The 97,918-nt window shown below is 72.6% G+C and carries 94 protein-coding genes; 21 read left to right on the plus strand and 73 right to left on the minus strand.

Translation table 11 applies throughout. From position 1 onward, the window contains the following. Positions 1-200 precede the first annotated feature (200 nt). Positions 201-1,643 carry a GuaB1 family IMP dehydrogenase-related protein gene (locus AC07A6_RS17715; RefSeq protein ID WP_478777665.1) on the minus strand — a complete coding sequence of 481 codons (1,443 nt, stop codon included), beginning with the start codon at positions 1,641-1,643 and terminating at the stop codon, positions 201-203. A 238-nt stretch (positions 1,644-1,881) separates the two neighbouring features. Between AC07A6_RS17715 and AC07A6_RS17720 the strand changes: the two genes are divergently transcribed. Next, positions 1,882-2,247, plus strand: a complete 366-nt coding sequence (locus AC07A6_RS17720) for a cupin domain-containing protein (RefSeq protein WP_285342401.1) — start codon at positions 1,882-1,884, stop codon at positions 2,245-2,247. Here the strand turns inward: AC07A6_RS17720 and AC07A6_RS17725 are convergent. The 27 genes from AC07A6_RS17725 to AC07A6_RS17855 form a co-directional block, all read right to left on the minus strand. Further along, positions 2,216-3,382, minus strand: coding sequence for an XdhC family protein (locus tag AC07A6_RS17725; RefSeq protein WP_478777666.1), 1,167 nt, complete (start codon positions 3,380-3,382; stop codon positions 2,216-2,218). The genes AC07A6_RS17720 and AC07A6_RS17725 overlap by 32 nt on opposite strands. After that, positions 3,382-4,671: an IS701 family transposase gene (locus tag AC07A6_RS17730; RefSeq protein ID WP_478777667.1), complete on the minus strand. Its 1,290-nt coding sequence runs from the start codon at positions 4,669-4,671 to the stop codon at positions 3,382-3,384. Before AC07A6_RS17730 ends, AC07A6_RS17725 begins: the two co-directional genes overlap by 1 nt. A gap of 73 nt (positions 4,672-4,744) precedes the next feature. Beyond that, positions 4,745-5,389 carry a TMEM175 family protein gene (locus tag AC07A6_RS17735; protein ID WP_125600748.1) on the minus strand — a complete coding sequence of 215 codons (645 nt, stop codon included), beginning with the start codon at positions 5,387-5,389 and terminating at the stop codon, positions 4,745-4,747. Between the two features lie 84 nt (positions 5,390-5,473). Next, positions 5,474-5,815, minus strand: coding sequence for a nuclear transport factor 2 family protein (locus tag AC07A6_RS17740; RefSeq protein WP_007262979.1), 342 nt, complete (start codon positions 5,813-5,815; stop codon positions 5,474-5,476). Between the two features lie 13 nt (positions 5,816-5,828). Next, positions 5,829-7,322 carry an ATP-binding protein gene (locus AC07A6_RS17745; protein ID WP_478777668.1) on the minus strand — a complete coding sequence of 498 codons (1,494 nt, stop codon included), beginning with the start codon at positions 7,320-7,322 and terminating at the stop codon, positions 5,829-5,831. After that, entirely contained in the window at positions 7,319-8,572 is a 1,254-nt protein-coding gene (locus AC07A6_RS17750) for an MFS transporter (RefSeq protein WP_478777712.1), read from the minus strand. The genes AC07A6_RS17745 and AC07A6_RS17750 overlap by 4 nt, the downstream gene beginning before the upstream one ends. 40 nt (positions 8,573-8,612) lie before the next feature. Next, the gene (locus AC07A6_RS17755) at positions 8,613-9,434 is read right to left on the minus strand and encodes an FAD binding domain-containing protein (RefSeq protein WP_478777669.1); all 822 of its coding nucleotides are present in this window, start codon (positions 9,432-9,434) and stop codon (positions 8,613-8,615) included. Then, positions 9,431-11,842 carry a xanthine dehydrogenase family protein molybdopterin-binding subunit gene (locus AC07A6_RS17760; protein ID WP_478777670.1) on the minus strand — a complete coding sequence of 804 codons (2,412 nt, stop codon included), beginning with the start codon at positions 11,840-11,842 and terminating at the stop codon, positions 9,431-9,433. The genes AC07A6_RS17755 and AC07A6_RS17760 overlap by 4 nt, the downstream gene beginning before the upstream one ends. Before the next feature lie 5 nt (positions 11,843-11,847). Then, positions 11,848-12,363 carry a (2Fe-2S)-binding protein gene (locus tag AC07A6_RS17765; protein WP_362468258.1) on the minus strand — a complete coding sequence of 172 codons (516 nt, stop codon included), beginning with the start codon at positions 12,361-12,363 and terminating at the stop codon, positions 11,848-11,850. Continuing rightward, entirely contained in the window at positions 12,354-12,974 is a 621-nt protein-coding gene (locus AC07A6_RS17770; RefSeq protein WP_362468256.1) for an NADPH-dependent F420 reductase, read from the minus strand. Before AC07A6_RS17770 ends, AC07A6_RS17765 begins: the two co-directional genes overlap by 10 nt. Positions 12,975-12,998: 24 nt before the next feature. Then, positions 12,999-14,483, minus strand: a complete 1,485-nt coding sequence (locus AC07A6_RS17775; protein ID WP_386272096.1) for an aldehyde dehydrogenase family protein — start codon at positions 14,481-14,483, stop codon at positions 12,999-13,001. Positions 14,484-14,509: 26 nt separating this feature from the next. Further along, a complete protein-coding gene (locus AC07A6_RS17780) occupies positions 14,510-15,250 on the minus strand; it encodes a type 1 glutamine amidotransferase domain-containing protein (RefSeq protein ID WP_386272094.1) in 741 nt (246 codons plus the stop codon). 69 nt (positions 15,251-15,319) lie between these two features. Then, complete coding sequence (locus AC07A6_RS17785; protein WP_478777671.1) at positions 15,320-16,066, minus strand: MinD/ParA family ATP-binding protein; 747 nt, start codon at positions 16,064-16,066, stop codon at positions 15,320-15,322. Then, complete coding sequence (locus AC07A6_RS17790; protein ID WP_478777672.1) at positions 16,066-17,325, minus strand: PP2C family protein-serine/threonine phosphatase; 1,260 nt, start codon at positions 17,323-17,325, stop codon at positions 16,066-16,068. Before AC07A6_RS17790 ends, AC07A6_RS17785 begins: the two co-directional genes overlap by 1 nt. After that, positions 17,307-17,765: an ATP-binding protein gene (locus AC07A6_RS17795; protein ID WP_362468276.1), complete on the minus strand. Its 459-nt coding sequence runs from the start codon at positions 17,763-17,765 to the stop codon at positions 17,307-17,309. The genes AC07A6_RS17790 and AC07A6_RS17795 overlap by 19 nt, the downstream gene beginning before the upstream one ends. Positions 17,766-17,806: 41 nt before the next feature. Next, entirely contained in the window at positions 17,807-18,118 is a 312-nt protein-coding gene (locus tag AC07A6_RS17800; RefSeq protein WP_362468245.1) for an STAS domain-containing protein, read from the minus strand. A 26-nt stretch (positions 18,119-18,144) separates the two neighbouring features. Beyond that, entirely contained in the window at positions 18,145-20,289 is a 2,145-nt protein-coding gene (gene glgX / locus AC07A6_RS17805; RefSeq protein WP_362468243.1) for a glycogen debranching protein GlgX, read from the minus strand. Further along, on the minus strand, positions 20,286-20,624 hold the full coding sequence (locus tag AC07A6_RS17810) for an STAS domain-containing protein (RefSeq protein ID WP_007262992.1): 339 nt from the start codon (positions 20,622-20,624) through the stop codon (positions 20,286-20,288). The genes glgX and AC07A6_RS17810 overlap by 4 nt, the downstream gene beginning before the upstream one ends. Before the next feature lie 40 nt (positions 20,625-20,664). After that, the gene (locus tag AC07A6_RS17815) at positions 20,665-22,488 is read right to left on the minus strand and encodes an AGE family epimerase/isomerase (RefSeq protein ID WP_362468241.1); all 1,824 of its coding nucleotides are present in this window, start codon (positions 22,486-22,488) and stop codon (positions 20,665-20,667) included. Position 22,489: 1 nt separating this feature from the next. Continuing rightward, positions 22,490-22,921: a VOC family protein gene (locus AC07A6_RS17820; protein WP_478777673.1), complete on the minus strand. Its 432-nt coding sequence runs from the start codon at positions 22,919-22,921 to the stop codon at positions 22,490-22,492. Continuing rightward, entirely contained in the window at positions 22,921-23,532 is a 612-nt protein-coding gene (locus tag AC07A6_RS17825) for a DJ-1/PfpI family protein (RefSeq protein WP_362468237.1), read from the minus strand. Before AC07A6_RS17825 ends, AC07A6_RS17820 begins: the two co-directional genes overlap by 1 nt. Then, on the minus strand, positions 23,525-25,129 hold the full coding sequence (locus tag AC07A6_RS17830) for a GMC family oxidoreductase (protein WP_478777674.1): 1,605 nt from the start codon (positions 25,127-25,129) through the stop codon (positions 23,525-23,527). Before AC07A6_RS17830 ends, AC07A6_RS17825 begins: the two co-directional genes overlap by 8 nt. A gap of 13 nt (positions 25,130-25,142) precedes the next feature. Further along, positions 25,143-25,514 carry a nuclear transport factor 2 family protein gene (locus AC07A6_RS17835; RefSeq protein ID WP_007262997.1) on the minus strand — a complete coding sequence of 124 codons (372 nt, stop codon included), beginning with the start codon at positions 25,512-25,514 and terminating at the stop codon, positions 25,143-25,145. Between the two features lie 24 nt (positions 25,515-25,538). Further along, positions 25,539-25,994: a nuclear transport factor 2 family protein gene (locus tag AC07A6_RS17840; protein ID WP_362468232.1), complete on the minus strand. Its 456-nt coding sequence runs from the start codon at positions 25,992-25,994 to the stop codon at positions 25,539-25,541. A 13-nt stretch (positions 25,995-26,007) separates the two neighbouring features. Then, entirely contained in the window at positions 26,008-26,439 is a 432-nt protein-coding gene (locus AC07A6_RS17845) for a nuclear transport factor 2 family protein (protein ID WP_401248702.1), read from the minus strand. Between the two features lie 66 nt (positions 26,440-26,505). Then, positions 26,506-28,149, minus strand: a complete 1,644-nt coding sequence (locus tag AC07A6_RS17850) for a thiamine pyrophosphate-binding protein (protein WP_362468228.1) — start codon at positions 28,147-28,149, stop codon at positions 26,506-26,508. A 19-nt stretch (positions 28,150-28,168) separates the two neighbouring features. Continuing rightward, positions 28,169-28,993 (minus strand): type 1 glutamine amidotransferase domain-containing protein, encoded by an 825-nt coding sequence (locus tag AC07A6_RS17855; protein ID WP_362468226.1) that lies wholly within the window; start codon positions 28,991-28,993, stop codon positions 28,169-28,171. A gap of 277 nt (positions 28,994-29,270) precedes the next feature. Here AC07A6_RS17855 and AC07A6_RS17860 point away from each other — a divergent pair, with 277 nt between their 5' ends. The 6 genes from AC07A6_RS17860 (at position 29,271) to AC07A6_RS17885 (ending at position 33,655) form a co-directional block, all read left to right on the plus strand. Further along, complete coding sequence (locus AC07A6_RS17860; protein WP_478777675.1) at positions 29,271-29,543, plus strand: UBP-type zinc finger domain-containing protein; 273 nt, start codon at positions 29,271-29,273, stop codon at positions 29,541-29,543. A 122-nt stretch (positions 29,544-29,665) separates the two neighbouring features. Further along, positions 29,666-31,309 carry an FAD-dependent oxidoreductase gene (locus AC07A6_RS17865; protein WP_362468274.1) on the plus strand — a complete coding sequence of 548 codons (1,644 nt, stop codon included), beginning with the start codon at positions 29,666-29,668 and terminating at the stop codon, positions 31,307-31,309. 70 nt (positions 31,310-31,379) lie between these two features. Beyond that, positions 31,380-31,871 carry a hypothetical protein gene (locus tag AC07A6_RS17870; protein ID WP_362468222.1) on the plus strand — a complete coding sequence of 164 codons (492 nt, stop codon included), beginning with the start codon at positions 31,380-31,382 and terminating at the stop codon, positions 31,869-31,871. Positions 31,872-31,948: 77 nt separating this feature from the next. Continuing rightward, a complete protein-coding gene (locus AC07A6_RS17875) occupies positions 31,949-32,278 on the plus strand; it encodes a putative quinol monooxygenase (protein WP_478777676.1) in 330 nt (109 codons plus the stop codon). Continuing rightward, positions 32,275-32,754: a group II truncated hemoglobin gene (locus AC07A6_RS17880; RefSeq protein WP_478777677.1), complete on the plus strand. Its 480-nt coding sequence runs from the start codon at positions 32,275-32,277 to the stop codon at positions 32,752-32,754. The genes AC07A6_RS17875 and AC07A6_RS17880 overlap by 4 nt, the downstream gene beginning before the upstream one ends. A 187-nt stretch (positions 32,755-32,941) precedes the next feature. Next, positions 32,942-33,655, plus strand: a complete 714-nt coding sequence (locus tag AC07A6_RS17885) for a DUF4232 domain-containing protein (RefSeq protein WP_362468216.1) — start codon at positions 32,942-32,944, stop codon at positions 33,653-33,655. Positions 33,656-33,685: 30 nt separating this feature from the next. On the opposite strand, the gene AC07A6_RS17890 is transcribed toward AC07A6_RS17885, so the two are convergent. From AC07A6_RS17890 to rpe, 5 genes are all read right to left on the minus strand, one after another. Beyond that, positions 33,686-34,057 (minus strand): barstar family protein, encoded by a 372-nt coding sequence (locus AC07A6_RS17890; RefSeq protein WP_478777678.1) that lies wholly within the window; start codon positions 34,055-34,057, stop codon positions 33,686-33,688. Further along, positions 34,054-34,494: a guanyl-specific ribonuclease gene (locus AC07A6_RS17895; RefSeq protein ID WP_125817755.1), complete on the minus strand. Its 441-nt coding sequence runs from the start codon at positions 34,492-34,494 to the stop codon at positions 34,054-34,056. The genes AC07A6_RS17890 and AC07A6_RS17895 overlap by 4 nt, the downstream gene beginning before the upstream one ends. Positions 34,495-34,543: 49 nt before the next feature. After that, the gene (locus AC07A6_RS17900) at positions 34,544-34,762 is read right to left on the minus strand and encodes a hypothetical protein (RefSeq protein ID WP_362468210.1); all 219 of its coding nucleotides are present in this window, start codon (positions 34,760-34,762) and stop codon (positions 34,544-34,546) included. Positions 34,763-34,884: 122 nt separating this feature from the next. Further along, positions 34,885-35,898 carry a sugar-binding transcriptional regulator gene (locus tag AC07A6_RS17905; protein WP_042800630.1) on the minus strand — a complete coding sequence of 338 codons (1,014 nt, stop codon included), beginning with the start codon at positions 35,896-35,898 and terminating at the stop codon, positions 34,885-34,887. A gap of 138 nt (positions 35,899-36,036) precedes the next feature. Continuing rightward, positions 36,037-36,723 (minus strand): ribulose-phosphate 3-epimerase, encoded by a 687-nt coding sequence (gene rpe, locus AC07A6_RS17910; RefSeq protein WP_362468208.1) that lies wholly within the window; start codon positions 36,721-36,723, stop codon positions 36,037-36,039. Between the two features lie 134 nt (positions 36,724-36,857). Between rpe and AC07A6_RS17915 the strand changes: the two genes are divergently transcribed. Continuing rightward, positions 36,858-38,111 (plus strand): MFS transporter, encoded by a 1,254-nt coding sequence (locus AC07A6_RS17915; protein WP_478777679.1) that lies wholly within the window; start codon positions 36,858-36,860, stop codon positions 38,109-38,111. A 21-nt stretch (positions 38,112-38,132) separates the two neighbouring features. Here AC07A6_RS17915 and AC07A6_RS17920 read toward each other — a convergent pair whose 3' ends face one another. Together AC07A6_RS17920 and fmt are read right to left on the minus strand one after the other, a co-directional pair. Further along, positions 38,133-39,599, minus strand: coding sequence for an RsmB/NOP family class I SAM-dependent RNA methyltransferase (locus AC07A6_RS17920; RefSeq protein WP_478777680.1), 1,467 nt, complete (start codon positions 39,597-39,599; stop codon positions 38,133-38,135). A gap of 52 nt (positions 39,600-39,651) precedes the next feature. After that, positions 39,652-40,596, minus strand: coding sequence for a methionyl-tRNA formyltransferase (fmt, locus tag AC07A6_RS17925; protein WP_478777681.1), 945 nt, complete (start codon positions 40,594-40,596; stop codon positions 39,652-39,654). A gap of 247 nt (positions 40,597-40,843) precedes the next feature. Here fmt and AC07A6_RS17930 point away from each other — a divergent pair, with 247 nt between their 5' ends. Beyond that, entirely contained in the window at positions 40,844-41,356 is a 513-nt protein-coding gene (locus AC07A6_RS17930) for a hypothetical protein (protein ID WP_362468200.1), read from the plus strand. Positions 41,357-41,953: 597 nt separating this feature from the next. Here AC07A6_RS17930 and AC07A6_RS17935 read toward each other — a convergent pair. The 14 genes from AC07A6_RS17935 to pyrR all read right to left on the minus strand — a co-directional run bounded on the left by AC07A6_RS17935 (position 41,954) and on the right by pyrR (position 58,422). Beyond that, the gene (locus AC07A6_RS17935) at positions 41,954-44,053 is read right to left on the minus strand and encodes a primosomal protein N' (protein ID WP_478777682.1); all 2,100 of its coding nucleotides are present in this window, start codon (positions 44,051-44,053) and stop codon (positions 41,954-41,956) included. Positions 44,054-44,136: 83 nt separating this feature from the next. Continuing rightward, entirely contained in the window at positions 44,137-45,345 is a 1,209-nt protein-coding gene (gene metK, locus AC07A6_RS17940; RefSeq protein ID WP_125817760.1) for a methionine adenosyltransferase, read from the minus strand. A 194-nt stretch (positions 45,346-45,539) separates the two neighbouring features. After that, entirely contained in the window at positions 45,540-46,766 is a 1,227-nt protein-coding gene (gene coaBC, locus AC07A6_RS17945; protein WP_478777683.1) for a bifunctional phosphopantothenoylcysteine decarboxylase/phosphopantothenate--cysteine ligase CoaBC, read from the minus strand. Positions 46,767-46,856: 90 nt separating this feature from the next. Further along, positions 46,857-47,129, minus strand: a complete 273-nt coding sequence (gene rpoZ, locus AC07A6_RS17950; protein WP_004948662.1) for a DNA-directed RNA polymerase subunit omega — start codon at positions 47,127-47,129, stop codon at positions 46,857-46,859. Positions 47,130-47,157: 28 nt separating this feature from the next. Then, positions 47,158-47,721, minus strand: coding sequence for a guanylate kinase (gene gmk, locus AC07A6_RS17955; protein WP_478777684.1), 564 nt, complete (start codon positions 47,719-47,721; stop codon positions 47,158-47,160). 61 nt (positions 47,722-47,782) lie between these two features. After that, positions 47,783-48,106 (minus strand): integration host factor, encoded by a 324-nt coding sequence (locus tag AC07A6_RS17960; protein ID WP_030234009.1) that lies wholly within the window; start codon positions 48,104-48,106, stop codon positions 47,783-47,785. 282 nt (positions 48,107-48,388) lie between these two features. Next, positions 48,389-49,231 (minus strand): orotidine-5'-phosphate decarboxylase, encoded by an 843-nt coding sequence (pyrF, locus tag AC07A6_RS17965; protein ID WP_478777713.1) that lies wholly within the window; start codon positions 49,229-49,231, stop codon positions 48,389-48,391. 5 nt (positions 49,232-49,236) lie between these two features. Further along, positions 49,237-50,346 (minus strand): quinone-dependent dihydroorotate dehydrogenase, encoded by a 1,110-nt coding sequence (locus AC07A6_RS17970; RefSeq protein ID WP_478777685.1) that lies wholly within the window; start codon positions 50,344-50,346, stop codon positions 49,237-49,239. 87 nt (positions 50,347-50,433) lie between these two features. Beyond that, positions 50,434-53,742, minus strand: a complete 3,309-nt coding sequence (carB, locus tag AC07A6_RS17975) for a carbamoyl-phosphate synthase large subunit (protein WP_478777686.1) — start codon at positions 53,740-53,742, stop codon at positions 50,434-50,436. Beyond that, positions 53,735-54,877: a glutamine-hydrolyzing carbamoyl-phosphate synthase small subunit gene (gene carA, locus AC07A6_RS17980; protein WP_362473065.1), complete on the minus strand. Its 1,143-nt coding sequence runs from the start codon at positions 54,875-54,877 to the stop codon at positions 53,735-53,737. The genes carB and carA overlap by 8 nt, the downstream gene beginning before the upstream one ends. After that, complete coding sequence (locus AC07A6_RS17985) at positions 54,874-55,455, minus strand: PH-like domain-containing protein (RefSeq protein ID WP_478777687.1); 582 nt, start codon at positions 55,453-55,455, stop codon at positions 54,874-54,876. Before AC07A6_RS17985 ends, carA begins: the two co-directional genes overlap by 4 nt. Further along, positions 55,452-56,738 carry a dihydroorotase gene (locus AC07A6_RS17990; protein ID WP_478777688.1) on the minus strand — a complete coding sequence of 429 codons (1,287 nt, stop codon included), beginning with the start codon at positions 56,736-56,738 and terminating at the stop codon, positions 55,452-55,454. The genes AC07A6_RS17985 and AC07A6_RS17990 overlap by 4 nt, the downstream gene beginning before the upstream one ends. Positions 56,739-56,740: 2 nt before the next feature. After that, on the minus strand, positions 56,741-57,730 hold the full coding sequence (locus AC07A6_RS17995) for an aspartate carbamoyltransferase catalytic subunit (protein ID WP_362473058.1): 990 nt from the start codon (positions 57,728-57,730) through the stop codon (positions 56,741-56,743). Between the two features lie 104 nt (positions 57,731-57,834). After that, the gene (pyrR, locus tag AC07A6_RS18000) at positions 57,835-58,422 is read right to left on the minus strand and encodes a bifunctional pyr operon transcriptional regulator/uracil phosphoribosyltransferase PyrR (RefSeq protein ID WP_125594207.1); all 588 of its coding nucleotides are present in this window, start codon (positions 58,420-58,422) and stop codon (positions 57,835-57,837) included. A gap of 249 nt (positions 58,423-58,671) precedes the next feature. Between pyrR and bldD the strand changes: the two genes are divergently transcribed. Then, complete coding sequence (gene bldD / locus AC07A6_RS18005) at positions 58,672-59,172, plus strand: transcriptional regulator BldD (RefSeq protein WP_007263032.1); 501 nt, start codon at positions 58,672-58,674, stop codon at positions 59,170-59,172. 213 nt (positions 59,173-59,385) lie between these two features. On the opposite strand, the gene nusB is transcribed toward bldD, so the two are convergent. From nusB to AC07A6_RS18075, 14 genes are all read right to left on the minus strand, one after another. Next, on the minus strand, positions 59,386-59,817 hold the full coding sequence (gene nusB, locus AC07A6_RS18010) for a transcription antitermination factor NusB (protein WP_362472942.1): 432 nt from the start codon (positions 59,815-59,817) through the stop codon (positions 59,386-59,388). Positions 59,818-59,819: 2 nt separating this feature from the next. Then, complete coding sequence (gene efp, locus AC07A6_RS18015) at positions 59,820-60,386, minus strand: elongation factor P (RefSeq protein WP_125817770.1); 567 nt, start codon at positions 60,384-60,386, stop codon at positions 59,820-59,822. Between the two features lie 59 nt (positions 60,387-60,445). After that, positions 60,446-61,552 (minus strand): aminopeptidase P family protein, encoded by a 1,107-nt coding sequence (locus AC07A6_RS18020; RefSeq protein ID WP_125817771.1) that lies wholly within the window; start codon positions 61,550-61,552, stop codon positions 60,446-60,448. Between the two features lie 78 nt (positions 61,553-61,630). Beyond that, on the minus strand, positions 61,631-62,365 hold the full coding sequence (locus AC07A6_RS18025) for an AAA family ATPase (protein WP_362472949.1): 735 nt from the start codon (positions 62,363-62,365) through the stop codon (positions 61,631-61,633). Between the two features lie 46 nt (positions 62,366-62,411). Beyond that, complete coding sequence (aroQ, locus tag AC07A6_RS18030) at positions 62,412-62,852, minus strand: type II 3-dehydroquinate dehydratase (protein ID WP_362472952.1); 441 nt, start codon at positions 62,850-62,852, stop codon at positions 62,412-62,414. Then, positions 62,849-63,940: a 3-dehydroquinate synthase gene (gene aroB / locus AC07A6_RS18035; protein WP_478777689.1), complete on the minus strand. Its 1,092-nt coding sequence runs from the start codon at positions 63,938-63,940 to the stop codon at positions 62,849-62,851. The genes aroQ and aroB overlap by 4 nt, the downstream gene beginning before the upstream one ends. Next, entirely contained in the window at positions 63,937-64,455 is a 519-nt protein-coding gene (locus AC07A6_RS18040; RefSeq protein ID WP_478777690.1) for a shikimate kinase, read from the minus strand. The genes aroB and AC07A6_RS18040 overlap by 4 nt, the downstream gene beginning before the upstream one ends. Beyond that, positions 64,452-65,636 (minus strand): chorismate synthase, encoded by a 1,185-nt coding sequence (gene aroC / locus AC07A6_RS18045; protein WP_478777691.1) that lies wholly within the window; start codon positions 65,634-65,636, stop codon positions 64,452-64,454. Before aroC ends, AC07A6_RS18040 begins: the two co-directional genes overlap by 4 nt. A 187-nt stretch (positions 65,637-65,823) precedes the next feature. Then, positions 65,824-66,651 (minus strand): shikimate dehydrogenase, encoded by an 828-nt coding sequence (locus tag AC07A6_RS18050; protein ID WP_362472960.1) that lies wholly within the window; start codon positions 66,649-66,651, stop codon positions 65,824-65,826. A 7-nt stretch (positions 66,652-66,658) separates the two neighbouring features. Continuing rightward, positions 66,659-68,395, minus strand: a complete 1,737-nt coding sequence (gene mltG / locus AC07A6_RS18055; protein WP_362472963.1) for an endolytic transglycosylase MltG — start codon at positions 68,393-68,395, stop codon at positions 66,659-66,661. Positions 68,396-68,523: 128 nt separating this feature from the next. Then, positions 68,524-68,994, minus strand: a complete 471-nt coding sequence (gene ruvX, locus AC07A6_RS18060; RefSeq protein WP_030028999.1) for a Holliday junction resolvase RuvX — start codon at positions 68,992-68,994, stop codon at positions 68,524-68,526. 2 nt (positions 68,995-68,996) lie between these two features. Beyond that, entirely contained in the window at positions 68,997-71,666 is a 2,670-nt protein-coding gene (gene alaS / locus AC07A6_RS18065) for an alanine--tRNA ligase (RefSeq protein WP_478777692.1), read from the minus strand. Further along, on the minus strand, positions 71,666-72,019 hold the full coding sequence (locus AC07A6_RS18070) for a DUF6167 family protein (RefSeq protein WP_478777693.1): 354 nt from the start codon (positions 72,017-72,019) through the stop codon (positions 71,666-71,668). Before AC07A6_RS18070 ends, alaS begins: the two co-directional genes overlap by 1 nt. An 8-nt stretch (positions 72,020-72,027) precedes the next feature. Next, positions 72,028-72,456 carry a DUF948 domain-containing protein gene (locus AC07A6_RS18075; protein ID WP_007263046.1) on the minus strand — a complete coding sequence of 143 codons (429 nt, stop codon included), beginning with the start codon at positions 72,454-72,456 and terminating at the stop codon, positions 72,028-72,030. Positions 72,457-72,636: 180 nt separating this feature from the next. Here AC07A6_RS18075 and AC07A6_RS18080 point away from each other — a divergent pair, with 180 nt between their 5' ends. Next, positions 72,637-74,796, plus strand: a complete 2,160-nt coding sequence (locus tag AC07A6_RS18080; protein WP_478777694.1) for an ATP-binding protein — start codon at positions 72,637-72,639, stop codon at positions 74,794-74,796. Positions 74,797-74,813: 17 nt separating this feature from the next. Here AC07A6_RS18080 and rpsD read toward each other — a convergent pair whose 3' ends face one another. Further along, positions 74,814-75,425, minus strand: a complete 612-nt coding sequence (rpsD, locus tag AC07A6_RS18085) for a 30S ribosomal protein S4 (protein ID WP_351885499.1) — start codon at positions 75,423-75,425, stop codon at positions 74,814-74,816. A gap of 55 nt (positions 75,426-75,480) precedes the next feature. Between rpsD and AC07A6_RS18090 the strand changes: the two genes are divergently transcribed. After that, complete coding sequence (locus tag AC07A6_RS18090; RefSeq protein ID WP_478777695.1) at positions 75,481-76,383, plus strand: DUF2470 domain-containing protein; 903 nt, start codon at positions 75,481-75,483, stop codon at positions 76,381-76,383. A gap of 4 nt (positions 76,384-76,387) precedes the next feature. On the opposite strand, the gene AC07A6_RS18095 is transcribed toward AC07A6_RS18090, so the two are convergent. Both AC07A6_RS18095 and AC07A6_RS18100 read right to left on the minus strand, forming a co-directional pair. Further along, complete coding sequence (locus tag AC07A6_RS18095; RefSeq protein WP_362472976.1) at positions 76,388-77,068, minus strand: HNH endonuclease family protein; 681 nt, start codon at positions 77,066-77,068, stop codon at positions 76,388-76,390. An 81-nt stretch (positions 77,069-77,149) separates the two neighbouring features. Continuing rightward, positions 77,150-77,638, minus strand: coding sequence for an SRPBCC family protein (locus AC07A6_RS18100; RefSeq protein ID WP_478777696.1), 489 nt, complete (start codon positions 77,636-77,638; stop codon positions 77,150-77,152). A gap of 134 nt (positions 77,639-77,772) precedes the next feature. Here AC07A6_RS18100 and AC07A6_RS18105 point away from each other — a divergent pair, with 134 nt between their 5' ends. After that, positions 77,773-77,958, plus strand: coding sequence for a DUF5999 family protein (locus AC07A6_RS18105; RefSeq protein WP_125815414.1), 186 nt, complete (start codon positions 77,773-77,775; stop codon positions 77,956-77,958). Between the two features lie 160 nt (positions 77,959-78,118). On the opposite strand, the gene AC07A6_RS18110 is transcribed toward AC07A6_RS18105, so the two are convergent. Together AC07A6_RS18110 and AC07A6_RS18115 are read right to left on the minus strand one after the other, a co-directional pair. Then, positions 78,119-80,260 carry an ATP-binding protein gene (locus AC07A6_RS18110; RefSeq protein WP_478777697.1) on the minus strand — a complete coding sequence of 714 codons (2,142 nt, stop codon included), beginning with the start codon at positions 80,258-80,260 and terminating at the stop codon, positions 78,119-78,121. Between the two features lie 78 nt (positions 80,261-80,338). After that, the gene (locus AC07A6_RS18115) at positions 80,339-81,307 is read right to left on the minus strand and encodes a fibronectin type III domain-containing protein (RefSeq protein ID WP_478777698.1); all 969 of its coding nucleotides are present in this window, start codon (positions 81,305-81,307) and stop codon (positions 80,339-80,341) included. 239 nt (positions 81,308-81,546) lie between these two features. On the opposite strand from AC07A6_RS18115, the gene AC07A6_RS18120 reads away from it, so the two are divergent. From AC07A6_RS18120 to AC07A6_RS18145, 6 genes are all read left to right on the plus strand, one after another. Then, on the plus strand, positions 81,547-83,136 hold the full coding sequence (locus AC07A6_RS18120) for an ABC transporter substrate-binding protein (RefSeq protein WP_478777699.1): 1,590 nt from the start codon (positions 81,547-81,549) through the stop codon (positions 83,134-83,136). A gap of 65 nt (positions 83,137-83,201) precedes the next feature. Then, a complete protein-coding gene (locus tag AC07A6_RS18125; protein ID WP_478777700.1) occupies positions 83,202-84,167 on the plus strand; it encodes an ABC transporter permease in 966 nt (321 codons plus the stop codon). Further along, a complete protein-coding gene (locus AC07A6_RS18130) occupies positions 84,160-85,026 on the plus strand; it encodes an ABC transporter permease (protein WP_478777701.1) in 867 nt (288 codons plus the stop codon). Before AC07A6_RS18125 ends, AC07A6_RS18130 begins: the two co-directional genes overlap by 8 nt. 59 nt (positions 85,027-85,085) lie before the next feature. Then, positions 85,086-85,988 (plus strand): ABC transporter ATP-binding protein, encoded by a 903-nt coding sequence (locus AC07A6_RS18135; protein WP_478777714.1) that lies wholly within the window; start codon positions 85,086-85,088, stop codon positions 85,986-85,988. Further along, complete coding sequence (locus tag AC07A6_RS18140; RefSeq protein ID WP_478777702.1) at positions 85,981-86,640, plus strand: ABC transporter ATP-binding protein; 660 nt, start codon at positions 85,981-85,983, stop codon at positions 86,638-86,640. The genes AC07A6_RS18135 and AC07A6_RS18140 overlap by 8 nt, the downstream gene beginning before the upstream one ends. A gap of 129 nt (positions 86,641-86,769) precedes the next feature. After that, entirely contained in the window at positions 86,770-88,341 is a 1,572-nt protein-coding gene (locus tag AC07A6_RS18145; protein ID WP_478777703.1) for a hypothetical protein, read from the plus strand. Positions 88,342-88,384: 43 nt separating this feature from the next. Here the strand turns inward: AC07A6_RS18145 and AC07A6_RS18150 are convergent, their stop codons facing one another. The 4 genes from AC07A6_RS18150 to AC07A6_RS18165 all read right to left on the minus strand — a co-directional run bounded on the left by AC07A6_RS18150 (position 88,385) and on the right by AC07A6_RS18165 (position 94,781). Continuing rightward, a complete protein-coding gene (locus AC07A6_RS18150; RefSeq protein ID WP_478777704.1) occupies positions 88,385-92,671 on the minus strand; it encodes an nSTAND1 domain-containing NTPase in 4,287 nt (1,428 codons plus the stop codon). Further along, a complete protein-coding gene (locus AC07A6_RS18155) occupies positions 92,668-93,057 on the minus strand; it encodes a CU044_2847 family protein (RefSeq protein WP_478777705.1) in 390 nt (129 codons plus the stop codon). Before AC07A6_RS18155 ends, AC07A6_RS18150 begins: the two co-directional genes overlap by 4 nt. 152 nt (positions 93,058-93,209) lie before the next feature. Further along, complete coding sequence (locus AC07A6_RS18160) at positions 93,210-94,133, minus strand: ion transporter (protein WP_478777706.1); 924 nt, start codon at positions 94,131-94,133, stop codon at positions 93,210-93,212. Positions 94,134-94,376: 243 nt separating this feature from the next. After that, the gene (locus AC07A6_RS18165; protein ID WP_362463704.1) at positions 94,377-94,781 is read right to left on the minus strand and encodes a DUF5997 family protein; all 405 of its coding nucleotides are present in this window, start codon (positions 94,779-94,781) and stop codon (positions 94,377-94,379) included. 58 nt (positions 94,782-94,839) lie between these two features. Between AC07A6_RS18165 and AC07A6_RS18170 the strand changes: the two genes are divergently transcribed. Both AC07A6_RS18170 and AC07A6_RS18175 read left to right on the plus strand, forming a co-directional pair. Continuing rightward, positions 94,840-95,652 (plus strand): LysR family substrate-binding domain-containing protein, encoded by an 813-nt coding sequence (locus AC07A6_RS18170; RefSeq protein WP_478777707.1) that lies wholly within the window; start codon positions 94,840-94,842, stop codon positions 95,650-95,652. Positions 95,653-95,724: 72 nt separating this feature from the next. Beyond that, positions 95,725-97,125, plus strand: a complete 1,401-nt coding sequence (locus AC07A6_RS18175; RefSeq protein ID WP_478777708.1) for an NADP-dependent succinic semialdehyde dehydrogenase — start codon at positions 95,725-95,727, stop codon at positions 97,123-97,125. A gap of 11 nt (positions 97,126-97,136) precedes the next feature. Here AC07A6_RS18175 and AC07A6_RS18180 read toward each other — a convergent pair whose 3' ends face one another. Next, positions 97,137-97,730 (minus strand): TetR/AcrR family transcriptional regulator, encoded by a 594-nt coding sequence (locus AC07A6_RS18180; RefSeq protein WP_478777709.1) that lies wholly within the window; start codon positions 97,728-97,730, stop codon positions 97,137-97,139. Between the last annotated feature and the right edge of the window lie 188 nt (positions 97,731-97,918).

Here is a 97,918-nt window from a genome sequence, read left to right on the forward strand (position 1 = left end):
AACGCCTGCCGGCCCCATCCCCCCTCCCCCTTGGTTTGAGGCGCGGGGGTCTGGGGCGGAGCCCCCAGGGAACGGGCGAAGGGTGGGGCGGGGAGCAGCCCGCGCAGCGGTACCCCCGGACGGCTGGCGGCCGCGGGTACGCCCGTGGCCCCGGGCCCGCCGGGAAGGGCGGGGCCGGGGCCACGGGGCGGCGGGGCGGACTAGCTCCAGCTGGCGTGCAGCGGCTTGCCCTCGGCGTAGCCCGCGGCGGACTGGATGCCGACGACGGCCTTCTCCTCGAACTCGGCCAGCGAGCCGGCACCGGCGTAGGTGCAGGAGGAGCGGACGCCCGCGATGATCGAGTCGATCAGGTCCTCGACGCCCGGGCGGGCCGGGTCGAGGAACATGCGCGAGGTGGAGATGCCCTCCTCGAACAGCGCCTTGCGGGCGCGGTCGTAGGCGGACTCCTCCGAGGTGCGGTTGCGCACGGCGCGCGCCGAGGCCATGCCGAAGGACTCCTTGTACAGGCGGCCGTCGGCCGCCTGCTGGAGGTCGCCCGGGGACTCGTACGTACCGGCGAACCAGGAGCCGATCATGACGTTGGAGGCGCCGGCGGCCAGGGCCATGGCCACGTCGCGCGGGTGGCGGACGCCGCCGTCGGCCCAGACGTGCTTGCCGTACTTCTTGGCCTCGGCGGCGCACTCCAGCACCGCGGAGAACTGCGGGCGGCCCACGCCGGTCATCATGCGGGTGGTGCACATGGCGCCGGGGCCCACGCCGACCTTGATGATGTCGGCGCCGGCGTCGATGAGGTCCTTGACGCCTTCGGCGGCGACGATGTTGCCGGCGACGATCGGGACCTTCGGGTCCAGGGCGCGGACGGCCTTGATCGCGTTGATCATCGACTCCTGGTGGCCGTGGGCCGTGTCGATGACGATCGTGTCCACGCCGGCGTCGAGGAGCTGCTTGGCCTTGCCGACGAAGTCCCCGTTGATGCCGACGGCGGCCGCGATGCGGAGCTTGCCGTTGGCGTCGGTGGCGGGGGTGTACAGGGTCGCGCGCAGGGCGCCCTTGCGGGTCAGGATGCCGACCAGCTTGCCGTCCTTGTCGACGGCCGGGGCCAGCTTGCGGTGGCCCGCGTCGAGCTGGTTGAAGGCGTCGCGGGGGTCGATGTCGGCGTCGATGAGCAGGAGCTCCTTCGACATGACCTCGGAGAGCTGGGTGAAGCGGTCCACGCCGGTGAGGTCGTGGTCGGTGACCACGCCGACCGGGCGGTTGTCCGCGTCGACGACCACGCCGGCGCCGTGGGCGCGCTTGGGCAGCAGCGACAGCGCGTCGGCGACGGTCTGGGTGGGCGCCAGCGTGATCGGGGTGTCGAGCACGAGGTGGCGGGTCTTGACCCAGGAGATGACGTCGGTGACGACCTCGATCGGGATGTCCTGGGGGATGACGACGATTCCACCGCGGCGGGCGACGGTCTCGGCCATCCGGCGGCCCGCGATGGCGGTCATGTTCGCCACCACGAGCGGAATGGTGGTGCCGGTGCCGTCGGGCGAAGAGAGGTCCACGCCCTGGCGGGAGCCGACCGCGGAGCGGCTCGGCACCATGAACACATCGTCGTACGTCAGGTCGTACGGCGGCTTCAGGTCATTGAGGAAACGCACGTGCTGAACATCCCAGTCGATCGAAGGATCTTTCTACGGCCTCGACGGGGCAGCCAGCCGAGGAAACGCACGTACTTCATTCTCCCACGACCTGGCGTTCACGCCGCCCCGGCTGATCGTCCAGGACATTCCGGGCCGCGTGGTCCTTTCCTACGGGACCTTGGTCCCGTAGGGCGGGATCGGCGCGTCGCGCGGACAGTGGGAGGAGGACGGATCCACCTGCTCGGACGGAGGAGCCATGGCGAGGACGACGCGGGAAGCGACGCCCGTCGAGATCGAGGGCGGTGGCCTGGAGGTCCGGGTCAAGGAGATCGGGGGCGACCTCAGCGTGGGGTTCTTCCGCCTCCCGGAGGGGACGGACATGACCGACGCGGTCAGGGGTCTGCCCGGTGACATGTGCCAGTGCCCGCACTGGGGGTACCTGCTCAAGGGCCGCCTCAGGATGCGCACGGCCGACGGGGACGAGGAGTACGAGGCCGGCGACGCCTTCTACTGGGGGCCGGGGCACGTCCCCGTGGCCCTCGCGGACACCGAGTACGTCGACTTCTCCCCGACCGCGGAGTTCCGCAAGGTCATCGACCACGTGAAGGGCCTGCCGGGGTAGCGCCGGCGGGCGCGGGGCGGTGGATCGGGGCGCGGCCGCCGGTGAGGGGGGTCGCTGGGGCCCCGTGGCGGGCGGCGGTGAACTCGGCGGCGATGGCCAGGGCCGTCTCCTCGGGGGTGCGGCCGCCCAGGTCCAGCCCGATCGGAGATCTGAGCCGGGCCAGCTCGGCCTCGGTCACCCCCTCGGCCCGCAGCCGGGCGGTCCGGTCCTCGTGGGTCCGGCGGGAGCCCATGGCGCCGACGTAGGCCAGCGGCAGCCGCAGCGCCCGGGTGAGGACGGGTACGTCGAACCGGGCGTCGTGGGTCAGTACGCATACGGCCGTACGGGTGTCCAGGCGCCCGGCGGCGGCCTCCGCGGCCAGGTGCCGGTGCGGCCAGTCCACGACCACCTCGTCGGCGCCGGGGAAGCGGTCCGGGGTCGCGAAGACGGCCCGGGCGTCGCAGACGGTCACCCGGTGGCCGAGGAAGGCCCCGATCCGGGCCAGGGCGGCGGCGAAGTCGACGGCCCCGTAGACGATCAGCCGGGGTCTGTCGGCGGCGGATTCCACCAGCAGGGTGAGCGGGTCGCCGCAGAGCCCGCCGGCGGTGCCCAGCTCGGCGGTGCCGGTCCGGCCGGCCGCCAGCAGGGCCCGGACCCGCTCCGCGGCGGCCCGGTCCAGGGCGGCGCCGCCGCCGAGGCCGCCCTGCCAGGAGCCGTCGGCGTGGACGGCCAGGGCCCGCCCGAGCCGGCCGGGCGGGCCGGAGACCACCCGGGCCAGGGCGGCGCGGGCCCCGCCGGCGGCGGCGTCCAGCACCGCCCCGATGACGGGCCGCACGGGGTCCCCGCCGCGTACCGGGGTGACCAGCACGTCCAGGGTCCCGCCGCAGGTCAGCCCCACCGCGAAGGCGTCGTCGTCGCTGTGGCCGAAGCGGTGCACGCCGCCGGACCCGGTGGCGATGGCCTCCAGGCACAGCTCGTGCACGGCGGACTCCACGCAGCCCCCGGAGAGGGAGCCGAGCGCGGTGCCCCCGGCGTCCACCGCCAGCGAGGCCCCGGGTCCCCGGGGCGCGCTGCCGCTGACGGCGACGACGGTGGCCAGGGCGAACTCCCGTTGCTCGGCGTACCAGGCCCGCAGCCCGGCGGTGATGTCGAGCATCAGCGGATGTAGGCGCGGCGCGCCGACTGTCCGGGGATCAGGGGCCGGGGCGGCGGTACGGCCGGCGGACGCCCGCCGCCGGGGCCCTGGTAGCGGGCGGGGGCGCTCCGGGGCACCGGGTCGGGGGTCCGCCCGCCGGTGCCGAGGAGCCTGGCCGCGTGGGCCACGCTCGCGAGGGTGGCGTGGTGGTGCCAGCCGCGGAAGGAGCGGCCCTCGAAGTCACGGATGCCGACGGGTTCGCAGGTCTCGGTGAAGTCCAGCGCGACCCGGTCGGTGAGTTTGGCCAGCAGGAAGAGCTGGGCGAGCGGCCGGTCGCCGATGTTGGTGATCCAGAACTCGGAGGGCAGCAGGGAGGTCTCGGTCCAGGCGCCCATCAGGAGCAGCGGGGTGGGCGGCGCGGGCGCGGGGCGTTCCTCGCCGGGGGTGGCGAGTATGGCGGCCGAGGTGAGCAGGGTCACCGCTCCCTCGGTGCGGCCGTGCCGGGTCCATTCGACGACCCGCCGCTGGGAGCGCAGCGAGTCGATCAGTTCGCGGGCGGGCGCGGTGTACGGCCCGGGCTTGTGGCGGCCGGTGCCGCCGAAGGAGACGGGCAGGGAGCCGTCGACCTTGAGGACGAAGGGGATGTCCTGGAGGGCGAAGGCCTCGATGGTCTGCGGGAGGTCGGTGTTGGAGACCTCCATGACGACCGGGCGGCGTTGCAGCTGCCAGGTCGCGGCCATGCGCTGTACGGCGTGCACGGCGTCCTGTGCGGGGGTGAGGGACCGTGCGGTGTCGGGGATCCCGGCCCGGCGGCGGCGCATCAGTTCGCCGGTCCACGGGGCGGGAAGGGTGAGGGTCCATTCGACGGGGAAGCCGGCCTCGCTGGAGGCGAGCCAGATCCCGGAGGCCTGCTGGCAGTTGGCGGTGCGGCCGAGCTGGGGTACGAACTGCCTGCCGACGCCGACGGAGCGGTCGCCGGCCTTCTCGATGACCATGGGCTGCACCACCCAGGCCAGCGGGCGCTGGGCGGTGCGTTCGAGGTGCTGGGCGAGGGACCGGCGTACGGGGGTCCAGTCCCAGGGCGATTTGCTGATGAACTGCTGGAGGCTCTGCTCGACGGAACTCGCCCCTGTTCCGGCGATGTTTCGGATTGTTTTCTTCCCGGTGGTGCGGACGAGCCCGTTCAGATAAACGCGGGCCCAGTTCCGCTGGTCCCGCCGGGGTAAGGACTCGAAGAAAAGCGAGATCAAATCGTCGATCAATTCGGAGATTTCCCTGGTGGAATCCTCCGGCAGCACTGCGCGAACCATCTGGGCCTCCCCCGCGACCAGACTAGATCCTTGACCCTACTGGACCGTGGAGAACGGCCGTAGGCCCGGGCGGCTACTTCCTGAGGTCGCTGGCAGATTCGAGCCGCTCTTCCTCTACCACGAGCGGGATCGGGATTTGGTTCGCCGCGTAGTAGAGGGCGATCAGGAAGTGTGCGACGAGAGTGAGAGGTGCCGAGAAGAAGGACAGAACCACGGTCAAGGGGTAGGCGACCGCGCCGAGCCCGAATCGGACGCGGGTGGCCCGGGCCCCGTCCTTGTCCACCGTTTCGTGGAACAGGTGCCCGACCTTGGTGACGTACCACCAGAAGGCCAGGAAGGCGAGAGCGTACACGACGGTCCACGCGCTGTAGAGGATTGCGGCCACATTGGCCGATTCCCCGTCGGTGAGGTGTTCTGCGAGCACGTTGGTGGTGTACGGAATCACCGATACCACCATCAGCACCAGGAGATTCAGGAACAACAGCGGCCGGTCGACCCGCTTGAGGTGACTGAAGATCGTGTGGTGGTTCACCCACATCACGCCGATGATGAGGAAACTCACGACATAGGCCGCGTAGTGCGGCCATTGCTCCCAGAGCCCGTGCCACAGCTCCGACCCCTGTCCTTCCGGAACCTTTAGCTCCAGCACCAGAATGGTGATCACGATGGCGAATACGCCGTCGCTGAACGCCTCCACCCGGTTGGTTTCCTGCTCCATGGCCTCCCCTTCGTGAAATTCATTCACGGATGCGGGGAGGGCGTGGTCCCGCCCTCCCCGCTCACGCTACCCAGGAAAGGGCCGTCAGCTGCCGAAGCCGGCCGTCTGGCGCCAGATCCGGCCATCGCGGACGACGAGCGTCCCGAACGCGTTCTCCGGCTCGCCGTTGAGGTTCATGATCGCCCTGTAGAAGATGGTGTCCTCGGTCTCGATGTACTCCTGCAGTTCGACGAGCGTGGGCTTCAGGGTGAGATAGCCGGTGAACGTCTCGCGAACGGCCTCGATGCCCACCGACGCCCCCTCGAAGCGCAGCAGCACGGCGTCGTCGGTGTAGTTCTTCATCACCGCCTCGATGTCCAGGGCGGCCAGCGCGTCCATCTGGCGGACGAAGACCGGGTGCAGCCTGGCGATGTCGTACTTGGCCATGTTCGACTCCCTTTCAGGGTGTGGAGGTTGGTTCGGCTCCGGCGGGCGGTTCGGCGCAGGCGGCGGCCGCGTTCAGCGGCAGCCGGACGACCATCCGGGTCTCCCCCGGCCTGGAGCGGGCCGTGATCGACCCGCGGTGGCGCTGGGTCACGATGCGGTAGCTCAGGTGCAGGCCGAGGCCCGTCCCCTTGCCGACGTCCTTGGTGGTGTAGAAGGGCTCGAAGATCCGCGGCAGGGAGTCCGCGGGGATCCCGCGGCCGCTGTCCGTGATCTCCACGACCAGGCAGGCGCCCTCGGCGCGCACCCGCAGGGTCAGGGTGCCGGCGCCCTCCATGGCCTCGGCCGCGTTGTCGACCAGGTTGGTCCACACCTGGTTCAGCTCGCTGGGGTAGCCGTCCAGTTCGGGCAGCCCGGCCTCGTACTCGCGCACGATGGTGATGCCCGGCAGCTTCGAACGCAGCACGATCAGGGTGTTCTCCAGGCCGTCGGGCACGGAGAACCGCTGCTCGGGGGCGCGGTCGAGGTTGGCGTAGTCCCTGGTGGCCGAGACCAGCTGGGAGATCCGGGGCCCGGCGGCGCGCAGCTCGGCGGCCAGCGAGCGGGCCTCCAGCAGGGCCGCCAGGTGGTCGAGGGCGGCGGGCAGGGAGGCCTCGCCGACACCCTCCAGCCGCTCCAGCAGCCAGCCCAGCTGCAGCCCGAGGTCGGCGGCGCCGGAACCGAGCAGCCCGGGGCGCTCCGCGCCGGCCTCCTCGGCCCAGTCGGCGATCTCCTCCTCGGCGTCCGCCTGGGCGAGCGGGTCGGTGGTGTCCGGCGGCGGGAGCTTGTCCAGCTCCTCGGCGAGCCGGTCCAGTACGGGGCGCTCCGCGCCGGCGGCGGCCGCGCCCCACGCGCAGGCGGTGGCGGTGAGCCGGTCCAGGGCGGGCGCCAGCTCCTGCGCGGCGCGGGCGACCGCCGCGGCCGGGTTGTTCAGCTCGTGCGCGAGGCCGGCGGCCAGGGTGCCCAGGGCCTCGACGGTGGCCCGTTTGCGGGCCTGGACCTCGGAGGACTTGATCCGCCAGGCCAGTACGGGGATCAGTACGGCGGCGACCCCGTGGCAGCGGGTCAGCATCTCGAAGAACACGGGCTTGGGATAGGCGACGACGGTGGTGGCGGGGCCGCTCGCGGACGCGGTGGCCACGTAGGAGCCGTCGGTCAGCAGGGGCAGTTCCCCGGTGAAGCGGTGCGCGGCGGAGGGTTTGCCGTCGTGGTCCTCGGCGGCCGCGCTCTCCTCCTCGGTGGAGTGCCGGGTGAGGACCTCCTCGCGGCCGTCGACGACCTTGGTGACGACGAGTCCGCCGGAGAGCAGGACGTGGAAGCCGGTGGCCTCCTCGCCGTCGCGGAAGAGGACCTCCCCGTCGGCGAGGACGCGCGGATCGGAGACGGAGGCCAGCCAGTCCAGCTGGTCCTCGGTGAGCTGCGCGAAGATCTCCAGTCCGCGCAGGGCCGTTCGCAGTTCTGCGGTGTTCATGCGGTGCTCCCCTCGGCCCTGGTGCGCGCGGCCAGCCGCAGGGTCGTCAGCAGGGCCAGCGCGCACACCCCGGCGACGGCCGCCATGAAGCCGACCGAGGTGCGCTGCAGCCCGTGGATGTTGGTCAGGATTCCGGCGAGGACCGCCGGGACGCTCATGGCGAGGTACGCGAAGACGTAGACGGCCGCGGTGAGTTCGCCGCGGTGCGCGGGGTCGGCGAGCGCGCTGAGGGCGCGGAAGGAGCCGAGGAAGGCGGCCCCCCAGCCGCTGCCGAGCACGGCGGTGGCGGCGAGGAACACGGCCGCCGAGCCGGTGCCCAGCGAGAGCAGCACCAGGGCGAGGCCGGCGAGCAGCCCGAGCAGGCCGAGCACGGCGGTGCGCAGCGCCTCGGTGCGGCCGAGCAGCAGCTGGGCGGCGGTGGCGGCGCCGGCGAGCAGCGCCACCGTGGCCCCGCCCAGCAGGTAGTTGGTGCTGCGGAACAGGGACAGGGCCAGGTGCGGCCCGAGCGAGAGGTAGAAGCCGCCGACGGTCCAGACGGCCACGATGGTCAGTACGAGCACCGCGAAGCGCCGCCGTACGGCCGCCGGCACCCGGATCCGGTGCGGGACCACGCGCAGGCGCCCGTCCGCCCCGGGTGCGCTCTCGGCCATCCTGCCCACCCCGACCAGCGCGAGGGCGAAGGCCCCGGCCAGCAGGAGGTAGCTCAGGACGGTGGGGGCGGGCGCGTACTGGACGAGCAGTCCCGCGCCGAGCCCGCCCAGGCCGATGCCCACGGTCGGGCCGGCGCTGTTGACCTGGGCGCCCAGCGCGGGCCGGGTGCCCGGGCTCAGTTCCAGCAGGGCGGCGCCCATCGCCCCGGTGGCCAGGCCCACCGCCAGCCCCTGTACGGCGCGGGCGGCGAGCAGCAGGCCGAGCCCCCCGGCCCCGGCGAACAGGCCCATGGAGACGATCGCCAGGACCAGTGAGGCGGCCAGGACGGGCCGCCGCCCCAGGGTGTCCGAGAGGGACCCGAACAGCAGCAGGCCGGCGAGCACGGTGACGGCGTACACGGCGAAGACCACCGTGACCACTCCGGAGGACAGCCCCCATTCCTGCTGGTAGAGCACGTACAGGGCGGAGGGCACGGAGGAGGAGAGCATCAGCAGGACGAGGACCGCGCCCACCACCCGGAAGCCGGAGGCCCTCGCCGTGCGGGCGGTGCCCCCGTTCGCGGTGTCTCCCGTGTCCCTCGTCTCGGTCGGTTCGGCCACTGCGGTCAACTCCCCTCCTCCCGACGGCCCCCGGGGGCGGTCAGGCGGTGTTCAGGGCCGCCCGGGCCAGCGCGCGGGCGGTGAGCACGCCCGCGAGGTGGCCCAGGTATTCGGCCGAGGTGCCGCGCCCGGGGACGAACAGTTCCCGGGGCTCGGCTCGGAAGGCCGCCAGCACCGCGTCGGTCGTATACGGGCCCCCGCGCAGCCGGTCCTCGACCCCGCGCAGGCGCAGGGCGCGGGGGGTGGCTCCGGTGACCGCGATCCGCGGCCCGTCGGGGGTGATGCGTACGGCGGCGGCGCACAGCGGGTAGCGGGTGGCCCGGTCGGCGGCCTTCTCGAAGGCGGCGGCGGGGCCTGCGGCGGGCACCAGCAGGGCGGTGACCACCGATCCGGCGGGCACTCCCGAGGCGGCGAGCCGCTCGGCGGCGACGGTGGTACGTCCGGCGGGGCCGGCGAGTTCCACCCGGGCGCCGGCGGCCAGGGCCGCCACGGGCAGGTCGGTGGCGCGTCCGGCGGCGGCCAGGTTGCCGCCGGCGGTGCCGAGGTTGCGGACCTGGGGGTCGCCGTTGGCGCGGGCGGCGGCGGCCAGCTCCGGCGCCTCGGCGAGCACCAGGGGGTGGGCGGCGAGTTCGGCGAGGGTGGTCAGGGCCCCGATGCGCAGGGATCCGCCGGCCCGGCCGATGCCGCGCAGCTCCGCCAGGTGCCGTACGTCGACCAGCAGCCGGGCCCGCTCCGCGCCGGTGCGCAGCCCGGGCAGCAGGCTCTGCCCGCCGGCCAGCACCCGGGCGCCGGGGGTGGCGAGCAGCGCGAGGGCCTCGTCCAGGGCGGCGGGGCGGGCGTAGTCGAAGTCGGTGAGGATCACGGGGCTTCCCCTCTCAGGCGGCGCCAGACCTTCTCGGGGGTGAGCGGCATGTCGATGTGCCGTACGCCCAGGTCGGACAGGGCGTCGACGACGGCGTTGACGACGGCGGCGGCGGGCGGCACGGTGGCGATCTCCCCGGCGCCCTTGGCTCCGAGCGGGTTGTGCGGGGAGGGCGTGACGGTCCTGCCGAGGGTGAAGAAGGGTGCGTCGGCGGCGCGGGGCAGGGCGTAGCTCTCCAGGTCGGAGCTGATCAGGATGCCGTTCTCGTCGTACTCGGCGGCTTCCATCAGGGCCTGGCCGAGGCCGTGCACGATGCTGCCCTCGATCTGGCCGTGGACGATCTTCGGGTTGCCGATGTGTCCGGCGTCGTCGACGGCGGTGTAGTCGACGACCTCGGTCTCGCCGGTGAGTTCGTCGACCTCGACGACGGCGATGTGCGTGCCGAAGGGGTAGTTGAAGTCCGGCGGGTCGAAGTGGGTGGTCTCGTCGAGGGCCGGCTCGATCTCCGGGGGCAGTCCCCAGCCGTACCACATGGCCATGGCGAGTTCGGCGAAGGTCTTGGCGTTCGCCGGGTTGCCGGCCTCGTGGACGCCGCCGTTCTCGTAGACGACCTCCTCCTCGGGGACGCCGAGGAAGACGGCTCCGGCCCGGACCAGTTTGGCCTTGATCTTGCGGGCGGTGAGCGCGATGGCGGGGGCGGCCATGCTGTAGGAGCGGGAGCCGTAGGTGCCCTGCCCGTAGGGGGCCTTGAGGGTGTCGCCCTCGTACACCTGGACCTGGCCGGGGTCGATGCCCAGCTCGTCGGCGGCGACCTGCGCGAAGACGGTGCCGTGGCTCTGGCCGGTGGAGGCGGAGCCGACGGTGACGGTGACCTCGCCGGTGGGGTGGACGCGGATGTTGGCGCTCTCCCAGGTGCCGCCGAGCATGCCCTCCTTGGACATCCGGGTGGAGGGGCCGACGCCGCAGACGGCGACGTAGGTGGCGATGCCGACGCCGAGGCGCTTGCCGCGGGCGCGGGCGGCGGCCTTGCGTGCGGGGATGTCGGCGTAGCCGGAGAGTTCGAGGGCCCGGTCGAAGTTGAGCCGGTAGTCCCCGGAGTCGTAGGTCCAGCCGAGGCCGTTGTCGTACGGGAACTTCTCCTTGGGGACCAGGTTCCGGCGGCGGACCTCCGCCGGGTCCATGCCGATCTCGGCGGCGTAGCGGTCGACGAGCCGCTCCATCAGGAAGGCGGCCTCGGCGCGCCCGCTGCCGCGCTGGGCGCCGAGCGGGACGGTGTTGGTGAAGGCGGCGTACACCTCGCAGAAGGCGGCGGGGATGTCGTACATGCCGCTGATGGAGCGTCCCATCAGGGCGGTGGCGACTCCGGGGCCGATGGTGGAGGGGTAGGCGCCCAGGTTGGCGTGGCTGGTGCAGCGCACGGCGGTGATGCGGCCGTCGCGGGTGCCGGCGAGGGTGACGTGCTGGCGGTGGTCGCGGCCCTGGACGGTGGAGTTCATCAGGCCGGTGCGGGTGTCGACCCATTTGACGGGGCGGCCGCCGAGGGCCTTGGACAGCAGCAGGACCAGCGCCATGTCCGGGTAGAGGTAGCCCTTGGTGCCGAAGCTGCCGCCGACGGTCGGGGCGATCACCCGGAGCTTGTTGAAGGGGATGCCGAGGACCAGTGCGGCGAGCAGGAAGCGGTGGTTGTGCGGGCCCTGGGTGGAGGCGTGGAGGGTGTACTCGCCGGTGGCCGGGTCGTACACGCCGACGGCTCCGCGGGGCTCGATGGGGCTGTTGATGGTGCGCTGGTTGACCAGGTCCAGCTCCACGGTGACCTCGGCGGCGGCGATGGCCGCGTCGGTGCGGTCCTTGTCCCCGCAGGTCCAGTACGCGTTGAGGTTGCCGGGGACGGCCTCGTGGAGCTGGGGCGCGCCTTCGGCGAGGGCGTGGTCGGCGCGGGTGACCACGGGCAGCGGCTCGTACTCGACGGAGATCGCGGCGAGCGCGGCGGCGGCCTGGCGCGCGGTCTCGGCGACGACGACGGCGATCGGGTCGCCGACGTGGCGGACGGTGTCGCCGGTGAGCACCGGGCGGGCGCCGGGCAGGCCGTAGGGGTGGGGCGGGAAGTGGCTCTCGACCCCGCCGGGTATCCAGATGCAGGGCAGCGGCATCACGTCGGGGAAGTCGGCGGCGGTGGCCGTCTTCAGGACACCGGGGAGCTGCTCGGCGGCCTTGGTGTCGATGGACAGGATCCTGGCGTGGGCGACCGGGCTGCCCAGGATGGCCATGTGGACGGTGCCGGGCAGGTCGATGTCCGCGACGTACACGGCTTCGCCGCGCAGCAGCCCCGGGTCCTCCCGGCTGTCCAGGGGCCGGCCGAGGACGCCGCCCGGCTCCTGGGACTCCTGTTCGGGCGCGGTGGTGGTCATCCCGGTCACCGCCCCTCGGTTTCGGCGGGGGCGCAGGCGCGCTGCACGCCCCGGACGACGCTGTGGTAGCCGGTGCAGCGGCACAGGTTGCCGGTGAGCCATTCGCGGATCTCGGGCTCGGTGGGGGGCGGGCCGCCGGCGGCGCCCTCGGCGCGCGCGGTCTCGACGAGTTCGCCGAGGGCCATCACCATGCCGGGCGTGCAGAAGCCGCACTGGGTGCCGTGCTCCTGGCGCAGTGCCTCCTGGAGGCCGGTGAGCTCTCCGCCGGGGGTGGTGACTCCCTCGATGGTGGTGACTTCGGAGCCCGCGGCGGAGGCGGTGAGGATCAGGCAGCTCTTGACGGACCTGCCGTCCAGGCGGACCACGCAGGTCCCGCACTGGCCGGTGTCGCAGCCCACCTTGGTGCCGGTGAGGCCGAGCCCGTCGCGGAGCCGTTCCACGAGGAGTTCGGTCGGCCGGGCCGCGAACTCCTCGGGTCTTCCGTTCACGTGCAGGGTGAGTTCGATGCGCGTCAGATCCATGCGAGCGCCTGCGCTTCCGTGAGCGACCGGTTGAAGAGGGGACCGCCGGGCTGCTGGAGGATTCCTCCGGAGTGCAGCGGGCCGGTGTCGACGGGGGCGTATCCGAGGTCGGTGATGATTCCGGCGACGATTTCCTTCGCCTTGGTGTCGTCGCCCGCCGTGTAGTGGGCGAGGCGTTCCGACGCCGTTCGGCCGGAGGCGGTGCCGGCGACGGCGAGGGTTTCGAAATGCATGGTGTTCAGGGATTTCACGACCCGGGCGCCGGGGTACCACTCGGCGACGAGTTCGCTGGATCCGCGGCCGCCGAGGTCGGCGGGGGTGCCGGGGCCGCTGAACGCGTTGGTGGCGTCCACCAGCACCTTGTCCTGCACGACGTGCGGGGGCAGCAGCCCGCGCACGCCGGCGAAGGGCACCATCAGCACCAGCAGGTCGGCCTCGCCCGCCGCCTCGACGGGGTGCGCCGCCGTGGCGGCGGGGCCGAGTTCGGCCAGGAGCGGGGCGAGCGAGCCCGGCCCGGTGGAGTTGGCGAGGACGACGGGGTGGCCGGCGGCCACCAGGATCCTCGCGAGGGTCGAGCCGATCCGGCCGGTGCCGATGACGCCTGTCCGCATGAGTGGCTCCTCGATGGTGTGGTGTCAGTCCATGCCGATCCAGACCGACTTGGTCTGGGTGTAGCTCTCAAGGGATTCCGGTCCGCACTCGCGCCCGTAGCCGGAGGCCTTGTAGCCGCCGTAGGGCACCGAGGGGTCGTACTGGTTGTAGCAGTTGACCCAGACCGTCCCGGCCTTGATCTGGGAGGCGACCCGGTGGGCCCGCCGCAGGTCCTTGGTGTGGACCCCGGCGGCGAGGCCGTACGCGCTGTCGTTGGCGATGCGTACGGCGTCCTCCTCGGTGTCGAAGGGGATGATCGACAGGACGGGGCCGAAGATCTCCTCCTGGGCGATCCGCATGCCGTTGTCGACGCCGGTGAAGACGGTGGGCAGGAAGTACAGGCCCTGGCTGGAGGCCCCGTCGGGGGTCCATCCGGTGCCTCCGGTGCGCAGCAGGGCGCCTTCCTTCTCGCCGACCTCGATGTAGGAGCTCACCTTGTCGAACTGGGCGCGGTGGGCGAGCGGCCCGAAGAGGGTCTCCGGGTCGCGCGGGTCGCCGGGCTTGAGGGCGGCGGCCCGGCGGACCAGGCGTTCGACCATCTCGTCGTGGACGGGGCGGTGCAGCAGGAGCCGGGAGCCGGCGGTGCAGATCTCGCCCTTGTTGTAGTAGATGCCGAAGAAGGCGAGTTCCTCGGCGGCGTCGAGGTCGGCGTCGGCGAAGACGATGTTGGCGGACTTGCCGCCGAGTTCCATCGTCACCTTCTTCAGGGTGCCCGCGGACTTGCGGATGATCGACTGGCCGACCGCGGTGGAGCCGGTGAAGGCGATCTTGTCGATGTCGGGGTGGCCGGTGAGGGTCTCCCCCAGCTCGACCCCGGGACCGGTGACGACGTTGAGGACGCCGTCGGGGATCTCCGCCTCCTGGAAGAGCTCGGCGATCTTCAGCGCGGTGAGCGGGGTGGCCGGGGAGGGTTTGTGGACGACCGTGTTCCCGGCCGCGAGGGCCGGGGCGATCTTGGTCATGGACAGCAGGAGCGGGAAGTTGAAGGGGGTGATGGCGCAGACCACCCCGAGGGGTTCGCGCAGGGTGTAGGCGAGCTGTCCGCCGGCGGGGGCCCGGGAGGAGCCGTCGACCCGGGTGACCGCGCCGGCGTAGTAGTGCATCAGCTGGGCGGCCATGGGTGCGTCGACGGTGCTGGAGAAGGCGAACGGCTTGCCCATGTCCACCGTTTCCAGCAGGGCTATCTCCTCCAGGTCCCGTTCGATCAGCTCACCGACGCGGTTCAGGCGCAGCGCGCGCTCCTGGGCGGACAGCCGGCTCCACGGGCCTTCCTCGAAGGCCGCGCGGGCGGCCGCGACGGCGGCGTCCGCGTCGGTCGCGGCGGCCTGGGCCACCGGAACGATCTCCTGGCCGTCGATCGGGCTGATGTCCGGCTCCGTACGGCCGTCCCGGGCGGGGACCCATTGGCCGCCGATGAACAGCTTCCCGGGGTTGGCCAGGGGGTGGTCGCTGAGCACGCGCTTGGTCATGGCTGCACCTTCCGGTGTGGCGGGGGCTAGCCCTCGGCGAGCTGCCGCAAGAAGGTCTCGGCGAGGGCCTTGGAGGAGTAGGGGTTCTGACCGGTCGTGAGCCTGCGGTCCACGACGACGTGCGAGTCCCAGATCGCGTCGGCCTTCTCGTACCGGGCGCCGAGTCTGGTCAGCTCGGCCTCCAGGATCAGCGGGAGCCGGCCGGCCATGTTGGTGACCAGTTCCTCGTCGTGCGAGAAGGCGGTCATGCGGTATCCCTCGAAGGGCCAGTGGCCCTCGCCGTCCCGCAGGGACAGCAGTGCGGTGTGCCCGTGGCAGACGGTGGCGATCGGCTTGTCCTGGCCGATGGCCCAGCGCAGCAGCTGCGCCAGTTCGTCGGACTTGGGCAGGTCGCCGATGGCTCCGTGGCCGCCGCTGATGTAGAGGGCGTCGTACTCGGCGATGTCCTTCTCGCCGAGGGATTCCACCGCGAGGGGCTGCTTGAGCTGGGGGGTCCGCTCGATGACGCGGACGTACTCGGCGGCGTTGGCCGCGTCCTGGTCGGGGGAGCCCTCGGGACGGACCCAGCGCAGGAAGTCGGGGTCGATGCTGGTCCGGTCGACCGTGGGGGCCTCGCCCCCGATGGTCGCCACGTCGACGGTGTGGCCGGCTTCCGTGAAGAGGGTGTAGGGGACGACGAATTCCTCGGCCCAGAATCCCGAGGGGTGCTGTTCTCCGTCCAGCAGGTGGAGTGTGGCCTTCGCCGTCATGACGACGAGAATCCTCATGATTCTCTCCTTGTTCTGGATCGCTGCCGATTCAACACGGCCCCTCGTGAGGGGCGTAAGGGGGCGGCGTCAGGCCCGCGATACTTCGTCACGTGCGTCCAACGCCGTGAGGATCGTGCGGAATTCACCGACCAGGGGGTGGTCGGGAAGGGCTTCCGCGAATATGCGCTCTCCGTAGAGGGCCGCCATTTCCGGAACGTACGGGAGAATTCCGGCCAGGGGGGCGCCGTATACCTCCTCGGCCCTGCGGGCCGCTTCCCGCCGGTCCACGCCCTCGGGTGCCATGCTCAGCACCAGGGCCCGCCGGCAGGCCAGCCGTCCGGCCAGGGCGATGGTCTCCTCCACTCCGGAAAGGTCGACCCGGTCGGCCCTCGCCATGATCAGTACGACGTCGGCGCTGCCCATGGCGGTCACCGACTCGTTGTTGAGCCCGGCGTGCGTGTCGAGCAGCAGGAAGTCGAGCGCGTGGCTCTCCGCCAGCCGGTCGAAACCCTCCGGGAGCAGGCCCACGTCGTACCCGGTGGTCATCAGCTCCCGCAGGGCCGCCGTCCCGGTCCGGGCCGGGACGACGTACAGCCCGGGCACGGGGGTGGCCCGTGCCGCGGTCTCGATCTCGCAGCGGCCGAGCAGGTAGTCGGCCAGCGAGCCGGTGCCGGGACCCAGCCGGAACAGCTGGTCCAGGGTGGGTGACTGGAGGTCGGTGTCGACCACCCCCACCCGGCGTCCCGCGGCCGCCAGCAGCAGCGCGAGGTTCGCCAGCACCGAGGACTTCCCGGTGCCACCGCGGTGCGAGTGCACCACGATGGTCCGGGTCATCACGCCACCACCTGGTAGCCGGTGCCGTCCGCGTGCGGCCCCCGCGCCGCACGCGGCCGGTGCACGGCCAGCATGGTGACGTCGTCGTGCTGTTCGGCGGTGCCGGTGTGCTCGCGCACCGCCAGGTCCATCAGGTCGACCACGTCCCGGCCGCTCGCCGGGGGGCCGGCGAGCAGTTCCAGCATCTTCTCGTCACCGAGGAAGCTGCCTTCGGGGCAGCGGGCCTCAGGTACTCCATCAGTGAACACGAAGAGGGTGTCGCCGGGGTTCAACTGGGCGTAGCCCAGTGTGTAGACGCAGTCGGGCAGCACCCCGACCGCCGGTCCCGTGACCTCCAGGGCCCGGGGCACGGCGCCGTCGCCGGAGAGCAGCAGCGGCGGGTTGTGGCCGCCGTTGATGTAGACGAGGCTGCCGGTCAGCGGGTCCAGGACGCCGAAGAACAGGGTGGCGAAGTAGCCCTGCCGCAGGTGGTTGCGGGTGAGGTAGCCGTTGGTGGCGGTGACCGCGTTGAGCAGCGGGGTGGCGCCGACGACCGGGGTGCGGCGGCTGCCGCCGGTGCGGCCGGCGGCCATCAGGTGCTGGAGTCCGCTGTTCTCGGCGGTGTGGCGCAGCAGGGAGCGGATGAGGGCCATGAACAGGGCCGCGCCGACTCCTTTGTCGCAGACGTCGGCGACGACCACCGCGAGGCGCCGGCCCCGGGAGAGCTCGAAGACGTCGTAGAAGTCCCCGGCGACCTGCCGGGCGGGCCGGAAGCGGACGTCGATCTCCCAGCCGTCGGGGACGGGCAGCGCCTCGGGCAGGAAGCCGGCCTGGATCTCGCGGCCGATCTCCAGCTCCTTCTCGTACCCCATGAGTTCGGCGCGGGCGTCGGCCTCGCGCAAGGTGCGGCCGAGCCCGGCCCGTTCGGTGCAGCTGTGCAGCCGGGCTCCGACGAGGGCGGGCAGGAAGGGCGGGACGAGGTAGTCGTGGCCGAGGCGGACGTGCCGCTCCAGGGCGGCGAAGTCCCGGACGGTCCAGACGACGACGATGGGCGCGCCGGCCCAGCGCCGCAGCCGGCGCACGGCGCTGCGTACGGTCTCCCCGTCGGCCTCGGCGGGGGCGAGCAGCACGTCCGCGACGGGCAGCAGTTCGAGCCGGCCGCGCAGCAGTTCCCCCAGGGTGCGGGGGACGAGTTCGGCGTCCATCAGCCGCAGCGCGTCCAGCAGTTCGACGGGTGGCGGCGGGTACACGTCCAGGATGATCACGGTCGTGGAGGGCATGCGTCCGTCCCCTCATCGGCCTTCACGGTCAGCGTGCTGATGTTGCGGCCGTCCCTGCGGGCATAGGCGTACGAGTCCACGCTGGTCAGGGCCAGGTGGATGCCGAGGCCGCCGACCCTCCGCCGTTCCGGGGGGATCCCGGGGTCGGGGGGCAGGCGGCCGGCGACGGGGTCGAACGCGGGGGCGGTGTCCTCGATGACGATCCGCACCCCGTCGGGACCGGAGCGGCCGCGGACGGTGATCCGTCCGCAGCCGCCCCGGTACCCGTGCATCACGATGTTGGTGGCCAGCTCGTCCACGGCCAGCCGGATCCGGTACGTGGCCCCCTTGCCGAGGCCCGCCCGGCCGGCCAGCCGCAGGACGAACGCGGCGATGTCGCCCAGTGCCCCCATCGTCGCGGGCACGTCCAGCACGGCGGGCTTCCTCGCCAGTTCCACCATCTCAGTCACCGTTCCGGGCGCCCTGACCGGTCGTCGGCGACTCAGTCATCGGAGAGGACGATGCTGCGGTCGAGCCCCGCCGTACGGATGGTCCGGGCGACGGGCTCGATGGCGCCGGTCACCTTGATGGTGACCTCGCCGCCGACCTTCTGCTGGGCGAAGACCAGGGAGCGCAGGCCGGCGCTGGCCATGTAGCCGACCCCGGCCATCCGGATCTCGACGGTGCCGGTGCCGTGACCGGCGGCCTTCTCGATCGTCTGGTGGAAGTCGGGGGCGGTCTTGGCGTCCAGCTCGCCCGTCAGTTCGATCACGGTGGTGTCGCCCTCGATGCTCAGGGACACGGAAAGCGGCATGTCAGGTCTCCTTCGGTCTGGGCGGGTCAGTCGTCCCCGGGTTCGGCGCCGGTCGCGCGGCCGACCAGGATCACGACCGAGCGCGGGCCGATCAGGTACTTGCCGGCGTTGTCGAGCTCCTGCTCCGCCCCGGGAGTGCGGATGTCGTGCGGTGCCTCGGCGCCGGTGTCGGCGAAGAGGTGCCAGCTGCGGCCGCCGGGCAGGGCGGGCAGTTCCAGGTCGTGCGCCTCCCAGTGGGAGTTCATGGCCACGTACACCACGTCCTGGTCGCCGGTGCCGCAGCGGGCCACCGCCAGCAGCCGGCTCTCCGCCGACCAGTCGGGCTGCCAGGCCCGCTCCCCGTGCCAGCTGATGTCGGGCAGGCCGAGGCCCTCCCGGAGCCGTCCGGTGGGGTGCGAGGTGGAGCGCAGCTCGCGGTGGTGTCCCCGGAAGGCGATCATCTGGCGGGTGAACCGGAGCAGTTCGGCGTTCTCGTCGACCTGGTCCCAGTCGAACCAGGACAGCTCGTTGTCCTGGCAGTACGTGTTGTTGTTGCCCTGCTGGGTCCGCGCGACCTCGTCCCCGGACAGCAGCATCGGGATGCCCTGGCTGGTGAACAGGATCGCGAGGGCGTTCTTCATCTGCCGCAGCCGCAGCGCGTTGACCTCGGGATCGTCGGTGGGTCCCTCCGCCCCGCAGTTCCAGCTGTTGTTGTCGTTGGCGCCGTCGCCGTTGCCCTCGCCGTTGGCCTCGTTGTGCTTGTCGTTGTACGAGACCAGGTCGGCCAGGCTGAAACCGTCGTGCGCCGTCAGGAAGTTGACGGAGGCCGAGGTGCCCCGGCCCGTGTACAGGTCGGGCGATCCCGCGACGCGGGTGGCGAGTTCGCCGGTGACCCCGGGGTCGCCCTTGAGGAAGCGGCGGACGGTGTCGCGGTACTTGCCGTTCCACTCGGCCCAGCGCCCGTACGCCGGGAAGTTGCCGACCTCGTAGAGGCCGCCGGCGTCCCAGGCCTCGGCGATGAGCTTGGTGTGCCGCAGCACCGGGTCGAAGGCGAGCATCTCCAGCAGCGGCGGGTTGGGCAGCGGGGTGCCGTCCAGGTCCCGGCCGAGGATGGCCGCGAGGTCGAAGCGGAAGCCGTCGATGTGGTAGTCGGCGACCCAGTGGCGCAGGCAGTCCAGGACGTAGTTGCGGACCACGGGGTGGTTGCAGTTGACCGTGTTGCCGGTGCCGCTGAAGTTGAAGTAGTACCCCTCGGGCGTGAGCATGTAGTACGTGGCGTTGTCCAGGCCCTTGAAGGAGATGGTGGGGCCCTGCTCGTTGCCCTCGGCGGTGTGGTTGAAGACGACGTCGAGGATGACCTCGATGCCGGCCGCGTGCAGGTCCTTGATCAGGGTGCGGAACTCGTCGCCCTGCATCCCGTAGCGTCCGGTGGCCGCGTAGCCGGCCTTCGGCGCGAAGAAGGAGACGGTGTTGTAGCCCCAGTAGTCGTAGAGCTTCTCGCCGGTCTCGGGGTTGCTGCGCGGGTTGTCGCTCTCGTCGAACTCGAAGACGGGCAGCAGCTCGATGCAGTTGATCCCGAGCTCCTTGAGGTACGGGATCTTCTCCCGCAGCCCCGCGAACGTGCCGGGGGCCGTGACCTGCGAGGAGGGGTGCCGGGTGAAGCCGCGCACGTGGGCCTCGTACACGACGAGGTCCTCGGCGGGGATCCGCAGCGGGGTGTCGTCGCCCCAGTCGAAGTCCTGGAGGCAGACCCGCGAGCGGTACTGGTAGCCGCGGCTGCGGTCCGGTTCCACGCCCCACACGTCGCGGCCGGCGATCAGCCGGGCGTACGGGTCGGAGAGGACCTGCCGGGCGTCGAAGCGGTGGCCGGTGGCCGGGTCGTAGGGGCCGTCGGCCCGGTACCCGTACTCGATGTTCTCGTGGTCGAGGCCGAAGACCGTCATGGAGAAGACGCTGCCGGTGCGGAACTCCTCGGGGAATTCCAGCTCGGCCATCGGCTCGGGCTCTCCGCGCTTGTAGATGACCAGCGACATGGAGGTCGCCTGGTCGGAGAAGACGGAGAAACTGACCCCGCCGGGGACCACGTTGGCCCCGAAGGGGAACGGCTTGCCCGCGCGGACGCGGTACCCGCCCACCTCGTGGGTCGGGTACGCGTCCACGCGCAGCACCTGCTCGGAGCGGGCCTCGCTCATCGCGCGGCCCCGGCCCTGGTGGCGGCCGCCTCGCCGGTCTCGAAGAAGTCGAGGAACCCGGTGGCCGACATGACGAACCGGACTTCCTCGCTCACCCCGTACAGGGTGACCGCGACCCCGGCGTGCTGCGCCTCGCGGTAGACGACGAGCAGCGTGCGCAGCCCGGCGCTGGAGACGTAGGTGACGGCGGTCAGGTCGATGCGCAGCGGCCGGCCCTCGCGGACCAGCGGCAGCAGGGCCTCCAGCAGGGTGCCGGAGGTCTCGCTGTTGATCTCGCCGGTGGCGACCAGCACGGTGGCCGTCTTGTTCCGGCGTTCCTTCACGTTCAGACTCATGGCCTGCATTCCCCTCTTGTTGGGGCGCCCCCCGTGGGCACTACTGCTTGTTCACCGGCCGGAGCCGGACCTTGACCTTGACCCGGCCCTGGACGTCGGGGAGGTGGACGGTCAGCGCCTCGGCGTCGAACTCCTCGTAGGGCTTCTCGTCGATCTCCACGGACGCGATCCGCACCGAGCCCGCGGGCAGCAGGTCGGGCGAGACGCGCAGGATCCGGTCGGGCAGGTCGGTCGGGTCGGGCTGGAAGTGGAAGTCCATCTCCCGGCCGTTGATCAGAAGGTTGTTGTAGACGGCGGCCAGGTAGCAGAGCTCCGCCGAGTGGTACATGGACATCGAGTGGCTGCCCTTGAGCCGCTCCGTGCCGAGCAGGTACGGCGTACCGCTGGCGAGCACGTTGAAGTACACCGCTCCCTCGTCGTGGTCGAGGAAGAAGGTGTTGTAGAAGGCCTGGGCCTGGCGCGCCTCGCGCAGGCTCGCGTCCCCGCCGACCGTGCCGTTCAGGATGAGGTAGGCGAGGATCGCCTGCTCCTGCTGCCACCAGGCCTTGCGGTCGTGCCAGGCGAACCGGTACGACTCCTGGTCGCCCTCCTTGACGCGTTCCACGACGTCGTACCAGCCGCCGCGCTGGAGGTCGCTGCCCACGGCCGGCATGATCTCGCCGATCTTCCGGGCGAGCTGCTCGTAGGCGGGCTTGGCCTTCAGCGAGTTCATCCGCATCAGGTTCCAGGCGATCTTCAGGTTGTGGCCGACGACCGCGCGGTTCTGCTGCCAGCTGTGCGCGGTGTCGTGGGACCAGTCGCGGAAGAAGCGCTCCTGGACGAACGGGCTGTTCTTGTAGTCCGGGAACCGGTCCGCGATGGTGTCGAAGGTGTACTCCAGGAAGTCGGCGTACTTCTGGTCGCCGGTCGCCAGGTACAGGTTGATGAGGTACGCGGGCGCGTGGTCGCCGACCGAGTTCCAGTTCTTGCGCTCGGCGTTCTCGCCGAGGGACTCGTGGTCGGCGCTGAAGAGGATCGGGTCGATGTGCGAGTAGTAGCCGCCCTGCTCCTCGTCCTTGAAGAACTTGTCGAAGAGCCGGATGGTGGCGTCGGCGTCGTTCTTGATCCGGACGTCGCCGGTGACCCGGTAGGTCTGGATGGGGCCGGCCAGCGCGTAGATCTGCTCGTACATCGGGATCGCGTCGTAGTCGTCGGAGAACTCCGAGGTGAAGAGCTTGCGCTCGCTGTCGCCGTCGACGCTGATGCCGTGGTACCAGAAGACCACGTCCTCCTCGCTGTCGACGACCCGCATGTGCTTGCGCAGGTACTCGGTGCCGCGCTCGGCGATCTCCAGGTACTCGTCCTTGCCGGTGAGCAGGTAGGCCGAGGCCATGCCGTAGACCAGGCGGGAGATGGTGTCGGTCTCCTGGACGTGGCTGGCGGTCTTGTCGCCGCCGAGGCGGATCTCGGTGCGGTACTCGGTGAAGTCCACCGGGCCGTCGCCGAACTGGGCGCGCTTGTAGAAGTCGGCCAGCGACTCGATCTGCCGGATCCACCAGCCGGCTTCCTCGAAGCGGTAGTCCTCGGCACCGCGGCCCAGGAACACCAGCCGCTTGGCGTCGAAGCGCCCGCCCTGCTCGGGGTAGTGGACGCCGTAGACGAAGAGGAACCGGCCCGGGGAGAGCATCTCGTCGACGTGCCCGGAGGCGTCGACGTACGGCTCGTCGAGGTTGCGCACCAGCTCGGCGCTGGGGCCGGAGGCGAGGGAGACCTCGAACTCGCGGTCGTCGGTGGTCTTCAGCCGCAGCAGCCGGGAGGAGGAGTCGAAGCGGACGACGTAGCCCGCGATCGTGTCGGAGAAGGAGAAGGTCAGCGAGCCCGCCATGTCATGCACCGTCCTTGTCGTGTGAGCGGTCGTCCTCGTACCCCTGGCTGACCTCGACGATCACCCCGTCGGGGTCGCGCACCCAGACGGTCCGCCAGCCGCAGATGAAGTCGTCGAAGTCGAGCGGGCCCAGCGTCACCTCGGCCGCGTCGCCGAGTTCCGCGAGGAAGGCGTCGACGCTGTCGGTCTGGAAGGCCAGGTGGCGTATCCGGCCCGGGGCCGGCGGGCCGTCTTCGTGCGCGGGCCGGGCCGGCTCGGCCGCCGCCGCGAAGAGCTCCAGGTACGCGTCCCCCTTGCGCAGGAACACGATCCGGGACTCCCCGAGGTCGACGACCCGGGCCCGGGTGAAGCCGAAGTACCGGGTGTAGAACTCCTCGGTGGTCTTCTGGTCGGCGCAGTTGAGGCCGACGTGGGACCAGGCCATCGCCCCCATCAGGTGCTCCCCCGGCCGCGGCCCGCGGCGAGCAGTTCGATGATCCGGCGGGCGAAGAGGTGGTGGTGGGCGCCGGTGCGGCCGGTGACGAGGTCGCCGTCGACCACCACGTCCTCGTCGACGTACTGGGCGCCCATGTTGCGGACGTCCCCGATGAGGTTGTTGTGGCAGACGACCTTGCGGCCGCGCACCTTGGCCGGGATCGAGGAGGCCAGCCACATGCCGTGGCAGATGATCCCCTTGAGCACGGTCGGCTCCTCGAAGGCCCGGCGCAGGAACTCGGTCGCCGGGGCGAGGACGTCCACGTCCTCGGTGTAGCGCAGCCGGTCGGCGACCATGCCCGAGGGCACGATCAGCGCGGCGTAGCGGCGCAGCTCCTCGTCGTCCAGCCCCTCCAGGGACTTGGCCGCGGTGAAGGGCGCCCGGTACTCGTGCCCGGTGAAGGTGATGGAGTCGTTGCCCCACAGCCGGGTCAGGAAGTCGACCTCGGCCCCTTCCTCGGCGAAGCGGCGCTGGTAGTAGAAGATCTCCGGTTCGTAGAAGTCGCTCTCGACCAGGACCGCGATCCTGGTCCCGGTCAGCGCCCCCTCGCGCAGGACCACGTCAGGCACGGGAGATCCCCCTCAGGAAGTCCGCCGCGCGCTCGGCGATCATCGCGATGGCGGTGTGGCAGTTGCCCGACGGGACGGCGGGCATCACGCTCGCGTCGACGACGCGCAGGTTCCGTACGCCGTGCACCCGGAGCTCGGGGTCGACGACCGCGAGGTCGTCGATTCCCATGCGGCAGGAGCCGGCCTGGTGGTGGTAGCTCTCGGACTTCTGCCGGACGAAGGTCCGCAGCTCCTCGTCGGAGACGGAACCCGGGCCGGGCTGGAGCTCCTGCTTGTACCAGGGCGAGAACGCGGAGGTCGCGAAGAGCTCCCGGGCGAGTTTGACGCCCTGCACCATCCGCTCCAGGTCCCACCGGTCGCCCAGGTAGTTCGGGTGGATGAGCGGGTGGGCCAGCGGGTCGGCGCTCGCGAGCCTGATCCAGCCGCGCGAGACGGGGCGGACGACGCCGGGCAGGATGGAGACGGTGTTCGGGTGGTCCTTGCCGACGATCACGTCGAACGGGACGTGGACGAAGGCGATCTGGAGGTCCGGGGCGGGCAGTCCGGGCCGGGAGGACAGGAACAGGGCGCTCTCCGACAGGTTCTGCGCGGGGGGCGGGAGTTCCTGGGTGACCTCGGCCATCAGCCCGGTCAGGACGTGGTTGTGGAAGTTCTCCCCGACCCCGGGGACGGCCGCGGTGACGGCGATGGCGTGCTCGCGCAGCCGCTCGGGGTGGCCGATGCCGGAGAGCAGCAGCAGCTTCGGGGACTCGATGGCCCCGGCCGCCACGATCACCTCGCGCCGGGCCCGTACGGTGTGGAGGCCGGGGGCCGCGGCGGTGCTGTGGCCGTCGCGGACGGTGCGGCCCGGGACGTCGGCGGGCGGCGCGAGCTGGACGTACTCGACGCCCGTGCAGGTGTCGCCCTCGAAGAGCAGCCGGGTGGACTGGGCGCTGGTGCGCAGGGTCAGGTTGGGGCGGACGAGCGCCGGCTCCAGGTAGGCGGCCAGGGTGCCCTGGCGGCGGCCGTCGGCGACGTCGATGTGGTGCCAGCCGGTGCCGAAGAGGCCGCGCCGGGGGCCGTCGGTGTTGAAGTCGGCGATCTCCTGGTGGCCCAGCTCGACGGCGGCGTCGATGAAGGCGCGGGAGACCGGGTTGGGGCCGTGCCGTCCGGCGTTGGTGATCCGCTGCGGGCCGGTCGTGCCGGTGGTGGCGGCGGTGGCGTCCTCCTGGCCCTCCAGCAGGGCGAAGTAGGGCAGTACGTCCTCGTACGCCCAGCCGGCCGCGCCCTGGTAGGCCCAGTTGTCGAAGTCCGAGGCGTGGCCCCGGATGTGCATCATGATGTAGAGGTTGCTGCTGCCGCCGGGGGCCTTGCCGCGCGGTTCGTACGTACGGCGGCCGCCGAGGCCGGGCTGCGGGACGCTGGTGTAGCCCCAGTCGACGGGCCCGCCGAGCAGCTTGTACCAGGAGGACGGGTCGTCCACCTCGGGCGGGATGCGCGGGCCGCCGGCCTCCAGGACCAGGACGGATACGTCCGGGTCCTCGGAGAGGCGGTTCGCGAGGACGCTGCCGGCGGTGCCGGAGCCGACGATCACGTAGTCGTACTGCTGCGTGGCCACGAGTCCGGTCCCCTCAGTCCTGGCTCAGCACCTGGAAGGGGGCGGTGTCGTGGTAGTTCGCCATGTAGGCGATCCGTCCGTCCACGATCTCGAAGTAGTTCATCACCTCGGCCTCGATGGCCTCGCCGGAGGCGCTGACGGCGCTGAGGTGGGAGACGGCCGCGGCCTTGGTCCCGTCGACCAGGAAGTGCACGGGCTCGTTGCGGAAGACCCGGTACATGGTCCCCATGCCCTTCATCATCGAGCGCAGGGTCTCCAGGCCCTCGATGTGTCCGGCCAGCTGCTCGTCCATGACCTGGTCGTCGGCGAACAGGTCGCACCAGCGGTCCCAGTCCCCCGCGTTGGCGTACTGGTAGTACTTGGTCAGGATCTCTCGGGCGTCCATCGCGTCTCTCATCCCCCTGTCGGTCTATCGGTCCCTGCGGGTCCCGTCCGGCGCGAACGGTGCCCAGAACTGGCTGAAGGCGGCCGCCGTGTCCCCGAAGAGCCCGTCGCGGCCCTCGGTGATCCGGCCGTCCCGCCACCGCATGAAGTGGAAGACCTGGTAGTCCATCCGCTCGTACGGGGAGCCGGCCGCCGGGTCGGCGCCGTCGCGCAGGGCGGTGTTGCGGCACACGTCGGCGCTGCAGTCCTCCCCGACGAGGACCGCCTCCAGGTCCATCCGGAAGGTGCCGCCGGTGAGCTTGTGGGTCCGGCCCATCAGCTCCAGGAAGGCGTCCAGGCCCTCGTACCAGCCGGCGAGCGGGTGGTTGCCCGGCACCAGCCAGCGCAGGTCCTCGGCGTAGTAGTCGAGGATCCGGGCGCGGTCGCCGGAGCCCAGCGCCCGGTAGGCGGCCTCGACCCGCTCGCGTGTCACTCCGGTCATCGCCGCCGCCCCCTCAGAGCGAGCCCGAACCGGGCATCGGCGCCAGTTCGTTGACGGTGTACTGCTTGATCAGCGGGCCGTCGTCACCGGCCACGAGCGTCCAGGTCTGGTCGGCATCGAAGCCGAGCCACTGGCTGCGGGCGGCCGGCGGGTCCCAGATCTTGGCCTGCCAGTTGACGAGGACCCGGACGACGGCGCGGTCGCCCTCGATGACCGGCTCCACCTTGGTGACCGTGTGCACCTCGTCGAAGAACCGGTGGGTGACGGCGTCGTACCAGCGGCCGAAGCCCTGGTGCCCGAGGAAGGTGTCCTCGGGGACCTTGAACTCCAGGTCCTCGGTGATGAGGGCGAGGACCTGCTCCAGCGGGAGGTGCCGGTCCAGGGCCACGTACCAGTTCTCGGCGAAGGCGCGGATGGCGTCCTCGGTCAGCCGCTCGGCGGGCATGCGGTCTCCTCCTGTCCGTCGGTGTGTCGCGTGGTGTGCCCCGGCCGGGCCGGGTGCGGGCACTGCTCAGACCTGGACGTCGACCAGGTACGGGCCGGGGTGGGCCAGCATCCGGGTGACGGCGGCCGCGGCCTCGTCGGGCTTCTCCACCCGGGTCCCCTCGGCGCCCAGTGCCCGGGCCAGCCCGGCGAAGTCGATCTCGGGGCGGGAGAGGTCGAAGGAGCCCGGGAAGGGGTGCTCCGCGATGTCCCGCTCCCGCCAGTACTGGGCGATGTTGTCGTCGAGCAGCCGGTACTTGCGGTTGTTGCAGACCACGAACTTGGCGGCGATGCCGTGCCGGACCGCCGTCCACAGCGCCTGGTAGGTGTACATGGACCCGCCGTCGCCCGCGAAGCCGACGACGAGCCGGTCCGGGTGGGCGAGCTTGGCGCCGACCGCCCCCGGGAAGCCGACGCCGAGCGAGCCGCCGCGGGTGAGGTGGTAGTCGCCGGGGCGTTCGGGCGGCAGGTACCGGGTGACCAGCGGGGAGGTGGTGAGCGCCTCGTCGAAGACGATCAGGTCCCCGCCGGTGCGTTCGGCGAGCGTCCGCAGGAAGACGGCCATCGGCGTGTCGTCGTCCGTCCGCTCCAGGGCGGCCCGGGCCCGCTCGCGGGTCCGCACCTCCAGCCGTGCGGCCGCCGCCGCCCGCCGGGCCGGGGTCAGCCGCTGTTCCAGTACGCCGGCCAGCGCGCGCAGCGCGTGCCGCGGGTCGGCGGCCAGGCCCAGGTCCACGGGGTGGTTCTTGGCGATCTCGTAGGCGTTGAGGTCGATGTGCACGACCTTGGCGCCGGGCCGGAAGGGGTTCTCCAGTTCGGGGAACACCTCGGGGAAGACGTAGGTGCCGACGATCAGCACCCCGTCCGCCCGCCCGACCAGTTCCTTGCTGTGCGGGCCGAACATGTGGCCGGTCTGGCCGCGGCGCAGCGGGTGCGAGGCGGCGATGTTCACCTCGGACGAGTCGACCTCGTACACGTCGGCGCCCAGCAGCTCGGCGACGGCGGCGAGTTCGGCCTGCGCCCCGGAGAGCGCGACCCCGTCCCCGACGAGGACCACCGGGTGCTCGGCGCCGGCGAGCAGCTCGGCCGCCCGTCCGACGGAGGCCGGGGAGGGCGCCACGTCGGTGAGCGGCACCGTGGCGGGCAGGACGGGCTCGGAGTTGGGCTCGTCCAGCACGTCCATCGGCAGGGCCACGAACACGGGGCCGCGCGGCGGGGTCAGGGCGATCTTGACGGCCCGCCGGATCGTGCGGAGCACGGACCGGGGGTCGGTGACCCGGGTCGCGTACTTGGTGACGGGTTTGGCCATGGCGACCAGGTCGCTGGCCATCTGCGCGTCCATGGCGTCGTAGCGCACCCCGGCGTCGCCGGCGACCACCACGAGCGGGGTGTGGCCGCGCAGCGACTGGTAGAGCATGCCGATGCCGTTGCCCAGCCCCACGCCGGAGTGCAGCTGGAGCAGGGCCGCGCCGCCGGTGGCGCGGGCATAGCCGTCGGCGATGCCCGCGGCCACGGTCTCCTGGAGGGCGAGGACGTACTGGAAGTCCGCCGCCGCGTCCACCGCGTCGAGGAATCCCTGTTCCACCGTTCCCGGATTTCCGAACATGACGTTCAGACCGTCGGCCTTGAACTGTTCGATGAGCCTTTCCCGTCCGGGAGTGGCTTCGGTATTCATCGGACTCCCCCTATTTCCGCTACCACCCGTAACGGGTGAGGCCGTCCTCCAGGACTTCCACGATCTTCTGCCCCGTGAGGTACGAGTCGGGGGTGGACCGGCCGGTCACGAAGGGATAGTCGACTATCACCGAGAGCGGGTGGCCGAAATTCCCGTGATAGGCGCCCTGCGGGCCGGTCGCATCGCGCAGGATGTACTCCAGCGGATACGGGGGCGGGCCCATGTTGAAGTCGGTGCCGAGGAATCCGGTGCCGTCCTTGTAGTCGTACTCCTTGCAGTGGCCGGTGACGTGCTTGCCCCAGATGATGCTCTTGCGGTCGCCCCAGTCGCGGGCGAAGGCGAGGCAGGCGACGCCGTAGCACTCGGCGGCGACGACCTTGCCGGCCTTCTCGAAGGCCAGGATCAGGGCGTGCACCCGCTCGTTGTTGGCGAGGTCGGCGATCGGACCGCTGCCGCCGACGATGAGGATCGCGTCGTACTCCGCGATGTCGGCGTCGATCTTGTCCAGGTCCCGGTGGTACTGCTCCAGCTTGCGCAGGTACCCCTCGTCGCTCGTGTACGGGCGTTCGGGGACCCACGCCTCGATGTCGAGCGGTGAGTCGAGCCGGTTCGACTGCTCGAACTCCCGGCCCAGCCGGGCGTTCTCCTCGGTGGTCACCGAGCGGCCCAGCGGGGGGTCGACGTAGTTCGCGTCGAGACTCGGCGGAAGTGCGTGCGCGCGCTTCCCGGTCGGCGTGGCGAATACGATCTCGTAGCCCCGCTCGTCGAACTTGGAAACGGGTCCGATCAGTTCCTCGGACCAGTAGCCGTGTTCGGAGACAATGACCAGAATCTTTCTGCTCACAGATTCCTCCAGGCGCCGCCTGTTGTCGTTTGCGTCCCCCACACTGCGTGCGCCCGGGGCCCTCGTCAAAGTGCGTGAATGCGACTTCGTGAGGTAGCGGGCAAGGTCGTGGCACCACCTCACGTAGTCGCCCGGCGAGGTCAGGAAGTACCCGCCGGACTTCCTGACCTCGGCCGGATCGGTGAACCGTTCGGGGGTCACCGACTTATGGTCTGGACGCGCCGTGATGGACGGGCGCGACGGGGCGTACGAGTGCGCGAGGAGAGGGACGGGGACGATGACGACGGATTTGTTGTGCACACACATCGACCAGATACGTCCGGTGAAGCCATCCGCGGAGGGCTGCGAGGAGTGCCTGCGGCTGGGTGACGGCTGGGTGCACCTGCGGATGTGCCTGAGCTGCGGACACGTCGGGTGCTGCGACTCGTCGAAGAACCGCCACGCCACCCGGCACTACCGGGCGACGACCCATCCGATCGCGGCCTCGCACGAGCCCGGCGAGGACTGGGCCTGGTGCTACGCCGACCAGCTGATGCTGGACCCGGCGTGAGCGCGGCCCCGGAGGGCGCCGCCGCCCCCGCCACGACGCCGGCCGCCGCGCCGAGGACGACCGCCGCGGCCGGTGCCGCCGCGGGCGCCGCCGAGCGCGCCGAGAGCCGCAAGCCCGTCATCCTGGCCGTGGACGACGACCCGCAGGTCCTGCGGGCCGTCCGCCGCGACCTGCGCAGCGCCTACGGCGACCGCTACCGGGTGCTCGGCGCCTCCTCGGCCGCCGACGCGCTGAAGATCCTGGACTCGCTCGACGAGCGCGGCCACGACCCCGCGCTGTTCCTCGTCGACCAGCGGATGCCCGACGTCACGGGGGTGGAGTTCCTGCTGGAGGCGGTCAGCCGCTTCCCGGACGCCCGCCGGGTCCTGCTGACGGCGTACGCGGAGACGGACGCGGCCATCACCGCCATCAACCGGGTACGGCTGGACTACTACCTGCTCAAGCCCTGGGACCCGCCGCACGAGCGGCTCTTCCCGGTGCTGGACGACCTGCTCTCCGACTGGCTGGCCACCTACCGGCCGGCCTACGACGGGATCATCGTCGCGGGCCACCTGGTCTCCCCCGGCACCCACGCCGTCCGGGACTTCTTCACCCGCAACGGGCAGCCGTTCCGCTTCCTGAACGTCGAGCGGGACCCCGAGGCGCTGACGGTGATCGCCGCCGCGCAGGCCGACGCGGCGCTCCCGCTGGTCCGCTTCCCGGACGGCTCGGTGCTGGCCGCCCCGACGGACGCGGAACTCGCCCGGCGGCTGGGCCTGGCCACCACCGCCTCCCGCCCGCACTACGAGTGCGTCATCGTCGGCGCCGGCCCGGCGGGGCTCGCCGCCGGGGTGTACTCGGCCTCCGAGGGCCTGTCCACGCTGATGCTGGACTCCCGCGCCCCGGGCGGCCAGGCCGGCACCTCCAGCCTGATCGAGAACTACCTGGGCTTCCCCTCGGGCCTCTCCGGCGGGGACCTGACCCGCCGGGCCACCATCCAGGCCTCCCGGTTCGGCGCCGAGATCCTGCACCCGGTCGAGGTGGTCTCCCTGACCCGCGACGACCCGGCGAAGATCCTGACCCTGGCCGACGGGACGGAGATCAGCGCGGAGACGGTGCTGCTCGCGACCGGGGTCTCGTACAACCGGCTCCAGGCCCCCGGAGCGGACCGCTTCGAGGGCGCCGGCCTGTACTACGGCGCGGCGACCACCGAGAGCTCGGCCTGCATCTCCCAGCACGTGTTCATCGTGGGCGGCGCCAACTCGGCCGGGCAGGCGGCGGTCCACTTCGCCAAGTACGCGGCCCGAGTGACGATCCTGGTGCGCGCGGCCTCCCTGGACGCGAGCATGTCCCGCTACCTGATCGACGAGATCGACCGCACGCCCAACATCGAGGTGAAGGTCCGCACCACCGTCACCGCCCTGCACGGCGGGGAGCACCTGGAGCGGATCACCCTGCACGACGCCGACTCGGGCGAGGACCGGGAGGTCCCGGCGCGGTTCATGTTCACCTTCATCGGCGCCCGCCCGCACACGGACTGGCTGGCCGGGGTGGTCGAGCGGGACGAGTACGGCTTCGTCCTCACGGGCTCCGACCTGATCGCCAACGGCGGCGAGCTCCCCGCGGAATGGAGCCTGGAGCGCGCCCCCTACCCGCTGGAGACCAGCGTCCCCGGCGTCTTCGCGGCGGGCGACGTGCGGGCCCACTCGGTCAAGCGGGTGGCCTCGGGCGTCGGCGAGGGCGCGATGGCGGTCTCCCTGATCCACCGCTACCGGTCGATGGGCTGAGAGCGAACAGGCGCGGAGCGGACGGCCGGACCCTTGCGATCACGGGGAGAGCGGATGCAACGTTGATTACATGATTACAGCCGAACAGAGCGAAAAGCTCCGCGCGTGGTTCGCCGAGCGCCTGCCGGTGGACGTCTACGAGTCACTCGTCTCGGTCACCGTCGACCGGGAGGAGATCACGGTCGTCGGCAAGGTCCCGGCGTCCGAGTCGGTCAAGGAGTTCCGCGAGCGCACCCGCGAGCAGCGGATGGAGGTGGCCCGCGAGGCGGAGGAGCTCTACCGCCGCAAGGTCGCCTGGGGCGTGCGGTCGGGTGAGGAGACGGTCCTCTTCACCCACCTCGCCGTCCCCGTCATGACCCGGCTGCGCCAGTCCGAGCGCCAGGTGCTCGACACCCTGGTCGCCGGCGGCGTGGCGCGCAGCCGGGCGGACGCCCTGGCGTGGTGCGTGCGCCTGGTCGGCGAGAACGCCGACGCCTGGCTCACCGAGCTGCGGGACTCCCTCGACAAGGTGCGGCAGGTGCGCGCCCAGGGCCCGGACCTCCAGAAGTCTGGGTCCGAGTGACGGAAAACCTGTCCGGGTACGCATGATCCCGGAAAGGTAGCCGGGACGACCTGACCCCAGGGAGAGGCACGCAACCCATGACCACCACCGTCGAGTACATCCGCTACCGGATCGCCTCGCAGGACCAGAAGGCGTTCGAGGAGGCGTACGCGAGGGCCGCCGAGGCCCTGGCCGCGTCGCCCGAGTGCATCGACTACGAGCTGGCCCACAACACGGACGACACCGAGCGGTACATCCTCCGCATCCGCTGGACGTCGGTCAACGACCACCTGAACGGCTTCCGCAAGGGTGAGCACTTCCCGGCGTTCTTCAGCGCGATCCGCCCGTACGTGACGAACATCGAGGAGATGCAGCACTACTCCGTCACCGGCGTGGCGGGTCCGGGAAAGGCCGCCGGACAGTCATGAGCACGACTCCCACGATCTACGAGTGGATGGGCGGGGCCGAGGCCCTGGAGAGGCTCACCGACGCCTTCTACGCCCATGCGCTGCGCGACGAGATCCTGGCCCCCGTCTTCGAGGGCATGGACTCGGAACACCCCCGGCACGTCGCGGTCTGGCTGGCGGAGGTCTTCGGCGGCCCGGCCGGCTACTCGGCGCACCACGGCGGCCACCAGCACATGGCCACCAAGCACCTGGGGCGCGGCATCACCGAGCGGCAGCGCCGCCGCTGGGTGGACCTGCTGCTGGACACGGCCGACGAGGTGGGCCTGCCGACGGACCCGGAGTTCCGGGCGGTGTTCGTCTACTACATCGAGTGGGGCACCCGGATGGCGCTGATCTACTCGGGCCCCAACCCGCCGCCGGTGGACGCGGCGAAGATCCCGGTCTGGTCCTGGGGCCAGACCCCGCCCTGGCAGCCGCAGGCGGCGGAGGCGGAGTGACACCCGGTCGGGGGCCGGTCCGGGCCGGCCCCCCGACCGGACGCGCCACGCCCATTTGGGCGGAACGGTGACGTCCCGTCATGGGTCGGCAACAGTGCGCCAGGAGCGGGGCTGCGGGTGTTCCGCGGGGGCATAACCGGGAGGTCGCACCACCTCCCGACCCATGCGAAGCACACGGGGGCCCACCATGAGCACCGCCCGCAACAGATGGCAGACCTACGCCCTGGGAGCGGCGGCCGTCGCCGCGCTCCTCACCTCCACCGCCTGCGACTCCGGCAAGGACGACGGCAGGAACCCCACCGCCTCCGCCTCCCCGTCCGCCCCTTCCTCCCCCGGTACGAGCGCCACCCCGGGCACGAGTCCGTCCGCCTCCGCGAGCACCTCCCCGGGCGGCGGGGCGAGCCCCTCGCCGAGCGGCTCGGCGGCCCCCACCACCGGCGCGAAGCCGGCCACCAGGGCCTGCAGCCACGACGACCTGTCGATCACCCCGTCGCTGTGGCGGCAGGACTCGGGCCAGAACCTCCTGATCACCGCCACCAACATCAGCGGCACGCCCTGCACCCTCTACCACTACCCGTACGTCGGCTTCGGCACGGTGGTCGCGGGCCCGCTCCCCCCGCTGGGCTCCGCGCCGCGGGCGGTCGCCACCCTCCAGCCGAAGGAGAAGGCGTACGCGGGCGTGTACCTGTTCCGCGGGGGCGAGCAGACGGTCGCCGTCACGGCGCTGTCCATGGGCTACCAGGACCGCGCGCCCGGCAGCAACAAGGACTCGGCGTGGCTCGAACAGGGCCTGTCCGGCCGCACCGGGGACCTGAACGCCGGACGCGACGCCAAGGTGACGTACTGGAACAAGGACCTCCGCGCGGTGGAGGACCAGCTGTTCCGGCCGGGCAAGGGCTAGGCCGGGCTCCGGGCAGGGCTGCGGGCGGGGCTAGCGGGACAGCACCACCGTCAGCGGGGGCGCCCCGTCGCGCTCCCGCTGTTCCCGCCAGAAGTCGGCGGCCCCCTCCAGGACCTCCGTCAGGGTGTCCCAGTCCTCCGGCCGCTCCGCCGCGTAGCCGCGCCAGGAGGTCAGCGCCAGCAGCCGCCCGGGGGCCTCGGGCAGCCAGGACAGGTCCGCCAGCAGGTCGGCCAGCGCGTCCCAGTTCCCGCCGAACCACTCGGGCGCCGCGAGGGCCCGCGCGCAGCGCCGCATCAGCGCCGCCTTGCTCCGTACGCCGTCCAGGTCCAGCCGTACGACGCCCCAGCCGGCCTCCTCGGCGGCGGCCAGTGCGGGGGCGAGCGGCTCTGGTTCGAGGGTCATCGGAGAACCGCCTTGAACGTCTCGTAGTGGTCGTCCGTGTAGTAGAACTCCCCGCCCCCGCCCGTCACGATCCGCCGGGCGCCGCGGTCGCGCTCGCCCGGCGTCCGCACGGTGAACTCGTGGTAGTAGCCGCGCTTCTGCTTCGGCAGGACCTTCTCGAAGTTCCCGAAGACGGTGCCGTCCTGCCGGTACGGGTAGGGGCCGCCCTTGTCGATCAGGGCGAGCACCTCGCGCGCCTGCGGGGGCAGCGCGTCGGCCCGTACCGTGGGCATGCCCTTCGCCCACGCGGGAGCGGGGGCTGCGGTGCTCGCGGCGGATGACGGCCGCGCCGGGGCGGACCCGCCGCCGCAGCCCGCCAGGGCGGCGGTCAGCGCGGCGCACAGGAACAGGGCCCCGAGCACGCGTGACAACGACCGGGGCACGTTCCTGAGGATCATGCCCCGATCGTGCCAAATATCCGATTCGGTAGCGAATCGCCCGGCGCGGTCAGAGGACGGACATCTTGGCGTAGGGGCTCAGAACACGTCTCTGTACGGAACCGAAGTCGACGAGGACGGCCTCCTCCTCGACACCGATGACCCGGCCGAGGCCGTGCTGGTCATGGCTGACGCGGTCGCCGACGTCGAACCGCCTGACCGGCGGCTCCACGGGCGCCCTGAACGGGCTGGACGGCAAATGGCGGCGAGGTCCTGCTGATTTGGTCATTGCCGTCAGTATGCGCCCGCGGGGCCGCCCCGGGGCCGACTCCCCGGTCTCGATTGCAGCACCATTCGTCACGTGCGCCGCCGGGGAGCCTCCACGGGGCCCGGAGCGCGGGCCGGGACCGGTCAGTCGTCCGGGTCGGCCCGGTCCAGCGCCGGCCGCAGTCCGGGCTCGGACTCGGTCAGCAGGTAGTCGGCCACCGCCGTGTCCGTCACCAGGCTGGTCACCAGCCCGGAGCGGAGCACCGCGCCGATCGCCGAGGCCTTGCGCAGCCCGCCCGCGATCGCCACGACCTCGGGGATCCGGCGCAGCCGGTCGGCCTCGACGGTGATGCAGCGCTCGCCCAGGTCCCGCCCGACGCGGCGGCCCTCCTTGTCGAAGAGGTGGGCGGACATCTCCGCCGCGACGCCGAGCGAGGCGTAGTGCGCCCGCTCCTCGTCGGTCAGCATGTCGTGGACGGTCGAGATCCCCGGCTCCCAGGAGCCGATGGACACGGCGGCGACGGTGACCTTGTCGAAGTACTCGAAGGCCCGCGCGATGCCGGTCTGGCTGCGCAGCGCGGCCGCCGTCGCCGGGTCCGGGAGCAGCATCGGCGCGTAGATGGGGTGCGCGTCACCGCCGGAGACCTGCGCGGCCCGGCGTACGGCCTCCACGGAGCCGCGCTCGGCGGTCCCCGCGTCGTACACGCCGGTCAGCTGGACGACGGTGCACGGGGGCAGCCGGTGCAGGGAGGCGGCCATGTGGATGGTCGACCGCCCCCAGGCCAGCCCGAGCACGTCACCCTCGTTGACCAGTTCGCCGAGCAGGTCGGCCGCGACCGCTCCGAGGTTCTCCGGGTCCGGGGCGTCCTCGCTGGCGTCGGCCGGCGACTCCACCACGACGGCGTGCCGCAGCCCGTACCGGGCGCGGAGCGCGTCGGAGCGCTCCGCGTCCAGTTCCGCCGGCACCCGGATCTCGATGCGGACGAGGTCCCGTTCGAGGGCGGTCTCCAGGACCCGGGCCACCTTGAAGCGGCTCACGCCGAACTCCTCGGCGATCTGGATCTTGGACTTGCCCTCCAGGTAGAAGCGGCGCGCCATGGCCGCCGCCTGCACCAGCTCCGCGGGTCCCATCCGCAGGGCTGACCGTCCCGCCGACATTGCAGACACCGCGCTCTCCTCACTGCTGTTCACACTGTCGTGTTCACACTCTCGACTCGCCGTTCATCCTGTCAGATCCAACGGCCATTGATCAGCCTGGACGGCTTCCGTTCACCGAGCCGTCCCCTGGCGCCCGCTTCAGTGGTCGCAGGCCCAGGGCGCGGCGGCGATCGCCGCACCCGCCTGGTCGCGCAGCGTGCGGACCGCGGCGGCCGGATCGACCGCCCCGTAGACCGCGCTGCCGGCCACGAAGACGTCGGCGCCGGCCTCCGCCACCCGCTCGATCGTCGTGGCCGAGACCCCGCCGTCGACCTGGAGCCAGAGGTCCAGCCCGTGCTTGGCGATCAGCTCCCGGGTCCGGCGGACCTTGGGCAGCATGATGTCCAGGAAGGACTGGCCGCCGAAGCCGGGCTCGACCGTCATGATCAGCACCATGTCGAGCTCGGGGAGGATGTCCTCGTACTGCTCGATCGGGGTTCCGGGCTTGAGGGCCATGGCCGCCCGGGCGCCCTTGGCCCGGATCTCCCGCGCGAGGCGCACCGGCGCCGCCGCGGCCTCGGCGTGGAAGGTGACCGATCCGGCCCCGGCCTCCACGTACTGCGGAGCCCAGCGGTCCGGGTCCTCGATCATCAGGTGCAGGTCCAGCGGGGTGTCCGTGGCCCGGCTGAGGGACTCCACGACCGGCACGCCGAGGGTGAGGTTCGGGACGAAGTGGTTGTCCATGACGTCGACGTGCAGCCAGTCGGCCCCCTCGACGGCCTTCGCCTCCTCGGCGAGACGGGCGAAGTCGGCGGACAGGATGCTGGGATTGATCTGAACGGCCATGCCCCAAGCCTGCCATGCCTGCGGGCACTTCCGGCCACGGCCCCGGAACCCGGGATCCTCGTAGCAGAGCTTAACTGATCTTGGCGCGGATACTCGCTTGCCCTTCGCGGTGAGGTGTGAACACCGTTACGTACATGACAACCGCCGCCCCCACCGGTCCCCACGCCGCTCCAGTGCCCGGCCCCGGCCCCTGGCGCAACCCCGACTTCCGCGCCCTGTTCGGCGCCGCGACCCTGAGCCAGTTCGCCGCCAACACCGGCTACATCGCCGTCCCGCTGCTCGCCCTGACCGCACTCGACGCGAGCCCCGCCCAGGTCGGCAGCCTCGCGGCCCTGTCCACCGCCGCCTTCCTGCTCATCGGCCTCCCGGCGGGCGCCTGGGTGGACCGCATGCGCACCCGCCGGGTCCTGATCGCCGCCGACCTCTCCCGGGCCGCCCTCGTCGGCTCCCTGCCGCTCGCCCGGTGGCTGGACCTGCTCACCCTGACCCAGCTGTACGCCGTCGTCCTCCTGACCGGCTGCGCCACCGTGTTCGGCGAGGTCGGCTCCCAGAGCGTGCTGCCCCGGCTCGTCGGCCGGGACGGCCTGGTCCGGGCGAACGCCGCCATGACGACCCTGATGGCCGTCGCGAACATCGCCGGGCGGGGCGTCGGCGGGGCCCTGATCGCCTTCCTGACGGCCCCCGTCGCCCTCGCCTGCGCCGCCCTCGCCCACCTCTGCTCGGCCCTGCGGATGCTGGGCGTCCGGCCGGTCCCGAAACCGCCCGCCACCGGGCGGACCCGGCTGCGCAGCCAGGTCTCGGAGGGGCTCGGGCACGTACTGGGCCACCCGGAGCTGCGTGCGCTCGTGCTGACCGCGAGTCTGATCAACCTGGGCGGTGGCGTGATCAACGCCATGCTGCCGGTGCTCTTCGTCGGCGAGCTGGGCCTGTCCGCCGCGGCGCTCGGCCTGTTCTGGGCCGCCGGCGGGGTGGGGCTGCTGCTCGGAGCCCGGCTGGCCCGGCCCTTCGCGGCACGGGCCGGCTACGGCCGCGCCCTGACCCTGAGCCTGGTCCCGGCGGCCCTGCTGGTCCCGATGGCGGACCGCGGGCCCTGGCTGTGGGCGGCCGGGGCGGGCTGGCTGGTGTCCACGGTGACCGTCGGCTCCGGCAACGTCCTCGGCGTCAGCCTGCGCCAGCACCTGACCCCGGACCCGCTCCTCGGCCGCATGAACGCCACCTTCCGGTTCATGCTGACCGGTGCCATCGCCCTGGGTTCCGCCGCCTCGGGCCTGCTCGCCGAAGCCGTCGGCCTGCGCGGGGCCCTCTGGGCCGGCGCGGCCGTCATGGCGCTCTCGTTCCTGCCGACCCTGCTCTCGCCGGTCCGCAGCCGCCGCGCGGCGCCGCACTGAGGGTGCGGCGCCGGGACCGCCCTACGCGGTGCGGCGCAGCAGGGCCAGGTACATGGCGTCCGTACCGTGCAGGTGCGGCCACAGCTGGACGTCCGGGCCGTCGCCCAGCGCCGGCACGCCCTCCATGTACGGGCGGGCGTCGACCAGTTCGGCCGCCACCGGGGCGTTGCCCGCGCCCCGGCCCCGGAGCACGTCCTCGACGACCACCCGGGTCTCCGCCAGGTGCGGGGAGCAGGTCGCGTACCCCACGATCCCGCCCACGCGGACGGCGGACAGCGCCTCGCGCAGCAGCGCCCGCTGGAGCGGCGCGAAGCCCTCCAGGTCCTCCGGGCGACGCCGCCAGCGGGCCTCCGGACGGCGCCGCAGCGCCCCCAGGCCCGAACAGGGGACGTCCATCAGGACCCGGTCGAAGGAGCCCGGCAGCCACGCCGGGCGGGTGCCGTCGGCCGCGATGACCTGGTACGGGCCCGGGTTCCCGGCCAGCGCCTTCTCCACCAGGCGCGCCCGGTGCGGCTGCTTCTCGGAGGCCAGCAGGAAGGCCCCGCGCTCCGCGGCCAGCGCGCCCAGCAGCGCCGCCTTGCCGCCGGGGCCCGCGCAGCCGTCCAGCCACCGCTCGTCGCGGCCCTCGACCGGCACCGCCGCCAGAGCCATGGCCACCAGCTGGCTGCCCTCGTCCTGCACACCGGCGCGCCCCTCGCGGACCGCCTCCAGCGCGCCCGGCTCGCCGCCCTCGGCCATCCGGACGGCGTACGGGGACCAGCGCCCCGGCAGCGCCGACTCCTCGCCGAGCGCCTCGACCAGCTCCTGGGGCGTGGACCGGCCCGGACGGGCCACCAGCGTCACCTCGGGCCGCTCGTTGTCGGCCTCCAGCAGGTCCTCGATGCCGGCCCGGCCGCCGCCCAGCGCGTCCCACAGGGCGCTGACCACCCAGCGGGGGTGCGAGTGGTAGACCGCCAGGTGCTCCTCGGCGTCCTCCTCGTACGGCGGCGCGACCCGCTCCAGCCAGCCGTCCAGGTCGTGCGCGGCGATCTTGCGCAGCACGGCGTTGACGAACTTCGCCCGCCCGTCGCCGAGCACCACGCGCGCCAGCTCCACGCTGGCGGAGACCGCCGCGTGGGTGGGGATACGGGTGCCCAGGAGCTGGTGCGCGCCGAGCGAGAGCACGTCCAGGACCGGCGGGTCCACCTCGCGCAGCGGCCGGTCCACGCAGGCGGCGATCACCGCGTCGTACGTGCCCTGCCGGCGCAGCGTCCCGTAGACCAGCTCGGTCGCCAGGGCCGCGTCCCGCGCCTGGAACCTCTCGTCCTGCCGGGCCTTCTTCAGCAGCGGGGGCAGGACGAGGTTCGCGTACGCGTCGCGCTCGTCCACCGCCCGCAGCGCCTCGAAGGCCAGCATCCGGACGGGGTCCTTCTGCGGCCGGCGGTAGGGCTTGGCCTGCTTGCCGGCGCCGGTCTTGGGGGCGGGACGACGACGGGGCTGTTCGCTCACGTGAAAGGTGCTCCGGAGATACGAGGTGCGGTTGCGTTCGGGCGGCTCGGGATCAGCCTACGTCGGCGGCGCCCAGGCGCTCGCCGGGAGCGATGCGCACCCCGCGGGCCCAGTCGGCGCCCTTCATCGGCTTCTTGCCCTGCGGCTGCACCCAGAGCAGCTCGACGGCGTGCGAGCCGGTGCCGACGTACACGTTGTTCTTGGCCGGGGCCAGCACGCCCGGGGCGAGGTCCGTGCGGTCGGGGACCAGCCCGACGGAGATCAGCTTGAGGCGCTCGCCGCGGAAGACGGTCCAGGCGCCCGGGGCCGGGGTGCAGCCGCGCACCACGCGGTCGGCGCGCAGCGCGGGGGCGTTCCAGTCGACGCGGGCGTCCTCGACTGTGATCTTCGGCGCGAGGGAGACCCCGTCGGCGGGCTGCTCCATGGCGCGCAGGCTGCCGTCCTCGATCCCGTCCATGGTCGCGGACAGCAGTCCGGACCCGGCGAAGGCGAGGCGGGTCAGCAGGTCGCCGCTGGTGTCGCTCGGGCGGATCTCCTCGGTGAGGACCCCGAAGACCGGGCCGGTGTCGAGGCCCTCCTCGATGCGGAAGGTGGAGGCGCCGGTGACCTGGTCGCCCGCCATGATCGAGTGCTGCACGGGGGCCGCGCCGCGCCAGGACGGCAGCAGCGAGAAGTGCAGGTTGACCCATCCGTGGCGGGGGATGTCCAGCGCGCTCTTGGGGATCAGCGCCCCGTACGCGACGACGGGGCAGCAGTCCGGGGCGATCTCCCGCAGCCGGGCCTGGAACTCCGGGTCGCGGGGCCGGACGGGCTTGAGGACCTCGATCCCGGCCTCCTCCGCGCGCTCGGCGACGGGGCTGGCGACCAGCCGGCGGCCGCGCCCCGCGGGGGCGTCGGGCCGGGTGACGACGGCGGCGACCTCGTGGCGCCCGGAGGCGATCAGGGCGTCCAGGGCGGGTACGGCGACCTCGGGGGTGCCTGCGAAGACCAGCTTCACTGGGTCCTACCTCGCTATCTCGGCTGTCAGCAGCGCACCAGTCTAGGGGACGGACACCCCGGCCCACCTGCGGTATCGGGGGGCGTACGCACACACGCGCGCCTCTCGCATATGCCGACACGCCCCCAGTGCGTGACCTGGGCGCCCGCTGGCGCGTTGGTCAAGAGAGATTGACCGAAACGGGCCGCGATCAAGACGGTGTCTGCGGCCCGATCCGCTCTCCAGCACCGGTTCGAGAGGCTTCTCCATGGCCGACCACGCCACCCATGACGCCCAAGCACGGGCCAGCCTGCACCTCCTGGTGCGGGACATCGAGCGGGTTCGCCGACAGGTGGACGCACTGCGTACGCTCACGGCCCAGCTCGGCAACGTGTACCGCCCGCGCCGCTCCGGGCCCTCCACGGGCTTCGTCGTCTACGGCAGGGCCCCCGCCCCCACCGTCCGGCTCGCCCAGGAACTGAGGGACAGCGTCGAGACGCTGGTCACCGCGGCGGTGGACTTCGACCGCTCCCTCGGCTTCTCCTGGGACGCCGTCGGTTCGGCGCTCGGCGTCACCAAGCAGGCCGTGCACCGCCGCTACGGGGCGCGCCGCGCGCAGGCCGCCGAGGCGGCGGAGCCGATGGCCGAGGGCACCACGACCCGGACGCTGGGCCCGCTGCCCACGATCCCGGCGGCGCGCTCGGTGCCCCCGCAGCCCGTCCGCGAGGAGGCCCAGGCCGCAGCCCGCCAGTCGGCCTTCCCGGGCCCCCGCAACGGCTGACCCCCACCCCGCCGCCGGGCCGCCGACCCCCGACGGCACCCCCGGGGCTCCGCCCCTCCGGGACATGCATGCCCGGGCCCGTCACCCCGTTCCTCCGGGGTGGCGGGTTCCCGCATGCCCGCCGTCCCGCCTCGGGGTGGCGGGGGCCCTGCGGGGCCGGTCCCCTACCCGCCCTTCCACCGTTCCCAGGGACTCCGCCCCTGACCCCGGTCCTCAAACGCCGGACGGGCTGAAAGAGCCGGGCGCTCCGCGCCCGGTGCGCTCAAACGCCGCGCGGGCTGGAGTGCGCGCAGCGCACTTCCAGCCCCGCCGGCGTTTGAGGCGCGGGGGTCTGGGGGCGGAGCCCCCAGGAAGGGGTCCGGGGCGGAGCCCCGGGGAACGGGCGAAGGGCGGGTAGGGGACCCCGCCCCGCGCAGCGGCACACCCAGCCGCACACGACCACCGGCACCCGCCACCCGAACCCGCCCCGCCCCGCCCCCGACGGACGGAGTCCGGCGCAGCGGCGCGAAGCCCGGGAAGCGCACCAGCGCTGAGCGGTGCGTCGGGAAGGGGTGCGGCGCGTCGGAAATTGGGCGCGGCGCGTCGGGAAGGGGCGCCTCAGCCGATGTCCGGCGGGTCGATCCGGATCCGGATCGGGTCCCCCGCCTGCGCGCCCCGCGCCATCCGCGCGGCCTGGGCCGACTTCAGCGCGGCGGCCAGCGCCGCCCCGCTGCCGGGCGGTACCCGGATCAGCGCCCGCTCCCCCGCCGACGGCTCCCCCCGCCGCCCCGGCAGCGGCACGGGCCCCAGCACCTCCGCGTCCGCCGGCAGCTCGACCGCTCCGAGGAAGGCCTCCAGGGCCTCCCCCCGCCCGGCCACCGCCGCCATCCGGGACACCGGCGGGAACCCCAGCTGGGCCCGCTCGGCCAGCTCCCGCACCGCGTGCCCGACGGGATCCCACCGCACCAGGGCCTGCACCGGCCGCAGCGTCGGCTCGGCGACCACCACCACCTGCCCGTCGGCGCGGACCAGCGAGGCGGCGGCGATCCAGCGGCGCAGGGCTTCCTCCCCCGCCCGCAGGTCGGGCCGGGTCAGCATCGCCCAGCCGTCCAGCAGCAGCGCCGCCGCGTACCCGGCGTCCGCCGCGACCGGCTCGGCACCCGGGGTGCAGACCACCAGCGCGGGCCGGTCGGACACCTCGTCCAGCACGTGGTCCCGCCCGGAGGTGCGCACCGGCACGGCGGGGAAGGCCCGCCCCAGCTCCTCGGCGGTCCGCCGCGCGCCCACCACCTGGGCCCGCAGCCGGAACGAGCCGCACTCCTCGCAGTGCCAGGCGTCCTCGGCCCGCCCGCACCACCCGCAGTGCAGCTCCCGCTCGTCGGGGGCCTCCAGCGGCCCGGCGCACACCCGGCAGCGGGCCGGTGTCCGGCAGCGTTCGCACGCCAGCCGGGGTGCGTATCCGCGCCGGGGCACCTGGACCAGGACGGGCCCGCTCTTCAGGCCCTCCCGCACGGTCTCCCAGGCCAGGCTCGGCAGCCGCGCCGCGCGGGCCGCCCCGTCCCGGGCCAGCTGCTCGTCCCCGACGGTGCGGATCCGGGGCGCGGCGGCCCGTACGGTCTCCCGGTCGGCGACGAGCGGCCGGGCCCAGCCGGTCTCCACCAGCTGGGCGGCCTCGACGGTGCAGCTGGTGCTCCCGGCCAGGAAGCCGCAGCCTTCGCTGACCGCGCGCAGCTCCAGCACCTCGCGCACGTGCGGGAAGGGGGCGTGGATGTCGCCGTGGCTGGAGTCGCCGTCGTCCCACACCGCCACGAGCCCGAGGTCCTGTACGGGGGCGAACATGGCCGCCCGGGTGCCGACCACGGCGCGGACCGAGCCCCGGCTCACCGCGAGCCACTGCCGGTAGCGCTTCTCGGGGCCGGAGTCGGCGGTCAGCAGCGCGTGCCGGCCCTCGCCGAGCAGGGCGGTGAGGGCCGCGTCGACCCGCGCGGCGGTGCGCCCGTCGGGCACCACGGCGAGGGCCCCGCGCCCGGAGGCGAGGGTGGCGGCCATGGCCCGGGCCAGCTCGTCGGCCCAGCCGGGACCGGGCAGCGCCGTCCACACCGCGCGGGGGGTGCCGCCGGTGGCCAGGGCGCGCAGGAAGGCGGGCCCGGCCCCGTAGCGCGTCCAGCCGCCGGGCTCGGGCACGGCGGGCGGGGGCAGCGGTTCGGGCGAGGGCTTGGCCTCGGCGCGGGCGCTGCGCGGCGGCAGGGCCAGCTGGAGCACGTCGGCGAGGCTGCCGGCGTAGCGGTCGGCGACGGCCCGGGCGAGGGCCAGCATGCGGGGTCCGAGGACCACCTCGGGCGAGACGACCTGGGCGAGGGCGGCCAGGGCGCCGTTGTAGTCGGATTCGGCGCGCCGTTCCACGATGAAGCCGTCGATGAGGCCGCCGCCCTCGCGGCGGCCGCCGTGCACCCGGTGCCCGCCCGCGCCGAAGCGGACCCGGACGCGCACGCCGGGCTGGGCGGCCTCGGACAGCTCGGCGGGTACGGCGTAGTCGAAGAGCCGGTCGAGGTGGAGCACGCCCTTGTTCACGAGGACCCGGGCGACGGGCAGTTCCCCGGCCACGGCGGCCCCGCGCCAGGTGCGCGGCTTGGCCTTGGGCGCCTTGGCCTTCGCCTCGGCGACCATCTCCCGGATCAGGGCGAGCTGTTCCGGCTGGGACTCGTTGGCGCTGCTCACAGAGGCATTCTGGCAAACCCCACTGACAGCGAACGGCCCCGGACCGTGGTGGTCCGGGGCCGTTCGGCCGACAGCTCTACCGACTACAGGCCGGCGGCGGCGCGCAGCGCGTCGACGCGGTCGGTGCGCTCCCAGGTGAAGTCCGGCAGCTCGCGGCCGAAGTGGCCGTAAGCGGCGGTCTGGGCGTAGATCGGGCGCAGCAGGTCGAGGTCGCGGATGATCGCGGCCGGGCGGAGGTCGAAGACCTCGGCGATGGCGTCCTCGATCTTCTGGACGTCGACCTTCGCGGTGCCGAAGGTCTCGACGAAGAGGCCGACGGGCTCGGCCTTGCCGATGGCGTAGGCGACCTGGACCTCGCAGCGCGCGGCCAGGCCGGCGGCGACGACGTTCTTCGCGACCCAGCGCATGGCGTACGCGGCCGAGCGGTCCACCTTCGACGGGTCCTTGCCGGAGAAGGCACCGCCGCCGTGGCGGGCCATGCCGCCGTACGTGTCGATGATGATCTTGCGGCCGGTCAGGCCGGCGTCGCCCATCGGGCCGCCGATCTCGAAGCGGCCGGTCGGGTTCACCAGCAGGCGGTAGCCCTCGGTGTCCAGCTTGATGCCGTCCTCGACGAGCTGCGCGAGCACGTGCTCGACGACGAACTCGCGGATGTCGGGCGCGAGGAGCGAGTCGAGGTCGATGTCGGCGGCGTGCTGCGAGGACACGACGACCGTGTCGAGGCGGACCGGCTTGTCGCCGTCGTACTCGATGGTGACCTGGGTCTTGCCGTCGGGGCGCAGGTACGGGATGGTGCCGTTCTTGCGGACCTCGGACAGGCGGCGCGAGAGGCGGTGCGCGATGTGGATCGGCAGCGGCATCAGCTCGGGCGTCTCGTCCGTGGCGTAGCCGAACATCAGGCCCTGGTCGCCCGCACCCTGCTTGTCGAGCTCGTCCTCGTCACCCTCGACGCGGGACTCGTAGGCCGTGTCCACGCCCTGAGCGATGTCGGGCGACTGGGCGCCGATGGACACCGACACGCCGCAGGAGGCGCCGTCGAAGCCCTTCTTGGACGAGTCGTAGCCGATCTCGAGGATCTTGTCGCGGACGAGCTGGGCGATCGGCGCGTACGCCTTGGTCGTCACCTCGCCCGCGATGTGCACGAGACCGGTCGTGATGAGAGTCTCCACGGCCACACGCGAGGTCGGGTCCTCGGTGAGGAGCGCGTCGAGGATCGTGTCGCTGATCTGGTCAGCGATCTTGTCGGGGTGACCCTCGGTCACGGACTCCGAGGTGAACAGGCGACGGGACACAACGCTCCCTGGGGTTGCAGCGGCTGCTGGCTGATCATTTGGCGGAACCACACCGGGGGCTGCGCCCGATCACGTTCCAAGTGCAGTTTATCGGTCGCCACCGTCCGCAGGACCACCCGTCTCGCCCAATGGGAGCCGTGTGACCTGCGGCACTCCATTCTTGCGCACGGAGGTTCCCGCGAGAAGGAAAACGCTCAGGCGCGGCGAAGATCACGTCGGGGCGCGAGTCGCGGGGCGACCTGGTCCCAGATGACGTCCGCCAGAGCTTCCTTCGGACCATACGGTACGGGAGTCTCCGCTCCGTCCGAAGCGAGGATGACGGCCTCGTTCTCCTCGGAACCGAAGGTCTTGTCGGCGCCGACCTCGTTGACCACGAGGAGGTCGCACCCCTTGCGCAGGAGCTTCGCCCGGCCGTTGGCGAGCACGTCGTCCGTCTCGGCGGCGAAGCCGACGACGATCTGGCCCTCCCGGGCCCGCTCGGCGGAGACCTCGGCGAGGACGTCGGGGTTGCGGACGAGGGCCACCGGCTCGGGGTCCTGGCCGTCCTTCTTCTTGATCTTGCCATCGGCGTACACGGCGGGGCGGAAGTCGGCCACGGCGGCGGCCATCACCACGGCGTCGGCGTCCGCGGCGGCCTTGAGCACCGCCTCCCGCAGCTGGAGGGCCGTGCCCACGCGTACGACGTCCACGCCGGCCGGGTCGGGCAGCGCGGTGTTGGCGGCGACCAGGGTGACCCGGGCCCCGCGCGCGGCGGCGGTGCGGGCGAGGGCGTAGCCCTGCTTGCCGGAGGAGCGGTTGCCGAGGAAGCGGACCGGGTCCAGCGGCTCGCGGGTGCCGCCGGCGCTGACGACCACGTGCCGTCCGGCGAGGTCCGGCTCCGCGGCACCCCGGGCCAGGACCCGGCGGCAGACCTCGAAGATCTCCTCCGGGTCGGGCAGCCGGCCCTTGCCGGTGTCCTTGCCGGTCAGCCGCCCGACGGCGGGCTCGATGACGACGGCGCCGCGGCGGCGCAGCACGGCCACGTTCTCCTGGGTGGCGGGGTGCTCCCACATCTCGGTGTGCATGGCGGGCGCGAAGACCACCGGGCAGCGGGCCGTGAGCAGGGTGTTCGTGAGGAGGTCGTCGGCCAGCCCGTGGGCGGCCTTGGCCAGCATGTCGGCGGTGGCCGGGGCTACGACGACAAGGTCGGCCGCCTGGCCGATGCGGACGTGGGGCACCTCGTGGACGGTCTCCCAGACCTCGGTGGAGGCCGGGTTCCCGGAGAGCGCGGCCCAGGTGGCCTCGCCGACGAAGTTCAGGGAGGACGCCGTGGGCACCACCCGTACGTCGTGCCCCGACTCGGTCAGCCGGCGCAGGAGCTCGCACGCCTTGTACGCGGCGATCCCGCCGCTGACCCCCAGCACGACCTTCGGCTTGTCCACTGCTTCTCCCGTGATCGGTTGCATCGGTACCTATGACACACCACAGGCCCGGCAGCGGTGCTGCCGGGCCTGTGGTGACGATGACGTGCCTTACTGGGCCGGGGCCTCGATGGCCTCGGAGGTCAGCAGACCCGCGTTGATCTCGCGCAGGGCGATCGAGAGCGGCTTCTCGTGGACGTGGGTGTCCACCAGCGGGCCGACGTACTCCAGCAGGCCCTCACCGAGCTGCGAGTAGTACGCGTTGATCTGACGCGCACGCTTGGCCGCGTAGATCACGAGGCTGTACTTCGAGTCCGTGGCCTCGAGCAGCTCGTCGATCGGCGGGTTGATGATGCCCTCGGGCGCGGTGATGGAAGAGGACACGCTCTACCTTCCGAAGATGGATAAAAGATCAGACAACTGCCATCAAGGCTAGCAGCTCACGTGCTACGTCCTCGACGGAGGTGTTCACGAGGGTGGTGTCGAACTCCGACTCGGCAGCGAGTTCGGTCTTGGCGGCGTCGAGCCGCCGCTCGATGACCTCGGCGGACTCGGTGCCCCGGCCGGTGAGCCGGCGGACCAGCTCGTCCCAGCTCGGCGGGGCCAGGAAGACCAGCTGGGCCTCGGGCATCGACTCGCGGACGAGCCGGGCGCCCTGGAGGTCGATCTCCAGCAGCACCGGTTCGCCCTTGTCCAGGCGTTCCAGTACCGCGCCGCGCGGTGTGCCGTAGCGGTTGCCCGCGAACTCGGCCCACTCCAGCAGCTCGCCGTTGGCGATCAGCTTGTCGAACTCGTCGTCGTTGACGAAGAAGTAGTGGATTCCGTGTCGCTCACCGGGCCGCGGCTTGCGGGTGGTGGCCGACACCGAGAGCCATACCTCGGGGTGGACCTTGCGCATATGCGCGACGACCGTGCTCTTGCCGACCCCCGAAGGGCCGGAGAGCACGGTCAGCCGCGGACGAACCTCTGCTGCCATAGAGCGATTATCCAGGTTCTCGGGACTGCCTGAGAACGCCGGGAGAACTTCGGGCGACGCCTCAGGCGCCGCTACCGCCGAACTCACGCTCCAGAGAGGCGATCTGGTTGGAGCCGAGACCTCGGACACGCCGGGACTCGGAGATGCCGAGGCGCTCCATGATCTGCTTGGCGCGGACCTTGCCGACGCCGGGCAGCGACTCGAGAAGGGCGGAGACCTTCATCTTGCCGATGACGTCGTTCTCCTGTCCCGTCTTGATGACGTCGTGGAGGGAGGCGCCGGAGTGCTTGAGTCGATTCTTCACCTCGGCCCGCTCCCGGCGAGCCGCGGCGGCCTTTTCGAGCGCTGCTGCGCGCTGTTCAGGGGTAAGGGGCGGAAGAGCCACGCCTACGTCACCTCGGATGTCGAACTGTCGGATACGGACCGGCGGGGAGCCCGTGGGCACCACGCCGGGCGAGGTCCCGAACAGCGATGGAATTCGCTCGCTGCTCGTTCACTCTGGTCGGAGACTAGCGGCCAAGGCCGCTCCAGTCAGCGAGAACGGACGAAAAGTCCTGGTCAGCCTCCACTGAACCGTACATCACAGACATATCACCCCGGTTTTGTCCGGGGAAAGACGTTCGAATTTCGAGTTCGCGTGTGCTCGCGCCGCTCCGGACCCCGGAGATCAGCCCGCGACGGCCTCGCGCACCTCGTCGGCGAAGCGCTTGGCGGAGGCGCGCAGGGCGGCGGCGTCCGGACCGTGCTTCAGGACTCCCCGGGAGACGTTCGGGACCACGTTGGCGACCGCGGCGCCGAAGACCGCCGGGAGGTCGGCCGCGGTCGCGCCCTGGGCTCCGATGCCCGGGGCCAGCAGCGGGCCGTTGATGTCCAGGTCGAAGGAGGACAGGTCGCCCAGCGTGGCACCGACCACCGCGCCGAAGGAGCCCATGGGCTCGGCGCCCGCGTTCTCCGCCGCCAGGTGGGCCAGCATGGTCGCGCCGATGGAACGGCCGTCCTCGCGGACCGCGCGCTGGACCTCCGCGCCCTCCGGGTTGGAGGTAAGGGCCAGGACGAAGAGGCCGGCGCCCGATTCCCGGGCCAGCTCCACGGCCGGGGCGAGGGAGCCGTAGCCGAGGTACGGGGAGACCGTCAGGGCGTCCGAGAACAGCGGGGAGGACGGGTCCAGGAAGGCCGAGGCGTACGCGGCCATCGTGGAGCCGATGTCGCCGCGCTTGGCGTCCATGACCACCAGGGTCCCGGCGGAGCGCGCGTCCGCGACGGTGCGCTCCAGGACCGCGACGCCCTTGGAGCCGAACCGCTCGAAGAAGGCGGCCTGCGGCTTGAAGACGGCGACGGAGTCGGCCAGGGCCTCGACCACCGTGCGGGAGAAGCGCTCCAGGCCGTCGATGTCGTCCGCCAGGCCCCAGGAGGCCAGCAGGGCCGCGTGCGGGTCGATCCCGACGCACAGGGGGCCCCGGGCGTCCATGGCGGCGCGCAGACGGGTTCCGAAGGGGGTCACAGGGGTCACAGAGGTCACAGCGCGGCCTTTCGGGTCTCGGCGCCCACGGCCTCGGCCAGGGTCGCGTAGGGGCTGGCGGCCAGGCGCGCGGCGAGGCCCTTGTGGATGGCGCGGGCGTAGAACGGGCCCTCGTAGATGAAGGCGCTGTAGCCCTGGATCAGGGTGGCGCCCGCCAGGATGCGCTGCCAGGCGTCCTCGGCGTTCTCGATGCCGCCGACGCCCACCAGGACGAGGCGGTCGCCGACGCGCGCGTACAGGCGGCGCAGGACCTCCAGGGAGCGTTCCTTGACCGGGGCGCCGGAGAGTCCGCCGGTCTCCTTGACCAGGGCCGGGTCGGACTTCAGGCCCAGGCCCTCGCGGGCGATGGTGGTGTTGGTGGCGATGATGCCGTCCAGGCCCAGTTCGAGGGCGAGGTCGGCGACCGCGTCGACGTCCTCGTCCGCGAGGTCCGGGGCGATCTTGACCAGCAGCGGGACGCGGCGGTCGGTGACCGAGCGGTCCGCAGCCTCGCGCACGGCGGTCAGCAGCGGCCGCAGGGACTCCGTGGCCTGGAGGTTGCGCAGGCCCGGGGTGTTCGGCGAGGAGACGTTGACGACCAGGTAGTCGGCGTGGCGGGCCAGGCGCTCGGTGGAGACCACGTAGTCGGCGGCGGCCTCGGCCTCCGGCACCACCTTGGTCTTGCCGATGTTGACGCCCACGACGGTCCGGAAGACGGGGTTGCGGGCGGCCAGGCGGGCGGCGACGGCGGCCGAGCCCTCGTTGTTGAAGCCCATGCGGTTGATCAGCGCCCGGTCGGGGACCAGGCGGAAGAGCCGCTTCTTGGGGTTGCCGGGCTGCGCCTGGCCGGTGACGGTGCCGATCTCGACGTGGTCGAAGCCGAGCATCGACATGCCGTCGATGGCGACGGCGTTCTTGTCGAAGCCGGCCGCGAGCCCGAAGGGGCCGTGCATCCGCAGGCCGAGGGCCTCGGTGCGCAGGGACTCGTACCGGGGCGCCAGGGTGGCGGCGGCGAAGGTGCGCAGCACCGGGGTGCGGGCGGCGAGGCGGATCCAGCGGAAGGCCGTGTAGTGGGCCTGCTCGGGGTCCATCCGCTTGAAGACCAGGTTGAAGAACAGTTTGTACATCGTCCGAAAAGTCCCTTCTGCGCTCATGAAGAGGGGGACACCCGGCGCGGTTCGCGCGTCCGGTGTCCCCCTCTCGCTTACGGGCTGCTAGTCGCGGGCGGCGTTCAGGTGCTCCGCGTGCTCCTGGAGGGAGCGCACGCCGACGTCACCGCGGTTGAGCGCGTCGATGCCCTGGACGGCGGCGGCGAGCGCCTGGACCGTGGTCAGGCACGGGACGCTGCGCGCCACGGCGGCCGTACGGATCTCGTAGCCGTCGAGGCGGCCGCCGGTGCCGTACGGGGTGTTGACGATCAGGTCGACCTGGCCGTCGTGGATGAGCTGGACGATGGTCTTCTGGCCGTCCGGGCCCTCGCCCTCGCTGAGCTTGCGCACGACGGTGGCGTTGATGCCGTTGCGGCGCAGCACCTCGGCGGTGCCGGAGGTGGCGAGCAGCTCGAAGCCGTGGGCGACGAGCTCGCGGGCCGGGAAGATCATCGAGCGCTTGTCGCGGTTGGCGACGGAGATGAACGCGCGGCCCTTGGTCGGCAGCGGGCCGTACGCGCCGGCCTGCGACTTGGCGTACGCCGTGCCGAAGACCGTGTCGATGCCCATGACCTCGCCGGTGGAGCGCATCTCCGGGCCGAGGACGGTGTCCACGCCGCGGCCGTGGATGTCGCGGAAGCGCGACCACGGCATGACGGCCTCCTTGACGGAGATCGGCGCGTCCAGCGGCAGGGTGCCGCCGTCGCCGGCCTTGGGCAGCATGCCCTCGGCGCGCAGCTCGGCGATGGTGGCGCCGAGCGAGATGCGGGCGGCGGCCTTCGCGAGCGGGACGGCGGTCGCCTTCGAGGTGAAGGGGACGGTCCGGGAGGCGCGCGGGTTGGCCTCCAGGACGTAGAGGATGTCGCCCGCCATCGCGAACTGGATGTTGATCAGGCCGCGGACGCCGACGCCCTTGGCGATGGCCTCGGTGGAGGCGCGCAGGCGCTTGATGTCGAAGCCGCCGAGGGTGATCGGGGGCAGGGCGCAGGCCGAGTCGCCGGAGTGGATGCCGGCTTCCTCGATGTGCTCCATGACGCCGCCGAGGTAGAGCTCGGAGCCGTCGTAGAGGGCGTCGACGTCGATCTCGATCGCGTCGTCGAGGAAGCGGTCGACCAGCACGGGGCGGGTCGGGGAGATCTCCGTGGACTCCGCGATGTAGGACTCCAGGCGGGTCTCGTCGTAGACGATCTCCATGCCGCGGCCGCCGAGCACGTAGGACGGACGGACGAGGACCGGGTAGCCGATCTCGTCGGCGATCGCCTTCGCACCCGCGAAGGTGGTGGCGGTGCCGTGCTTGGGCGCGGGCAGGCCGGCGTCGGCGAGGACCTGGCCGAAGGCGCCGCGGTCCTCGGCGGCGTGGATGGCCTCCGGGGAGGTGCCGACCACGGGCACGCCGTTGTCCTTGAGCGCCTGGGCGAGGCCGAGCGGGGTCTGGCCGCCGAGCTGGACGACGACACCGGCGATCGGGCCGGCCAGCGACTCGGCGTGGACGATCTCCAGCACGTCTTCCAGCGTCAGCGGCTCGAAGTACAGGCGGTCGGAGGTGTCGTAGTCCGTCGAGACGGTCTCGGGGTTGCAGTTGACCATCACGGTCTCGTAGCCGGCGTCGCTGAGGGCGAAGGAGGCGTGGACGCAGGAGTAGTCGAACTCGATGCCCTGGCCGATGCGGTTCGGGCCGGAGCCCAGGATGATCACCGCGGGCTTGGTGCGCGGGGCGACCTCGGACTCCTCGTCGTAGGACGAGTAGAAGTACGGGGTCTTCGCGGCGAACTCGGCGGCGCAGGTGTCGACCGTCTTGTAGACCGGGCGGACGCCGAGGGCGTGGCGGACCTCGCGGACGACGTCCTCGCGCAGGCCGCGGATCTCGGCGATCTGGGCGTCGGAGAATCCGTGGCGCTTGGCCTCGGCGAGCAGCTCGGGGTGGAGCTTCTCGGCGGCGGCCAGCTCGTCCGCGATCTCCTTGATCAGGAAGAGCTGGTCGACGAACCAGGGGTCGATCTTCGTGGACTCGAAGACCTCCTCCTGGGTGGCGCCGGCGCGGATGGCCTGCATGACGGTGTTGATGCGGCCGTCGGTCGGGCGGACCGCGGTGGCCAGCAGCTCTTCCTTGTCGCCGGGCTCGCCGACGAAGGTGAACTGGGAGCCCTTCTTCTCCAGGGAGCGCAGGGCCTTCTGGAGGGCCTCGGTGAAGTTGCGGCCGATGGCCATGGCCTCGCCCACCGACTTCATGGTGGTGGTGAGGGTGGCGTCGGCGGCCGGGAACTTCTCGAAGGCGAAGCGCGGGGCCTTGACGACGACGTAGTCGAGGGTCGGCTCGAAGGAGGCCGGGGTCTTCTCGGTGATGTCGTTCGGGACCTCGTCCAGCGTGTAGCCGATGGCCAGCTTGGCGGCGATCTTGGCGATCGGGAAGCCGGTGGCCTTCGAGGCGAGCGCCGACGAACGGGAGACGCGCGGGTTCATCTCGATGACGATGACGCGGCCGTCGTCCGGGTTGATCGCGAACTGGATGTTGCAGCCGCCGGTGTCGACGCCCACCTCGCGGATGATCGCGATGCCGATGTCGCGGAGCCGCTGGTACTCGCGGTCGGTGAGGGTCATCGCCGGGGCGACGGTGATCGAGTCACCGGTGTGCACGCCCATCGGGTCGAAGTTCTCGATGGAGCAGACGACGACCACGTTGTCCTTGGTGTCGCGCATCAGCTCCAGCTCGTACTCCTTCCAGCCGAGGATGGACTCCTCCAGGAGCACCTCGGTGGTCGGGGAGAGCGTGAGGCCCTGGCCCGCGATGCGGCGCAGCTCCTCCTCGTCGTGGGCGAAGCCGGAGCCGGCGCCGCCCATGGTGAAGGAGGGGCGCACGACGACGGGGTAGCCGCCGAGGGTGTCGACGCCCTTGATGACGTCGTCCATCGAATGGCAGATGACCGAGCGGGCGGACTCGCCGTAGCCGATCTTGCCCTTGACGGCCTCGACGACGCCCTTGAAGAGGTCGCGGTCCTCGCCCTTGTTGATGGCCTCGACGTTGGCGCCGATCAGCTCGACGCCGTACTTCTCCAGCACTCCCTGCTCGTGCATGGAGATGGCGGTGTTGAGCGCGGTCTGGCCGCCGAGGGTCGGGAGCAGCGCGTCGGGGCGCTCCTTGGCGATGATCTTCTCGACGAACTCGGGGGTGATCGGCTCGACGTACGTGGCGTCGGCGATCTCCGGGTCGGTCATGATCGTCGCCGGGTTGGAGTTCACCAGGATGACCCGCAGGCCCTCGGCCTTGAGGATGCGGCAGGCCTGGGTGCCGGAGTAGTCGAACTCCGCGGCCTGGCCGATGACGATCGGGCCGGAGCCGATGACCAGGACGGACTGGATATCGGTGCGCTTAGGCACGCTCGGCCTCCATCAGGGATACGAAGCGGTCGAAGAGGTACGCGGCGTCGTGCGGGCCCGCGGCCGCCTCGGGGTGGTACTGGACGGAGAAGGCCGGCTGGTCGAGCAGCTGGAGGCCTTCCACGACGTTGTCGTTCAGGCAGACGTGCGAGACCTCGGCGCGGCCGTAGGGGGTCTCGGACACCTTGTCGAGGGGCGCGTCGACGGCGAAGCCGTGGTTGTGCGCGGTGACCTCGACCTTGCCGGTGGTGCGGTCCTGGACCGGCTGGTTGATGCCGCGGTGGCCGTACTTCAGCTTGTAGGTGCCGAAGCCGAGCGCGCGGCCCAGGATCTGGTTGCCGAAGCAGATCCCGAAGAGCGGGGTCTTGCGCTCCAGGACGCCCTGCATGACCGAGACGGGGCCGTCGGCGGTGGCCGGGTCGCCCGGGCCGTTGGAGAAGAACACGCCGTCGGGGTTGACCGCGTACACGTCCTCGACGGTGGCGGTGGCCGGCAGCACGTGCACCTCGATGCCGCGCTCGGCCATCCGGTGCGGGGTCATGCCCTTGATGCCGAGGTCCACTGCGGCGACGGTGAACTTCTTCTCCCCGATCGCGGGGACGACGTACGCCTCCTTGGTGGCGACCTCGGCGGAGAGGTTGGCGCCCTTCATCTGCGGCTGCGCCTGGACCTTCGCCAGCAGGGCCGCGTCGTCGGCGATGGCCTCGCCGGAGAAGATGCCGACGCGCATGGCGCCGCGCTCGCGCAGGTGGCGGGTCAGGGCGCGGGTGTCGACGCCGCTGATGCCGACGACGCCCTGCTTGACGAGCTCCTCGTCCAGCGAGCGCTGCGAGCGCCAGTTGGAGGGGACGCGGGCGGGGTCGCGGACGACGTAGCCGGAGACCCAGATGCGGGAGGACTCGGGGTCCTCGTCGTTGACGCCCGTGTTGCCCACGTGGGGGGCGGTCATCACGACGACCTGGCGGTGGTACGACGGGTCGGTGAGGGTCTCCTGGTAGCCGGTCATGCCGGTGGAGAACACGGCTTCGCCGAAGGTCTCCCCCACTGCGCCGTAGGCGCGGCCGCGGAAGATGCGGCCGTCCTCCAGGACGAGTACGGCGGGAGCTTTGGCTGCTCCCCTGGTGGAGGTCGTCATCGTTCGGCGCCTTCCGTCGTGATGGATTGGTTCATGGAGTTGATGGCCTCGACCCAGGCCGCGTGTTCGGCGACCCGGTCGGAGCGGAATCCGGAGTCGATCAGCTTGTCGCCGTGCGCCCATGTGACGACGAGCAGACCGCCCTCGGTGAGTACCTTGCCCGCGATTCCCTTGTCGAGGCGGGCGCCGCGCAGCTGCGCGGCCGGTACGAAGAAGTCGGTTGCCCCCGGACGGACCACGTCGAGGCCCGCGTCGGTGAGGGTGAGCTCGACCCGGCTGCGGACTCCGAGCCCGTGGGCGACGATCCGGTCGAGCCACTGCCCGGCGGTGGTGGACCCGTGGTACCGGCCGGTCAGGGCCAGCCGGTGCTCGGGGAGACCGCCGGGGGCGGCGGGCAGCTCGGGCAGATCGTTCTGCAGAGCGCCGCGCCATTTCCAGCCCTGCCGCATCAGCCAGTACACGAACGCGATGAAGACGAGCAGACCGATCACCCACGCGATGCGTGCGCCCCAGTCCGTCACCTCCGCCGACTGTCGTTCGGCGGCCTCGGCGGCCAGTTGGATCACTGCAGGTGTCACGCCAGTTTCCCGTCCACGACCGTTGCCCGGCCCCGCAGGAAGGTGTGAGTGACGCGACCCGGCAGCTCGCGGCCCTCGTAGGGCGTGTTGCGGCTGCGGGAGGCGAAGTGTGCGGGGTCCACGACACCACGGTACGAGGTCTCGACCAAGGTCAGGTTCGCGGGTTCACCTGCCGAGACGGGCCGGCCGTGCCCCGAGAGGCTTCCGATGCGCGCGGGAGCGTGCGACATCCGCTCCGCGACGCCCGCCCAGTCGAGCAGTCCGGTCTCGACCATCGTCTGCTGGACGACGGAGAGCGCGGTCTCCAGGCCCACCATGCCCATGGCGGCGGCGGCCCATTCGCAGTCCTTGTCCTCGTGCGGGTGCGGGGCGTGGTCGGTGGCGACGATGTCGATCGTGCCGTCGGCGAGCGCCTCGCGCAGGGCCATCACGTCGCGCTCGGTGCGCAGCGGCGGGTTGACCTTGTAGACCGGGTTGTACGAGCGCACGAGCTCGTCGGTGAGGAGCAGGTGGTGCGGGGTGACCTCGGCGGTGACGTCGATGCCGCGGGACTTGGCCCAGCGGACGATCTCGACGGAGCCGGCGGTGGAGAGGTGGCAGATGTGCACGCGGGAGCCGACGTGCTCGGCGAGGAGGACGTCGCGGGCGATGATCGACTCCTCGGCGACGGCCGGCCAGCCGCCCAGGCCCAGCTCGGCCGAGACGACGCCCTCGTTCATCTGGGCGCCCTCGGTGAGGCGGGGCTCCTGGGCGTGCTGGGCGACGACGCCGCCGAAGGCCTTCACGTACTCCAGGGCGCGGCGCATGATCACGGCGTCGTCGACGCACTTGCCGTCGTCGGAGAAGACGGTGACGCGGGCGGCGGACTCGTGCATGGCGCCGAGCTCGGAGAGCTTCTTGCCCTCCAGGCCGACGGTGACGGCGCCGATGGGCTGGACGTCGCAGTAGCCGGACTCCTTGCCCAGGCGCCAGACCTGCTCGACGACGCCGGCGGTGTCGGCGACCGGGAAGGTGTTGGCCATGGCGAAGACGGCCGTGTAGCCGCCGGAGGCGGCGGCGCGGGTGCCGGTGAGGACGGTCTCGGAGTCCTCACGGCCGGGCTCACGCAGGTGGGTGTGGAGGTCGACGAGGCCGGGGAGGAGGACCTGGCCCTCGGCCTCGATCACCTGGGCGCCCTCGGCGGACAGGCCGGTGCCGACCTCGGCGATGGTCTCGCCGTCGATCAGGACGTCCTGCACGTCGCCGCCGAGGACCTTCGCACCGCGGATAAGGATCTTGCTCATGGTTACTTGTTCTCCTCGGTACGGGCGGCGGCGGGGGTGGTGACGGCGGGCTCGGAGCCTCCGAGCAGCAGGTAGAGGACGGCCATGCGGATCGAGACGCCGTTGGCGACCTGCTCGACGACCGTGCAGCGGTCGGAGTCGGCGACCTCGGCGGTGATCTCCATGCCGCGGACCATGGGGCCGGGGTGCATGACGATGGCGTGCTCGGGCATCTTGGCCATGCGGGCGGCGTCCAGGCCGTAGCGCCGGGAGTACTCGCGCTCGGTCGGGAAGAAGGCGGCGTTCATCCGCTCCCGCTGCACACGCAGCATCATGACCGCGTCGGACTTCGGCAGCACCTCGTCGAGGCTGTACGAGATCTCGCAGGGCCAGTTCCCGACGCCGACCGGCACCAGGGTGGGCGGGGCCACCAGGGTGACCTCGGCGCCGAGGGTGTGCAGCAGCTGGACGTTGGAACGGGCGACCCGGCTGTGCAGGACGTCGCCGACGATGGTGATGCGGCGGCCGTTCAGGTCCTTGCCGAGTCCGGCGTCGCGGCCGACGAGGCGGCGGCGCATGGTGAAGGCGTCGAGCAGCGCCTGCGTGGGGTGCTCGTGGGTGCCGTCGCCGGCGTTGATCACCGGGGCGTCGATCCAGCCGGAGGTGGCGAGCCGGTAGGGGGCGCCGGAGGCGTGGTGGCGGATGACCACCGCGTCCACGCCCATGGCCTCCAGGGTCTGGGCGGTGTCCTTGAGGGACTCGCCCTTGGAGACGCTGGAACCCTTGGCGGCGAAGTTGATGACGTCGGCGGAGAGGCGCTTCTCGGCGGCTTCGAAGGAGATCCGGGTACGGGTCGAGTCCTCGAAGAACAGGTTGCAGATGGTGAGGCCGCGCAGGGTGGGCAGCTTCTTTATCGGCCGGTCGGCGACCCGGGCCATCTCCTCGGCGGTGTCGAGGATCAGGACGGCGTCGTCGCGCGTGAGGTCGGCGGCCGAGATGAGGTGGCGCTTCATCTGGGTGCTCCGTATGTCGGGAGGGCAGGCAGGCGGGGCTGACGGGTGTGCGGGCAGGGCAGGCCTCGGCACGGGCCCCACGAGGGGTCCCGTACGCGCGGGTGTTACTGCCCTGCTGCCTGGGCGGTCCGCTGGCCGAGCAGCACGGCGTCGCGGCCGTCCTCCTCCTGGAGCTGGACCTTGACGGTCTCGCGCAGCGAGGTGGGCAGGTTCTTGCCCACGTAGTCGGCGCGGATCGGGAGTTCGCGGTGGCCGCGGTCGACGAGGACCGCGAGCTGGACGGCGCGGGGGCGGCCGATGTCGCCGAGCGCGTCGAGGGCGGCGCGGATGGTGCGGCCGGAGAAGAGGACGTCGTCGAGGAGGACCACCAGGCGGCCGTCGATGCCGTCGCCGGGGATCTCGGTGCGGCCGATCGCCCGCGCGGGCTTCAGGCGCAGGTCGTCGCGGTACATGGTGATGTCGAGGGAGCCGACCGGGATCTTCGTCCCGGTGATCTCCTCCAGCTTGGCGGCCAGCCGGCGGGCCAGGTACACACCGCGGGTGGGAATGCCGAGGAGCACCACGTCGTCGGCGCCCTTGGCGCGCTCGACGATCTCGTGGGCGATGCGGGTCAGGACCCGGGCGATGTCCTGCGCCTCCAGAACGGGGCGCATTTCCTCGTCGGCCGAGACCTGGGAAGTCGTGCTGTCCATGAAAAGGACCTCCTTCTCCGCCTCACGGGACGGACCTTAAAGGACGTCTGATGTACGCCGTCCACGGTACCAGGGGTGGGCGGGGGTCCTCGCACCGGGGCCCGGCGGCACCCCTCGTAAGAGGGCGTGGAAGAGCATTCGGCTTGACGCATCCAAGTAACGCTGCGTAACCTCACAGTGAGTTACCAGCCGCGCGGCGGAGCCGCATGGTCTCCATGTAGTCACAGCGTCACAGCGTCCGGGAGCGTTATGTCCAGCGAATACGCCAAACAGCTCGGGGCCAAGCTCCGCGCCATCCGCACCCAGCAGGGCCTCTCCCTCCACGGTGTCGAGGAGAAGTCCCAGGGCCGTTGGAAGGCCGTGGTGGTCGGTTCCTACGAGCGCGGGGACCGCGCCGTGACCGTCCAGCGCCTCGCCGAGCTGGCGGACTTCTACGGGGTTCCGGTCCAGGAACTGCTGCCGGGCACGACCCCCGGCGGTGCGGCCGAGCCGCCGCCGAAGCTGCGCCTCGACCTGGAGCGCCTGGCGGGCGTCCCCGCCGAGAAGGCCGGCCCGCTCCAGCGTTACGCCGCCACGATCCAGAGCCAGCGCGGCGACTACAACGGCAAGGTGCTGTCGATCCGCCAGGACGACCTGCGCACCCTGGCCGTCATCTACGACCAGTCCCCCTCGGTCCTGACCGAGCAGCTCATCAGCTGGGGCGTCCTGGACGCCGACGCGCGTCGCGCGGTGGCCCACGAGGACATCTAGTCCCAGGAGAGCCGTCCAGGCTCAGCAGAAACGTTACCGGCGGGTGCCGGTGCCCCAGGGCGCCGGCACCCGCCGGTTTTTCGTCGGCCGGCCGGCAGAAACCCCCGCGGGGACGCACGGCCGGCCGGAGAACGGCGGAGGGGGGGGGGGGGGGGGGGGGGCCGGGCCCCCCCCCCCCCCCCCCCCCCCCCCGCTCAGCCGTCCGGCTCCGGGCTATTCGCCCCGGCGCAGACTCGGCTTCAGGTCCTTGAAGCGGGCCAGCAGGCCGTTCACGAACGCGGGCGAGTCGTCCGTGGAGAACTCCTTGGCCAGCTGCACGGCCTCGTCGATCGCCACGACGTCCGGGGTCTCGTCGACCCAGATCAGCTCGTAGGCACCCAGCCGCAGGATGTTCCGGTCGGCGACCGGCATGCGGTCGAGCTCCCAGTCCACGGCGTAGGTGACGATCAGGTCGTCGATGCGCTTCACCTTGTCGGCGTAGCCCTCGACGAGGTCCATCGTGAACGCGTTGACCGGCGGCTGCCGGTCGTCCGACCGCGAGTGGCGGATCCAGTCGGCGAGGACCTCGCGCACGGGCACGCCGCGCTGGTCGGCCTCGAAGAGGATCTGGAAGGCGCGCTTGCGCGCGTTGCTCCGGGCAGCCACGGTTAGCTGTTCACCCGGCCGAGGTAGGCGCTGGTGCGGGTGTCGACCTTGATCTTCTCGCCGGTGGTGACGAAGAGCGGGACCTGGATCTCGTGGCCGGTCTCCAGGCGGGCCGGCTTGGTGCCGCCGGTGGAGCGGTCGCCCTGGACGCCCGGGTCGGTGTGCTCGATGGTCAGCTCGACGGCGGCCGGGAGCTCGACGTAGAGCACCTCGCCCTCGTGCTGGGCCACGGAGGCGGTGAAGCCCTCGATGAGGAAGTTGGCGGCGTCGCCGACGGCCTTGCGGTCGACCATCAGCTGGTCGTAGGTGCTCATGTCCATGAAGACGAAGTAGTCGCCGTCCATGTACGAGAACTGCATGTCACGGCGGTCGATCGTGGCGGTGTCGACCTTCGTGCCGGCGTTGAAGGTCTTGTCGACGACCTTGCCGGAGAGCACGTGCTTGAGCTTGGTGCGCACGAAGGCCGGGCCCTTGCCGGGCTTGACGTGCTGGAACTCGACGACGGACCAGAGCTGGTCACCGTCGAGCTTGAGCACCATGCCGTTCTTGAGGTCGTTCGTGGAAGCCACGGTTGCGGAATCTCCTGCACTGGAAGACCAGGGATGCGCGCACGGTCCGGCGATGCGGACTAGAGCGCGAGCAGCTCCTTGGTCGTAATGGTGAGTAGCTCGGGACCGCCGTCCGCCTCGGGGCGCACGACGAGCGTGTCATCGATCCGGACACCTCCCCGGCCCGGGAGGTGAACCCCCGGTTCGACGGTGACCGGCACGCAAGCGTCCAGTTTACCCATTGCCGTAGGTGCAAGCTGCGGGTCCTCGTCGATTTCGAGACCGACCCCGTGTCCCATCCATCCCGCGAGGGCCTCACCGTGCCCCGCGGAGTCCAGTACGGAACGCGCCGCGTGGTCCACTTCCCGGTACGCGGCACCGGGCACCAGGGCCTGCCGGCCGGCCCGCTGGGCGGCGAAGACCAGGTCGTACAGCTCGATCTGCCAGTCGGCCGGCGTGGTGCCGATCACGAAGGTGCGGCCGATCTCGCAGCGGTAGCCGCGGTAGTTGGCGCCGAGGCAGACGGAGAGGAAGTCCCCCTCCTCCACCCGCCGGTCGGAGGGCCGGTGCCGGGAGCGGCCCGAGTGCGGGCCGGTGCCCACGGACGTCGGGAACGCCGGACCGTCCGCGCCGTGGTCCACGAGCCGGCGCTCCAGCTCCAGGGCCAGGTGGCGTTCGGTCCGGCCGACGAGGATCGACTCCAGCAGCTCGCCGAGGGCCTGGTCGGCGATCTCGGCGGCGATCCGCAGACAGGCGATCTCCTCCTCGTCCTTGACCAGCCGCTGCTGCTCCACCGCCGTGCCGAGGTCGGCCAGCCGCAGCCGGGGCGCGACCGAGTGCACGGCCCGGTGCCGGCCGACGGTGAGGTGGTGCTCCTCCACGGCGAGGGAGTCGGCCCGGTTCGCCGCGGCCAGGTCGGCGGCGGCCACGGCCGGGTCGGCGCCGGGGGTGGGCAGCACGGAGACCCGCAGCCCCTCGTCGAGCCGCCCCTCGTCCGCCTCGCCGGTGGGTGCCCCGGGGCAGAACAGCACGTCCTCGGCGGGCCCGACCAGCAGGACGGCGCCCAGCGGGGACGCCCCGGCGAGGTAGCGGACGTTCGCCGGACGCGTGACCAGGGCGGCGGAGTTGCCCGCGGCGGCGCAGCGCTCGCGGAGCAGGCCCCTGCGGGCCTCGTACACGTCTGACATGTCTTCGAGCCTACGAGCGCCCCGCGCATCCGGCCCGGCGAGCGCGTCCGGACGGGGCCGGGACGCCCCTTCGGGCTCCTACCAGCGGGGCGGGCTCGTCAGCGCCCGCGCGAGGGCCTCGTCCAGGGCCCGCGCGGTGCCCTCGACGTCGAGGTGGGTGTTGTCGATGATCGGCAGCCCGGAGCCGTACCAGCCCGCCATCCGGCCGTGGATGCGGGCGACCTCCTCGTCGGAGAGCCGGCGGTTGCCTGAGCGGGCCGCGTTGCGGTCGAGGACCACGTCCAGGCCGGGCAGCAGCACGACCGGCAGCAGGGCGGGCCCCACGTGGCGCTTCCAGCCGCCGAGGCCCACCACGGGCCGGTCCGGGAAGACGGCGTCGTCGAGGATGCAGGAGATCCCGTTCGCCAGGAAGTTGCGGGCGGCGAAGCCGCAGGTGCGGCGGGCGAGGCGGTACTGGGCCTCGGAGTGCTCGTTCCAGCCGGCCTGCGGGTCCGCGAAGCCCGAGCAGACCCATTCGCGGACGTCGTCCAGGCTGATGTGCGCGGTCGGCACCGGCCGGGTGCGCGCCCAGTGCCGGGCCACGGTCGTCTTGCCCGCTCCGGCCGGGCCGATGAGCAGTACGGCGAGCACCGCCCCGCCGGTGCCGGGCGCGGGCGGCACCGGCGCGGCGGCCGCGGCGGGAGGCAGCGGGATGTGCCCCGTCGCGTCGGGCACCGGTGCCACCGGCCAGCCCTGCGCAGGGGGTATCGGCGGCTGCGGGGGAACCGCCGGGTGCTGTCCCGGCGGACCCCAGCCCCCCACTCCGTGCTGCATCCGCGCCACTCCGTCTCGTTCAGGCGACTGATGCGAGAACGTTATCTCAGGCCGTGACCTCTTCCGCCAGCGCACGCAGCGCCAGCCGGTAGGAGCCCAGCCCGAAGCCCGCGACGGTGCCGGTCGCCACGGCCGCGATGACCGAGGTGTGCCGGAACTCCTCCCGGGCGTACGGGTTGGAGATGTGCACCTCGATCAGCGGCGCGGTGCGCTGCGCCGCCGCGTCCCGCATGGCGTACGAGTAGTGCGTGAAGGCGCCCGGGTTGATGACGACCGGGATCTTGCCGTCGGCAGCCTCGTGCAGCCAGCGCACCAGCTCGCCCTCGTCGTTGGTCTCGCGGACCTCCACCTCGAAGCCGAGTTCCGCGCCCAGGGCGGTGCAGCTCTCCACGAGGCCCGCGTACGAGGTCGCCCCGTACACGTCGGGCTCGCGGGACCCGAGCCGGCCCAGGTTCGGGCCGTTCAGGACCAGCACCCGGCGGCTCACGCGGAGACCTCGCCGTAGGCGGCGACCAGGTGCGCCGGGTCCGGGCCCTCCAGCACGGTGGGCTTGGCCAGGCCGTCCAGGACGATGAAGCGCAGCAGGTTGCCGCGGGACTTCTTGTCGACCTGCATGGTCTGGAGCAGCTTGGTCCACTGGTCGCCGCGGTAGGTCAGCGGGAGGCCCACCGAGGCCAGGACGGCCTTGTGGCGGTCGGCGGTGGCGTCGTCGAGCCGCCCGGCCAGCCGGCCGAGCTCGGCCGCGAAGACCATGCCGACGGAGACCGCCGCGCCGTGCCGCCACTTGTAGCGCTCGTTCTTCTCGATGGCGTGCGCGAGGGTGTGGCCGTAGTTGAGGATCTCCCGCAGGCCCGACTCCTTGAGGTCGCTGGAGACCACGTCGGCCTTGACCTGGATGGAGCGGACGATCAGCTCGGCCGTGTGCGGGCCGGCGGGGGTGCGGGCCGCCGCCGGGTCCTCCTCGATCAGGTCGAGGATCACCGGGTCGGCGATGAAACCGGCCTTGATGATCTCGGCGAGGCCGCTGACGTAGTCGTTGACCGGCAGCGACTCCAGCGCGGCCAGGTCGCAGAGCACCCCGGCCGGCGGGTGGAAGGCGCCGACGAGGTTCTTGCCCTCGGCGGTGTTGATGCCGGTCTTGCCGCCGACCGCCGCGTCCACCATGGCCAGCACGGTGGTCGGGACGGCGATCCAGCGCACCCCGCGCAGCCAGCTGGCCGCGACGAAGCCCGCCAGGTCGGTGGTGGCGCCTCCGCCCACGCCGACGATGACGTCGGTGCGGGTGAAGTTGGACTGGCCGAGCGCCTTCCAGCAGTACGCGGCCACCTCGACGGTCTTGGCCTCCTCGGCGTTCGGCACCTGGATGGCGATCGCCTCGTAGCCCTGCTCCGCCAGGTCCGCGCGCAGCGCCTCGCCGGTCTCGGCCAGCGCCTCGGGGTGGATCACGGCGACCCGCTGGGCCTTCGTACCGATCAGGGTGCCGAGTTCGCCGAGCAGCTGCCGGCCGACCAGCACGTCGTACGCGTCGTGTCCGGCGCTGGCGCCGACGTTGATCCGCGTCACCTGGTCTGTCATACGTCCTTCAACTCCAGAGCGTCGAGGACCGCCTGGGCGACCTCTTCGGGGGTGCGGTCGTCGGTGGCCACGACGACGCGCGCGACTTCGGTGTACAGGTGGCGCCTGGCCTCCATCAGCTCGCGCCACTGGCGGCGCGGGTTGACGGCGAGCAGCGGGCGGGCGGCGCCGTGCCCGACGCGGCGCACGGCCTCCTCGACGTCCATCGACAGGTAGGCGACGGGCAGCCCGGCCAGCAGGGCGCGGGTGCCCTCGTCGAGGACGGCTCCGCCGCCGAGGGCGAGGACTCCGGTGTGCTCGGCGACGGCGGCCGCGACGGCCGCGCGCTCCAGCTCACGGAAGTACGGCTCGCCCTCGTCGACGAAGATGTCGGAGATCTCCCGGCCCTGGGCCGCGACGATGTCCGCGTCGGTGTCCCGGTAGGGGACGCCGAGCCGGCGGGCGAGCACGCCGCCCACCGTGGACTTGCCGGAACCCATGGGTCCGACGAGTACGACCAGGGGGCCGCCCGTCACCGGATCTGCAGGTTGTCGAGGTAGGACCGCAAGTTGCGGCGGGTCTCGGCGACCGAGTCGCCGCCGAACTTCTCGACCACGGCGTCGGCCAGGACGAGCGCGACCATGGCCTCGGCGACGATGCCCGCGGCGGGCACGGCGCAGACGTCGGAGCGCTGGTGGTGGGCGACCGCGGCCTCGCCGGTGGCGACGTCGACGGTGGCCAGGGCGCGCGGGACGGTCGCGATGGGCTTCATCGCGGCGCGGACGCGCAGCAGCTCGCCGGTGGTCAGGCCGCCCTCGGTACCGCCGGAGCGGCCGGAGGTGCGCTTGATGCCCTCGGGGGTGGAGACGATCTCGTCGTGCGCCTGGGAGCCGGGGACGCGGGCCAGCTCGAAGCCGTCGCCGACCTCGACGCCCTTGATGGCCTGGATGCCCATGAGCGCGGCGGCGAGGCGGGCGTCGAGGCGGCGGTCCCAGTGGACGTGGGAGCCGAGGCCGACGGGCACGCCGTACGCGAGGACCTCGACGACGCCGCCGAGGGTGTCGCCGTCCTTGTGGGCCTGGTCGATCTCCGCGACCATCGCCTTCGACGCGTCGGCGTCGAGGCAGCGGACCGGGTCGGCGTCGAGCTTCTCGACGTCGGCGGGGGTCGGGTAGACGCCGTAGGGAGCCTTGGCCGAGGCCAGCTCCACCACGTGCGAGACGATCTCGATGCCCGCGACCTCCTTGATGAAGGAGCGGGCGACGGCGCCGAGGGCGACGCGGGCGGCGGTCTCACGGGCGCTGGCGCGCTCCAGGATCGGCCGGGCCTCGTCGAAGCCGTACTTCTGCATGCCCGCGAGGTCGGCGTGGCCGGGGCGGGGGCGGGTCAGCGGCGCGTTGCGGCCGGTCTCCTTGAGCAGCGAGGGGTCGACCGGGTCGGCCGACATGACCGTCTCCCACTTGGGCCACTCGGTGTTGCCGACCATGATCGCGACCGGGGAGCCCTGGGACAGTCCGTGGCGGACACCGCCGAGGAAGGTGATCTCGTCCTGCTCGAACTTCATGCGGGCACCGCGGCCATAGCCGAGCCGGCGCCTCGCCAGGTGGTCGGCCACCAGCTCGGTGGTGACCGGGACGCCGGCGGGAAGACCCTCCAGCGTCGCGACCAGTGCCGGTCCGTGCGACTCTCCTGCGGTCAGCCAACGCAACCTGCTCAACGATGCTCCTCATGCTCGCGCCTGGCACTGCGACGACCCGTCCGGCTGCGCGGACCGGACGGCCGTACCCGAATCCTCCCACGTCCGGGCCGTCCCGCGGATCTCGGTCCAGCTGACGGACGACCCGGAGGGCCCGGACGTGCGCGATCGTGCCCGGTGCTGCTATCGGCTCCCTACGCGCGCGGCCTCAGTGGCGGGCGCGCAGGGCCGCCTCGCCGGCGGCGCGCATGGCGGCGAGGGGGCCGGGGGTGCGGCCGGTCATCTGCTCGACCTGGAGCACGGCCTGGTGGACGAGCAGGTCGAGGCCGCCGAGGAGGGTGCCGCCCCGCCCGGACCAGGCGGCGGCCAGGGCGGTGGGCCAGGGGTCGTAGAGGACGTCGAAGAGGGTGCCGGGCGCGTCGGGGACGGCTGCGGCGAGCTCGTCCGTGGCGCCGGCCGGGGTGGTGGCGATGACCAGCGGCGCCTCCAGCGCGCGGGCCGCGTCCGACCAGTCGGCCGTACGGACGTCGACGCCGAGCCGCTCGCCCCACTGGCGCATCTCGTCGGCGCGGGCGTCCGAGCGGACGTACGCGGTCACCTCGCCCGTGCAGATCCGGGCGAGGGCGGCGAGCGCCGAGGAGGCGGTGGCGCCCGCCCCGAGGATCGCGGCGGCGGGCACCTTCTCGACGCCGCGCTCGTGCAGGGCGGCGATCAGGCCCGGGACGTCGGTGTTGTCGCCGAGGCGGCGGCCGTCCTCGGTGAACACCACCGTGTTGACGGCCTCCACCGCGGCGGCGGTGTCGCTGATCCCGTCCAGCAGCGGGATGACCGCCCGCTTGAGCGGCATGGTCAGCGACAGCCCGGCCCACTCGGGGCCGAGGTCCGCCACGAACGCGGGCAGGGCGGCCTCGTCGATCTCGAACCGGTCGTAGGACCAGTCGTCGAGGCCGAGCTCCCGGTACGCGGCGCGGTGCAGCACCGGTGAGAGGGAGTGCTCGATGGGCGAACCCAGCACCGCGGCCCGTATCCGTGACATGTCTTGCCTACCCGCCGTTCTTCTGCTTCTGCCGTGCCTGGAACTCGTCGGCGAGCTTCATGTGCTCTTCGTACGTCTTGGTGAAGGTCGTCTTGTTGCCGTCGACCGACACGAAGAACATCCAGCCGCCGTGGTCGGGGTTGAGCGTAGCGGTCAGCGCGTCCGCGCCGGGGTTCCCGATCGGGCCGGGCGGGAGTCCCTTGACGAAGTGCGTGTTGTACGGGTTGTCGAAGGCCTGGGCTTCCTTCAGGTTGAAGTTGATCTCGCTCTGGTTCTTGACGTAGTTGTACGTCGAGTCGAACTGGAGCCGCTGGTTCGTGACGTCGTTGGTCTTCTTGAGGCGGTTGTAGACCACCTCGGCCATCTTGCGGAAGTCGTCGTGGTTCTTGCCCTCGGCGTTCACGAGGCTGGCGACGGTGATCACCTGGAGCGGGTTCTCCAGGTTCAGCTCCTTGGCCTTGGCCTCGACCCCCATCTCCTGGTACTTGTCCGCGGCGTTCTTGACCATCTGCCGGAGCAGCGACTCGGGCGTGCTGTCCTTCTTCAGGTCGTAGCGGGCGGGCAGCAGGAAGCCTTCCAGCGGGTCGACGAGCTTCGGGTTGTTGCCGGCCCAGGCCGGCAGGCCGAGGTTCTTCGCCTCGCGCAGGGCGATGTCCTTCGTGGTGCCGTCCGGCTTGCCGAGCTTCTTGTCGATGGCCTCGTAGATCTTGGAGTTGCGCAGGCCCTCGGCGATGGTGATGACGTTCAGCTTGCTGGGGTCGATCATCAGCGCGACGGCGGCCGAGGCCGACATCTTCTTCTTCATCGGGTAGACGCCGGGCTGGATCGACTTGCCCTTGGGGTTGGCGTTCGCCGCGTCGACGAACGCCTGGGCGCTGGCCACCACGCCGGCCTGCTTGAGGAGGCGGCCCATCTGGCCGAGGCCGGCGTCCTTGGGGATCTCGACCTCGATGATCTCCTCGGTGCCCTCACCGGCGAAGTCCTCGGCCGGGGCGAAGCGGTCGTGGAGGTAGTTGTAGCCGTAGTAGCCGCCACCGCCGACCACGCCGACGATCACCACGGCGGCGATCAGACAGGCCGTGCCGCTGCGTTTCTTCTGTTTGCCGCCCTTGCCGCCCTTGGAACGGCCGCCGGACCGGCGCCCGCGCGGATCGTCGCCGTCGTCGGAGCCCCGGCCGCCGGCGGGCAGGAGCGCCTCTTCGGGCTCCTCCTCTTCAAGGGGTTCCTCGACCGGTTCCGGTTCCAGGTGGCGCAGGCCGGGCGGCTGCGGCGGCGGGTAGGCCTCGGCCGTGGTGTACAGGTCGGGGGCCTCGCCGGGGTAGGCCCCGACGGTCTGCTGCGCGTACGGGTCGGCACCGGCGTACGGGTCGACCTGTACGGCCGCGGCCGCGTACTGGCCCTGGCCGGTGTCCCAGCCCTGGCCGTTGCTCCCGTCGTACGCGGGCTGCGGGGCCATGGGCTGAGGGGCCATCGGCTGCGCGCCCATGGGCTGGGCGGCCATCTGCTGCTGGACCATCTGCTGGTACTGGAGCTGCTGCGCGTAGGCCTGCTCGTCGTACTGCTGCGGATACTGGCCCGCGAACTGCTGCTGGTACTGCGGCTCCTGCGGGTACTGCTGCTGGAGGTCCCCGCCGTAGGGCACCTGCGCCTGCTGCGTCTGGTGCGCGGTCCACCCCTGGTCCCCGTAGAGGGGGTCCTGGGGGTTCCACGGTTCGGAGCCGTGGCCCCGGCCATAGTCAGTCATCGGTCCCCTAGAGCCGCGAGACGAAGGCCGCGGCTTCTGTCGGCCGCGACACCCGGTTCCGCCTCTTTGGTGGTGAGCGACGGCTGTTCGAATGCCGTCTCATCGCGCGGAACGTTACCGTATCGCGATCAGACAACCACTTCGACGCACTCACCGGGCGGATTACCTGATACCCGTTCGGTCTCAAGAGCGTTCTGGAGGATAACCACAGCGGCCGCCTGGTCGATGACCGACCTGCCCTTCTTGGCGTTCCGGCCGGAGGCCCGCAGGCCCTGGGCGGCGGTGACCGTGGTCATCCGCTCGTCCACCAGCCGGACCGTCACCGGCTTGATCCCCTTGGCCAGTTCGTTCGCGAATGCGCGCACCTTGGCCGCGGCCGGCCCCTCCCGCCCGCTGAGCGAGCGGGGGAGGCCGACCACGACTTCGAGGGGCTCGTACTCCTCGACGAGCTGCCGCAGCCGCCGGTGGGCGAAGGGGATGTCCCGGCCCGGGACGGTCTCCACCGGCGTGGCGAGCACCCCGTCGGGGTCGCAGGACGCGACCCCGATCCGGGCGTCTCCGACATCGATGGCCAGTCGGCGGCCGCGGCGCAGAGTCATCGTCAGGCCGTCTCTGCCACGAGGCGCTCGACGGCGGCGATGGCCTCGGGCACGGCGCCCGGGTTCTGGCCGCCGCCCTGGGCCACGTCCGGCTTGCCGCCACCGCCGCCGCCGAGGGTCTTGGCGGCGGTGCGGACCAGGTCACCGGCCTTGAGGCCGCGCTCGCGGGCCGCCTCGTTGGTGGCGATGACGGTCAGCGGGCGGTCGTTCGCCACGGTGAACAGCGCGACGACGGCCGGGCGGTCGCCCTGGATGCGGCCGCGGACGTCGAGGACCAGCTTGCGCAGGTCGTCGGCGCCCGTGCCGTCCGGCACCTGGCCGACGACGAGGGCGATGCCGCGGATGTCCTGGGCGTTCGAGGCGAGACCGGCGGCGGCCTGGAGGACCTTCTCCGCACGGAACTTCTCGATCTCCTTCTCGGCGTCCTTCAGCTTGCCGAGCATGGAGGCGATCTTCTCCGGCAGCTCCTCCGGACGGCCCTTGACGAGCTCCTGGAGCTGGGCGACGACCGTGTGCTCCTTGGCGAGGAAGTTGTACGCGTCGACGCCGACCAGGGCCTCGACGCGGCGCACGCCGGAGCCGATGGAGGACTCGCCGAGCAGCTTCACCAGACCCAGCTGGGCGGTGTTGCCGACGTGCGTACCGCCGCACAGCTCCTTGGAGAAGTCGCCGATGGTGACGACGCGGACCCGCTCGCCGTACTTCTCGCCGAACTCGGCGATGGCGCCCTGCTTCTTCGCCTCGTCGATGCTCATGATCTCGGCGGTGACGTCGAGCTCGCGGGAGAGCACGTCGTTGATCTTCTGCTCGACGTCGGTGAGGACCGAGCCGGGGACGGCGTTCGGCGAGCCGAAGTCGAAGCGGAAGCGGCCGGGGCTGTTCTCGGAGCCGGCCTGGGCGGCCGTCGGGCCGAGGGCGTCGCGCAGCGCCTGGTGGGTCAGGTGGGTGGCCGAGTGGGCGCGGGCGATGGCCCGGCGGCGCTTGACGTCGATGGCGGCGTACGCGGAGGCGCCCACCGTCACCTCGCCGACCTGCACGGAGCCCTTGTGCACGGAGACGCCCGGGACCGGCTGCTGGACGTCGCGGACCTCGATGACGGCACCGGTGTCGAGCTTGATGCGGCCCTGGTCGGCGAGCTGGCCGCCGCCCTCTGCGTAGAAGGGGGTGCGGTCGAGGACGACCTCGACCTCGTCGCCCTCGGAGGCGGCGGGCGCGGAGACGCCGTTGACCAGGAGGCCGACGATGGTGGACTCGCCCTGGGTGGTCGAGTAGCCGGTGAACTCGGTGGCGCCGGAGCCGTCGGCGATCTCCCGGTAGGCCGACATGTCGGCGTGGCCGGTCTTCTTGGCCTTGGCGTCGGCCTTGGCGCGGTCGCGCTGCTCCTGCATCAGGCGGCGGAAGCCGGGCTCGTCCACGGTCAGGCCCTGCTCGGCGGCCATCTCCAGGGTGAGGTCGATCGGGAAGCCCCAGGTGTCGTGGAGCAGGAACGCCTTGTCGCCGGCGAGGACCGTGCCGCCGGCGGCCTTGGTCTCGGTCACGGCGGTGTCGAGGATGTTCGTGCCGCCCTTGATGGCCTTCAGGAAGGCGGCCTCTTCGGCGAGGGCGACGGTCTCGATGCGCTTGCGGTCGGTGATCAGCTCGGGGTACTGCTGCCCCATCGTGTCGACCACGACGCCGATGAGGTCCTGGACGACCGGACCGGTGGCGCCCATGAGGCGCATGTTGCGGATGGCGCGGCGCATGATGCGGCGCAGCACGTAGCCGCGGCCCTCGTTGCCGGGGGTGACGCCGTCGCCGATGAGCATCGTCGAGGTGCGGATGTGGTCGGCGACCACGCGCAGGGAGACGTCGGTGCCCTGGGCGGCGCCGTACTGCACGCCGGTCAGCTCGGTGGCCTTGTCCATGACCACGCGCAGGGTGTCGGTCTCGTACATGTTCTGCACGCCCTGCAGGATCATCGCGAGGCGTTCCAGGCCGAGGCCCGTGTCGATGTTCTTCGACGGCAGGTCGCCGAGGATCGGGAAGTCCTCCTTCCCGTCGCCGGCGCCGCGCTCGTACTGCATGAAGACCAGGTTCCAGATCTCCACGTACCGCTCGTCGTTGACGGCCGGGCCGCCCTCGACGCCGAACTCGGGGCCGCGGTCGTAGTTGATCTCGGAGCAGGGGCCGCAGGGGCCCGGGACGCCCATGGACCAGAAGTTGTCCTTCTTGCCCAGGCGCTGGATGCGCTCCTGCGGGACGCCGATCTTGTCGCGCCAGATCGCCTCGGCCTCGTCGTCGTCGAGGTAGACGGTGATCCAGAGCTTCTCGGGCTCCAGGCCGTAGCCGCCGTCCGCCACGGGAGTGGTCAGCAGCTCCCAGGCGTAGCGGATGGCCCCTTCCTTGAAGTAGTCCCCGAAGGAGAAGTTGCCGCACATCTGGAAGAACGTGCCGTGGCGGGTGGTCTTGCCGACCTCTTCGATGTCCGGGGTGCGGACGCACTTCTGCACGCTGGTGAGCGTGGGGGCCGGCGGCTTGACCTCACCCAGGAAGTAGGGCTTGAAGGGCACCATGCCCGCGGGCACCAGGAGCAGAGTCGGGTCGTCCGCGATGAGCGACGCCGAAGGGACAACGGTGTGACCGCGCTCCTCGAAGAAGCTCAGCCAGCGGCGGCGGATTTCAGCCGACTCCATCAGTGGTCCTCATTCCGGTTGTACGAAAACTTCGAACGGTGGGTGGTCTGGTCGTTCTGGTGGTACTCGATGGCCCGCAGCCGCCGCGGCCCGGGGAGGGCGGTGACGTTGTCGGGCCGGTCGGGGTCCTGGTGCAACCCCAGTGCGTCGTTCAGCTCGTCCTCGCGCTGCGTCATTCCCGCCTTGACGTCGAGGGCGAAATCCTTGAGGCGGTGCCCGGCCTCCACGGCCTTGTCGGCGGCCTGGGCGGCGAGGCTCTCGGGGGTCAGCTTCTTCAGCTGGCGGTTGACCTTGGTGGTGGCCCACACGCCGGCGGCGGCGCCTGCGGTGAACCAGAAGGCTCGGCGGAACATCGGCGGTCTCAGCCCTTCTGCTTCCGGCGCCGGGCCGGCGGCACCGTACGGCCGACGATCACGGTTCGCCGGGTGGTCTTCTGCGGGGCGTCCTCGGTGCGGCCCAGCGCCTTGCGCACGCCGTAGCCGAAGGCCGCGACCTTGACCAGGGGGCCGCCGAAGGTGGAGGCCACGGTGGAGGACAGCGCGGAGGCGTTGGAGGTGACCTCCTGCACGTCGCTCGCGATGGCGTCGACCCGGTCGAGCTGGGTGCGCGCGGAGCGGACGGTCGTGGAGGCGTCCGCCAGCAGCGGGACGGCCTGCTCGGTGACGTCGGCCACGAGTTTGGTGGTCGCGCGGAGCACCTGCGCGAGCCGTACCAGCACCACGGCGAGGAAGGACACCAGGATGGCCCAGAAAACGGCCACGAGGATGCCGGCCACCTCTCCACCGGACACGTTGCACCGCTCCCTGATCTGCTTGCCTACGGTTTCACTACGGCTCTACTGCGGAGAAAAGTCTCCCTCCGACCCTATCGCGCCGGAGATCCGCCGCAGTACCGGAATTCCGGGTCCGGTGCACGCCCCCGCGGACCCACCTTGTACCCGGCGCGTCCGGAACAGTACTCTCCGTGTCCCATGCGACAGCGACCCACCCGGCGTGTGCCGTCGGGCAATCTTCCCTCGGAGCTGAGTCCCTTCGTCGGGCGGGGTGCCGAACTCGCCGGGGTGGCGCGGCTCCTGGAGTCCTCCCGGCTGGTCACGGTGACCGGGGTGGGCGGGGTGGGGAAGTCCCGGCTGGCGCTGGCCGCGGCCCGGGCGGCCGCCGAGGAGCGCCGGGAACGCCACCGCGACGGCGTCTGGCTGGCCGACCTGTCCTGCGTACGCGATCCCGCGCTGCTGGAGTTCACCCTGGCCGAGGCGCTCCGCCTCACGGACCACACCGTCCGCCCGCCCCGCGCCGTGCTGGCCGGGCACCTGGCCGGACGCCGGCTCCTGCTGGTCCTCGACGGGTACGAGCAGCTGGCCGACGAGACGGCCGCCCTGCTGCGCGAGCTGCTGCTCCGCTCCCCCGGCCTGCGGGTGCTCGCGGCGGGCCGGTGCCCGCTCGGCCTGGACGGGGAAGTGCTGTTCCCGCTGGCCCCGCCCGCCCCCGCCGAGGCCCTGGCCCTGCTGGCCGAACGGGCCGCGGCCGCCGACCCGGCCTTCGCGGTGACGGCGGCGAACCGGCCCGCGCTGACCGAGCTGTGCGCCCGGCTCGACGGGCTCCCGCTGGCCCTGGAGCTGGCCGCGGCCCGGCTGCGGATGCTCTCCCCGGAGCAGGTGCTGGCGCGGCTGGAGGACCGGTTCGCGCTGCTGACCGGCGGTGCGCGCGGGGCGCTGCCCCGGCACCGGACGCTGCGGACGGCGATCGGGTGGAGCCACGAGCTGTGCACCCCGGACCAGCGGCTGCTGTGGGCCCGGCTGTCGGTGTTCGCCGGGCGGTTCGACCTGGACGCCGCCGAGTACGTGTGCGCGGGCCCCGACCTGCCGGCGGACGGCGTGCTCGACCTGGTCGGGGAGCTGCTCGCGCAGTCGGTGCTGGCCCGGGAGGAGACGGCGGCCGGGGTGCGCTACCGGATGCTGGAGACCGTACGGCTGTACGGGGCGGGGTGGCTGGAGTCGCTGGGTGACGCCGGGCGGCTGCGGCGGCGGCACCGGGACTGGTACGTCGGGCTTGCCACGTGGTGCGAGCTGGACTGGTTCAGCCCGCGCCAGCAGGAGGTGGCGGCGCTGGTGGAGACGGAGCTGGCGAACCTGCGCCTCGCACTGGAGTGCTGCCTGGAGGAGCCCGGGGAGCAGCACCTGGGGCAGTACCTGGCGGGCACCCTGTGGTTCTACTGGGCGGGCTGCGGCCGGCTCACCGAGGGCCGGCACTGGCTGGCCCGCAGTCTGGAGCCCGCCGCCGAGCAGGCCGGGGCGGCCGAGGAGTACGAGGGCTCGCGGCTGAAGGCGCTGTGGGTGCTGGGGTACGTGGCGGCGCTCCAGGGTGACGCGGTGGCCTCGACGGGGGCGCTGCACGAGTGCCGGGACGGCGCGGAGCGGACGGGGAACCGGGTGGCGGCCGCGTACGCGGTGCACCGGCTGGGGTGTCTGGCGCTGGTCTCGGACGAGATGGTCCGGGCCGCCGAGCTGCTGGGCGAGGCGCTGGAGCGCTACCGGGAGACCGGGGAGCTGAACAGCAACGTGCTGATGTGCCAGGTGGAGCTGGCGATGGCGCTGGCCTTCCAGGGCGATCCGGCGGGCGCGGTATCGCTGTGCGAGGAGGTCCGGGACATCTGCCTGGAGCGCGGGGAGCGCTGGACGAAGGCGTACGCCCTGTACGTGCTGGCGTACGCGGCCCTGGACGCGGGGGACCCGGCGCGGGCCCGGCGGCTGCTCACCGAGTGCGTGACGGTGAACCACACCTTCCGGGACCTGGTCGGGCTGGTGCTCGCGGTGGAGCTGCTGGCGCTGGTCACGGTCACCGAGGGGGCGGCGGCCGAGGCTGCGGTGCTCCAGGGCGCGGCGGAGCCGATGTGGGACGGGGTGGGGCTGCGGCTGTTCGGGTCGGGGTACTTCAACGCGCCCCGGCTGGCGTGCCAGGAGCAGGCCGCGGAGGTGCTGGGCCCGGAGCGGTACGCGGAGCACGCGGCCGAGGGGCGGCGGCTGACGGTGGAGGCGCTGGTGCGGCGCGCGCAGTGGGTTCCCGGCCCGCGCCCGGCAACGCGAAGGCCCGCCGCCCCCCGGAGGGGACGGCGGGCCGATACCAGCCTGTGAGGGCTACGGCCGCTGGATCAGCGGGCGTAGTACTCGACGACGAGCTGCTCGTCGCAGATGACCGGGATCTCCTTGCGGTTCGGGTCGCGGTCGAGGCGGAAGGCCAGGGCCTTCAGGTTGACCTGCAGGTAACGCGGGGTCTCGCCCTCACCGGCGTAGCCACCCTCGCGGGCGACCTGGAAGGGGTGCTTCTCGCGGCTGCGCTCGCGGACCGTGATGACGTCGTCGGGACGCACGCGGAACGACGGCTTGTCGACCTTGGCGCCGTTGACCTCGATGTGGCCGTGGACGACCATCTGGCGGGCCTGGTAGATGGTGCGGGCGATGCCGGCACGCAGGACCAGGGCGTCCAGACGACGCTCGAGCTCGACGACCAGCGCCTCGCCCGTCTTGCCCTCGGCCTTCTTCGCGCGGTCGTACGCGCGGGCCATCTGGCGCTCGGAGATGTCGTACTGGGCGCGCAGACGCTGCTTCTCGAGCAGACGGACCTTGTAGTCCGAGTTCTGCTTGCGGCCACGGCCGTGCTCGCCCGGCGGGTAGGGGCGGGCCTCGAAGTACTTGACGGCCTTCGGCGTCAGGGCGATGCCGAGAGCGCGAGACTTCTTGACCTTGGGTCGCTTCTGGTTCACGGGGAACCTACCTCCATGTAAGTTAGGTGAGGCTTACCTTAGCGAGGAGGACGTAATGTCTCGACCACATGGGATCCCCCTGCCCAGTGCGCGCCGCAGTTCGGATTCAGACGAAAAAGAATCCGCTTGCGCCGACGATAAGCAAGGTCAGCCGCGTCCCAGGGAAGGCGTTCGGCAGCTCACCGGAGCCGAACGCGTACGAACCCTCGTAGAGTCCAACGCCTCAGTATCCCTCACGCTGCCGGATGCTTTTGACCAGGCGGAGTGGTGGACAGGGGTGCCGGCCGCGCGGACCGTCACCCCGGACGGGGACGTGATCCTCCTGGTACCAGGGGAATCCGCGGCTGCCAGGGCTGCCGCTCACGCCCAGGACGACGACCTCACCGCCGTGATCGAGATCACGGATGTGGCGCCGGTGTCCGTGCCCCATCGTATCCGAGCCCGCGCCCGCCTCACCGGGTGGCTGACCCCGGTCCGCGGCGACGACCGCGCGGTCTGCGCGGCGCTGCTCGCGGAGCGGCACCCGGTGGGCGAGCTGCTGGGCCTGGCCGAGTCGCAGGACCCGCCGTACACCGGCCGCCCCGCCTGGATGATGCTGCGCCTGGAGGTCGGCGAGATCACGCTGGACGACCTCTGGGGCGCCGAGCAGGTGGACCCCGACGAGCTGGCGGGGACCGAGCCCGACCCGCTCGCCGCCCACGAGACGGAGCTGCTCCAGCACCTCGCCTCCGCCCACGCCGACCGCGTCGCCGACCTGTGCGGGCTGCTCGGCTCCCGGGAGGCGGCCGGCCTGACCGCCGTCCCGCTAGCCCTGGACCGCCTCGGACTGCGCGTGCGCTTCACCGCCGGCTCCGGCCGGTCCTCCTTCGATGCCCGGTTCGACTTCCCGGAGCCGGTGGCGGACGTCTGCGGCCTGCGCCGTGCCATGCGCGCCCTGTTCGCCGCGGCCGCGCGGTGACGTTTCAGCGGGGGCACGCCGCCAGCAGCTCCTGGAGCGCGAGCTTCTCGGGCGGCGTGACGGACAGCCGGTACTTGGCCTTGATGCCGGTGTAGCGGCGCCCGTACTCGCACCAGTAGGCCTGCCGCGGCGGCCGCCACTTGTCGGCCGTCCGACTGCCCTTGTCCTGGTTGGTCTGCTTGTCGACGGCGAGCAGCACGTCGAGGTCGTTGGCGTACTCCAGCCTGCGCTGCGGCGTCCAGGCGTACGCGCCCGCCCGCCAGGCCGCGCCCAGCGCGACGACGTGGTCGGTCTGGATCTGCGAGGCCCGCCGGTAGGAGTACGGGAGCTCCTTGCCGGTGTACGGGTCGTGCAGTACCCCGGAGACCACCACGCAGGGGTTGCGGTCCCCCTCGCGCAGCTCGGAGAGGTCCCTGCGCAGCACGTCGTCCCGGGTGTCGCAGCCGTTGCGCCCGCCGACGGCGTCGGTCTCGTCCGACCAGTACCGGCCGAACTCCTCCCTCTTGTACGTCTGCCAGTTCCTGCCCCACTCGACCGGCAGCCCGGCCAGCTGCACCTCGGCGGTGGTCCTGTCCGGGGGGAACCCCGCCCCGGTGAGCGGCACCGGCCGGTGGGTCACATCCGCGTTCTGGCACCCGGCGGCGAGCAGCACGGCGGCGACGACGACGAGTGCGCGGCATCCCATGCCCGGACCCTAGGCCCCCCACACCCCCCGGGCCACCGCTGCGCGGGCCGTCCCCTACCCGCCCTTCACCCGTTCTCGCCCTCAAACGCCGGGCGCGGCTACAGACACGGCGCTACCGCGCCCGGGGGGGGGGGGGGGGGGGGGGGGGGGGGGGGGGGGGGGGGCGCCCCCCCCCCCCCCCCCCACCAGGGGGTCCAGGACGCGGGGGAGGGGGCGCAGGCGCAGGTCCTCGCGCCAGTGGACCTCCGTGCCCCCGGCGGGGAGCGGGCGGAGCTCGATCTCGGCCCAGCCCGTCACCGCCCTGCCGCGCTTCTCCAGCCGGACCAGGTCCGGGGGCTCCCAGACGACGACCTCCATGGTGTCGTCCAACGTGATGCTTCCCACTCCCGTGCGCGCCGTGAAGCGCGTTCCGGCGCGCGTCGGCGGCTCCGTCTCGATGATCGTCCGGGTCAGCGGCACCTGTTCGCCGTGGCGTTCCCAGTCCGTCAGCCGCCTCCACACCTCGGCCGGCGGGAGGGGCGTGCGGCGAATGATCCGGATAACGGGCATGAGCGCATGGTAAGCGGGCATACACACCCTGAACTGGACGTCGAATATGGCTTCCGCCGGAGGGCGGCGATCGGTAATACTCACCGCCACCGTGGATCGTGGGTTCGACCGGGTGACCACCGGCCTTCCCGCCCCACACTGCGAGGAGGTGCGCCATGTGCTCCCACCAGCCCCCCTGCCCGCCCGCCGACAGCGCCGACCACGAGGCCGCGCGCGTCGTGGCCTCCCATCCCGAACAGGGCTGGAGCCTGCTCTGCAACGGGGTGGTCATCTTCGACGACACCGGTGAACTGCTCCCCGAAGGCCGGACGGTGGAACCCCGTCGCCCGGCGCTGGTCTGAGCGAGGAGGCAGCATGCGCCAGCAGCTGATCCGCAAGCCCGTCCCCAAGCCCGCCCCCCGAGACCTGGACCTGCGCACACCGTCGGGCAGACCCCTCCCGTACTGACGGGAGCCCAGGCATTACGCGGCCCGCCGGCTGCCACTCGGTCGCAAGACGCGGTCAGCCGGTGGGTGCCGCCGCACCACCCCGGAACGCGGTCTCGTACGCCGCGTCGCCGATCGCCGCCCTGGCCTGCCGCTCGCCCTGGTCCCGCAGGGCCGTCAGCGAGGGCGAGCCCATCTGCGGCCTGCCCACCGTGCGCCACCAGGCGTGCCCGGTGCCGAGCAGCCGCGCCGCCAGCTCCCCGTCACCGAGGGCCGCCACCGCCGCCGCGAGCAGGTCCAGGCCCAGCGCGATGCCGAAGCGGTCGCCCAGCAGCCGTTTCCCGGACAGCATGGCCCGTACGTGCCGCGCGGCCTCGCCGTGCTGGCCGAGCCCCAGCGCCGCGACGGCCAGCACGTAGTCCGCGTACGCCCGCAGCCAGCGCTCGCCCAGGTCCGCGCACGCCTCGCGCAGCCCGTGCGCCTCTTCGGTGGCCTCCTCGAAGCGCCCGAGGTCGCACAGGGCGTACGCCGTCACCAGCCGGCACAGCAGCCGGCCCGGCCCGTCGGCCCGCCCCTCGTGGGACTCCCGCGCCCGGGGCCCCGCCAGCGCGAGCGCCCCCGCCGGGTCGCCCGGCATCAGGATCGACACCCCCCGCAGGTAGGCGGCGCGCAGCCGCCGCTCCGGGTCGGCGAGCAGCGCCGCCGCCCGGACGCACTCGGCGCCCATCGCCTGGGCCCCCTCCATGTCGCCCTGGAGCAGCATCGTCAGCCCGAGCGCCCACTGTGCCTGGACCCGGGCGGCCCCCGGTTCCGGGGCCGCGCGCAGGGCCCGCTCCAGGAAGCCCCGGCCCTCGTGGACGTGCCCGCACGAGAACCAGAAGAACCACAGGGCCCCGGCCATCTCCAGGGCGGCCGAGGGGTCCGTGCCGAGCAGGTGCTCCAGGGCGGTGCGCAGCTGCGCGTGTTCGGCGCTCGTCCTGCGGTACCAGTCCAGCTGGCCGGGCCCCAGCCAGCCCCGGTCGGCGGCCCCGCAGAGGGCGGCGTACCAGTGGGCGTGGCGGTCCGCGACGGTCCGCACCTCGTCCAGCTCCGCGAGCCAGTCGTGGCCGAACTCCCGGATGGTGTCGAGCATCCGGTAGCGGGCCCCGGCCCCGCGCTCCCGGGAGCGCCGTACGACGGACTTCGCGACCAGCCCCTCCAGCACCCGCTCCACCCGCGCGGCCGGCAGCGGCCCGCCGGCGCACACGGCGCGGGCGGCGGCGATGTCGAAGTCCCCGCTGAACACCGAGAGCCGCGCCCACAGCAGCCGTTCCACCGGCTCGCACAGCTCGTGGCTCCAGCCGATCGCGGTGCGCATGGTCTGGTGCCGGGGCGGGAGTGCGGCGCGGGTGCCGGACAGCACCTCGAAGCGCGTACCGAGGCGCTGGGCCATCTGCTCCAGGCTCCACAGCCGCATCCGGGCCCCGGCCAGTTCCAGGGCGAGCGGGATGCCGTCCAGCCGGCGGCACACGTCGGCGGCGGTCCGGGACCGCGCGGGGTCGGCGAAGACGGCCGAGGCGGCGGGGCTGGCGGCGAGGGCGCTCGCCCGGAACAGGGCGAGGGCCTCGCTGTCGGGCCCCTCGCAGGGCAGCGGGCGCACTTCGAGGACCGTCTCGCCGGGGGAGTCGAGCCGTTCGCGGGAGGTGGCCAGGACCGTCAGGCCGGGTGCGGACTGCAGCAGTTCGCCCGCGAGGTGGCGGACCTCGGAGACCATGTGCTCGCAGGTGTCGAGGACGAGCAGCAGGGCCTTGTCGGCCATCCACGCGCACAGTTCCTCGTCGAGGGGGTGCACGGAGTGGTCGGCGAGGCCGATGGCGTGCGCGACGGTGGTGGTCAGCAGTGCGGGGTCGCGCAGCGGCGAGAGTTCCACCCACCAGATCCCGTCGGGCCAGGCGCGGCCGGGGCGGGGGCCGGCCGGGTGGGGGGCCCGGCTGCGGCGGGTGGCGGCGCGCAGGGCGAGCCGGGACTTGCCGACGCCTCCGACCCCGGTCAGGGTGACCAGTCTTCGTTCGCCCAGGAGGTCTTCTAGGGTGCCCAGTTCGTCCTCGCGGCCGATGAAGCCGGCCGTTTCCGGGGGCAGGTTGCCCGGCAGGTGTCCCGGGGCGGTGGCCGGGTCGGGTGCGGGGTCCCCGCACGCGGAGTCTGCCTGATTGTGGTTGACCGAGTACTCACCGAACACGGATGTATTGTGCGCGATCTTCTTTCGCGGGGTCTGCCGTTCGGGACGGATGGTCCCCCGGGGGCGGGCCGGCCGGGGTCAGCCGGCCAGCAGGATCCGCCGTTCCTCGGAGAAGGCGCCCCAGTTGCCGTCGGGCAGCCGGGCGCGCAGTTTCACCGTCCAGATCGTCCCGGCCGGCTCGGTGGTGGTGAGCCGGTAGGAGGCACGGCCCTCGGGGACGGCCCCGGCGCCGAACTGGATGACGGTGACGGGCCGGTCGTTGACGTAGAGCTGGTACTCGCTCGTCCTGCGGCCGGTGCCGGGCGCGGTCCAGGCCAGCTCCACCGCGCCGGGGGACGCGGCGGCGGTGAACGAGCCGGGGGCCGTGTCCGGGGCCTGGCCGGGGTCGGCGGGGGTGGTCACCGCCACCGGCGGGCCGTCCGGGGAGGAGTTGTCGGAGCCGTCGCGGGCGCGGACGGTGAACACGTAGGCGGTGCCCGGCTGGAGCCCGGTGACGGTGGTGGAGCCGTCCGTGCCGGCGGCGGTGTGGACGCGGACCCCGGCCTGGTAGACGTCGTACGCGGTCACGCCGGTGTCGTCGGTCGCCGCGCCCCAGCTGAGCCGGGCCCCGTGGGGGCCCTCGGCGCGGCCCGTGGTGGTGGGCGGGGCGGTGGGGGCCTGGTGGTCCTCCGCCTTGGCGGCCGGGGTGGTCACCCCGGCGGGGGCGCTGAGCGGGGAGCGGTTGCCGGCGGCGTCCTTGGCGCGGACGGCGAAGGTGTACGCGGTCCCCGGGGCGAGGCCGGTGATGTCGGTCATGGTCTTGTCGGCGGGGAGTTCCCGGACCAACTGGCCGCCCTGGAACACCTGGTAGCCGCTGACCCCGTCGGCGGTGGCGGGCGTCCGCCACATCACGTGGACCGAGGTGGCGCTGCCCGCCTGCGCGGTGAGCCCGGTGGGGGCCGGCGGGGGCCGGGTGTCGCCGTCCGCGCCGCACGCGGCCAGGGCGGCGGCCAGACCGAGGGCGAGCGCCGCCGCCCCGGCGCGGCGCGGGGAGGTGGTGCCTCTCACGGGATGTCCCTTCCGCCACGGGTCCGCCGCCGATCCGCCGTCGGTCGGGGCGGGTCCGCGATGTGCCCTTGATTGGTCTAGACATATATGGCACGGGCGGGGCGGGCCCACAAGGCCCCGGGGCCGGCGGCTGTGCCCGGAGACTGCGGTCTGGGGCGGTTCGTCTTCATCTGCTCTCGTCTGGCAGTATTGCGATCTCTTTGCAATAACGGATGATTTTGAACAGGGATGTGCACAGCATGACGGCCCGGACAGTACGGGGAGCGGCCGGCGCGACGCTCGCCACCGCGCTCATCACGGGCCTGGCGGCCTGCTCGAACCCCTCGGGGGCCGCCTCGCCGGCGGATTCCGCGGTGGTCGGCATCGCGACCGAGCCGGAGAGCCTCAGCCCCCTGCTCGGCTACGGCAAGGACGGCAACTCCAAGATCTTCGACGGGCTGCTCACCCACGACGCGGACATGAAGCTGAAGCCCGCGCTCGCCGAGGCCCTGCCCGAGGTCTCCGCGGACGGCCGCACGTACACGTACAAGCTGCGCCAGGACGTGAAGTTCAGCGACGGGGAGCCCTTCACCGCCAAGGACGTCGAGTTCACCTACCGGACCATCCTCGACCCGAAGACCAACAACGCCTCCAAGACCGAGCTGGACGCCGTCGAGAGCGTCACGGCCCAGGGCGCCGACAAGGTCGTCTTCACCCTCAAGTACCCCTACGCCCCGTTCGCCGAGCGGACGGTGCTGCCCATCGCCCCCGAGCACGTCGCGGGCCGCCAGGACGTCAACAGCGGCGAGTTCACCACCAAGCCCGTCGGCACCGGCCCGTACCTGCTGACCGGCTGGTCCAAGGGCGAGAAGATCAGCTTCCGGGCCAACCCCCACTACTGGGGCGGCGAGCCCGCCGTGAAGAAGTTCACCATGGCCGTCGTCAAGGACGACGACGTCCGAGCGACCCGGCTGCGCGCAGGAGAGCTGGACGCCGCCATCCTGCCCCCGAACCTCGCCCGGGGCTTCGCGCAGGACAAGGCGCGCAAGACGCTCGCCGCCAAGACCTTCGACTACCGCAACGTGACCCTCCCGACGCACCACCCCGTCACCGGCGACGTGGCCGTGCGCCGGGCGCTGGACATCGCCGTCGACCGGCAGGCCATGGTCGACAAGCTCCTCGACGACGCGGGCAAGGCCGCCTACGGGCCCGTGCCCACCGACAGCCGCTGGTTCACCCCGGGCACGGAGCGCCCGTACGACCTGGAACGGGCCAAGCAGATCCTCGACGAGGCCGGCTGGAAGACCGGCGGGGACGGCATCCGCGCCAAGGACGGGGTCCGCGCCTCCTTCCCGCTCTGGTACACCTCCGGCGACAAGATCCGCCAGGACCACGCGCTGGCCTTCGCCTCCGACGCGAAGAAGGCCGGCATCGAGGTCAAGACCGAGGCCGGGACCTGGGAGGTCATCGAGCCCCGGATGAAGACCGACGCCGTCCTCGCCGGCGGCGGCTCCCCAGCCGACCCCGACTTCGACCAGTACCAGCTGCTGACCTCCTCCCTCGCGGGCGACGGCTTCAACAACATGGCCCAGTACGCCAACCCGGCCGTCGACCGGGCCGTCGCCGACGGCCGCACCAGCGGCGACCCGGCCGCCCGCAAGGCCGCCTACGACACCGTGCAGCGCGAACTCGTCCAGAACCCGGGCTACGTGTTCCTCACCCACATCGACCACCTCTACGTGGTCAACGACAAGTGGGAGGGCCCCTCCACCCAGGTCGAGCCGCACGACCACGGCCTCGGCTCCGGCCCCTGGTGGAACGTCGAGAGCTGGAAGCCGAAGCAGAAGTGACGTTTCCCCGCTGTGCGGGGCGCGGCCGTCCGGGCCGCCGTCCCGGCCTCCCGCCCTGGGGGCCGATGGCCCGGATGGCGGGACGGCGGACCCTGTCCGCCGTCCCCGTCCTCCTCGCCGTCACCTTCGGGGTCTTCGCCGTCGCCGCACTGTCCCCCTTCGACCCCGTGAAGGCCTACGCCGGCACCGCCGGACTCACCGCCTCCCAGGCCGAACTCGACCAGCTGCGCGCCAACCTCGGCGTGGACCGGCCCTTTCCCGCCCGGTGGTGGGACTGGCTCACCGGCGCGCTCACCGGCGACCTCGGCGACTCCGCCGTGATGCGCCAGCCCGTCGCTGACGTCATCGCCGAACGCCTGGGCTGGTCCGCGCTCCTCGCCGGCTGCGCCTTCGCCGTGGCCGTCCTGCTGGGCACGCTGCTCGGCGTGCTCGCCGCCCGCCGGCAGGGCCGGGCCCTGGACCGGGCCGCCTCCGGCCTCGCGTACACCCTGGAGGCGGCCCCCGCCTTCTGGCTCGGGCTGCTCGCCGTCTGGTTCTTCTCCGTACGCCTCGGCGTCCTGCCCTCCGGCGGGCTCACCGACGCCGCCGACGACACCGTCACCTTCTCCGGCGTCGCCTCCCACCTGGTGCTGCCCGCACTGGTCCTCGGCATCTCCCAACTGCCCTGGTTCTTCCTCTACGTACGCCAGGGCGTCGCCGACGCCCTCGCCGAGGACCCCGTACGCGGCGCCCGCGCGCGGGGCCTGTCCGAGCGGCGCGTCCTGCTGGGCCACGGGCTGCGCTCCGGCATGCTGCCCATGCTCACCCTCATCGGCTCCCGCGTCCCGGAGCTGATCACCGGCGCCCTGCTGGTCGAGACCGTCTTCAGCTGGCCCGGCATCGCCGCCGCCACCGTCACCGCCGCCACCTCGGTGGACTTCCCGCTGCTGGCCGCGCTCACCGTCCTGGCCACCGCCGCCGTACTCGCCGGCAACCTGCTGTCCGACCTGCTGTACGGGCTGGCCGACCCGAGAGTGGGCTTCGATGGCTGACACCGCCTGGCGCCGGCACGGCCCGGACCGACGCTCCACCCGCACCCTGCGCGTGCGCACCGCGGCCGCCGTCACCGCCCTCCTCGTCCTCGCCGTCCTGCTGGTGCCCCCGCTGGTACGGCTCGACCCGCAGGCCGTCGACCTCTCCGCGAAGCTGCTGCCGCCCTCCTGGCGGCACCCCTTCGGCACCGACGACCTCGGCCGCGACCTGCTGCTGCGCTGCGTCCACGGACTGCGCGTCTCCCTGCTGGTCGGCGTGGTCGCGGCGCTCGTCGCCACCGTCCTCGGCACCGGCGTCGGCGCGGCCGCCGGAGCCCTCGGCGGCCGCACCGACCGGCTCCTGATGCGGGCCGTCGACGCCCTCTCCGCCATCCCGCACCTGCTGCTGGGGATCTTCATCGTGGCCCTGTTCCGGCCGGGTGTGTGGCCGGTCGTGGTGTCGGTCGCGCTCACCCACTGGCTCTCCACCGCCCGCATCGTGCGCGCCGAGGTGCTCTCGCTGCGCGGCCGCCCCTACGTGGACGCGGCCGTCTCCGGCGGCGCCTCCCGATGGCGGGTCACCGTCCGCCACCTGGTCCCGGGGGTGCTGCCGCAGGCCGGACTGGCCGCGGTGCTGATGATCCCGCACGCCATGTGGCACGAGTCCGCCCTCTCCTTCCTCGGCCTCGGCCTGCCCGCCCACCAGGCCAGCCTCGGCACCCTCGTCCAGGCCGGCCGCGGCTCGCTCCTCGCCGGCGACTGGTGGCCCACCCTCTTCCCCGGCCTGCTGCTGATCGTCCCCACCCTGGCCATCGCCGGCCTCGCCGGCGGCTGGCGCGACCGCCTGAGCCCCCGCCGCCGCTCGGAGCTGAACCTGTGACCCCGAACCCCGCACCCGCCGCCGGTGGCGTCCTGCCAGACGTCCTGCGCGTCGAGGGGATGTCCGTCCGCTTCCGGATGAGCGGCGGACGGTACGTCGAGGCCGTCTCCGACGCCGCGTTCCGCCTCGGACCCGGCGAATGCCTCGCCCTCGTCGGCGAGAGCGGCTGCGGCAAGTCCGTCCTCGCCTCCGCCCTGCTCGGCCTGCTCCCCGGCAACGCCGAGACCGCCGGATCGGCCCGCCTCGGCGACGGCCTCGACCTGCTCGCCGCCGACGAGAAGACCCTGGCCCGCACGGTACGCGGCCGCCGCGTCGGCCTGGTCCCGCAGAGCCCCGCCGCACACCTCACCCCCGTCCGCACCGTCCGCTCCCACCTGGAGGAGACCGTCCGGGAGCTCACCGGCACCCGCCATCCGCGCAAGGCCGCCGAAGCCGCGGCCGCCCGCGCTGCCTTCCCCGCGAGCCACCTCGACCACCACCCCCACCAGCTCTCCGGCGGCCTCGCCCAGCGCGCCGCCACCGCCCTCGCCCTCATCGGGGACGCGCCCCTGCTCCTCGCCGACGAACCGACCACCGGCCTCGACCGGGACCTCGTGGAACGCACCGCCGACGAACTGCGCGCCCACACCCGGGACGCCGGCCGCGCCCTGCTGATGATCACCCACGACCTGGCGGCCGCCCAGCGCATCGCCGACACCGTCGCCGTCATGTACGCGGGCCGGATCGTCGAACTCGCCCCCGCCGACACCTTCTTCGGCGCGCCCGGCCCCCGCCACCCCTACGCCCGGGGCCTGCTCGACGCCCTGCCCGAGCGGGCCTTCACCCCGATCCCCGGCGCCCCGCCCGAGCTGGGCGACCTGCCGCCCGGCTGCGCCTTCGCCGCCCGCTGCGCCCTGGCCGACGACGCCTGCCGGGCCGGACGGCCCCCGCTGACCGAAGGGGTGGCCTGCCACCGTGCTTGAGCTCAAGGGCATCACCGCCGGCTACGACCGCCGGGGCCCCGTCGTGCGCGACGCGCACCTCGCGCTCCACCCCGGCGAGGCCCTCGGGCTGCTCGGGCCCAGCGGCTGCGGCAAGTCCACCCTGGCCCGGGTCGCCGCCCTGCTGCACCGGCCCGACCGGGGGACGGTGGCCTTCGACGGCCGCACCGTGACCGGCTTCCGGCACCGGGCCCCGCGCTCCCTGCGCACCGGAGTCGGCGTGGTCTTCCAGCAGCCCCGTCTCTCCGCCGACCCCCGCCTCAGCCTGTACGACCTCGTCGCGGAACCGCTCCGCGCCACGGGCCGGCGTACGGAGGCCGAAGCGGCCGTCGCCGGGCTGGCCGACCGGGTCGGCCTGGGCGCCGGCCTCCTCGCCCGGCGCCCCCACGAGGTCAGCGACGGCCAGCTCCAGCGCGCCTGCCTGGCCCGGGCGCTGGTGCTGCGGCCGCGCTGGCTGGTCTGCGACGAGATGACCGCGATGCTCGACGCCTCCACCACCGCCGCCCTGGTCGGGGTGGTCGAGGAGTACCGGAAGGAGACCGGAGCCGGCCTGCTGGCCGTCGGGCACGATCCGGTACTGCTCGGCCGCTGGTGCGACCGCACGGCGCACTGGAACGACATCGCCGACGGCTGATCGACTGTTGCGCCTTCGTGAATCATCCGGCTCCTCCATGGACTCCTCGGGCAGTGCGATCTAGCGTCTGGCGGCGGCGCGATGTCAGACGCAACGTCAACAACACTGAGGAGCAAGGAGGATGACCGGATGTTCCGAAGAGCGCTGAACTGCGCCGCGGTCCCAGCCATCGCCGCCCTGACGGTGATCGGCGGGATCGCCCCCGCCGCCCAGGCCGAGGAGATCCCCAAGGCCCCCGGCCACCGCCTGGTCAGCCACTACGAGGGCGGACCCGCGACCGCCGCCCCGCTGCCGGGCGAGGCCCCGCCGCAGCACCCCTTCCTCGCGCCCAACGGCCGCAGCGGCATGCACTCGGACGCGGCGGGCAGCGCCACCTCGCCGTGGTCCGGCCCCCTGGGGAAGAACCCCCAGGTCACCAGCGAGAAGATCGCCGCCCTCGGCGGCGAGTGCGCCACCGCCACCTTCGACGCCGGCGGCCGCCTCGTCACCGTCTGCGGCACCTTCTCCGGCTTCAAGGTCAAGCTCCTGGAGCCCCGGACGCTCGCCACGCTCGCGGAGTACCAGCTCCCGCAGCGCTCTTCCACGGTCGAGGCGATCACCTCGCTCGACTTCGCGAAGATCTTCAAGGACACCTCGGGCGGCGCCTACTTCTACCTGGACGACCAGGACCGCGCGGTGCTGGCCGACTCCCGCCAGCACGTCCTGCGCCTGTCCCACTCCCAGAACCCCGACGGGAGCTGGAAGTTCACGGTCGACGACGACTGGGACCTCACCGGCCACGTGCCGCACGACTGCGTCAGCTGGACCAACCTCCGGCCCAGCGGCACCTGCGACCCCGTCACCTCGGTCATGCCCGACTGGAACGGCCGCATCTGGTGGGTCACCCGCCAGGGCCGCGTGGGCACCGTGGACCCGGCGAGCGGGCAGATCCGGTCGATCCGGCTGGAGGGCGAGGAGATCCAGAACTCCTTCTCCGTCGCCGAGGACGGGGTCTCCATCGTCACCGACCACGCCCTGTACAGCTTCCGCACCCGCGCCGACGGCATCCCCGAGGCCCAGTGGCGCCAGACGTACGACCGCGGGACCGGGACCAAGACCGGCTCCGTGAACCAGGGTTCGGGCACCACCCCGGACCTCTTCGGCAACGGCTACGTCGCCATCACCGACAACGCCGACGACCGCATGAACGTCCTGGTCTACCGGCGGGGCGCCGACGTCCCCGCCGACCGGCGGCTGGTGTGCAAGGTGCCCGTTTTCGGATCCGGCGCCTCGACCACCGACAACTCCCTGATCACCTGGGGCAACAGCATCATCGTCGAGAACAACTACGGGTACGAGAACCCCACCTCGCTGCTCCTGGGCAAGTCGGTCGTCGGCGGGGTCAGCCGCATCGACGTCCGGGCCGACGGCAGCGGCTGCGACACGGTGTGGGAGAGCGCGATCCGCGCTCCCTCCGTGGTCCCCAAGCTCTCCACCGCGAACGGGCTGCTCTACTTCTACGAGAAGGAGCCCAACTTCTGGGGCATCGACTCCTGGTACCTCACCGCGGTCGACTTCCGCACCGGTGAGCGCCGCTGGCGGCAGCTGACCGGCACCGGCCCCCTGTACGACAACAACTGGGCGCCGATCACCCTCGGCCCCGACGGCACGGCGTACGTCGGCGTGTTCAACGGCATCGTCGCGGTCCGCGACGGCGGCTGACGCCGCCCGTGCCCGAGCCTCCGCCCGCGCCCCGGGCGGGGGCTCACTTCTTGAGTGCGGCGCAGGCGTCGGAGCGGCTGCCGGGGGGCATGAGGCCGCGTTCGCCGTCGGTGAGGGGGCGGGCGGCCAGGTCGCAGGCGCGCTTGCGCCAGGTCTCCGGGTCCAGGGGCAGCACCTCCACGGACGAGCCTTCCACCCAGGCGAGCTTCGTGCCGTCCGCCGACCAGTTGCCGGTGGCGCCGTAGCCAGGGGTGAAGCGGTACTTCTCGATGCCCTTGGCCACGTCCCAGAAGGTGAAGGAGTTGACCGTGCCGACCGTGCTCAGCGTGGCCGCGTCGGGGAAGCCGTTCAACCAGCGGACCCCTTGGTGGGCGAGGGTCCTCGTCGGCTCCTTTCCCTCCACGTCCCGGATTTGCAGGCGGCCGTCCTTGGTCAGGACCGCCAGCCTCCGGCCGCTCGGGTCGAAGAGCATCTGGCTGACGCTGCCGTCGCCCTCATCGACAGGGACGGTGGTGCCCGACCCCTTCTCGAAGTCCCACAACTGGATCCCGTCGTTCGTGGTACGCAAGACCGCCTGCCGGTGGCCCGGGCGGGCGGCGGCGAAGACGGACGAGGCGGCGTCCGAGACGTCGATCCGGTCCTGGGCCGACGGCTGGTACGTCTGGCCTGCGGTCCTGCCAGTCCGCAGGTCCCAGCGGGACACGTAGGACACCGCCGAGATCACCGCGTGGTCGTCCCCGTCGAAGGAGACGCTGACCCAGGCCGGTGTGAGGCCCGTGAGTACGTCCGCGCGCGCCGGGTCGATGCCCGGGGGAGCGGGCAGTCCGAGGCGCCGTACCTCGGTGAGCGGGGACCCGTCCCCTGCCTTCAGGTCCCACACGAGGACGCCGAGGCCGTCGGCCGTGACGGTCAGCAGCCGCTTGCCGTCGGGGCTGAACGCGGGGTAGAGCCGTGCGAGCGCGGCCGAAGGGCGAAGCGCCGCCAGCTGGCGGCGTGTCGCGAGGTCCCACAGGCGCAGAGTCGCGCCGTCCGCGTCGACACTGACGACGCGGCCGTGGTCCACGTCCACGCTCCGGACCAGGCTGGTGAGCATGGCGCTGTCGAAGGCGGTCGGCCTGGGGACTTCGGCGACGACGACCGTGCCTCCGGCGCTGATCGCCACTTTCATCGCGTCGGGCGGGCCGGCGAGGCTGATGGCCGGCTGTGTCACGGAGCCCGCGACGAACTCGTCCTGCTGCGCGGCGGCGGGCAGGTCGAGCGTGGCCGGCAGCCCTTCCTGGAGGTCCAGCACCAGGCACCGGTAACGGCCCATACTCGCACCGAACCGCTGTACGGGGTTGAGCAGGAAGCGGCCGGTACGGTCGAGCCGGGGCACGAACAGGGGGCAGACCAAGCCCAGCTGGCTCGTCGTGTACTGCCGTTTCACCTTGGGCTGACCGGTCAGATCCCAGGCCTGGAGAACGCCGTCCGAGGTGCAGCGGACGAGGGTGGAGCCGTCCGCGCTGACGGTGACGGGACCGGCTTCCTGACCGCCCCAGGACTGTTCGTCGAGGCGTCCGTCGGAGAGCTGCCAGCGCACGAGCCTGCCGTTCGCTCCGGCGGCGGCCCCCTCCTGGACGATTCGGCCGATCACGGTGTCGCCGTCCGTACCGAACCAGGCGTTCGCGACGGTCCAGCCCGAGGGCGGGACGAGCGTGCCCCCGACCTTCGTCCCGGCAGCGGCCTCCCACACCGAGATGCCCTCTTGCGGAACGGCTGCGAGCAGTCGCCGGGCCGAGGCGTCGAAGCGGAGGTCGAGGGCTGCCCGGGCGTTGTTGCGGGCTTGGTCGGCACCACGCAGTTTCACCGTCCGCCAGCTGTCGTCGGATTGGCGGATACCCACCGTGATGATGCCGTGGGGGCTGGAGGCCGCAAGAGTGCGGCCATCGCCCGAGGCCGTGATCAGCCGGGTGATGCCCTCCCGGAGGCCGGAGAGACGCGGAGGACCCGCACCGAGGTCGGCCCCCAGGGTGTCGCCGGAGGAAAGGCCGATGGTGACGCGTCTGCCGTCCTCGCTGAGGACCGTGTTGCGGACCTCGCCCCTGCCCTCCACCACGATCCGGTCGACCTGCCGCATGCGCACGTACTGCTCGAACAGGGCCGTCTGAGACTCGGGTTCCGGGGAGGTGCGGTACGCGGCGGCGCTCATCAGGGCCGACGTTCCGAGCGAGACGTCGTCCAGGCGGGTCGCCAGCTGGGCGAGCTGCGGGGACGCGCCGCGCCGGAGGTCGTCGTCGAGCTTCCCGTTTGCCCCGTAGAGCATCCAGGAGACGACGAGGGCGACGGACAGCAAGAGGCTCAGCGCCACGATGCCCGCCCGCTTGAGCCGCCCGGCCTTCCTGGCCTGGGCCGCCTCCTCGGCCCGCCGGTCCAGCCCCGCTCCCAGGAACTCCCGCTCGTCCGCCGAGAGTTCGTCCCCGCGCAGCCCCGTCTGGGCGACGGCCGCGTCCAGCGGTGCGCCCGTCGGCAGCTGGTCGCGGGGCCGCCCCAGTTCCTCCCAGCGGTCCAGGTCGCGCCGGAAGCCGGCCCGCCACGTGAGGAACTCCCGGTCCTGTGCCACCCGGCGGGCCAGCGTGGGCCAGGCTCCGATCAGCGCCTCGTGGGCCAGTTCGACGGTCTGGCCGCGCTCCGGGTCCCCGCCGACGACGAGGATCCGCCGCTCGGCGAGCAGGCCGGCGATCCGCCACCGCTCCTCCCCGGCGTCGGCCCGGCTCAGCACCCCGCGCAGCGGGGCCTCGCCGCCCGGAGCCATCCTGACCAGCGCCGTCAGCAGCCGCAGGGCCTCCTCCTCGTCGGCCTCCGCGACACAGGCCCGCCAGGCCGCCTCCGCGTGCCGGCCCAGGGCGCCGCGCACGCCGCCGATCTCCTCGTACGAGGCGAAGCGCAGCCGGCCCAGGGCCTGTTCGTCCCACAGCCGCGCCAGTACGAAGCCCAGCAGCGGCAGGGCGCCCGGCTCGGCGCCGGCGTCGTCCAGCATCCGGGAGACCAGCCCGGGGTCGTACGAAACGGCGGGGATCCGGGCCAGCGGCCGCAGGATCACCTCGGACATCTGGGCCCGGGTCATGGGCAGCAGCGGCCGGACCGCCGCCCGGCCGAGGGCGGGGCCGAGGACGGGGTGCGCGAGGGCCGCCTCCAGGAAGTCGGCCCGGAGCGTGAGCAGCACCCGCAGCCCGGCGGGGTGCGGCTCGGGGAACAGCAGCGCGGCGGAGCCGTCGTCGCCGGACCGGCCCTCCGCGAGCAGCGCCTCGGCCTGGTCGAGTACGACGAGCAGCCGGCCCGCCCGGTCGCCGAGGGCCAGCCGGGCGGCAGTGGCCAGGCCGCGCCCGGCCAGCTCCTCCTCCAGTTCCCGCGGCCCCGCCGGCCCGCCGCCGAGGCGGGCCAGCTCCGCCGCGAGCGCCGTGCGGACCGGCAGCCCCTCGGCGGCCCGCACGACCAGCACCTCGTACCCCCGGGCGCGCAGCCGGGGGGCCACCCCGGCCAGGGCCAGCGAGGACTTCCCGCAGCCGGACGGGCCGACGAGGGCCACACGGGAGCGGGGGCCGCCGTCCAGCAGCCCGGCGACGTCCTCGGCCTCCGCGTCCCGGCCGAAGTACACCTCCGCGTCGGCCTCCTGGAAGGCGGCGAGGCCCCGGAACGGGGAGGCGGGGCTCAGCAGGGGGCCGAGCGCGGGGACCTCGGCGATCAGGGTCCGGGTGGGGATCACGAAGCTCTGCCGGTCCCCGGACAGCTGGGCGGCCACCACCATGCCGACCACGGCCCCGGCCTCCTCGTCCCAGACCGGGCTGCCGCTGAAGCCCCGGTCGACGGGGACGCCCTGCTGGTCGGCGCCCGACAGCTGCACCCAGTTCTCGGCGGTCCAGCCGCGCAGCCGGCCCGCGTGCCAGACGCCGCCCGGGAAGGCCGCGGGGAAGCCGGCCACCCGCACCGGGTGGTCCCAGACGCTCGTGGGCGAGGCCATGGCGAGCGCGCCCGCACCCGCGACGGGCGTCCCCAGCCGCAGCACCGCGATGTCCCCGGTACCGTCCGCACGCAGCGGAACCCAGTGCTCCACCTCGGCCGGGACCGGCCGGGAGGCACCCGACAGGGGGCGGTCCAGGGTCAGCACGCCCGTCGGCGCGGGGACCTGCGTACGGGGCGCGCCGAGCGCGTCGGCCACGACGTGCGCACAGGTCAGCGCCAGGCCGGGGGCCACCAGGAAGCCGACGCCGACCGGTCCGGCCGGGCCCGCGACCCGGACGATGGCGGAGCCGAGCAGGGCGTCCGCCTGCCCGGCCCCTCCGGCCGTCGTCATAAGGGGGTGTTCTGCGGGTCGCTCCGCGGGTCGCTCTGCGGGGCGTTCCGCGGGGCCGGGGAGTTCCACGTCAGGGTCACGCCGAAGTTGGCCTGGGTGGTGGTGCTGGCGATGACGATGTCCGCCTCGGCCGACAGCGAGACCCCGAACTCCAGGGTGATCTCGTCCGGCCGGTGGGCGAGCCCGCTGAGCCGCCCCACGAAGCTGTCGGCCAGCGGCCGGATGCTGTCCACCATCTCCCCGAAGGAGCGCGACGCCCGCGCGACGGAGCCGCCGCCGCGCCCGACCCGCGCCAGCGACTCGTCCACCTCGCGGATCTGCACCCGCAGCACCCCGTCGGTGCCGTCCCCCAGGGGGACCTCGACCGTACGCACCTCGGCACTCATGACCGCCCACCCTCCCCGTTGCCCAGCGGCTCGGTGTCGTGGGCAACTCTCGCACGGTGCGGGCGAGTTGGGGCAGGGGCCGGGGGTGCGGGCGCCGGGGATGGCCGAAACCCGGCCGCCCGGACCCCGGCGCCGGTCCCGGCCCGGGGCCGCTACCTGGCGGCTTCGAGCCGCCGGTCCGCCAAGAGCTCCGGTTCCGGGGCGGGAGGCGGTACCGACTTGGCCAGATCGAGGCTCGCCTCCAGGTCGTCCAGCGCCAGGCGGGCCGCGGCGATCCGGTCGCGGACCTCCTCCGCCGGGTCCATGGGGTTCGCCGCGCGCTCCCGGGCCCGCGCGTCCGCCTCCTCCATCTCCCGCGCCTCGTCCAGCGAGTTGAGCACGACCCCGATCAGGACGTTGACCAGGACGAAGGAGGCCAGCAGGGCGTACGAGGCGTAGTAGAGGATGCTGAACCGGGAGATCTCCAGCCCCGCCCGCACCGCGTCCGTCAGCCCGTCGAGCGTGGTCAGCAGGAACAGGGTGAGCGCGGCCCGCCCGATCGAGCCGTAGTGCTGCGGGTCGGCGGAGGCGAAGCTGACCCAGCCGACCATGGCGTACACGTACACCACCAGCGCGCCGACGAACAGGAAGCTGGCCGTCCCCGGCAGGCTGCGGCCGACCGCCAGCAGCAGGATCCGCAGGTGCGGCAGGAAGCGGGCGGTGCGCAGCACGCGGGCGAGGCGCAGCAGCCGCAGCACGGTGGTGTTCTCGCGCAGGAACGGCAGGAAGGCGGAGGTGACGATCAGCAGGTCGAAGATGTTCCAGGGGTCCCGGAAGAATGCTTTCGGCCGGTCGGCGTGGGCGCCCACCCGCAGCAGCATCTCCAGCGTGAAGAGGGTGAGGCAGGACTGCTCCGCGGCCTGGAGCGCCCGGCGGTGCTCGGAGGCCAGCCCGCTGTACGTCTCCAGGCCCATCAGCGCCGCGTTGAGCAGGATCACCGCGAAGACGCCCATCCCGAACGGAGGGGCCTCGGTGATGCTGCGGCAGCGGGCGGCAAGTCTCCTCCGGCCGGAACCGGCCGGCATGGGGTCCGTCATCGTGTCCCTCGTACTCGTACTCGTGCTCGTGCGGCCCGTGAGGCCGTGGTCGGCGTCTTCGTACGGACCGGCGCGGGGCGGGGGCGTGCGCGCCGGTCCGTACGTCCTGCTAACGCCTTACGGCCGAACGGGTTTCACGTGGTCACACGAAACGGACCCTTCCGGGGGCGCCTGGACGGCGAACGGCCGGGCCGGGGCCCCGAAGGGTCCCGGCCCGGCCGTCGTGTGCCGTGGTGGCGGGGCTCAGTCCTGCTTCCCGGCGCGCCGGGCCGCGTCCTGAGCCTGCTTCTCCTTGATCCGCACCGCTTCCTTGCGGACCTCGGCCTGGGTGGCGCGCTCCTTCTGCAGCCACTCCGGGTTGTCCTGCTTGATCGCCTCGATCTGCTCGGTGGTGAGCGCCTCGGTGACCCCGCCGCGCGCGAGACCGGCGATGGAGACGCCCAGCTTCGAGGCGACCACCGGGCGCGGGTGCGGGCCGTTGCGCCGCAGCTCCACCAGCCAGGCCGGCGGCTCGGCCTGGAGTGCGTTCAGCTCGGTGCGCGAGACCACGCCCTCCTGGAACTCTGCGGGGGTGGCCTCGAGGTACACACCCAGCTTCTTCGCCGCGGTCGCGGGCTTCATCGTCTGGGTGCTCTGGTGCGACGTCATGGGGTCAAGGGTATCGAGCATGTGCACTAGCTCCGACCACGACCGGTAGCCTTGGGGGGTGACAGGCTCGGATACACCCCCTTCGTTCCGGCTCGCCTATGTCCCGGGAGTGACGCCCACGAAGTGGGTGCGGATCTGGAACGAGCGGCTGCCCGACGTCCCGCTGACCCTCGTCGGCGTGCCCGCCGCCGAGGCGTTCGCCGCGCTGCGCACCAGCGAGGCCGACGCCGGGTTCGTACGGATGCCCGTGGACGGGGCGGACCTCAGCGCGATCCCCCTCTACACCGAGACGACCGTCGTGGTCGTCCCGAAGGACCACCTCGTGGCCGCCGTCGAGGAGATCACCACGGAGGACCTGGCCGACGAGATCGTGCTGCACCCCCTGGACGACGTCCTCGTCTGGGAGACCCTGCCCGGACGCCCCGCCTTCGAGCGGCCCGCCACCACGGCCGACGCCATCGAGCTGGTCGCGGCGGGCATCGGCGTCCTCGTCGTCCCGCAGTCCCTCGCCCGCCTGCACCACCGCAAGGACCTCACCTACCGGACGGTCTCCGACGCCCCCGCCTCGCGGATCGCGCTGTCCTGGCCGGAGGAGAAGACCACCGACCTGGTGGAGGAGTTCATCGGGATCGTCCGCGGACGCACCGTGAACAGCACCCGCGGCCGGCAGCCCACCCCGCCGCAGCCCAAGCAGCGCAAGGCCGCCGGGGGCGCCGGCGGCAAGACGGGCGCCAAGGCGGGCGGCGCGAAGGCGGGCGGCGCGAAGAGCGGCGGCGCCAAGCCCGCCGCCCGGTCGGGCGGCAAGCCCGCGGCGAGGTCGGGTGCCAAGCCCGCCGCCAAGCGGGGCGGCAAGCCGCGCGGGCGCCGCTAGACCCGGCGCCCGGCACGCACGACGGCCGGTCCTCGCGTTGCGGGGCCGGGGCCGGGCGGGCAAGGTCGGACCATGCCGATCGCCACCGTCAACCCCACCACGGGCCAGACGCTGCTCTCCTTCGACGCCCTCGACGCCGCCGGCATCGAACGCTGCCTGGACCTGGCCGCCCGCACGGCCGCCTCGTACCGGCGCACCTCCTTCGCCGAGCGCTCCGATCTGCTGAACTGTGCGGCGAACCTGCTGGAGGCGGAGGCCGAGGACGTCGCCCGCATCATGACCGTCGAGATGGGCAAGCCGCTCGCGGCGGCCCGCGCGGAAGCCGCCAAGTGCGTCAAGGCGATGCGCTGGTACGCGGCCCGGGCCGAGTCCCTCCTCGCCGACGAGCACCCCGCCGACGCCGACGTCCGCGACGCGGGGGCCTCGGCCGTGCGGGTCCGCTACCGGCCCCTGGGCGTGGTGCTCGCCGTCATGCCGTGGAACTTCCCGCTCTGGCAGGTCGTGCGCTTCGCCGCGCCCGCGCTGATGGCCGGCAACGTGGGCCTGCTCAAGCACTCGTCGAACGTCCCCCAGACGGCCCTGTACCTCGGTGAGCTCTTCCCCCGGGCGGGCTACCCGGAGGGCTGCTTCCAGACCCTGCTGATCGGCTCGGGCCCCGTCGAGGGCATCCTGCGCGACCCCCGGGTGGCGGCGGCCACCCTGACGGGCAGCGAACCGGCCGGACGTGCCGTGGCCTCCGTCGCGGGCGACGAGGTCAAGAAGACCGTCCTGGAGCTCGGCGGGAGCGACCCGTACATCGTGATGCCCTCGGCCGACGTCGCCCGGGCCGCGCGGACGGCGGTGACCGCGCGGGTGCAGAACAACGGGCAGTCCTGCATCGCCGCCAAGCGGTTCATCGTCCACACCGACGTCTACGAGGAGTTCGCCCGCCTCTTCACGGACGGCATGCGGGCGCTGACCGTCGGCGACCCCATGCAGGAGTCCACCGACGTGGGCCCGCTGGCCACCGAGAGCGGCCGCGCCGACGTGGAGGAGCTGGTCGACGACGCCGTGCGCCACGGGGCCACGGTCCTGTGCGGGGGCCGCCGCCCGCCCGGCCGCCCCGACGGCTGGTTCTACGAGCCGACGGTGCTGGCCGACGTCACCCCGGCGATGCGCATCGACCTGGAGGAGACCTTCGGCCCCGTCGCCACCCTCTACCGGGTGGACAGCCTGGACGAGGCCGTGGAGCGGGCCAACCGCACGCCCTTCGGGCTCAGCTCCAACGTGTGGACCCGGGAGGACTCCGACCTGGAGCGTTTCGTCGCCGAGCTCGAAGCGGGCGGCATCTTCGTCAACGGGATGACCGCCTCCCACCCGGCCCTGCCCTTCGGCGGGGTCAAGCGGTCCGGGTACGGGCGGGAGCTGTCCGGGCACGGCATCCGCGAGTTCTGCAACATCACCACCGTCTGGGAGGCCGCGGAGCAGGGGTGAGGGCCGGCCGGTCAGCCCTCCATCAGCCCCACGACGTGCTCGGTGATCATGTCGAGGATCGCCGCGGCGGCCTTCTCGTCGCCGAGGACCAGCACGCTCAGGGTCAGCCCGTCGGTCATGGCCGCCAGGTACCGGGCCAGGACGGGGGCCGGGGCCTTCGGGGCGAGCCCCATGTCCCGGCACAGCTGCCCGATCAGCTCTTCGTACGTCTGGCAGTACAGCTCGTACTGGCGGCGGGCCAGGTGCTCGAACCCGGGCCGGCGCAGGGCGTACTGGGTGAGCTCGTAGGTGAGCATGTGCTCGCCGGGCTGGGCGCCCACGTGGTCCCAGTACGCCTGGAAACCGGCCCGGACGGTCTCGCGGAGGGTGGGTTTCGGCCGGATCGCCTCCCTCACCACGGTGATGTAGTGCGCGGTGATCGCGTCGAGGACGGATTCCAGCAGCTCCTGCTTGGAGTCGAAGCAGTAGTGGAAGACGCTCAGGGACACGCCGGCCTCGGCGGCGATCGAGCGGGTCGTGGTCCGGGCGACGCCGTCGCGGGTCATCGCGCGGATCGCCGCCTCGGTCAGCTGGGCGCGCCGCTCGGCCGACGGCATACGGGGCATGGAACTCCTCGGGGTGGGGGCCTTGGGGTACGGCGGCGGGGGGGGGGGGGGGGGGGGGGGGGGGGGGGGGGGGGGGGGGGGGGGGGGGGGGGGGGGGGGGGGGGGGGGGGAGGGGGGGGGGGGGGGGGGGAGGGGGCCGAAAAAAAGGGGGGGCACCTCGCGGACCAGGGGGGGGGTAGGGGGGGGAG

It is taken from the genome of Streptomyces sp. NPDC044002 (assembly GCF_056434525.1).

Excerpts from the sequence above, each read along its gene's own strand:
- AC07A6_RS17720 (WP_285342401.1), top strand. The coding sequence starts at position 1,882 with ATGGCGAGGACGACGCGGGAAGCGACGCCCGTCGAGATCGAGGGCGGT.
- AC07A6_RS17725 (WP_478777666.1), bottom strand. The coding sequence starts at position 3,382 with ATGCTCGACATCACCGCCGGGCTGCGGGCCTGGTACGCCGAGCAACGG.
- AC07A6_RS17730 (WP_478777667.1), bottom strand. The coding sequence starts at position 4,671 with ATGGTTCGCGCAGTGCTGCCGGAGGATTCCACCAGGGAAATCTCCGAA.
- AC07A6_RS17735 (WP_125600748.1), bottom strand. The coding sequence starts at position 5,389 with ATGGAGCAGGAAACCAACCGGGTGGAGGCGTTCAGCGACGGCGTATTC.
- AC07A6_RS17740 (WP_007262979.1), bottom strand. The coding sequence starts at position 5,815 with ATGGCCAAGTACGACATCGCCAGGCTGCACCCGGTCTTCGTCCGCCAG.
- AC07A6_RS17745 (WP_478777668.1), bottom strand. The coding sequence starts at position 7,322 with ATGAACACCGCAGAACTGCGAACGGCCCTGCGCGGACTGGAGATCTTC.
- AC07A6_RS17760 (WP_478777670.1), bottom strand. The coding sequence starts at position 11,842 with ATGACCACCACCGCGCCCGAACAGGAGTCCCAGGAGCCGGGCGGCGTC.
- AC07A6_RS17765 (WP_362468258.1), bottom strand. The coding sequence starts at position 12,363 with ATGGATCTGACGCGCATCGAACTCACCCTGCACGTGAACGGAAGACCC.
- AC07A6_RS17770 (WP_362468256.1), bottom strand. The coding sequence starts at position 12,974 with ATGCGGACAGGCGTCATCGGCACCGGCCGGATCGGCTCGACCCTCGCG.
- AC07A6_RS17775 (WP_386272096.1), bottom strand. The coding sequence starts at position 14,483 with ATGACCAAGCGCGTGCTCAGCGACCACCCCCTGGCCAACCCCGGGAAG.
- AC07A6_RS17780 (WP_386272094.1), bottom strand. The coding sequence starts at position 15,250 with ATGAGGATTCTCGTCGTCATGACGGCGAAGGCCACACTCCACCTGCTG.
- AC07A6_RS17785 (WP_478777671.1), bottom strand. The coding sequence starts at position 16,066 with ATGACCCGGACCATCGTGGTGCACTCGCACCGCGGTGGCACCGGGAAG.
- AC07A6_RS17790 (WP_478777672.1), bottom strand. The coding sequence starts at position 17,325 with ATGCCCTCCACGACCGTGATCATCCTGGACGTGTACCCGCCGCCACCC.
- AC07A6_RS17795 (WP_362468276.1), bottom strand. The coding sequence starts at position 17,765 with ATGGTGGAACTGGCGAGGAAGCCCGCCGTGCTGGACGTGCCCGCGACG.
- AC07A6_RS17800 (WP_362468245.1), bottom strand. The coding sequence starts at position 18,118 with ATGCCGCTTTCCGTGTCCCTGAGCATCGAGGGCGACACCACCGTGATC.
- glgX (WP_362468243.1), bottom strand. The coding sequence starts at position 20,289 with ATGAGCGAGGCCCGCTCCGAGCAGGTGCTGCGCGTGGACGCGTACCCG.
- AC07A6_RS17810 (WP_007262992.1), bottom strand. The coding sequence starts at position 20,624 with ATGAGTCTGAACGTGAAGGAACGCCGGAACAAGACGGCCACCGTGCTG.
- AC07A6_RS17815 (WP_362468241.1), bottom strand. The coding sequence starts at position 22,488 with ATGGCGGGCTCGCTGACCTTCTCCTTCTCCGACACGATCGCGGGCTAC.
- AC07A6_RS17820 (WP_478777673.1), bottom strand. The coding sequence starts at position 22,921 with ATGGGGGCGATGGCCTGGTCCCACGTCGGCCTCAACTGCGCCGACCAG.
- AC07A6_RS17835 (WP_007262997.1), bottom strand. The coding sequence starts at position 25,514 with ATGGACGCCCGAGAGATCCTGACCAAGTACTACCAGTACGCCAACGCG.
- AC07A6_RS17840 (WP_362468232.1), bottom strand. The coding sequence starts at position 25,994 with ATGACCGGAGTGACACGCGAGCGGGTCGAGGCCGCCTACCGGGCGCTG.
- AC07A6_RS17845 (WP_401248702.1), bottom strand. The coding sequence starts at position 26,439 with ATGCCCGCCGAGCGGCTGACCGAGGACGCCATCCGCGCCTTCGCCGAG.
- AC07A6_RS17850 (WP_362468228.1), bottom strand. The coding sequence starts at position 28,149 with ATGAATACCGAAGCCACTCCCGGACGGGAAAGGCTCATCGAACAGTTC.
- AC07A6_RS17860 (WP_478777675.1), top strand. The coding sequence starts at position 29,271 with ATGACGACGGATTTGTTGTGCACACACATCGACCAGATACGTCCGGTG.
- AC07A6_RS17870 (WP_362468222.1), top strand. The coding sequence starts at position 31,380 with ATGATTACAGCCGAACAGAGCGAAAAGCTCCGCGCGTGGTTCGCCGAG.
- AC07A6_RS17875 (WP_478777676.1), top strand. The coding sequence starts at position 31,949 with ATGACCACCACCGTCGAGTACATCCGCTACCGGATCGCCTCGCAGGAC.
- AC07A6_RS17880 (WP_478777677.1), top strand. The coding sequence starts at position 32,275 with ATGAGCACGACTCCCACGATCTACGAGTGGATGGGCGGGGCCGAGGCC.
- AC07A6_RS17885 (WP_362468216.1), top strand. The coding sequence starts at position 32,942 with ATGAGCACCGCCCGCAACAGATGGCAGACCTACGCCCTGGGAGCGGCG.
- AC07A6_RS17890 (WP_478777678.1), bottom strand. The coding sequence starts at position 34,057 with ATGACCCTCGAACCAGAGCCGCTCGCCCCCGCACTGGCCGCCGCCGAG.
- AC07A6_RS17895 (WP_125817755.1), bottom strand. The coding sequence starts at position 34,494 with ATGATCCTCAGGAACGTGCCCCGGTCGTTGTCACGCGTGCTCGGGGCC.
- AC07A6_RS17900 (WP_362468210.1), bottom strand. The coding sequence starts at position 34,762 with ATGACCAAATCAGCAGGACCTCGCCGCCATTTGCCGTCCAGCCCGTTC.
- AC07A6_RS17905 (WP_042800630.1), bottom strand. The coding sequence starts at position 35,898 with ATGTCGGCGGGACGGTCAGCCCTGCGGATGGGACCCGCGGAGCTGGTG.
- rpe (WP_362468208.1), bottom strand. The coding sequence starts at position 36,723 with ATGGCCGTTCAGATCAATCCCAGCATCCTGTCCGCCGACTTCGCCCGT.
- AC07A6_RS17915 (WP_478777679.1), top strand. The coding sequence starts at position 36,858 with ATGACAACCGCCGCCCCCACCGGTCCCCACGCCGCTCCAGTGCCCGGC.
- AC07A6_RS17930 (WP_362468200.1), top strand. The coding sequence starts at position 40,844 with ATGGCCGACCACGCCACCCATGACGCCCAAGCACGGGCCAGCCTGCAC.
- gmk (WP_478777684.1), bottom strand. The coding sequence starts at position 47,721 with ATGGCAGCAGAGGTTCGTCCGCGGCTGACCGTGCTCTCCGGCCCTTCG.
- AC07A6_RS17970 (WP_478777685.1), bottom strand. The coding sequence starts at position 50,346 with ATGTACAAACTGTTCTTCAACCTGGTCTTCAAGCGGATGGACCCCGAG.
- carA (WP_362473065.1), bottom strand. The coding sequence starts at position 54,877 with ATGACGACCTCCACCAGGGGAGCAGCCAAAGCTCCCGCCGTACTCGTC.
- AC07A6_RS17990 (WP_478777688.1), bottom strand. The coding sequence starts at position 56,738 with ATGAGCAAGATCCTTATCCGCGGTGCGAAGGTCCTCGGCGGCGACGTG.
- AC07A6_RS17995 (WP_362473058.1), bottom strand. The coding sequence starts at position 57,730 with ATGAAGCGCCACCTCATCTCGGCCGCCGACCTCACGCGCGACGACGCC.
- pyrR (WP_125594207.1), bottom strand. The coding sequence starts at position 58,422 with ATGGACAGCACGACTTCCCAGGTCTCGGCCGACGAGGAAATGCGCCCC.
- bldD (WP_007263032.1), top strand. The coding sequence starts at position 58,672 with ATGTCCAGCGAATACGCCAAACAGCTCGGGGCCAAGCTCCGCGCCATC.
- AC07A6_RS18020 (WP_125817771.1), bottom strand. The coding sequence starts at position 61,552 with ATGTCAGACGTGTACGAGGCCCGCAGGGGCCTGCTCCGCGAGCGCTGC.
- AC07A6_RS18025 (WP_362472949.1), bottom strand. The coding sequence starts at position 62,365 with ATGCAGCACGGAGTGGGGGGCTGGGGTCCGCCGGGACAGCACCCGGCG.
- aroB (WP_478777689.1), bottom strand. The coding sequence starts at position 63,940 with ATGACAGACCAGGTGACGCGGATCAACGTCGGCGCCAGCGCCGGACAC.
- AC07A6_RS18050 (WP_362472960.1), bottom strand. The coding sequence starts at position 66,651 with ATGTCACGGATACGGGCCGCGGTGCTGGGTTCGCCCATCGAGCACTCC.
- mltG (WP_362472963.1), bottom strand. The coding sequence starts at position 68,395 with ATGACTGACTATGGCCGGGGCCACGGCTCCGAACCGTGGAACCCCCAG.
- ruvX (WP_030028999.1), bottom strand. The coding sequence starts at position 68,994 with ATGACTCTGCGCCGCGGCCGCCGACTGGCCATCGATGTCGGAGACGCC.
- alaS (WP_478777692.1), bottom strand. The coding sequence starts at position 71,666 with ATGGAGTCGGCTGAAATCCGCCGCCGCTGGCTGAGCTTCTTCGAGGAG.
- AC07A6_RS18070 (WP_478777693.1), bottom strand. The coding sequence starts at position 72,019 with ATGTTCCGCCGAGCCTTCTGGTTCACCGCAGGCGCCGCCGCCGGCGTG.
- AC07A6_RS18080 (WP_478777694.1), top strand. The coding sequence starts at position 72,637 with ATGCGACAGCGACCCACCCGGCGTGTGCCGTCGGGCAATCTTCCCTCG.
- AC07A6_RS18090 (WP_478777695.1), top strand. The coding sequence starts at position 75,481 with ATGTCTCGACCACATGGGATCCCCCTGCCCAGTGCGCGCCGCAGTTCG.
- AC07A6_RS18095 (WP_362472976.1), bottom strand. The coding sequence starts at position 77,068 with ATGGGATGCCGCGCACTCGTCGTCGTCGCCGCCGTGCTGCTCGCCGCC.
- AC07A6_RS18100 (WP_478777696.1), bottom strand. The coding sequence starts at position 77,638 with ATGCCCGCTTACCATGCGCTCATGCCCGTTATCCGGATCATTCGCCGC.
- AC07A6_RS18105 (WP_125815414.1), top strand. The coding sequence starts at position 77,773 with ATGTGCTCCCACCAGCCCCCCTGCCCGCCCGCCGACAGCGCCGACCAC.
- AC07A6_RS18120 (WP_478777699.1), top strand. The coding sequence starts at position 81,547 with ATGACGGCCCGGACAGTACGGGGAGCGGCCGGCGCGACGCTCGCCACC.
- AC07A6_RS18125 (WP_478777700.1), top strand. The coding sequence starts at position 83,202 with ATGGCCCGGATGGCGGGACGGCGGACCCTGTCCGCCGTCCCCGTCCTC.
- AC07A6_RS18130 (WP_478777701.1), top strand. The coding sequence starts at position 84,160 with ATGGCTGACACCGCCTGGCGCCGGCACGGCCCGGACCGACGCTCCACC.
- AC07A6_RS18135 (WP_478777714.1), top strand. The coding sequence starts at position 85,086 with ATGTCCGTCCGCTTCCGGATGAGCGGCGGACGGTACGTCGAGGCCGTC.
- AC07A6_RS18145 (WP_478777703.1), top strand. The coding sequence starts at position 86,770 with ATGTTCCGAAGAGCGCTGAACTGCGCCGCGGTCCCAGCCATCGCCGCC.
- AC07A6_RS18150 (WP_478777704.1), bottom strand. The coding sequence starts at position 92,671 with ATGACGACGGCCGGAGGGGCCGGGCAGGCGGACGCCCTGCTCGGCTCC.
- AC07A6_RS18155 (WP_478777705.1), bottom strand. The coding sequence starts at position 93,057 with ATGAGTGCCGAGGTGCGTACGGTCGAGGTCCCCCTGGGGGACGGCACC.
- AC07A6_RS18160 (WP_478777706.1), bottom strand. The coding sequence starts at position 94,133 with ATGACGGACCCCATGCCGGCCGGTTCCGGCCGGAGGAGACTTGCCGCC.
- AC07A6_RS18165 (WP_362463704.1), bottom strand. The coding sequence starts at position 94,781 with ATGACGTCGCACCAGAGCACCCAGACGATGAAGCCCGCGACCGCGGCG.
- AC07A6_RS18175 (WP_478777708.1), top strand. The coding sequence starts at position 95,725 with ATGCCGATCGCCACCGTCAACCCCACCACGGGCCAGACGCTGCTCTCC.
- AC07A6_RS18180 (WP_478777709.1), bottom strand. The coding sequence starts at position 97,730 with ATGCCCCGTATGCCGTCGGCCGAGCGGCGCGCCCAGCTGACCGAGGCG.